Genomic DNA, 113,457 nt, shown 5'->3' with positions numbered 1-113,457 from the left:
GCGGTGTCACCGGTGACTGATCCTCACGGCCGGGATGTGCGGACCACCCCGTCCGCATCGGCGTTCTCCCCCGGCCAGGCCGACAGCGCCAGCAGCAGCTCGGCCCGTACGTGGGCGGAGCCGAGATCGACGTCCAACAGCGCGCGGATCCGGTCGACGCGGCTGTGCAGCGTATGCCGGTGTACTCCCAGGGACGTCGCGGCCGCGCCCCACTGGCCGTGATGCTCCAGGAACGCACGGAGCGATGCGATGAGATCCGTGCCGTGCTCCCGGTCGTAGTCGGCGAGCGGGGCGATGCGGACCGCGGACAGCTCGCGCAGCAGACCACGGGTCTCGGGCGCGGTGACCAGGACCTGGCCCGCCAGCGACGCGAAGGGGACGAGTTCGTGCCCGCTGCGTGCCTCGGCCGCCGCGGCGGCGTTGGCGGCCTCGCGCAGCGCCTGGGGCACCGCGTCCAGACCGTGCGTGTCACTCAGCCCGGCATGGGGCCTCGGTCTCAGCCGGGCCGCCGCACCGTCGGTGAGCGCACGGGCCTGCGCCGACCCGTCGCCCGGAAGAAGCAGCACCGCGCACCCGCCGCGAACGGTGCCGAAGCGGGGCAGACCCCGCTCGGCGAAATCGCTGCCCGCCGCGTCCAGCGCCCGCCGGGGGCTGCCACCGCGCAGCACGAGCACGCTGATTCCGTCCCTCACGGGGAACCCGGCCTCCGTGAGATGGGCGCGGGCCGTGGGCGCGGACACCGTCCCGTCCAGGAGCATGCGCAGGAACAGGCCGTTGACGTGGTGCTGTTCGTCCATGAGGCGCAGTGGCTTCTCCTCATGGAGGGCAATGAGCGACGCCGCGTGACCGAGGAGGAGGTGGTCCACGGCGGTCAGCTCCCGGCCGGTGACGAGCGCAAGGCGGCCGTGGGCCCGGGGCCCGACGCGTACCTGCTGTGCCGCGACGCTCCCCTGCGGCCCGGTGCTCACTGCCGCCGAGGCCCCGTCACCCGCTCCAGGAGCACGCAGCTCCGCCAGAACGACCGGTTCCGGCCCTGCCGAGCCCGGCGGATGAGACGCCCGCACGGCGCCCTCCCCGTCCATGTACAGCACCTGGGTACCGGTCGAGACAGCGAGTTCACGCACGACCGCCTGGGCGCCGCGCAGCGCGGCACGGGTCATCCGGAGCTGGATCCGGGAAGCGTGCACGACCCCTTCGTAACTCTGCTCCGCCAGACGTTCCATCACGGCCTTGGTGATCGCGACGAAGGGCGTGGGCAGCGGTATTTCGAGCAGCGGCAGTCCGGCCTCCTCGGCTGCCTCGACCAGGGCGGCCGGGACCCGCGCATGGGACAGGCCGGTGCCGAACGCGACGGCGGCCACGCCGGAACCGGCCAGTCGTGCCACGTAGGCACGTTGCCCCGCGGGTGTCCCCGGCAGCCTCAGGCCGGTGGTGAGCAACAGCTCGCCGCCACTGAGCCAAGGGGTGGGGTCGGCCAGTTCGATGCTGTGCGCCCACGCCACTTCGCGGTCGAGTGCACTGCGGCCCGCGAGCACGGTCAGTCCGAGCTCGCGGCGGCGGGTCAGCCAGTTCAGGGATACGCCCATGCGTTCGTCCCCCGTTCCCCGGTCCCCGCGCACCGGCCTGCCCGGTCCGCCGTGTCCCGGGAACCTAGCAGGTCAGCACAGGTCACCCCCGTCGCCCCAGGTGCACCGTACGGACCGTGAGCAGGAAGACATCGGGGCGGCGGCGCAGCCCGGCCGGGTCCTCGGGGTCGAGCAACCGGTCCAGTACGGCGATGTCGTCGGCCATCAGGGACTCTTCGAACATCTCGCGCCGACGGGCGAATTCGGCGATGACATGGTCGCGGGCCGGCTCGGAGAGCGGCGCCGGAAGGTCCAGCAGGAAACTGCGGGTGCCCTGCGGGTCCAGACCCACCGCGGTGAACAGGGCGCCCCAGTCCTCGGTCTCCCGCTTGGTCCCGGGCAGTGACGCCCGCATGTCCTCGAACCAGTCCGCGGTGATCGCGTCGAGCCTGGCCTCCAGACCCGGCCGCCCCATGCCGATGTCACGCGGGAGCTGGCGGGGCGGCAGACCGCCCTCCACCAGGGCGACGGTCCCACCGGGGCGCAGCAGCGCGGCGAACCCGGCGAGGACTGCGCGCTGGTCACCCATGTGATGCAGGGCGTTGCCCGCCCAGATCAGATCCGCCTCCCCCAGCTCGGCGAGGCCGTCGGGGATGTCGGCCTGCTGTGTACGGACCCGGTCACCGAGACCGAGCCGCTGCGCGCGGGCCCGGGTGCGTTCCAGAAGCGCCGGGGTGCCGTCGACGGCGACGACTTCCGCCTCGGGAAACACCTCGGCGAGCAGACAGGCGATCACGCCGGGTCCGCTGCCGATGTCGAGAATCCTGCGCACCTTCGGGGCCGTGGGCAGGGAGGCGATCCAACGGGCCGCCTCCTCGTACTGCGGGCGGCTGAGCTCGGCGTTCTGCTCCAGCCGCGGGCCCATGACGCCCCAGTCGATGTCGGTGGTGTCGTGCTGGTGTCCCGGTGTGCTGCCGTGGTGATGACCAGAGGTGGTGTCGTGCTGATGGCTGCCGGTGGTGTCGTGATGGTGACCGTGGTCGGTGTGCTGGCTCATGGGGACAGCCTCACCACGCATCAACCCCCTGGCAAGATTCTTTGCCGGTTCGGCAAGCCGCTGCACCGGTACTCCTCGGGCCGATGCCCCGGACGCGCTCGGGACAGGCAGTCGCCGTCTCAGTCTCTCGCACACAGTGCCAGCAGCCGGTACCGCGGATCTGCTCGCGGCCTGTCGGGCTCGGGCAGGGACGTCAGTACGGTCGCAAGCCGCTCGGCCGCCGTCCCCGGCAGGTTCAGGCGTGAGGCGAAATAGCCCTCGCGCACCTTCTGTGCCGCACTCAGCGGGCTCTGGCCCTGGCCATGGCCGCGGAAGTGGGCCTCCCCCACCACATCGAGGCCGGCCTCCGAGCCGTACCTGACGATCAGATCCGCGGAATCGGACGGATCGGCGTCGAGGTGGGGGGCGAATGCCTCGTCGATGTCGCTGCCCACGTCGTGGGCCACGTCCTTGTCGACGGTGGTGACGAACACACCGCCCGGCCTCAGCACCCGCGCCGCCTCGGACACCACCGCCCGCACATCCCCCTCCCCACGCAGCAGGTGCAGCAGCCAGACAGCGCCGACCGCGTCCACCGCCGCGTCCGGCAGCGGCAGCCGGCGTGCGTCGGCGAGCGCCACCGCGCCGATCCGCTGCCGAGCGACCTGTGCCATGCCGTACGAGAAATCGGTACCGAACACGCCGAGTCCGGGGCGGGCAAGGGCTATTCGCTCGGTGACCAGTCCCGTACCGCAGCCGATGTCCAGAAGGGTGCGGGCGGATGACGGGATCAGTCCGAGCACTGCGGCGGCTGCGGCCTCGGCCCTGGGCACGCCGCCGCGCGTGGCGTCGTAGTGGGCTGCCACGGTGTCATAGTTCAGCACCTGGCCGACTCTAGGACACACCCGACCGAATGGACACCGGCATATTGCCGGTGGGCCGCCGGGCCCATAACTTGCGTTCATGGAGCTGGAGTTGCGCCATCTGCGTACTGTGCGTGCCATCGCCGACACCGGGAGCCCGACCAAGGCGGCCGCCACCCTCGGGCTCGCCCAGCCTGCGCTGAGCGCGCAATTGCGACGGATCGAGAAGGCTCTCGGCGGCCCCCTCTTCGAGCGGGATCACACCGGTGCCCGGCCCACGCTCCTCGGTGAGCTGGTACTCCAACGGGCCCGGGTGGTGCTGCCCGCCGTGAGCGAGCTCCAGGAGGAGGCGGTGCGGTTCGCCAACGCCTGGGGGACGATGGAGCGCTTCCGGCTGGGCGGCACGCACGGCCCGCTGCTGGGCGGTCTCGTCGACCGCCTGGTCGCCGCGCATCCGGCCGCGCCCGTGTCGACGTACACCTCCTGGTCGGTCGTCGAGATCGCCTCCCAACTGGTCGACAGGAGACTCGACTTCGCGCTCATCGGGGCCTGCGGGGAGAGCCCTCCGCCCGCGAACGACCGGCTGACGTGGCAGATGATCGGGGTCGATCCGGTCTTTGTGATGCTGCCGGACTCCCACCCGCTCGCCGGTGAACAGGAGCTCGACCTCTCGTCCCTGGCGGACGAGTGCTGGGCGGATGTTCCGGGCGACGGCTGTTTCGCGGACTGTTTCGTGGGCGCCTGCGCACGGGCCGGGTTCAGTCCGGTTTCGGTGTACGAGACGGACACGGCGTCCGTCGTCCATCTCGTCCAGGTGGGGCGGGCGGTCGGACTGTGCCGGGCGACGTTCCCGCCGGCCCCGGGTCTGGTGACGCGCCCGCTCATCGGTTCGCCGCTGAGCTGGCGCCATCTGCTGGGCTGGCATCCACGTTCGGCAGCGGCCGCAGCGGCGTCCGGAGCGGTGAGCGGACACAGCCGGGCGGCGTACGCGGAGGCGGTGGAGCGCAGCGAGAGCTATACGCGATGGCTCGCCGCGCATCCACGGTTCGGCGCTGCGATGTGACATGCCATCGCACATCCACGCCTCTGCACGCGATGTGGCATGTCATCGCACTTCCCCTCCTCCGCAAGCGATGTGACATGTCATCGCACTTCTCCGCCGTCTCGGCGCTGCAATATGACATGCCATCACGCACCCCGTTTCAGCCCTGCACTGTGACATGTCATCGCGCACGAGCGGCCTGCCCGCGGCGCGGCTGCACATGGCCCGCCCGTCCCGGCCCCCCGGCCCGGTGTTCAGTGGCGTGCCCGCCCATCCGGCTACCTCACGCCGTGTCCGGCGGCGATCGCCACCACCCGCGCGGCCAGGTTCAGATCGTTCTCGGTGACCACACCACCCGCGTCGTGGGTGTTCACGGACAGGGTGACGGTGTTGTAGCCGAGGGTCAGATCGGAGTGGTGGTTCAGTTCGTCCTGGATCTGGGCGACATGCACGGTCAGCCCGACGGCGGCGAAATGCGTGCGGAGCCGGTAGGTGCACGTGATCCGGTCTCCCTCCAGCGACCAGCCGGGCAGGTCACCCAGACGGTCCTCGATCTCCTTCTGCGACAATGGTGCGGCGGGCATGCTGCGACTCCCTACGAGCGATCGGTGCCGGTCGGCGGTGCCGGTGACGTTACGGTCTTCGTATGACAACTGTCGCGCTTGACACGGGGGTAGGGCCGCTGCTGCGCAGCTGGCGGGAGCAGCGTCGCATCAGCCAGCTGGAGCTGGCGCTCCGCGCGGATTCCTCGGCCCGGCACATTTCCTTCATCGAGACGGGCCGTTCCCGCCCCAGCGAGGACATGATCCTGCGGCTGGCCGAGCATCTCGACATCCCGGTCAGGGAACGCAACGCCCTGCTGGTGGTGGCCGGTTACGCGCCCCGCTACGCACAGACCGCGCTCGACGACCCGGCGCTGGGCGCGCTGCGCGAGGGGATGGAGCGACTGCTCCAGGGGTACGACCCCTACCCGGCGCTCGTCGTCGACGGTATGTACAACGTGGTGGCGGCCAATCGGGGTATCGCAATGCTGCTGGAGGGAGTGGCCGGGCATCTGCTGGCCCCGCCGCTGAATGCCATGCGGCTCACTCTCCATCCGGAGGGCCTGGCCCCACGCATCCGCAATCTTCGGGAGTGGCGTGCCGATCTGCTGGCGCAGATGGAGCGTCAGATCGCCCTGGCCCGGTCTGCGGAGCTGCGTGAGCTGTACGAGGAGGTCGCGGGCTATCCCGCACCGGAAGGTGCTGACAGGGCCGAGGGGGCCGGAGCCGCAGGGAGCGGCGGGGGCGCCGGGAGCCCTGTCGGGGAGAACCCGGGAGCCGGCCCCGCGTCCTCCCTGCCGTTCGCGCTGCCCTTGCATATCGAGCACGGCGGGCAGGTGCTCTCGTTCGTCTCCTCCATCGCGACGTTCAATACCCCGATGGATGTGACGGTGGCCGAGCTGGCCATCGAGACGTTCCTGCCCGCCGACCGGGCGACCGCCGACCATCTGCGTTCCCTCACTTCCTGACGATCGGGCGGATCCAGGGGGCGTCGGCCCGCGCCAGGACGATCGCGGCCGTGGTCACGACCGCCAGGACCGCCACGGCGAGCAGCAGGGGAAGTCGCGGGTGCCCGTGCAGTACGGCCACGGCTCCGACGAATGCTCCGGTCATCATGGCGGCTGCCGACAGCACCCGCCGTCCGGCCTTGCTGCCGCCTCCGCCGGCGAAGCGGCTGTCGGAGAGGATGCCGGTGATGGTCAGGGTCAGCACGGTGGTGGTGAGGTCGGGGACCGCCAGCGCCCGGGAGATGGCGTTCTGCGCACCGAGTCCGAGTCCGAGCAGTGCGATGAGCGCGAAGCGGACCCCACCCACGAACGGATGGCCGGAGGCCAGAGTGACGATCAGCGCGGCCAGGACACAGGCGGTCTCGACGAGGAGCGCGTACAACAGCATCCGGCCGCGATGCGTCAGGGCACGGTGCACGATCAGGCCGCCGAGCAGTGCCCCCACCGCGAATGCGGCGAGTGCGACGAGCGAGGCGGCGAACGAGAATCCGGGGGCTCCGGCGATCGCGAAGCCGGAGAAGACCACATTGCCGGTCATGTTCGCGACGAAGACCCGGCCGAGTTCCAGGTAACTGACGGCGTCGACCAGCCCGGTGACGACGGTCAGGGCGAGCATCATGGGCGGCAGCGGTCCATGCCGGTCGTTCATGTCCGGTACGACGGTGGACCATGCCTCACGCAGCACGACGGACAGTGACACGGGCACGCTCCGATCACGGGGTGGGTGGTCGAAATTGTGCCGCCTCCGGCACACGGAACACCACGACCGCCGCACATCGCCCCCGCCCGGAAGGAGGCCGGTTCCCGGGGCGGGGGCGATGTGCGTTGCGGAGCCGCTATACGCGTGCCCCGTTGTCGAGCGGATCCCGGCGCGCCGTCTTCGTACCGGACCGGCGTCCGGGAGCCCGCTTCCGGGCGGGCGGCGGGGCCTTGCTGCTCCGCTCCAGGAGGAGCGCAGCCGGTACGGCGGTCAGCACCGAGGAGTACGTGCCGACGCAGATGCCGATCAGCAGGGCGAGCGCAAAGTCCGCGAGGGAGTCGCCGCCCAGCACGGCAAGTGCGGTCAGGATGAACAGGGCACCCATTCCGGTGTTGACCGTTCTGGGGACGGTCTGGAGAACGGCCTGGTTGGCGACCGTGGCGAGAGGCACGCGACGGGCCTTCGCCCACAGTTCCCGCACCCGGTCGAAGACGACAACCGAGTCGTTGACGGAGTATCCGATGACGGTGAGGAGTGCGGCCAGGAAGATGCCGTCAACGGTGCGTCCGAGCCAGGCGAAGGCGCCGACCAGGATGATGACGTCGTGGACCAGCGCCGCGACCGAGGCCACGGCGAACGTCCAGCGGAACCGGATCGCCAGATACGCCAGCTGTACGAGCACGGCGATGCCGAGCGCGATCAGGGCGTTGCGCCGGAGTTCGTCGCCGAGGCTGGGGCCGATGAGTTCGTCGCGGACCTTGGTGGTTTCGCCGCCCTCCTCCGCGAGGGCGGCGCGCAGGGCGTGTTCGCCGTCGTTGTCGAGTTTTCCGGTGCGTACGGAGAGGTCGCCCGCCCCCGCCGTGGTGACCTCGGCGTCTGCGAAGCCCGCATTGGCGAGAGCGGTGCGAGCCCGCTCGACGTCGACGGGCCGGCTCGTCGAGTACTCGACGAGCCGGCCGCCGGTGAATTCGACGCCCAGGTTGACGCCGCGTACGACGATGCCGAGGACCGCGACGGCGATCAGTGCCGTGGAGATGAGCAGCCAGCGGCGCGGCGAACGCATCAGCTGGGGATCCCGGCGGGTCAGCCAGGTGCGTACCCGGCCGGGGGCGGCGATACCGTTGATGCCCCGGTAGTCGCTGACGAATCGTGAGCGTGCGGCGATGTCGGTGAGTGCGCGGGCGATGACGAGTGCGGAGAACATCGAGGCGAGCACACCGATGGCGAGTGTGACACCGAAACCCTTCACCGGCCCGGAGCCGAGGAAGAAGAGCAGCCCGGCCGCGATCAGCGTCGTGACGTTGGAGTCGGCGACGGCGCTCCAGGCGTTTCGGAATCCGGCGGTCAGCGAGGAGCGCAGGGAGCGGCCCGGGTGCTGTGCGTGTTCCTCTCTGGCCCGTTCGAAGACCAGCACGTTGGCGTCGACCGCCATCCCGATGGCCAGGACGAACCCGGCCAGGCCGGGCAGGGTGAGGGTGACTCCGAGGGCGACCAGGGCCGCGTAGGAGATCAGCCCGTAGGCACCGAGCGCGACGGCGGCGAGCGCGCCGAAGAGCCGGTAGACGATGGTGATGAAGAGTGCGGTGGCCGCGGCGCCGATGAGAGCGGCCCGGGCGCTGGCGTCGATGGCGGCGGCGCCGAGCGTCGGGCCGACGGTCCGCTGTTCGACGATCTCGACGGGGAGCGGCAGAGCGCCGCCCTTGATGAGCAGGGCCAGTTCCCGGGCCTCGTCGGCGCTGAAGGAGCCTGTGATCTGGGTGGACCCGGACGGCAGGCCGACGTTGCAGCCGACCGAGGGGGAAACCTGTGGCGATGAGATGATCTGCTGGTCGAGGACGATGGCGACGCGGCGCCGGTCGTCCTGGACCGGGTGGCAGGCGGCCTCACCGGTCAGCCGGGTCCAGTCCCGGCCGGCCTTCTTGTGGAAGTCGAGGGAGACGGTCCAGCCGGCGCCCTGCTGGGCGTCGAACGCGGCGGTGGCGTCCTTGACGCCCGCGCCGGAGAGCCGGGCCGGGCCGAGGTCGAGGGAGCGGCCCTGCTCGTCCGGGAGCGTCGGCCCGTTGCCGGCCTCGGCGTCGCCCTTGGCGTCCGCCCTGTCGCCGTTCTGCGCGGCGGGGCCCTGGACCGCGTGGAAGCTGAGCTGGGCGGTTCTGCCGATGACTTCGGCGGCCTTGCGCGGGTCCTGGACGTCCGGGAGTTCGACGATGATCCGGTCCTCGCCGGAGCGGGTCAGGGTGGGTTCGGTGACGCCGAGGGAGTCGATGCGCTGGCGGAGCACCTCAAGGGTGCGGTCGGTGCTCTCCCGGTCCGCTTTCGCGGTGTCGGAGTCCTTGGCCTGGAGCACCATTCTGGTGCCGCCCTGAAGGTCGAGGCCGAGTCTGGGTGACATGGTCAGTGCGATGAGCACGGAGACGAGCAGGACGGCCGCAGCCAGAACCGCTCGCACCGTGGTGGCGCGAGTCATGGGTTTCCTCCGAGGGGGCGCCGGGCGCCCTCACCTCGGCGAGGACGTTCCGGCGGGTCTGTGGGACGGGGCCGGTGGCAGGACCGGTGGCCGGTGAACGGCCGTCCTCGGAGGCCCGCGTACGGCGGGGAGCGCGACGCGGAAGCGGTCGGTGGCACGAGGGGGTGCGGCGGGTGCCCGCTGGGGGGCGTGGTGCGGTACGCGGATGCCCCCTGCGCCGGGCAGCAGGAAGTGGGGGCCGGGCGGCGGCAGATGGTGCTGGGTGCGGGCGTGGTCGGTACCGGCCCTGGGCCGGGGTGCGGTCGTCGGCGTCGGCCGGTGGGGGTCGGTCGCCGTGGCCGTGCGGGTGCGCCGGGTGTCGTGGACGGTGCCCGTGCGCGCGGTCCGGTCCGTGTGCGGGGTGGGCTGATGGGCGCCGGGTGAGTACGCGGCGGAGGGCGGCACACCGGCGAACGGCCGGGCGGGGAGTACGGATCCGGCGGCTGCGGGGGCGCCGCCGACGACGGTGAGTACGGTGAGCAGGAGGGCGACGAAGACCTGCCGGGCCGCCTGTGCGGTTCTGTGGCGCGCCGGGGTGCCCGGCCGTGCCCTCGGGGGCACATTCCCCGGGGGCGGCCCCGGGAGGGGGGTCACCTCGTGCGGCCGGGCAGGGCCGGTGTCGCGCCGGCCCGGCGGAGCACGGAGCTGAGTATCAGTCCGGCGCCGCGTACGACCGTGGTCGCCGGGTCGTCGGCGAGCCGTACCGGAACGCCGAGGCGGACCGCGACCCGGTCGGTGATGTCGGGGCGGGCGGCTCCGCCCCCGGCGAGCAACGGGCCCTTGCGCAGGGCCCCGAGGACGGCGCCGTGCCGGTCCTGCTTCCACATCTCGTCCACCATGTCCAGGACGGTGCGAACGACAGCGGTGGGCGGCTCGGAGGGGTCGAGGTCGCTCAGTCCCGTCTCGGCCTGGCGGGCGTCGCGGACCAGTCCGTCGACGAGGAGAGTCGCCTCGGTCAGCTCGGCGCCGATGTCGACGACGAGCAGCGGGCCGCCGTCCTGCGGTCCGGCGTATGCGGCGGCGGCCCTCGCGCTGTCCAGCGCGATGACACTCGTCGGCCCGAGTGCGGCGATCAGTTCCCTCGCCGCGGCGCGGTGCTCGGACCCGGCGAGGACGGGATGGCTGAGGACGATCACGGTGTCGGTGCGGTCCGCGCCCAGGGCGCTGTCGGCGATACGGCCGAGCATGCGGCCGCAGGACACCGGGTCGACGATGCGCCCTCGCCGGACCGGGCGGCCGTGCCCCGGCCCGGCGCCGAAGTCGCCGCAGGCGTCGGTGTCGGCGATGACGCCGTGTCCGGGCATCCAGGCGCGGGTCCGTGAACTGCCGAGGTCGAGGGCCAGGCCGCGGGTGACGCCCCGGTACTCCTGGCGGACGGGCCGGCCGAGTCGCGGTCCGTTGTGCAGCGAACGCATCGCCCCTCCCACCGGCCTGCCGACGCAGCCGTTCACACACCCATTGACCCGCTGATAGCGAGGCATGGCCGAGCCCTCACTATGCAATAGGGAGGCAAAGAAAGCCACTCCCAGGCAAAATCCAAGGGCTCGGGCGCGGCGAGGTCTCCGTCGCGGCTCACACCTCCGACGGCAGGAACCCGGCGATCAGTTCGGCGAACTCGTCCGGCGCGGCAATCCGGACACCCAGGTCCTCGGCCTTGGTGCGCTTGGATCCGGCCTTCTCCCCGGCGACGAGGAGCGTGGTGCGCTTGGAGACGCTGGACGAGGACTTCCCGCCGGCTCGCTCGATCAGCTCGTTCATCTGGTTCCGGGAGAGCTTCTCCAGCACGCCGGTCATGGCGCCGGTGACCACCACGGTCATCCCGTCCAGCGGCAGACCGGCGGTTCCCTCCCCGTCGGCGGCGGCAGCCTCTTCCGCGCCCTGTTCGCCCGGCTCCGGCGGCGGCGTCGCACCGGGCTCCGTCATATTGACCCCGGCGGCCACCAGCTTCTCGATCAGCGGGGCCAGCTCCACCAGCTCCGCGACGACGCCCGCGGCCTTCTCCTTGCCGATGCCGTCGACCCGCTGGAGCTCCTCGGCGTCGGCGGCCCTGATCCGGTCCATGTCCGCGAAGTACCGGGCGATCCGTCGCGACATGGAACGCCCGGTGCCGCGTACCCCCAGCGCGCAGAAGACCCGGGAGAGCGGTTGGGTCCGTGCCGTTTCGATGGCGGCCAGGAGGTTGTCGGTGCTGGTCTCGCCCATCCGTTCCAGGCCGAGCAGCTGCTCGCGGCCGAGGGTGAAAAGGTCTGCGAAGTCGGCCACCAGCCCGGCGTCGACGAGCTGGACGACCCGGGTGGCGCCGAGGCCCTCGATGTCGAGCTGGTCGCGGCCCGCCGCATACGAGATGGAGGCGACGAGGCGGCAGTCGCGGCCCCGGACACAGCGCCAGCGCTGCTCGCTGGTGTCGATCTCGGAGCCGCACTGCGGGCATGCCTCGGGGAAGACTATGGGCTGCTCGTCACCGGTCCGCAGATGGGCGACGGGCGCCTCGATGCGGGGAATGATGTCGCCCGCCTTGTAGACCATCACACGGTCGCCCAGGCGGAGATCGCGGCGGGTGATGTCGGCCGGGTTGTGCAGTGTGGCATAGCTGACGGTCGAGCCGTCGATCTCCACCGGTTCCAGCACGGCGCGTGGCGCGATGATGCCGGTCCTGCCGACGTTCCACTCGACGCCGAGGAGCCGGGTGACCTTCTCGACGGCCGGGAGCTTGTATGCGATGGCCCAGCGCGGCGCCCTGGTCCCTGAACCGGCCTCGCGCTGGTCGGCCGCGAGATCGGCCTTGATCACGATGCCGTCGATGCCGAACGGCAGCGAGGCGCGCAGGGCCGCGACTTCCTCGACCCTGGCCTGCACCCCCTCGACGGTGGTGACGGTGCGCGGTGCCACATCCGTGTCCGCCGCAGTGTGCACGCCGAGCCCTGCGACGTACTCCAGGACCTCGCTGTGCGGGAGTTCGGCGAGAGTGTCGGTCAGCTCTCCGGAATCGGGCAGCGGCAGTGCACCGTAGGCGAAGAAGGTCATTTCCACCGTGTACGCGCGGTCCTTGGCGCGGAGTGTGCCCGCCGCGCCGTTCCTCGGGTTGGCGAAGGGGGCGCCGCCGTGCTCGGTGCGCACGGTGTTGGCCTGTTCGAACTGCTCGGTCGTCATGAGGATCTCGCCGCGCATCTCGATCGTCACCGGCTCGACGAGTTGCTCGGGGAGGCCGACCACGGTGCCGATCGCGTGCGAGACGTCCTCGCCCGCGGTGCCGTCGCCCCGGGTGATCAGCTGTTCCAGGCGGCCCGCCCGGTAGCGGGCGGCGACCGCCAGGCCGTCGAGCTTCGGCTCCACGCTCCACGCGGCGACGGGTCTGCCGATCCGGCGCTCCAGCGACGCCGTCCATGTGGCGAACTGCTCGGCCGAGAAGACGTTGTCCAGGGACAGCATCGGTACCGTGTGCGGCACGTCCCCGCTCGCGGCGCCGCCCGCCACCTTGCCGGTCGGGGACGCTTCCAGCACCTCCTGCGGGTGCTCCTGCTCGTATGCGGCGATCCCTCGTACCAGCCGGTCGTACGCATCGTCGTCGAGCGTGCTCTCGCCCGTGGCGTAGTACGCGGCGGCGGCCTGCGACGCTTCTTCGACCGCGGCGGCATAGGCGGCGGTACCGGCGAGCACAACAGCTGAGTTCGTCATGGCCCCCATCCTGCCGCCCACCACTGACAACGCCCCTCAGCCGGCCGTCTGAACCGTCCCGCCCGCCTCGTCGGCGCCACCCACCGCGCCCGGCTGTGCCAGCGGGATCTGCGGTCCCGAGCACTCCCGCAGCCAGCGCCGCAGCACCTCGTGCACCTGCTCGGCCCCCACCAGCTCCGTGTCCTGCGCCACCGGCGCAGACAGATCCGCCGGCCACAGCAGGAACGGCCGGGACTGCTCGCCGCCCAGACCGCCGTGCGAGCCGATCTGTTCCTCGAAGGCGTGCACGCAGCCCGTGGCCCCGTCATGCATCGAGTTGACCATGATGTCGGCGACGTGCGGGAAGGTGTCGGTGCGGCGCACCGCGGCCGCCGCGCCCGGGCCGAAGGGGGCCAGCGGCCCTTCCCCGTCCTTCAGTTCCGACACCGGGACCTCGGTGCCGCCACGGCCCAGCACCACCGATCCGTGCCGCTCGCTGCGAACCAGCAGAAAGCCGATGCCGGGGTGGTTGGCGAGGGTGCCGAGCAGTGCGGGACGACTCCGGTCCAGCTGTTCGCGCGAGGCGCGTCCCTCGATGTCGGGGAACGAGATCAGGCCGAGGTTGCCGGAGGCGAGGACGACCGGGTCGGACGGCTTCGCACGGCGTTCCACCTCGCCCTCCTCGACCGGCCGGTGCAGGGCGATCCGTACCGCGTCACGCGCCTCCGAACCGCTGCGGGTGCGCTGCGCCCGACGGGGTACGGGCAGCCCGCAGCCCGCCCGTACCAGGTCCTTGAGCGTCAGCCCGTACGCCCCCGCGAAGGTCTCGCCGGGGCTCTGCCCGTGGTCGGAGAGCAGCACGATCCGGTAGGTGCGCGGGGTGTGTTCGGCGACCTTGACGATCAGGGCGAGCGAGCGGTCCAGGCGCGCGAGTACCTTCTCCGCGTCACGGCTGTGCGGTCCGGAGTGGTGCGCCACCTCGTCGTACGCGACCAGGTCGGCATAGACGGCGGTGCGTCCGGCGAACATGTCCCCGATGACGGCGGCGACCACCACATCGCGTTCGACGACGGTCGCGAAGGCCCGGATGAAGGGGTAGAGCCCACCGCGCTTGATCCGGGGCGTGTCCTTCCGTATCCGCGCCCGGGTCGACTGCCCGATCTCGCGGCAGACCTCGGCGACGAACGACAGCGCCGTACGCACGGCGTTGGCCGGATCGGAGAAGTAGGCGAAGTACCCCGCCCTGGAGCGGCGGCCCTTGCCGAGCCGGGCCGCCATGGACAGGACGAGCGCCAGCTGGTCGGCGCCGCCGCTGAAGAGGTTGCCGCGGCTGGCGCCGTCGAGCGTGAGCAGCCCGCCGTCATGGGTGCGTGCGATGGCCCGGCGCTGGAGCTCTATGGCGCTCGCGGGGCGGCTGGAGACCATGACGTCGCCGGTCTCCTTCTCGTACCAGCGGAACGCGGGCACGTCGTGGTTGCTGCCGTGCAGGATGCCGAGCTGGCTGGCGCCGGTCTGGCTGGACCAGTCGGTGCGCCACGGGGTGAGCCGGTGGCCCTCCTCGTCGGCGAGCCAGTTCGCAACGGTCGGCATCAGGCGGGATTCGGCGGCCCGGGCGAGCACGTCGTGGCCGACGCCGTCGAGCTGGATGAAGACGGTGCCCGGCGGTCCGCTGCGCCCGCTGTCCGCACCGCTGCGTCTACGGCGGCGGTCGGCGAGCCGTGAGAGCCGGCGCCGGTAGGCGTTGTCGTCGCGGACGGCCAGCGCCGTGGAGGTCGCGGAGGCGACGGCGGACATCACGGCCGCGACGACGACCGCGGTCTCCGGGTTGGCGGCGCCGCGCCCGTCCGGGATGAGCCTCAGGGCGACCAGCAGCAGCGAGCCGTTCAGGAAGAAGACGAGCATCCCCAGGACGAGTGCGGGCACGATGAGCAGTGCCCGTACCAGGACCGGCCAGACGAGCGCGGAGAGCAGACCGAACGCTCCGGCGCCCCAGGCCGCCGTGAACGCGATCTTGGTGATGCTGTCGCCGTCGTCCGACTGGAGCTGGAAGTCCGGCAGAATCCCGGCGAGCGCCAGCATCGTGAGCGTCGAGACCGCCCACACCACAACCACTCGCATCAGGGCGCTGCCGGCTGTTCGCCATCGCCCGTCACCCACGCCGTTCCACCTCACGTCCGGACCCCGCCGTTCCGGGCCCTGCCCCCCAGCTTTTCACAGCGCGGCCGCGGGCCACTGGCGGCAGCGGGCGGGAGGCCGGTCAGCAGCCGTCGTATCCGGCGGTGGGCATGGAGAGCCTGCGGTGCACACTCGCCTTCGTACGGGCGTTGTACGGCGGCTCGTCCAGTCCCGCGATCTCCAGCCGTACGCCGCGCCGCTCGCACTCCGCGGCAAAATCCGGCACCGAGGTGAGGGCCCGCGCCAGCACCCGGTCGTTGGCGGCGACGAAGAGTTCGACAGCTCCGCTCTCGACATCCGTCCACAGGGCGTGGTGGTCGGGGCGCAGCCCGTAGAAGCGCAGCTGCCGGGTGACGACGTATCCCTTGTCGGCGGCCCAGCGGGCGCACATGTCGTGCTGGCTGCGGGTGTCCACGAGGAACGGGTCGCTGTCGAGCTCTTCGAGCGGCGTGAGACTGGCGATGGCCGCCACCCGTACGTCTGTTGCATCCCCCATGGCCGTCCCCCCGTGCTAGGCGTACGGGCGACCCTACCGCTCCGGCTCCCGTACAAAAAGGCGCATGTCGGGACGGGAGGAGCGCGGAGTACGGAACGCCGGTGCGCCCCCGCCCCGGACGGAGCCGGGGCGGGGGCGCGCGTGGGACGGGTGGGTCAGAGCGAGGTCATGACGTGCTTGATGCGGGTGTAGTCCTCGAAGCCGTACGCGGAGAGGTCCTTGCCGTAGCCGGACTGCTTGTAGCCGCCGTGCGGCATCTCGGCGACGAGTGCCATGTGGGTGTTGATCCACACGCAGCCGAAGTCGAGGTTCTTGGACATCCGCATCGCCCGTGCGTGGTCCTTGGTCCACACCGAGGAGGCGAGGGCGTAGTCGACGCCGTTGGCGTACGCGACGGCCTGGGCCTCGTCCGTGAACGACTGGACGGTCATGACCGGGCCGAAGACCTCGTTCTGGATGATCTCGTCGTCCTGCTGGAGGCCGGAGACGACGGTCGGGGCGTAGAAGTACCCCTTCTCGCCGACCCGGTGGCCGCCCGCCTCGACCTTGGCGTGCTCCGGGAGGCGGTCGATGAAGCCGCTGACCTGGGCGAGCTGGCCGGCGTTGTTGAGCGGGCCGTACAGCACGTCCTCGTCGTCCGGCTGCCCCGTCCTGGTGTCGGCGGCGGCCTTGGCGAGGGCGGCGACGAACTCGTCGTGGACGGACTCCTGGACAAGGACGCGGGTCGCTGCCGTGCAGTCCTGGCCGGCGTTGAAGAAGCCCCCGACGATCAGGTCCTCGACCGCTTTCTCCAGGTCCGCGTCCTCGAAGATCACCGCAGGCGCCTTGCCGCCGAGCTCCAGGTGGACGCGCTTGACGTCCTTGGCCGCGCTCTGTGCGACCTGGATGCCGGCCCGCACCGAGCCGGTGATGGAGGCCATCGCCGGGGTCGGGTGCTCGACCATCGCACGGCCGGTCTCCCGGTCGCCGCAGATGACGTTGAAGATGCCGCGGGGCAGCTCCAGCTCCTCCAGTACGCCGCCGATGATCTCGGCGATCAGCACCGTGGAGGCGGGGGTGGTGTCGGAAGGCTTGAGGACCACGGCGTTGCCCGCGGCGAGCGCGGGCGCGAACTTCCACACGGCCATCAGCAGGGGGTAGTTCCACGGCGCGACCTGCGCGCAGACGCCGACCGGCTCGCGGCGGATGATCGAGGTGAGGCCCTCCATGTACTCGCCGGCCGAGCGGCCTTCGAGCATCCGCGCCGCACCGGCGAAGAAGCGGACCTGGTCGATGGCCGGGGCCAGTTCCTCGCTGCGGGTGAGGTGGAGCGGCTTGCCGGTGTCACGGCTCTCGGCGGCCACCAGCTCGTCGGCCCGCGCCTCCATCGCGTCGGCGATCTTCAGCAGGGCGAGCTGGCGTACGGACGGGGTGGTGTCGCGCCAGACGGGGAACGCGGCAGCGGCGGCGGCCATGGCCGCGTCGACGTCCGCATCGCCGGAGAGCGGGGACGTCGCGTAGACCTCGCCGGTGCTGGGGTCCACCACGGCGAGGGTGCGGCCGTCCGAGGCGTCCGCGAAGACGCCGTCGATGTAATTGCGGAACGTGGTGCTCATGGAACCGGTCTCTCTCATGGTCGGGCGGCGATACGGGCAAAACACGCGGTCGAGCGGTGATTCGGGCGGGACGCCCGGTCGGGAGCCGTGCTCGGTCAGTCGGCTGTACGGGCGGACAGGTGCTCGTGGACCGCGGGCCAGCTGCCGTCGACGGCGCGGGCGAACACGATCGTCTCCCGCTCGTGGACGGTCTCCTCGCCGGCCCGGGTGGCGATCGTGGTCTCCACGTCGTGGCTGAGGACGGCCGTGGTGCCGTAGTGCTGGATCAGCTGTCCGGTCGAGGTGCAGCGCACGACGCGGAAGTCGTCCTGGGCCACCCACTGCTGCCACAGCGCGCGGTACTCGGCGGTGGAGCCGAGCCGCTGCGGGGTGGAGTGGAAGACGAACGTGGCGTCCGGGGCGAAGCAGCCGAAGTAGTCGTCGAGGCGGCCCTCGGCGAAGGCGGCGATCAGCGCGTCGGCGGCGGCCTGAACTTCCTGGACTTCCTGGACTTCCTGGACGGGGGTGGTGCTCATGTGCAACTCCTGGTTACGGGGGCGGGGCGTGCGCCGGAGAGCCGGGGCGTTCAGACCGCGGTGGCCGGTTCGGCGGCGACGGCCTCCTCGTCCGGGCCACCGGCGATGGGCAGAACCGCTGTGTCCGAGGCCCTGACGAATCGGGGGCCGTCCGGTCCGTACACACCGCGCGGCTCGGGAAAGACGGTGAGCAGGCCGAGGTAGACCACGGCCGCGAGGGCGAGACCGACAGGGAGGGAGATGTCCGCGCCGTTCGCGAGGTTGCCGAGCGGGCCGACGAACTGGCCGGGCAGGTTGGTGAACAGGAGCGCCACACCGGCGGAGATGAACCAGGTGGCCATCCCGCGCCAGTTCCAGCCGTGGTTGAACCAGTAGCGGCCACCGGTCTGGCGGCGGTTGAAGACCTGGAGCGCGTCCGCGTCGTACCAGCCGCGCCGGGTGACGTACCCGAGTGCCATCACGATCATCCACGGGGCGGTACAGGTGATGATCAGGGTCGCGAAGGTGGAGATGGACTGCGCGAGGTTGAGCGCGAAGCGGCCGATGAAGATGAAGGCGATCGACAGGGCGCCGATGAAGAACGTCGACTGCACCCGACTGAAGCGGGTGAAGACGCTCGAGACGTCGAGGCCGGTGCCGTACAGCGCGGTCGTGCCGGTCGACAGGCCACCGATCAGGGCGATCAGGCAGAGCGGCAGGAAGTACCAGTCGGGCGAGATGGCGAGCAGTCCGCCGACGTAGTTGGGCGCGGCCGGGTCGACGTACTTGGCGGCCTTGGACGCGATGATCGAGGCGGTGGCCAGGCCGAAGACGAAGGGCAGCAGTGTGGCGATCTGCGCGAGGAAGGCGGCGCCCATCACCCGGCGGCGGGGCGTCGTGGCCGGGATGTAGCGGGACCAGTCGCCGAGGAACGCGCCGAAGGAGACCGGGTTGGACAGCACGATCAGCGCGGCGCCGATGAACGACGGCCAGAACAGCGGGTCGGCGGTCGAGGTGAAGGTGCCCGCGTAGCCGGCGTCGAAGTCTCCCGCGAAGGCGAAGGCGCCGAGGACGAAGAGTGCCGATGCGGCGATCACCGCGATCTTGTTGACCATCAGCATGAAGCGGAAGCCGTAGATGCAGACCACCAGGACGAGCCCGGCGAAGATCGCATATGCAATGCCGTATGTCACATCGGATTCGGGTACGCCGGCGAGTCGGTGTGCGCCGCCGACGAGTGCGTCACCCGAGGACCACACCGAGATCGAGAAGAACGCGACCGCGGTGAGCAGCGAGAGGAACGAGCCGACGATCCGGCCGTGCACGCCCAGGTGGGCGGAGGAGGAGACGGCGTTGTTGGTGCCGTTGGCCGGACCGAACAGCGCCATCGGGGCGAGCAGCAGCGCACCGGCGACGAGACCGAGCAGCGTCGCCGCGAGTCCCTGCCAGAAGGAGAGGCCGAACAGGATCGGGAAGGCGCCCAGCACGCACGTCGCGAAGGTGTTGGCACCGCCGAAGGCGAGCCGGAAGAGGTCGATCGGACGGGCGGTGCGGTCGGCGTCGGGAATCCGCTCGACACCATTTGTCTCGACTTCGGTGATCGAAGCAGTCACGGGCGCTCCACCTCTTGTTCATGGGGACGGTCCCACAGTCTGTGGCTCCGGACGACGGTCGACAATTGTGCACATCACAGAGCACTAGGCTGATGTCTGTGGCCAGCAACAAACTCACCGTTGAGGATCTGCTCTCCTTCCCCGCTCTGCAGCTCTCCGTGAAGGCGGGCAGCAGTGGCCTGGGCCGCTCCGTGTCCTGGGCGCACGCCAGCGAACTCGCCGATCCGACGCCCTGGCTGCTGGGCGCCGAGGTGATCATGACGACGGGCCTTGCGGTCCCGCGTACCGCCGCCGGACAGCGCGCCTATCTGGAGCGGCTCGACGATGCCGGTGTCTCCGCGCTCGCCCTGTCTGCGCAATTGCACATGCCACCGTTGCACGACGCTTTCTTCCGGGCGGCCGAGGAGCGCGGCTTCCCGGTCCTGGAGGTCCCGCTCGCCGTCCCGTTCATCGCGGTCTCCCAGGAGGTCGCCGCCTCGGTCCAGGAGGACGCCAGGCACCGGCTCGGCGCCCAGCTCCAGGTCTTCGGCTCGCTGCGCTGGCTGGTCGCCGAGGATCTCGACACGCCGACGCTGCTGCGTCGGCTGGAGCGCCTCTCCGGTTACGACGTGTATCTGTGCACGCCCCAGGGGCGCCCCTTGCTGCCCGGCGTACCTGTGCCGGAGCCGGGCGTGCTGCCCGCCTCCGTGGACGCTCCGCCGACCGTCCCGGGCGGGTTCGTGCTGCCCGTGCCGGCGCCCGGGGGCCCGGCGGGATTCCTCGTCGCGTACGAGCGGGAGGGCGCCCAGCCCGCCGGGCTGGCCGTCGTCCAGCACATCGCCACGGTGGCGGCGCTGCGGGTCGCGATGGTGCGCAGCGAGCGCGAGACGCTACGCCGCGAGGGCGCGGAGACGCTGGCCGAACTCCTTCAGGAGGTACTGGACCCGGAGGCGGCCCGGCGCAGGCTCGCCCGGCATGCGATCGAGGGCGACACCGTGCTGATCGTGGTGCGGCAGACCACGGACGAGGCACTGCTGCGCTGCCTCCAGGACCATCCGCATCTGCTGCTCACCTGGGGCACGGACCGCTATGTCCTCGGGGCACCGCAGTTGGCCGTGGAGATCGGTGAACTGCCGGATGTGGCGGCCGGGATGAGCCGCCCGTTCCTGCCGGGTGCCGCGCTGCGGGTGGCTCAGCGCGAGGCGCTCTGGGCAGTCTCGAAGGCCGCCGAGTCGGGCCGCTCCGTGGTCCGCTACGGCGACGACTCCCTGGGCCGCTGGCTGCCCGACGACCCTGCGGTCCTGACCGCGCTGGTCGAGCATGTACTCGGCGAGGTCCTGCGCTACGACGAGGCCCATGACTCGCAGCTGCTGGTCTCGGTCCGCACGTGGATGGAGCGGGACCGCCGCACGGAGACGGCGGCGGCCGCGCTCCACATCCATCCCAACACCCTCGCCTACCGGCTGCGCCGCTTCGGCTCTCTGACCGACCGTGACATGGCATCGACGGGCGCCCTGGCGGAGGTCTGGCTGGCCATCCAGGCGGCGGGGGCACTGGGCCTGACCGACTGAGAGCGGCCAGCCGGACGGCAAGGACCGGACGGAGCCGGGGCACCCGGTCCGGTCACGGCACTAGGCTCGATGCCAGGGCCGGAACAAGGAACCCGGGAACGAGGAGGCACCGCGTGCCGGTGGAAGTCACCTGGTGGGGTCATGCCACCTGCACGATCGAGGACTCCGGGGTCCGTGTGCTGACCGATCCGCTCTTCGTACGGCGCTTCGCGCATCTGCGCCGTCGCCGCGGCGAGCTGCCCGGCCCCGAGGCCACGGTCGCCGATGTGGTGCTCGTCTCGCATCTTCACTCCGACCATCTGCATCTGCCGTCACTGGCCCGGCTCGCCCCCGGAAGCCGGCTGATCGTGCCGGTGGGTGCGGTGCGTTCCGTCCCGGGACTGCGGGTGTTGCGCTCGGTGCGCGGGCTGCGGATCACCGAGGTGGCACCGGGCGACGAGGTCCGGGTCGGCGAGGTGCTGGTACGGGCGGTTCCCGCACTGCACGACGGCAGGCGGCTGCCCTTGGGCCCGCACCGCTCCCCCGCGCTCGGCTATGTGGTCGAGGGCGAGGCACGGACGTATTTCGCCGGTGACACCGGGCTCTTCGACGACATGGCCCGGGCGGTGGGTCCGGTGGATGTGGCGCTGCTGCCGGTGGGCGGATGGGGTCCGTATCTGGGCCACAGCCATCTGGACGCGGGCCGGGCCGCGCAGGCGCTGGCCCGGCTGGCGCCGAGGTCGGCCGTGCCGGTGCACTACGGCACGTACTGGCCGATCGGCATGGACGGAGTCAGGCCGCACGAGTTCCACGCGCCCGGTGACGAGTTCGTCCGCAAGGCGGCGCTGCTGGCGCCGGAGGTAGCGGTGCACCGGCTGTCCCACGGCGAACATGTGCGGCCGGAGGCCGCCAGGTGATCCAGGAGGTCGTGAGGCAGCTGCCCCCGGAGTCGACGCAGCAGGCGGTGGGCTATCCGTCGCTGTTCCTGCTGGTGGCGCTGGGCGCGCTGGTGCCTGTGGTACCTACGGGTGCGCTGGTGAGTTCGGCCGCGGTGGTGGCGCTGCATCAGTCGTCGCCGTTCTCGCTGCTGATCGTCTTCGGGGTGGCGTCGGCTGCGGCGTTCCTCGGCGACATCTGTCTGTACTGGCTCGGCCGGCGCGGGGTGCGGTCGAAGAACGGTTCGAAGTGGCTGCGGGCGATCAGCGACCGGGCCGCCCCGGAGCGGCTGGCGCAGGCGCAGCAGAAGCTGGACGAGAACGGTGCGGTGGTGCTCGTGCTGTCGAGGCTGGTACCGGCGGGGCGGATTCCGGTGATGCTGGCCTGCCTGCTGGGGCGGATGCCGCTGCACCGGTTCGCCCGTGGGGATGTGCCGGCCTGTCTGGCGTGGGCGGCGACGTACCAGCTGATCGGCATTCTGGGCGGTTCGCTCTTCCCCGAGCCGTGGCAGGGTGTGGTCGCGGCGGTGGGTCTGACACTGCTGATCAGCGGGGCGCCCGCGGTGTGGCGCCGGATGCGGGCGCGGTTCGGTCACTGATCGTGCGGGGTTGTGAGCTGCTGTCGGTCTACTGAGCTGAAGTGCGTTGTGGTGAGCAGGAGTGAGTCCTGTCGGCGGCTTCGCCGGGCGGGAACGGTAGTTCTGGGGCCGAACGGGTGGCCTTGGCGGTGCTGCTCGTCGGGCAGGTGGCCACAACGGACCACGCCCCTGGAGGCGCGCCGCCGAACGGGACGAGAAAGCGGCAACCCAGCGCATCCCACACCGTTCGGGATGCGCCCAGAACGCAGCAGTGGGTCCAGGACTCACTTACGCACACTGGTGAGGAACGGTTCCGGTTCGAGCATGCGGGAGCCGCCGATCGGCAGGTCCCAGAGCCGTTCGCGGGGGTGTCCGGCCCGCTGCCAGGCGGTGCGCAGTCGGGTCAGCGGTTCGAGTACGGGCTCCGCCGAGAGCAGGAAGGTGGCCCAGTGCATCGGCGCCATCGCGCGGGCGCCAAGGTCCTCGTACGCCTGCACGGCCTCCTCCGGATCGGTGTGTACGCCACCGAGCCACCAGCGCGGTTCGTACGCCCCGATCGGCAGCAGGGTCAGATCGATGCCCGGGTACCGGCGGCCGATCTCGCCGAACCAGTGCCCGTACCCGCTGTCCCCGGCGAAGTGGATCCGCTGCCCGTCGCGGCCGGTATCGATGATCCAGCCGCCCCACAAGGAGCGACAGGTGTCGGTGAGGGTCCGCTTGGACCAGTGGTGGGCGGGCACGAAATCGAAGCGCACGCCGTTCAGCTGGGCCGACTCCCACCAGTCGAGTTCGGTGACGCAGGTGAAGCGGCGACGGCGGCACCAGCGGCCGAGCCCGGCGGGCACGAACAGCGGGGTGTCCTTGGGCAGTCTGTGCAGAGTAGGGGCGTCGAGGTGGTCGTAGTGGTTGTGGCTGATGACGACGGCGTCGACGGGCGGGAGGTCCTCCCAGCGGACGCCGACCGGTGTGATCCTGGCCGGGGTGCCGAGGATGCGACGGGACCAGACGGGGTCGGTGAGGACGGTCAGCCCGCCGGTGCGCACGATCCAGCTGGCGTGTCCGGCCCAGGTCACGGATGTGGTGCCGGCGGGGGTGGCGGGCAGGGGTTCGGGTGCGTACGGGAGCCGGTGGATGCCGCGCAGTCCCTCCGCGTCGGGCCGCAGGGCACGGTCACGAGCCAGCCGAGACATGCCCATGACACCCGGGAGGGGTGCGGTGAGCCGGTCGGCGAAGGTCTTCGGCCAGACCCGGAGCTCGCCGAGCGGACGCGGTTCGACGACCTCGCCGCGGGAGGCACGGTGCGGGTGCGCGGTCCCGGGGAGGGAGCGCTCGGTCTGTTCCGTCATCGAGAGACTCCCGTCTCGGAGTTCGGCACCGGAGTTGTCCGGGGTCATCGGGGTCATCGGGGTGATTCGGAGTTTGTCCGGAGTCGGTTCGGCATCTCGGTTCGGCATCTCGGTTCGTCATCGGAGTTCGTCGAGGGCCTCTCCGAAAATGCTCAGGGCTTGAGCCACATGCGGCAATTCCAGGGGCGCCACAGCGGTGAGGGACTCCATCTGTTGTTCCGGGGTCGACCCGAGGAGCGTCCCGGTGCCCAGCCGTACGCGCAGCGCCCCCAGTTCGTCGCCGAACCGGTGGCCGCCGGGCGCCGGTGCGCCGAGGCGTTCCGTCAGGTACTCCTCCAGTTCGAGCGAGTCGGCGACCCCTCGACTCGCGAGCCGGGACCTGAGCGGCCCGAGGTCGGCGTAGAGATGGCGGCCGGCCTGCGGGGGTCTGGCCAGCGCGCCCGATGCCAGGACCGCGCGGTGGGCCGCTGCCGCGACCTGCGCCTGGAGCGCGGCGGACCGGCGGACCCGGTCCGTGACGGAGTCCGGTTCGCGCAGCGCGTGGGCGGCGGCCATGGCGACGGGGCCCGCGACGTGCGCGCCGAGTGCGGTGAGGCTGTCGAGGGTACGGGCATGGCGCACCGCCGCCCGCTCGGTGTCCGGGAACCGGGCGACCGCGACCGGCCAGGCGGACGGCGTCAGCGCACCGGCGAGATCACAGACGACCGTGACATCGTCGGGGCACATTTCGGCCGGACTGAGCAGGACCGTGTCGTGCGGCCGGTGCAGGGTGTCGCGCCAGGTCTCGTCGCTGACGATGTGCAGCCCTTCGGCGACCGCCGCCTCGCACGCCTCGCGCACGAGTTCCGGCGGGGCGACGGTGGCGGTCGGGTCGTCGACGACGCAGATCAGCAGCAGCCGGGGTCTGCCTCCCTCGGCGCGCACCCTGCGTACGGTCTCCAGCAGCGCGTACGGATCGGGCACGCCGCCGCACTCGGCCGGGGTCGGCACATGATAGGCGGGCCTGCCCAGCAGCCTGGCCTGCGGAATCCAGGTGGCTGGGCAGGGGCGCGGCATGAGCACGTCGCCACCGTGCGCGGCGATCAGCGCGAGCAGCAGCGGCGAGGCGCCCGGGGCGGCGGCGATGTTCTCCGGGCCGCCGTGCAGTCCGCGCCGCTCCCAGTAGGCGGTCGCGGCCTCGCGCAGGGCCTCGCCGCCACCGGTCGGTTCGGGTTCGCTGCGGCCGGCCGCGGCGGCGAGCACCTCGGCCAGCTCGGGCAGGACGGGCAGGACGGGATCGGGTGCGGGCGGCCCGTACCGGACAGGGCCGCGGTCCTCCCGTACGGAACCCGCACCACTCCCGTCCTTCTCACTGCGCCCCGCCCGTCCGGTCCGCTCGGTCCGCTTCCGCGCCATCCGGGCCTCCTTCGCCGCCGCCCCGTCGTCTCGCACTCAGGGCCCTTTATACGAGGGTTCGGCCGACCGCGCCCGCCCAACGGAGCCGTCGAGGCGGCCGCCCGGCGGCGGGCCATGGGTAACGGCAGAGGGAGGCGCCCTCAGCCCGCGAAGGCCGACCCGGGCATCCCGTGCCCCGCGTCCGGCAGCACCAGCAGCGAACCGGACAGCGGATGCGGAGCGGCGAGCCCCGTGCGGGCCGAGGTGATGTAGAGGTCGCGCAGGTCCCTGCCCCCGAAGGCGCAGGCCGTCGGGCGCTGTACGGGGAGTTCGACGATCCGGTCCAGGGTGCCGTCGGCCGTGTAGCGGCGCACCGCGGCGCCGTCCCACAGAGCGACCCAGACGGCTCCCCGGGCGTCGACCGTCAGCCCGTCGGGGAATCCCGCACCCTGCTCGACGGTGGCGAACGGGCGTCGGTTCACGGCGTGTCGACCGTCGAAGTCGAAGACGTCGATACGGCGCGTGGGCGTGTCGATGAAATACATCAGCCGCCCGTCCGGACTCCACCCGATGCCGTTGCCGCAGGCCACGACGGGCAGCACCGGGGTGACCGCGCCGTCGGCTGCGACGCGGGCGAGGCTGCCGCCACTCTCCGCGCCGTCGTAGCGCATGGTGCCCGCCCACAGCGCCCCGTCCGGAGCGACCGCCGCGTCATTGCCGCGGCGTCCTGGCTCCGGGTCGTGGACCAGCCAGTGGAAGGCGCCGTCGGGGTCGTACAGGCCGATGCCGTCGCGCAGATTGACCACGAGTCCGCCACCGGCGCGCGGCTTGGCGGCTCCGACGTGCTGTTCGGTGGCCATCACCGTACGGCGGCCGCTCACCGGATCGTAGGTGTGCACGCGGGCGGAGACGATGTCGACCCAGATCAGCCGACCGGTGACGGGATCCCAGGTCGGTCCCTCGCCGAGCTCCGCGCGCTCATGTACGGCAACATCCAGGCGTGTGGTGGTCACTGCTGCCCCTCGTGGTGTCCGAGCCGGCCGGAGAGCGCATCGGCACCGCCGACAGCGAGGCTCGCCGGTTCCTCCTCGCGCTCCTCGGTCCAGCGGATCATGGGTACGGATTATGGAGAGCGCGGCGACGACGCTGCCCGTACGGTCCCGTACCGGCGCGGCCACACAGCTGACATCGGGGTCGGACTCACGGCGCTCCACCGCGACTCCCCGCTCGCGCACCGAAGCGAGCACGGTCCTCAGATCGTCTTCGTCCGTGTCCGCCTCGGCGACGCAGACGATGTCGGTGTCGGTGTCGGTGTCGGTGTCGGTGTCGGTGTCGGTGTCGGTGTCGTCCAGGATCGCCACCTGGACGGTCTCCCCGCAGGTCCCGGCGACCTCGCGGGCCACCTGCCTGTCCTCGGCAGCGAGGTCGAGCTGCTCGGCGTACCGACTGCCGAGCCGGTACGTACGCCCCCCGGGGCAGTGGCGCCCCGGCTGGTCCGCGACCGGCACCGGGCAGGAACGGGCCGCGAGGGTGGTGAGCAATTCATGGACGGTGGTACGCGGCAGCTGGAACTTGCGGATGACCTCCGGGGCAAAGAGCGTTCCGTCGCCGTGGTGGAAGAGCTCGAGTACGTCCAAAGCCCTGGTCACCGCGGGGACCGGTCGCCCCATGGCCGTGCACCCATCTCTCGCGTTCGACACTCCGGCCGATGACCGGAATCACGAACACAGCGTAATCGGGTGGCACTTGCCGCGACAATGCCGGTGACCTCGGGTGAGGTCAGGCCCGTCGGCCGAGGAGCGCGAGCAGTTCGGTCTGCGGATCGGCGTCCGCGGGGGTCTCGACGGGCGGAGCGAACAGGCCGCTCTGCGAGAGGTCCTTCGCATACGGTCCGACCTCGCGGCGCGTGAACGCGACCAGTTGTGCGGGCAGCCGCTCGTCGGCACCGATGGCCCGGGACAGGTCCCAGGCGTGCACCACCGCGTCGGCCACCATCTGCGCACAGTAGGCGTCGGCGGCGCTGTTCCCGTACGACAGGTTCACCGTCCGCTCCAGGGCGCCGGGCGCCTCGAACGCCCGGCGCGCCCCGTCCGCCGCCCGGTCCCACACGGCTACGGGGTCGTCACCCAGCACATCGCCGTCGAAGGCGTCACCGACCTCGGCGACGGTGCGGCCCTCGGTGAGCAGGGGCGGCACCCAGAGCTGCTCGGAGGCGAGATGGGTGACCAGATCACGGACGGTCCATTCGATGCACGGCGTCGGTGCGGACCACTGGCCGTCGCGTACGGCATGCACCCGGTCCGTGAAGAGCCGGAGCGCCTCGCCGTGGCGGTCGAGAATTTCGCCGGTGGGGACAGATGCCATGGGGTCCACTCTCCCCGGCCCGTGACGGGTGCGCGAGCGCGCCTCCTGGTTCGGCGCGTCCGGGCGGGGTATTCGCTGTCCCATGTCTGCACCACGCCGTACCCCGTTCACCGGCCGGTCGTCCACCGCACTGCGCGACTGGCTGCGCCGCCGTGATCTCGCCGTGTTCCATGGCCTGGCCCACCGGAACTGGCCGGGCGCCGAGCCCGTGCTGCCACGACTGAGCCGCAGCGCCGATCATGGGCTGCTGTGGTTCGGTGCCGCTGCGGGCCTGGCGGCGCTGGGCGGCAGTGCCCGGGCCCGGCGGGCCGCGCTGCGCGGGATCGCCTCGCTCGCCGTGGCGTCGGCCGCGATCAACACCATCGGCAAGGGCGCGGTGCGCAGGGAGCGTCCGCTGCTGGACGCCGTACCGGTGATCCGTCAGCTCAGGCGTCAGCCGTTCACCACGTCCTTCCCTTCCGGGCACGCCGCGTCGGCCGCGGCCTTCGCCACGGGTGTCGCCCTCGAATCGAAGGGCTGGGGTGCGGTGGTCGCACCGCTCGCCGCGGCCGTCGCCGCCTCCCGCGTCTACACCGGAGTCCACTATCCGAGCGATGTGCTGGCCGGTGCGGTGGTCGGCGCGGGGGCCGCGCTGGCGCTGCGCGGTGTCGTACCGACCCGCGGACAGCTCCCGGCACCGGGCCGCCCGCCCGGCCACGCGCCCGCGCTGCCGGCCGGCGAGGACCTGGTGGTCGTCGTCAACGAGGAATCGGGCACGGCGACCGCGACGGCCTCGCTGGTACGCAATGCGCTGCCGCGCGCCGAGGTGGTGGAGTGCGCCCCCGAGGAGCTCTCGGCCGAGCTGGAGAAGGCGGCGCGACGGGGCCGGGCGCTGGGGATCTGCGGTGGGGACGGCACGGTCAACCGGGCCGCGGCCGTCGCCGCCGCGCACGGTCTGCCACTCGCCGTGTTCCCGGGCGGGACGCTGAACCACTTCGCCTACGACCTGGGCATCGAGACCGTGGACGACGTCTGCGCCGCGCTGACCGCGGGCGATGCGGTCCGGGTCGACCTCGGCCGATTCCGGCCGGGACCCGAGGGGCCCGATGGTGGGCACGGCTGCTTTCTCAACGCCTTCAGCCTGGGCGTCTATCCGGAATTGGTACGGAACCGTGAGCGCTGGGCCCCACGTATCGGGGGCTGGCCGGCGGGCTTGGTCGCGGCATGGGAGGTGCTGCGTGGCGAGCGTCCGCTGGAGGCGGAGCTGGAGGGTCGGCGGCGCCCGCTGTGGCTGCTGTTCGTGGGCAACGGCCTGTTCCAGCGGGTGGGTCCGGCACCCGGCCGCCGGCACAATCTCGCGGACGGCCTGCTGGACGTACGGGTGGTGCACGGCGGACGCACGCCGGGCCTGCGCCTGCTCGCGGCAGCCGTCGCGGGCCCGCTGACCCGCTCGCCCGTCCATGCGGCACAACGGCGCCGGAGGGTGCGGATCACCGGCCTGAAGCCCGGCACACCCTATGCGTACGACGGCGAGGTGGCGTACAGCCGATGTGAGTTGGTGATCGACAAGCTTCCGGAGGCACTGACGGCGTACTGCCCGATGCCGGCGTAGAGAGCGTCCGGTAATCAGCCACGCGCAAGCGAACAAGGGGCGGCCGACTGTGGGTTGGCCGCCCTTCCGCACGCCGGCCAACCCAAGGCTCGTCCATATAACAAGACGCACATCTCATCATTCGGCATTCGAGCGTACGGTGACCGTACCGATCAGCGCTTCGCGGTTCGCATGTCGCGCTCTGCGTTTCGAGAAAGGATCCACGGCCATGCCGAAGGAGACCGCCGTCTACACCCACGGCCACCACGAGTCGGTGCTGCGCTCGCACCGCTGGCGCACCGCCGCCAACTCCGCGGCCTATCTGATCGACGAACTCCGCCCCGGCATGACCGTGTTGGACGTCGGCTGCGGCCCCGGCACCATCACCGCGGATCTGGCCGCACTGGTCGCCCCCGGCCGGGTGACCGCCGTCGACACCACCCGGGAGATCCTGGACCGGGCGGCCGAGGTCGCGACCGAACGCGGCCTGGACAACGTCGAGTTCACCACCGCCGATGTCCATGCTCTGGACTTCCCCGACGACTCCTTCGATGTCGTCCATGCCCATCAGGTGCTCCAGCACGTGGGCGACCCGGTGCAGGCGCTGCGCGAGATGCGGCGCGTCTGCCGCCCCGGCGGTATCGTCGCGGCCCGCGACAGCGACTACGCGGCGATGACCTGGTACCCCGAGGTACCGGGCATGGACGACTGGCAGGAACTGTACGGGCGGGTGGCCCGCGCCAACGGCGGCGAGCCGGACGCGGGCCGCCGGCTGCTCTCCTGGGCCCGCCGGGCCGGCTTCACCGACATCACCCCGACCGCCGGCAACTGGTGCTTCGCCACCCCGGAGAGCCGCGCCTGGTGGAGCGGCCTGTGGGCGGACCGTACGGTCGGCTCGGTGTACGCGAAGCTGGCCGTGGACGGCGGCCATGCGAGTACCGAGGAGCTGACCGCGATCGCCGCGGCCTGGCGCGAGTGGGGCGCACCGGACGACGCCTGGTTCATGGTCCCGCACGGCGAGGTGCTCTGCCGGGCCTGAGCACCGCCAACTACCCTTGCCCGTATGGACATTCTGGGAACCACGCTGCGTATCTGCGTCGACGACCTGGAGGCCGCGGTGGCCTTCTACGAGGACCTCACGGCCAGTTCTGCGCTCCGCTTCGAGCGCGGCGGAGTCTCGGTCGCCGCGATCAGCTGCTTTCTGCTGATGAGCGGCCCGGAGCCGGAGCTGGAGATCCTGCGCAAGGTGACGGCGACGATCGCGGTCAAGGATGTCGACGAGGCCCACGCCTCCCTCACCCGCGTCGGCGCCCGGATCCTCGCAGGCCCCGTACCGACGCCGGTGGGCCGCAATCTGATCGCGGTGCATCCGGACGGCTCGGTCTTCGAGTACGTCGACCGGAACCTGACCGTCTGACCCGCGGCACCCGGCCCGCGGCCGCCCGCCCCGCGCCGGTCGAGGCGGACGCGGGCCGGGCGGCTTTCGCCATCAAGTCCTGGGGCGCATCCGGTAGTTGTAACTGTCCGGCAGCGGCTCGTCGGTGAGCTCGGCCCACACCTCGTCCAGGATTTCCGCACCCTCGCGCAGATCCGCGACCTCGAAGCCCTCGTCGAAAACGGCCCGGGCGGCGGCGCGGTCGCCCTCGGCGATCAGCAGCCGGGCCTCCAACAGGCGGAAGCGGCCGCGCCGTCGGACCGCCGCGCGCAGGCCGGCCCACACCGTCCGGGCCGCTTCGGGGCGCCCTGCCGTCAGCAGTGCCTCCATCGCCTCGCGGCCGAGCGCCGCCGTGGCGGACGTCCAGACGTCGCCGTCGTCGCGACGTTCCGCGCACAGGTCGTCGAACGCCTCGGTGTAGAGGTCGGCCGCCCGGTCCCACTGGCCGCCCTCCTCGGCGGCGACGGCGAGGCAGCGCAGCAGCGGCCAGCGGGACGGGGCGAGGGCCAGTCCGCGTTCCCAGCTGCGGACCGCCTGGGCGCGGTCGCCGGCGTGCCACTGGGCGACTCCGAGGTGATACTCCGTGAGAGGTTCGGCCAAGGCCGTCTCCAGCATGTCGCGCCAGTGCGGGGAGACCAGGGAGGGGCCGGGCGGGGCCACCCTGCACGGTTCGGGGAAAGCACCCTGGTCCAGCAACTCCAGCCAGGGTGCTTGTTGTTCGCCAAGGGTCGACTCGGCGAATGGTGTGCCGGGGAGCTTGTACTTGCCGCGCCGGACTTCGAGGGCGCCCCAGCCGGATCCGGTGGCGAGCGGCTCACCGGGTTCGTTGTCGGCGCAGGGGCGCCAGGCGGCGTACGCGGCGTCGACATCCGCGCGCGGCAGCGCCTCGGCGAGCCGCCGCTCGGTCTCGGCGCGGGCCGCCGTCCAGTCGTCGCCGTGCACGGCCCGGGGGTCCGCGGACAGCGGTCCGTACGACTCCAGCCAGCTGAACTCGGCGCCCGGTTCGAGGGGGATGTGTTCCAGCTGGGTGCGGGCGAGTCCGGCCTGGATCTCGGCGTATCCGACGGTGCCGGGCTCGGTGAGCCACTCCTGCCAGCGGCGCCCGCCCGGGGCGCTGCCCCACAGGAACAGCTTTCGGCCGCGCAGCAGATCGGTCGACGTCTGGACGAGTCCGTGGCCGTCCTCGTCGAGGGAGGCGATCCAGCGACGGGCGCCTTCGGGCACCTCGTAGAAGTAGTCGGCGGGGAAGTCGCCGCGCAGCGGGTACGTACGGTCGACGGAGCCGGTCTCGGGGACCGGGACCCGGGTCAGGGTCCGCTCGTAGCCGAAGTGCCATGCCTCGTCGGCCGGGGCCAGGACGCGGGTGCGCTCGCCCTCGGGTACGGCGATGTTGGACCACCAGTAGACGGGTGCGGTGTGTTCGTGCGGGTTGCGTATCCGTACGCCGACGTGCAGGAAGTCGGAATCCTCGGGCAGCCAGAGGTCCACCTGGAACGGCAGGTCGCGCAGTCGTTCCCACTCCCAGAGGCGGACCATTTCACCGCCGTCGGGTGCGGGCACCCGGGCTGCGTGGACCGGGGCGCAGGACAGTGTGGTGTGGCCCGTGGCGCCGATGTTCCATTCGATGCCGCCGGAGAACCAGGCGCCGTTGAGCGCGAAGTCGGCGGGCTGCAGGACGGGGTTGGTGTAGAGGAGTTCGCGGCCGGTCGGCTTGTGGTGGAGGGAGTGGATGCGGCCACCGAGCCCGGGCAGCACGGTGGCCCGCAGCCGGTCGTTCTCGATGATGATCGCGTCCAGTCCGGTGGGGACGCGTTCGCGCCCGTACCCGTCGAGGATGCGGACCGGGAGCACGGTGGCCAGTGGTTCGTAGCCGATCTGGCGTGCCATGTCACGTGGCAGTCCGGCCCGGTCGCGGTCGTCGACGACATGCATCTCGTCGAGCGGCCGCAGTGCGGGCAGCGGGTTCTCCGGGCCCAGTGGTGCGGCAGGCAGAGTCAGTACGGCACGTCGTACGGTCGTGGCCAAGGCAACCTCGCTCCCTCACACGGGCCGCCGCGGGTCCGGGCGCCCCCGATGACCATGGAACACGCTGGACAGCGGCCCGGCCAGGGGCGTCGCCGTCAGACTTCGGCAAAAGTCCACCGAGGCGGCGGCCGGGGTCACCCTCCACGCAATGCCCCCGGGGCCGCCGCCCCCGCGATAATTCGCGTGCGCCCCGTCCTCACCGCCGTAACCTTGGCCCTCGACGGTTCACCAGCGGAATGCGGAGCGGGAAACACGATGAGCACGCAGCACACCTACCGAGTGATCGTGCGCGGTACCTGGGAAGGGCTGACGGACGAGGCGCGCGCCCGGCTCCTGTCCGAGGTGGACCTGCACGGACTGAGCGCGATGCAGTTCACCGAGGAGGGCTCGCTGACGTACGACCGTGTGCTCAAGCATTTCAGCTTCCGGTTCGTGGTCGTGTCGGACGCCGGGGACGGCGAGGAGATGGCATCCGCGATCGCCGAGGACCGGGCCGAGAAGCTGCTGAAGGAGCAGGGGTACGGCCATGGCGAACTGCGGTCCACGGCGACGGACATGGACACCATGAAGATCAACTACAAGGGGCGGCGCGGCTGAGCGGTGGCCGCCGCGCGCCGGGCCACAGGCGGCGGACCGCTCAGCTGAGGTCCACCTCCGGCTCGTACATGTCCAGCCACATCGCGAGGTCCAGGGTGCGTTCCAGGCCGCGGCGGGACGCCGAGGTGATCCGGGGCGCATCGTGGTCGGCGACCCGCTGCAGCCGGGCGCGGTCGATCAGGTCGAAGACCCGGTGGTCGGGGCGCGCGAGGAGGTCGTGGGCGTGCTCCTGGAGGGCGACGGCGTACTTGGGGTCCTGGGTCGACGGATAGGGGCTCTTGGTCCGCTCGTACACGGACCGGGGAAGCAGATCCGCGGTCGCCTCGCGCAGCAGGCTCTTCTCCCTGCCGTCGAAGGACTTCAGGGCCCAGGGGGTGTTGTAGACGTACTCGACGAGCCGGTGGTCGCAGAACGGCACCCGGACCTCCAGGCCGACGGCCATGCTGGCGCGGTCCTTGCGGTCGAGCAGGATGCGTACGAACCGCGTCAGGTGGAGATGGCAGATCTTGCGCATGCGGTACTCGAAGTCGCTCTCACCGCTGAGCCGTTCGATGCCGGCGACGGCTGAGTCGTAGCTGTCGCCGATGTACGTCTCCAGGCCGAGGGCCCGGTTCACGTCGTCGCGGAGCATGCCCGCGTCCTCACCGAAGTGCTCGGCGAACCGCACCAACCAGGGGAACGTGTCGGCGCTGCGGGCTTCCTCGTCGAAGAACTGGAGGTAACCGCCGAAGACCTCGTCGGCCGACTCGCCGGACAGCGCGACGGTCGAGTGTTCGCGGATGGCCCGGAAGAGCAGATAGAGCGAGGCGTCCATGTCGCCGAGGCCCATGGGGATGTCCCGGGCCCGGATCATCCGGGCGCGTACGTCGGGGTCGGCGAGGGTGTTCGGGTCGAGCACGATGTCGCGGTGGAGGGTGCCAGCCTGGTCGGCCACGTCGTGTACGAACGGGGTGTCGGGGGTGGTGCGCAGTTCGTCGGCGACGAAGTTCTCGGTGCGTCCGACGAAGTCGACGGCGAAGGTGCGGACCTTCTCGCCGCTCTTCGCGAGCTGCCGGGCGGCGAGCAGGGTGACCGCGGACGAGTCGAGGCCGCCGGAGAGCAGGACGCAGCGGGGTACGTCGGAGACCAGTTGGCGGCGCACGATGTCGTCGAGCAGTGACCGTACGTTGGCGATCGAGGTGTCCCGGTCGTCCGGGTGCGGATGGGTCCTCAGCTGCCAGTAGACGTGCTTGCGCAGGCCGCCGCGGTCCACGGTGACGAGCGTGCCGGGCTCCACCTCGTACATGCCGTCCCATACGGCGTGGCCGGGGTTCTTGACGAGGGTGAAGAGCTCCCGGAGCCCGTCGAGAGTCACCCGGGGCCGGGCCACGGGATTGGCGAGGATGGCCTTGGGTTCCGAGCCGAAGAGCACTCCGTCGGGCGTCGGCCAGTAGTAGAAGGGCTTGACGCCCATCCGGTCACGGATCATGACGAGCCTGTCGTGGCGGCTGTCCCAGAGGGCGAAGGCGTACATGCCGTTGAGCCGTTCGGCGACGGACTCGCCCCACTCCAGATAGCCGTGCAGCACGACCTCGGTGTCCGAGTCGGTGATGAAGCGGTGCCCGCGGGCGGTCAGTTCGGTACGGAGTTCGCTGAAGTTGTACGCCTCACCGGAGTAGACGAGGGCTACTTCCCCCTCGGGTGTGCCGACGGTCATGGGCTGGCGTCCGCCGGGCAGGTCGATGATCGCCAGCCGCCGGTGTCCGAGCCCCACGTGATCGGCGATCCAGGTCCCCCGGTCGTCGGGGCCCCGGCAGGACATGGTCTCCGTCATCGCGTCCAGCGTCGCGACGTCCTCGGCTGTCCGCAGATCACGGTCGAAGGAGACCCAGCCGGTGATGCCACACATACGCGTCCTCCCGATTCGGTCCCGGCCGGGAAGCGGTCGCACGCACGGTGCCGTCCCCCGGGCGGCGTGCCGAAAGCGAAGGCCCGGCAGAACCAGTTGTATTTAGCAGCTATATAACGAGCCTCTGCCTGCGATTGCGTACGGTCAACACGGTCGTTACACCGACGGAGGCCGGCCCCTCATACTTTCGGCCGCCGTTTTCCCTTCCTGTACGGAGTGCTGCGCTCCGCAGCCCGTACGGGAAAGGCCGGCGGGCGCGGTGGGCAGCCCGAATCGGCCACGGGCAAAGACTTGGCCAATCCGGGGTGGGCCAGTGGGGTGCACCCTGCGGGTCAGTAGATGATCCGATACCCCACATCGGGCAGACGCGCCTGTTATTCGTCCTTCGAGGGACCGCCTCGGGAGCGCGAGCAGACGGCGGCGGCCGCCCGGGACGGAGCGAGCGGGTAAATGCGCAGGGCGGTGTAGAGGTGGTGCCGCGGAGCCGGCACCGGGTATGGCGCGCCGGCGCTGAGCAGCGCGAATGAAATTGATCGGCACCGCCTGCGGGGGCTGCCCATCAACACGATGGACGATCGACTGAGCGAGAGACCTCTCTTCGGACGGAGCACGTCATCTCTCTCATCCAGCACACCGCCCCCACCGCCGATTCGCGAACGGCACATCTCCCGCAACCGGCCCGGAGCGCCCTGCGCCGGGCCATCCCGTGGACCCCCGGACTGCCGGCCCTGCTCATCGGGGTCTGGGGAATCCGCCGCCAGGACACCCTGTGGGGAGACGAGGCGGTCACCTTTGCAATGTCACATCGGAGTGTGCCGCAGATGTGGCACACGCTGGGCCATGTCGACGTCGTGCACGGCCTGTACTACCTGATCATGCGTGGGGTGTTCGGCCTCTGGGACGGCGGTCTGGTGGCGCTGCGGCTGCCGTCGGTACTGGCGGTCGCCGCGGCGGCGGTCGGCATCATACGGCTGGGGCAGCGGCTCGGAGGGACATGGACGGGGCTGCTGGCGGGCCTCGTCTTCCCGCTGCTCCCGCCGGTGCAGCGGTACGCGCAGGAGGGCCGGTCCTACGCCCTGATCTGTGCACTGATCACGTGGGCGAGTTGCCTCCTGGTCAGCAACCTCTCCCGGCCGGGAAGACGGGGCTGGGTTGCGTACGGCGCGGTGATGCTGACGGCCTGTCTGCTCCACGAGTTCGCCGTACTGATGCTCCTGGCCCATGGTGTGACCGTCTTCCGGGCTCGACTGGCGCGGGCGTGGAGCATCGCGGCGGGTGGGGTGCTCGCCGGCCTCCTCCCGCTCGCCGCCTTCAGCACCACGCAGTCCGCGCAGGTGGACTGGATCGGCACGCCGGACGTCGGGGAAGTGCTGGGCTTCGCCGCGACGGCCCTGCTGGGCATCGCCTTCGCCCGCTTTGCCGGCCGAGCCCGCGGACCGATCACATTGTCCGCGCTCGCGCTCCCGCTGCTGATCCTGCCCAGCGCGCTGCTCATGCTGACAAGCCCGTTGCATCCGTTGTACGTGGACCGTTACGTCCTGGCCTCCGCCATCGGCTTCGCGCTCCTGGCGGGTTCGATGCTCGACCGGCTCCGGCGGTCGGCACGCGGTGCCGGAACCGTACAACGTGTGACATGTGCAGTGGCGCTGGCCGCGGTGCTCGCCACCCTCGTACCCGTGAGCACCGCGCTGCGGAAACCGGGGAGCCGCGCGAACGACGCGGTCGCGATCGCCCGGGCGGTCCAGGACATCGCCGAGCCGGGAGACGGGCTGCTGTTCATGCCCTCACGCAGACGCGTATGGACGCTGGCCCGGCCGGACTCCTTCCGTTCCCTGTCCGACCTCGCCCTGGAACAGACCCCGGTCGCCTCCGACACACTGTTCGGCACGGAGCTGCCGACGGACCGGATTCGCGAGCGCATCCTGACCAGGGCACGCGTCATCGCGGTGCGCGATCCGGAGGGCCAGCCGCTGGACGCGAACGCGCGTGAGGCGGTCAAGCGCTCCACCCTCGACGCGTACTTCGAGGAATGCGCGAGCCGAACGGTCACGCAGGCGCGCATCACCGTGTATGCCAGACCCGGCCACTGCTGAACCGCACCGGCTGAAACGGTCCGGGTGACCGGCCCACGCGACCGGCCCGGCTGACCACTCCGCCCGACGGACCCGGCCGGCTGCTCGGGTCGAGCTGCTCTATAGGCTGGTCACCACCTTGTTCGCGTCGGTGACCTGCGGTGTCTCCCCCGGGCGGTCCGCCCCCGGAGTGCCCGGCCGACCGGCTGATCCGGAGTACCTCGTGCCCGTACCGCTCACTGCCGCCGTCGCCCAGCCCGACTGTGTCCCTCTCGACGTCGCCGCCAACGCCGTGGTCCATGCGGAGGCGATCGGCCGGGCGGGGGCACGGCTGGTCGTCTTCCCGGAGCTGTCGCTCACGGGCTACGACCTCGTAGCCCCGGCCGTGTCACCCGACGACCCCCGCCTGCGGCCGATCGTCACGGCGTGCCGCGAGGCGGGCGCGACGGCTCTGGTCGGGGCGCCGGTGCGCGCCGCGGACGGGCGTGAGTACATCGCCACCCTGGCCGTCACGGGCGAGGGCGCGAGCGTCGTCTACCGCAAGATGTGGCTGCACGGCGAGGAGTCCGACCGCTTCACCCCGGGAGAGAAGCCCGAGGTCCTGGTGATCGACGGCCTGCGGCTGGGGCTTGCGGTGTGTTACGACGCGGCCGTTCCCGAGCACGCCGCCGCCACTGCCGCCCTGGGCATCGACGCGTATGTGGCGAGCACCCTGTACGGCCCCGGACCCGAGCAGGCCGCCCGGCGCGACGGGCACATGAACCGGGCGGCGCTCGCCCATGGTGTGTGGGCGGTGCTGGCCACCGCGGCGGGACCGAGTGGGGTGTACGCCCTCACGTCGGGCGGCTCAGGCATCTGGGCACCGGACGGAACCCCCACCGCGCAGGCCGGGCCCGAGCCCGCAGCTGTGGTGACCGCGACCGTGGGCCCGGCCCGGCCCGGGCACTAGGTCCTGTCCTGTCGATCTTCGTGGATCAGCCCGGGACGTCTGGTGCGGTGCACCGCAAGGCGGAGGATCGTCCTCGTACTGGACGTACTTGGGCGACTCCGACAACGCGGCGAGGTGCCGTGCCAGGCGTTCCGGGCCCGCGAAGATCGGCAGGACAGGACCTAGACGCCGTCCTGGCTCAGCATCTCGGCCGTGATCGCCCACCGCTCGTGGTCGCGCCAGGCTCCGTCGATGAAGAGGAAGTCCGGCGAGAACCCCTCCAGGCGGAATCCGGCCCGTTCGACGAGGGCGAGCGAACCCTCGTTGCCGGGCTGGATGTTGGCTTCGAGACGGTGCAGGCCGAGCGGACCAAAAGCGTACCGCAGGACCAGTCCCAGCCCTTCACTCATCAGGCCGCGCCCCGCCGCATGGGCGAAGGCCCCGTATCCGAGCGCGCCGCAGCGAAACGCGCCGCCGACGATGTTGTTGATGTTGATGAACCCCGCGATCCTGTCACCGGCCCCGCCCTCGCCGGCCCCGCTGTCGCCGCTCCCTCGTTCGCAGACCAGGAAGCCCGCCTTTGTGGGGTCTTCGATCAGCCGGCCCGCGTAGGCGGCGTACGCGCGGGCGTCGTCGGGCGGGAAGAGCCATGGGCTGTGCATGTCCCGGCTCTCCCTCGCCCGGGTGGTGAACTCCTCGGCATCCGCTCGTGTGTAGGGGCGGATAGCCGTGCGCCGTCCCTCGGCCAGACAGTGGGTTCCAGACATCCGGCCAGCCTAGGGCGTGACATTGGAAGACAACTCCTGCCGGGATCAGCGGCGCACTTCGCCGCGCCCGCTTGGCGCCGTAACCCGAAAAGCGGTGGCCGCGCGGGCTCGGGGCCACATAGGTTCGCCTCCATGGTTGACGCAAGTTTCGGGCATCCACGCCTCGCCGCCATCTACGACCCACTCGATCCGGACCGCAGCGATCTCGACGCGTATCTCGCGATGGCGGAGGAGTTCGGCGCGCGGTCTGTGCTGGACATCGGGTGCGGTACGGGCGTGTTCGCGCTGCTGCTCGCAAAGCGCGGGATGACGGTCACCGGGATCGATCCCGCGCGGGCATCCGTCGACGTCGCGCGTGGCAAGCCGGGCGCGGAGCGGGTGCGCTGGCTCGACGGCAACGCGGGGGACCTGCCGCCCATGCAGATCGACCTGGTGACGATGACCGGGAACGTCGCCGAGGCGATCGCCGAGCCGCAGGCGTGGCGTACGACGCTGCGCGGCGCGTACGAGGCGCTGCGGCCCGGCGGGCGGCTTGTCTTCGAGACGCGCGATCCGGCGCAGCGCGTGTGGGAGGAGTGGGCGGAGTGGACGCGCGAGACCACGTACCGCATGACGGACATCGCGGGCGTCGGCCACGTCGAGACCTGGGCCGAGCTGACGGACGTGAGCCTGCCGCTGGTGAGCTTCCGGGGTACGCACGTGTTCGCTGCGGACGGGGACGTACTGACCTCGGAATCGACACTTCGCTTCCGTGAACGTACGGAGATCGAGCGGGACTTGCACGAGCACGGCTTCGTCGTCGAGGACGTACGCGACGCACCCGACCGGCCGGGCAGGGAGTTCGTGTTCGTGGCGCGGCGCGGTACCGCGGAGCCCGTCCCTCACGGAATGCCCTAGGGAGCGTGCGCACCACACAGCGCCGGGCAGACGGGACTCTGAAGACACTCCCCAGGGGTGTCGACCTGGGCCGATCATCCCCTCGGTGCCTCACTCCACCCGGCCGCCGACCACCGGAAGCTCCAGCACACCGGTGTCCTCGGGGGCGCTGACCACTGTGACCGGCTTGATGCCGCGGTTGTGAAGGATGCTCAGCTTCTTCGCAGCACAGGGCCGTTCAGACCAGTGCTGGCCCCTCCATGGTGAGCGTGGCAGGACCCCCGTCGGCCGGCGCGTCCAGCACCGCGGGCACGCCGAGCGGAATCGTGAGCGCCGTCGGTCCGTGCCCGAAGCCCAGTTCCTCGACAACAGGCACGCCCAGCGGGCCGAGCCGGTCTGCGAGGACCGCCCGCACCTTCTCGTACGGACCGCAGCCCGCCCAGGAACCGCAGGCCACCCCGGCAATCCCGTCGAGCGCCCCGGCCCTGAGCAGTTGAGTGAGGATGCGGTCGATGTTGTACGGGTCTTCGGTGGTGTCCTCGATCACCAGCAGCCCGCCCCGGGCGGACGTCCGGGCATTCGGGGTGCCGATGTCGGCGGCGAGCAGGCTCACACAGCCGCCGTAGGTGATGCCGCGGGCCCTGCCGGGGACCAGCACCCGCGCCGCGGGCAGGCCGAGAATGCGTACCGACTCGGGCTCGAACAGGGTGGCCCGCAGGGATTCCTGGGTGTCCGGGTCCTTGAGGAAGGTCTCGGTGCCGACCATCGGGCCGTGCAGGGTGGCGAGCCCCATGCGCCGGGCGAATGCCTCGTGCAGCACGGTGATGTCGCTGTAGCCGATGAACACCTTGGGCCCGGCCGCGCGCATCGCCGCCCAGTCGACCAGGTCGACCATGCGGTGCACGCCGTACCCGCCGCGGGCACAGATGACCGCGTCGACGGACGGATCGCACCAGGCCTCCTGGAGGTCCCGGGCCCGCACCACGTCCGTACCGGCGAGGTAGTCCAACTCCGGGTGCACAGCACGGACATGGGGCGCTTCGACCGGATCGAGACCCCAGCCGCGCAGTATGTCGAGGCCCGCCTCCAGGCGGTCGGCGGGCACCGGTCCGCTCGGTGACACGACGGCGATCCTGGCGCCCGGACGCAGTCGGGCGGGACGGGACAGGGGGGCGAGGGTCACTTCTTCAGCTCCAGCCGCGGCACGTCGGGACAGTCGATGCCGAAAGTCTGGCCGTACAGGGAGAGTTCGGCCTCCAGGGCGCGGATCATGGTGTCGGCGCGCCGGAACCCGTGCCCCTCCCCCTCGAAGGTGAGATACGCGTGCGGGATGCCGCGCCCTTCGACCTCGGCCAGGAACCGTTCGCACTGGACGGGTGGGCAGATCGGATCGTCCAGCCCCTGGAGCAGGAGGAAGGGCGTGGTCAGATGGCCGGTGCGGGTGACCGGCGACCGTTCGCGGTAGCGTGCCGGGACTTCGGCGAGCGGGCCCACCAGGGACTCCAGGTACCGCGATTCGAAGTCATGGGTCTCATCCGTGCCCCAGCCGGTCAGATCGAGGATGGGGTAGATGATCGTGCCGCAGGCGTAGACATCGGTGCCGGTCAGTGAGGCGGCAGTGGTCCAGCCGCCGGCGCTGCCGCCCCGGATGGCGAGCCGCTGCCGGTCGGCCGTGCCCTCGGCCGCCAGCGCCTCGGCGACGGCCGCGCAGTCCTCGACGTCGACGACGCCCCACTGTTCGCGCAGTCGGTTGCGGTAGGTCCTGCCGTAGCCGGTGGAACCGCCGTAGTTGACCTCGGCGACGCCGATGCCGCGCGAGGTGAAGTAGGCGATCTCCAGGTCGAGGACGAGTGCGGCATGGCCGGTGGGGCCGCCGTGCGCCCAGACCACATAGGGCGGCAGTTCGCCGTCGGGGCCGGCCAGGTCGGGGTTTCGCGGAGGGTAGATGTGGGCGTGGATCTCCCGGCCGTCGGGCCCGGTGAAGGTGCGGTCCTCGGGCTGCGGGTAGTAGGCGGGGTCGACGGCGTCCACGTGCGGTGTGCCGATGATCCGGCTGCGGCCGGTCGCGGTGTCCAGCTCCACGATCTCGTAGTCGCTGTACGGGCTCGCGGCGATGCCGATGATCCGGCTGCCGTGCACGGCGAGCGACTCGGCCCATTCGGTCCAGGGCCCGGCGACGTCGACGAGTTCGCCGGTCTCCGGGTCGAGTATGCCGAGCGTGGTGGTGCCCCGGCCGTGGACGGTGGCGATCAGGCCGTTCTCCAGCGGCCGGAACCAGCTGAGGCCGATCTTCCAGAGCGGTCCGGCGAACTCCTCCTCCCGGGGGCAGAGCGCGACCGTTCCCCGGTGCGGGTCGGCGCGGTACAGGTTCCACCAGCCGCTGCGGTCACTGGCGAACACCAGCTGCCCGTCGGCACCCCACTCGATCTGCGGCACCGATTCCTCGGGGCCGCCGCCGAAGCTCCAGGTGTGCTGGAACGTACCGTCGTCGGCGACGTCCGCGAGCATCACCTCGGTGCCGTCCCACGGCATCCGCGGATGGTCCCAGGCGATCCAGGCCGCCCGCCGCCCGTCGGGCGAGAGCTTCGGTCCGGTGACGAAGCGGCGGCTGTCGTCGGTGAGTTCACGTACCGCCGAGCGGTCGTCGGCCGCCGAGCCGTCCAGGGGTACGGCGGCGATCACCCGGCGCAGATCGGTGGGTGCCTCGCCGGTGAACTCCTCCAGGACGCACCACACTTCGCCCCGCTCTCCCCGGTCGAGGTGGAGCTGCGGGTCGACCCAGCGCAGTCCGCCGCCGACGGCCGAGACCGGGGTGAGCGGCCAGGGTTCGCCGGGCCGGTCGGGGGCGTATGCGTACAGCCGCTGGTCGGCGAAGTCGACGAAGACGATCAGCGGGCCGCCCTCGGCGCGTGCGGCCCCGGCCCAGGGCTGTCCGCCGTACTCGATGACCCGGCTCCGTACGTTCCACGGAGCGGGCAGGACACAGGTGCTGGTCCCGTCCGCCCGGCGGCGGATCAGTGCGCGGCGGCCCGCCTCGGCGGGGCGCGGTTCCGTCCACCACACCTCGTCGCCGACCACGCCGACGTATTCCGGACGGCCGTCGTTGGAGGCGGCCAGTCGTGCGTCGATCGGTGACGGCCACGTTCCGTGGGCCGCTGTGGACTTCATGATCAATTCCCCCCGTACCGGGTCAGGCCGTGCGCAGATAGTGATCGAGGACGCGGACGCCGAAGTGCAGTGCCTCGACGGGGACGCGTTCGTCGACGCCGTGGAACAGCGCCTGGTAGTCGAAGCCGGCGGGCAGCTTCAGCGGTGAGAAGCCGTAGCCGGTGATGCCGAGCCGGGAGAACTGCTTGGCGTCCGTGCCGCCCGACATGCAGTACGGCACGACGTGGCCGTCCGGGTCGAAGCGCTCGACGGCGGCGCGCAGCTTCGCGAAGGTCGGCGAGTCGACCGGGGCCTGCAGCGGGACCTCGCGGTGGTGGAACTCCCAGTCGACATCGGGTCCGGTCAGCCGGTCCAGGGTGGTGTGGAACTCGTCCTCGCCGCCGGGCACCATCCGGCCGTCGATGAAGGCGGTGGCGTGGCCGGGGATCACATTGACCTTGTACCCGGCCTCCAGCATGGTCGGGTTGGAGCTGTTGCGGACGGTCGGCTCGACCAGGGCGGCGGCCGGTCCGAGCTTGCCGAGGAGCTCGTCCACGTCGAAGCCGGGGGCGTCGAGGTCGGCGCGGATGCCGTACAGCGCGGCGATCTCGGTGAGCGCGGCGCGCACGGTCGGGGTGAGCCGGACCGGCCACCGGTGCTCGCCGATCCGGGCGACGGCCGCGGCGAGTGCGCTGACCGCGTTGGCCTTGTTGACCTTGGAGCCGTGCCCCGCCTTGCCGCGCGCGGTGAGTTTCAGCCAGGCGGTGCCGCGCTCACCGGCGGCGATCGGGTAGAGCGGCATGTCCGGTCCGGCGTGGAAGGTGAAGGCGCCGGATTCGCTGATGCCCTCCGTGCACCCTTCGAAGAGTTCGGCGTGCCGGTCGGCGAGGAAGCCGGAGCCGTCCTCGGCGCTGGCCTCCTCGTCGGCGGTGTACGCGATCACGATGTCGCGGCGGGGCCGGACACCGGTCCGCGCCCAGGCCCGGACGACGGCCAGCACCATCGCGTCCATGTTCTTCATGTCGATGGCGCCGCGCCCCCAGACGACACCGTCGCGGACCTCCCCGGAGAAGGGGTGCACGGTCCAGTCGCCGGCCTCGGCCGGGACGACGTCGAGATGGCCGTGTACGAGCAGGGCGTCGGCGGACGGGTCGGTTCCGGCAATCCGGGCCACCACATTGGTGCGCCCCGGGGTGCGTTCCAGCAGGGTGGGTTCCAGTCCGGCGGCGGCCAGCCGCTCGGCAACGTACTCGGCGGCCGGTCGTTCCCGGCAGTCGCCGCCGCCGCGGTTGGTGGTGTCGATCCGGATCAGTTCGGAGGTGAACGTCACCGATTCGTCGAGCGCCCGCTCGTCGACGCTCTCGGCGCTCTCGGCGCTCTCGGCGCTCTCCTGGGGGTGGGTCGCCTCAGCCATACTGTTCCTCCACGGCGGACGACACGATCGTCGTCACCGCCTTGAACGTGCGGATGCCTTCGTACATCGTCGCGCTGGTATAGGCGACGCGCCGTTCACCGCTGGGCGCCACGCCGGGGACCACGGTGGCCGCCGCGGCCAGATGCTCGGCGTCGAACTCCAGCTCGACGGTGAAGGGGCCGCCCTCCACCGGGGTGTGCCGCACGGCGAGCGCGGTCGCGTCCTTGGCCGCCGCACGGATGTCCGCGGCGGTACGGGCCGGGGTGCGGCACACCGCCGCGTACCGCGACACATAGTCCTTCACGGCGACCTTGCGGGCTCCGGGGGCGTACCCGTCCGCGTCCACACAGGTCAGGTCGTCGCCGGTGACGAGGACGACGGGAACGCCGTACTCGGCCACCACATGCGCGTTGAGGAGCCCCTCGCTGGCCCGGGCGCCGTTGAGCCAGACCCCTGTGATGGAGTTCGCCAGATAGGTGTGGGCGAGGACCCCTTCCGCGCCGGCGCCCGTGTGGTAGCCGACGAAGGCGATGGCATCGACATCGCCGTGCTGGATGCCCTCCACCATGGACAGGGACTTGTGCCTTCCGGTGAGCATCTGGACCCGGTCGTCGAGCTGCTCCAGCAGGAGGTTGCGCATGGACCAGTGGGCCTCGTTGATGAGCACCTCGTCGGCACCACCGTCGTAGAAGCCGAGCGCCGCCGCGTTCACGTCGGAGGTGAACATGGAACGGCACCGCTCCCACTGCGGGGTACCCGGCAGCACATCGGCCGGCCAGGTCACGCCGGTGGCGCCTTCCATATCCGCGCTGATCAGGATCTTCATGTTGAGTCCGTCTTCTTACAGGTCAGGGGCTATCCGGGCCGGTCGTGACACCAGTTGCTGACATCAGTTCCTGAAGAGCATCAGGCAGGCATCCAACTCGGCGCCCCCATACAAGCATCCTTGCCGGGCAACCGTCTCCCCTCCTCCGTCACCCGGGGCCGAAACGCCCCTTTCTCACGATCCGGCATCGCTCACATCAGCCGCAAGCAGTGCCCCTACCCTGTCCAGGGCCTCGCGCTGCGCCTGTAGCGCGGCGTGGGTGTGAACCGACATCGTCGTGTCGAAGTGACTGTGCCCCAGGATGGCCTGGCTGCGGCAGCTGACTGCTGTTCGGAACCCGGCCAGGATGCCGATCACCCGGCACGGAGTGGGCTCGGTCGGATCGGCACCTGCCGGAAATCGTCGGGCGGGGTGGGCAACGCAAGAGGCATCGGAGGTGACCAACGGGACCCTGTACCGGCTGCGGACGGGTGTTCCGTGGCGGGATCTGCCGACTGGCTATTCGGTTGCTGACCGACCCGACGCCGACGCTCAAGGAGTTCGCCGAGTCAGGCTGCTCCGCCTGCCTTTTCCGTCAGCTCTGCCGGTGACAACTGCTGAGCTTCAGCAGAGCACGTGATGCCCCTTCGGGGAACCCCGCCGTCAAAGACCGCGCACATGCGGTGCAAGAACGCGGCACCGGTGCGGCGTCCGCCGGTCCGTAGCGCCACGGCGGCGGAGCGGACCGATGTGAGGCTGGGGCAAGTGACACGGAGGTCTCTGCCCCCGGGCGGGCGGGATGGCAGCACAAACCTCAGCCCCGGAACTCCACAGTGATCGCCTTCTGCACCACGCCTTTGAACGTGGCCTATCCCCCTGCCACCCCGCCTTGTAACCTCTGGTCATATTGTTCACGGAAGACGACGGTTCGGGCACACCGTCGCCTGTCTCCGACAGTGGGGCGAATGTCTACCAGCGATTCTGACACACGCGACCTGCCGGCGATCGCATCACCCGGTTTGGTAGGACGCGAGCGCGAACTCGCCGCCTTGAAAGCCGCGTTGTCCGACCCGCCGGTGGTCGTACTGATCGAGGGCGAGGCCGGGATCGGTAAGAGCCGGCTGATCCAGGAACTGCTCGCGGCGCATGCCCCGGCCCGGCAGCGGGTGCTGATGGCTGCATGTCCGGCTGTTCGGCAGCCTTTTACGCTCGGGCCGGTGGTGGACGCGATCCGGCCGGCCACCGAGGATGTCGCCCGGCTCGGCCTGAGCGGGTTGGCGGGGGCGCTCCGGCCGTTGTTCCCCGAGTGGGCATCGGCGTTGCCGCCCGCACCCGACCCGGCCGAAGACGCAGCAGCGGCACGACACCGGCTGTTCCGGGCCATCGAGGAGATCCTCGAACGGCTCGAGATCGGGTTGCTCACGGTTGAGGACGTGCACTGGGCAGATGAGGCGACCCTGGAGTTTCTGCTGTTCCTGGCATCACGTCCGCGACAACAGGTCAGTTTGCTCGTGAGCTATCGTCCGGAGGAGATCGCGCCGGACTCTCTGCTGCTGCGGTTGTCGTCGCGGCAACCGGCGGGTGCGGCGCGGCTGCGGCTGCCGTTGGAGCCGTTGGATGTTCTTGGGACTGCCGCGATGGTGTCCTCGATGCTGGGTGGGGAACGGGTTTCCGACGAGTTCGCGACCATCCTGCACGACCGGACCGACGGGCTTCCGCTCGCGGTCGAAGAGTCCGTCCGGCTGATGTGGAACCGCGCTGACCCGACCCGGCGGGATGATTCCTGGGTGCGGCAGCGACTGAGTGAGATCGACGTACCGCCGACAGTGCGGGACGTCGTACTGGAACGCGGCGCACGGCTCGGCCCGGCGGCGCAGGCGGCGTTGCGCGCGGCCGCCGTACTCACCGACCCCGCCCCCGAGGACGCCGTCGTCGAGGTGATGGCTCTGGAAGGCGATCCGGCGAGCAGGCTGGCAGGCCTGGCGGAGGCAGTGGGTTCGGGGCTACTGAGCGAGGACCAGCGCGGGCTGGTCTCGTTCCGGCACATGCTGGCGTGCCGCGCGGTGTACGAGGCGATTCCTGTACCGCAGCGGCGGGCGATGCACCTGCGTGCCGCACACGTCCGCGAAGGCACCACCCCGTCCCCGGTCGCCCAGCTCGCGCGCCACTTCCGGGAGGCCGGCGACACGACGGCATGGTGCCGGTACACGGAACAGTCTGCCGACCTCGCCCTCGCCTCGGGTGACGATGCGACGGCGGTCGTCCTGGTGCACGATCTGCTCACCAACGCCGACCTGCCGCCCGCCGACGTGGTGCGGCTGACCAGCAAGGTTCCGTTCTGTCTGCTCAGCGGGCACGAACGCTACCGCGAACTCATGGACGCTCTCCGCCTCGTGCTGGACACCGGTGAGCCGACGCCGAGCGAGGGAGCGGAGATCCGCTTCCATGTCGCCCGGCTGCTGCAGCAGATGGAGGCGTTCGAGCAGTCCCGGATCGAGATGGAACGAGCGCTGCCCGACCTCGGGCACGACCCGGTGAAGGCAACCCGCGCCATGGTGTTTCTCGGCCTGCCGTACGGGACGACGACACCGGCGGCCGAACACCTCAGGTGGCTGCGGCGCGTTGCGCAGGTGCCGGTCTCGATGGCGCCGGTGGACCGGCTGAGCATCCGGGTCGGACGGGCGAGCGGGCTATTGCTGCTCGGTGAGGAGGAGGGGTGGGCGGAGGCGGCGTTGATCGCCGATGACGCGTCCACCGCCGCGGAGAGGCAGCACATCACGGTCGGCCAACTCAACGTCGGGCACATGGCGCTGATCTGGGGAAGGTACCCGGAGGCGAGGCGGTTGCTCACGCTGGCCGCAGGGCTGGCCGACACGTATCAGTACCGGAAGCTTCGTAGGCTCGGGCAGGTGACGCTGGCCCACCTGGACTGGCTCACCGGAGACTGGGACGGGCTGGCCGACCGGGCCGGATCGCTGGCCGGTGACGAGGAACTCCTGCAGCCGGTGAGTCGCCTGGCGCCGGCCATGGTCACCGGCTTGCTGTATGCGGCTCGCGGCGACCAGGACAGAGCGGACGAGTGCCTGCGGCGCGTCCTTGAACAGGCGGACCGACATGGCGGTGCGGAGTATTCCGTCGAACCTGCCGGCGCCCTGGCCAGGCTCCGGCTCGGCGCCGGGCGGATCGACGACGCGCTGCAATTGACCGATGAGCCGATCCGGTTCCTGGAACGAAAGGGCACCTGGATCTGGGCCACCGAACTCGCCCCGGTCCGGACCGAGGCACTACTCATGGCCGGCCGCATCGACGAGGCCGGCGACTTGGTCGACGCATTCGCAGCGGGAGTGCGTGATCGCCGCGCACCTGGGCCGCACGCCGCCTTGTCGACCTGCAGGGCGATCCTGGCCCAGCATCGAGACGATCCCCTCAGCGCCGCCGAACTGTTCGCGCGTGCGGCCGACGCGTGGCAGGGCCTTCCGCGGCCGTACGACGCCCTGCTCAGCCGTGAGCGACAGGCCCGTTGTCTGCTACGTGCGGACCAGCCCGATGCGGCTCTCTCCCTCCTGACGGAAACCTTCCAGGGGTTGTCCACCCTCGGCGCTCGTGGCGACGCCGAGCGCGTCATGCACACACTGCGTGCATCCGGTGTCGGGGTGAAGCGTCCGTCGTGGCACGGTGGACGGCGAAGCTACGGCGATCAGTTGTCTCCCCGTGAGCTCGACGTAGTCCGGCTGCTCGTCGGAGGCCGGACCAACCGGGAGATCGCCGGTGTCCTCATCCTGTCGCCGAAGACGGTCGCGCGGCACGTGGAGACAGCGATGCGCAAGCTCGAGGTCTCGTCCCGGACGGCGCTGGCCGTGAAGGTCGTCGAAGCCGGCGTCGTCGTCGACAGCCCGGCCGGCGCGCACCGTTAGGCGGGCGCTGCAGCAAAATTGGGTCATCTGCCCAGTCGTCCGGTGGCCGGTGCGTGAACAACACTCAGCGTCATGGAATCACCGCCTCCGCCCGTCGCTACTCGTCCCCCCACGTGCGCAAGGCTTCTGCCGCACGGTCACATCTGACGGATCGCCTCAACCGGCCCTGGTTTCCCGACAAGGCCAGGTTCCGGGACGAACCCCGCAGGCCGACCGGTTCCAGGTCACTGCCGCAGCAGCGGGACGCGTCGTTCGCCGCCCGGCGCTGTACCACCGATCGGGCCGAAGCAGCACCGGCCGTCACCCACCACGCTCATCGCAGCCATTCGGCGCGATGCGCAATCCCCGCAACCGCGTAGTATCCGCGCGCATTCTCCCCTCAGAAAAGGTCATTGCCGCATGAGACAGTCACCGCCGGCTGGGGCATCCAGGCCCCCGGTCCACCTGACCATCCCCATACTCCGGCGCTTGCCACACCGCTCACATCGGGCACTCACGGCGCTGGTCGCCACGGCCTGCGTGGCCGGGACGCTCGGCATCCCCGCCGTCGCAGCCGCCGAATCGCCGGCCACCCGGGCGGCCCAGACGCAGCAGAACGGCCCGGTTGTCGCCACCCACACGCTCACCCTCGTCACGGGCGAGGTCGTAACGCTGGAGCGCCACGCCAACGGCTTGCAGGCGGCGACGGTCGCGCCCGCGCCCGACGGCACCCCGGCGGCGTTCTCCTCCATCAAGGTGGGCGACGAGGTCTACGTCATCCCGGACAAAGCGCAGCCGTACCTTGCCGCGAACGAGCTCGACCGCGAGCTGTTCAACGTCACCAAGCTGGTCGAGTACGGCTACGACGACGCGCACCGCCCCGCCGTGCCGCTGCTGGCGACCTTCTCGGGCGCGCCGGGCAAGGCGGGCAAGGCGCTCAAGCAGGCCGCGCCGGCCGGTTCGGTGAAGGACGACGAGCTGCCCAGCGCCAACGCGGTGGCACTGCGCGCGAACAAGAAGAAGGCGGTGACGTTCTGGGAGGCGGTCGACGACGACAGCGCCGCCGCGACGACCGCGCCGAAGCTTGCCAATGGCATCAAGAAGCTCTGGCTCGACCGGCCGGTGCAGGTGACGCTGGACCAGAGTGTGCCGCAGATCGGTGCGCCAGACGCGTGGGCGAAGGGCTACGACGGCACCGGCACCAAGGTGGCCGTCCTCGACACCGGTGTCGACCCCAACCACCCTGATGTGGCGGGGCGGGTGAAGGAGACGCAGAACTTCACCGACGACCCCGATGCGGTCGACCACCACGGTCACGGCACGCATGTCGCCTCGACCATCGCCGGCTCGGGTGCCGCGTCGGGCGGCAAGTACAAGGGCGTGGCGCCGGGCGCCGACCTGTACGTCGGCAAGGTCCTCAACAGCGCCGGTGAAGGCCCCCAGTCGGGAATCATCGCCGGCATGGAATGGGCGGTGGCCCAGGGTGCGGACGTCGTCAGCATGAGCCTGGGCACGGTGGCCCCCAGTGACGGCACCGACCCGATCAGCGAGGCCGTCAACCAGCTCACCGCGTCCTCCGGTGCGCTGTTCGTCATCGCGGCCGGCAACACGGGCCCGGGCAAGTCGACCGTGGGCTCGCCGGGTGCCGCCGACGCCGCGCTGACCGTCGGCGCGGTGTCCAAGCAGGACCAGCTCGCGAACTTCTCCAGCCGCGGACCGCTCAAGGACACCTTCGCGGTCAAGCCGGAGATCACCGCACCGGGCGTGGACATCGTCGCCGCCCGCGCCGCCGGCACCACGATGGGCACCCCGGTCGACGCCAACTACACGGCGGCCAACGGCACCTCGATGGCCACCCCGCACGTGTCCGGCGCAGCAGCGATCCTCGTCCAGCGCCACCCCGACTGGTCCGCCGACCGGCTCAAGCAGGTGCTGGTCAGCACCGCCAAGCAGGGCTCGTACAACGCCTACCAGGGCGGTAACGGCCGCGTCGACGTGCCCAAGGCGATCGACGCCACGACGTACTCCAGCCCCGCCGTCGTCAGCATGGGCAAGAAGTCGGCCGAGAGCGCGCCGGTCACCAAGACGATCGACTACGTCAACACCTCCGCGGCGGACACCACGCTGTCGCTCCGCCTGTTCAGCCTCGGGGAGACGGCACCCCCGCCGGACGGCATGTTCACGCTCAGCGCCAACAGCGTGACGGTCCCGGCGAACTCCACCGCGAGCGTGACGGTGACCTACCACCCCGAGCTCGGCGCCGTGGGCGACTACACCGGCATCATCACCGCCACCGCGCCCGACGGCACCGCGATCCGCACCACCGTCGGCGCCACGAAGGACGTGCCCACCGTCGACCTCACGCTCAACACGATCGACCGGCACGGAAACCCGGCGACCGGCGAGGTTGCGGTGTTCAACCTGGACACGGGGGCTGTCCAGCAGGTCTTCCCCCAGGACGGGACCAAGAGGGTCGCCGTGCCGCAGGGACGCTACTCCGTCATGGGTGTCGTACACACCAGGGACGAGGCCTCGTCCCAGGTCACGGACTACACTCTCGCCGGTGAGCCCGTGGTGGAGCTGAAGGCGGCACGGACGGTCACGCTGGATGCCCGGCTGGGCAAGGAGGTCAAGGTCGCGACCCCCAAGGAGTCCGAGGCGACGGGCGGCTCCAAGCTCGGGTACCGTCAGCAGCTCCCCGGAAAGCGGGGAATCGACTTCTTGAAGGGCGCGTTCAGCCCGCTCTGGGACCACGCCTATGTGGTGCCCACCAAGCCGGTGGAGCTCGGCACGTTCGAGTTCCACTTCCAGCAGCGCAGGTACTCGCCGGTGATCCGCGCCACCTATGCGGGGCAGGAACGCACGCTCCCGCTGGAGCCCGTGGTGTATGCGGCCCGGCTGTACGGCACGAGCAGGCTCCAGGCGGTCGACGCCGGCATGGCACGGCCGGAGGACCTGACCGGCAAGGATCTCGGTGGCAAGCTCGCGGTCGTCACCCGCGATGCCACCCGGAAGTCCATCGACCAGATCACCGCGGTCGCCGGTGCCGGCGCGAAGGCAGTGATCATCGTCAACGACCGGCCCGGCCCCTTCGCCACCATCGTGCCGCGCGCCACCGGCACTACCATCCCGGCCTGGTCCCTCACTCAGGACGAGGGCGCGGGGCTCCTCGGCCGGATAGCCGACGGCCCCACCCGCATCAGCCTGAAGGGCACCACAGGTGTTCCCCAGGTGTACAACATCGCGATGATGGTTCCCGACAGGATTCCGGCCGACCCCGTCGACGCGGTCACCGCGGAGAACTCGGCCGTGGTGAAGTCCGACTACCGCAACGCCAAGGGCAGCGTGATCGGCGACGTCGTCTCGGCGGTCCGCCTGAACGATGCCCTCCTCACCGACATCTACGACTCCTTCGACGCGCCGGTGGACCGGGAGGAGTGGTACTCCACCGGCAGCAAGCACCCGACGATGAAGGACATACGGTGGTGGCACAGGATCTACCCGGACCGCGCCGACAACTCCCGCATGATGAGGGACGTACTCCGCACCTACCAGCCGGGCGAGCAGCGCAAGGAGACCTGGCTGGGCGCGGCGAACGGCCCGGCCGGACCGAAGGCCAGCCAGGCGGTCCGTGAGGGTGACAACATCACCCTCACCGTCCCGGAGATGGGTGACAGCCAGGGGCACGCCGGCTTCTTCGAACACGAAGCCGACAAGCGGACGGTGCGGCTGTACCAGGACGGGAAGCTCCTCAAGGAGGTGCCGCGGCTCTCGCTGACCACGCTGCCGGTCAGCCCCGACCCGGCGACCTACCGGATCACCCTGGACACCCAGCGCCCGGCGTGGTTCCCGCTGTCCACGAAGGCCAGCACCGCCTGGACGTTCAAGTCCGCCCGGCCGGCGAACGGCAAGGAGGACCTGGCGCTGCTCTGGCCGAGGTACGGCCTGGACCTGGACGCGGAGAACACCGCCAAGGGCGGCAAGACCTACCACTTCGACCTGGCGTTCCTCCTCCAGAACGGCGCCACCCCGGACATCGACGGGGTCGAGGTGGAGGCGTCCTCCGACGACGGTGCCACCTGGCAGCCCGCGAAGGTCAAGAGCAAGAGCGACGGCAGCTACAAGGTGTCCGTGAGCAACCCGGATTCGGGCCACGTGTCCCTGCGCGTCAAGGCACAGGACACCAACGGCAGCAAGATCGAGCAGACCCTGATCAAGGCCTACGCCATTCGCTGACCCGCACGGCATCCCTTCCCTGACCGCGCCCCTGGCACAAGGCACGCCCTTGTGCCAGGGGCGCACTCTTCCGGTCGAAAGCGCCCCACACCCCGAACAGGTGCATTCCAGACACACCTGCGCCCCGGGTCGCGCGGACCCGGCGGCGCCTCCTTGACAGCCCTCCTTCACCAAGACCATGATTCCATTAATTGACTAATGGAATTGAGGCGAAGTGCATGGCAGACGCATTCACTCCGGGCGGCGCGTCCGGCGCATGGGCGCTGGAGGCCCGCGGCCTGGGTAAGCGCTACCGTCGCGGCTGGGCGCTGCGCGACTGCTCGTTCCGGCTGCCGGCCGGGCGGATCTGCGGTCTCGTCGGCCCCAACGGCGCGGGCAAGAGCACCCTGTTGGGACTCGCGACCCGGCAGGTGCAGCCGACAGAGGGTGAACTCCAGATCTTCGGCGTGCCGGTGGACGATCCCGCGGCAATGCCGAGATTCGCGTTCCTCGGGCAGGACAAACCGCTGTTCAAGCGGTTCACGGTGGCGGAGACGCTGCGTCTGGGCAGCGAGCTCAACCCCGGCTGGGACATGGCCGCGGCGGAGCGGATCGTACGGTCGGGCCAGGTGCCGATGCACGCCCGTGTCGGCACTCTCTCCGGTGGTCAGCGCACCCGTGTCGCGTTCGCGCTCGCCTTCGGCAAGCGGCCCGACCTGCTGCTGCTCGACGAGCCGATGTCCGACCTCGATCCGCTGGCCCGCCATGACATGAGCACCCTCCTGATGTCGGAGGCCGTGGAGCGCGGCACCACGGTGGTGATGTCCTCGCACATGCTGTCCGAGCTGGAGGACATGTGCGACTACCTGCTGGTTCTCGCCGACGGCAGGATCCGGATGGCGGGCGACGCGGACGCGCTCGTCCCGGCCCACTCACTGGTGACGGGACTCGCCGGGGACGGTGACCCGACCGACCTGCTGGCTCCCCACACGGTGGTCGAAGCCCGCGTCCAGGGCAGGCAGTTCCACGCGCTGGTGCGACCGAACGGCCCGCTGTCGGGTGACTGGGTGGTCGCCGAACCCAGCCTGGAGGAAGTGCTGCTGGCGCATCTCCGCTCGTCGGACGCACCCCCGTTGTTCACACCCGGTGCCCGTATCGAGGCCGAAGGGATCCACACCTCATGAGCGCCACCCTGACCGAGACGTCCCGAACCGGACGCGCGCCCGGACCCCGTCTGCTGCGCGGGCTGAACTGGCTCGTCGTACGTCAGCACCGGGCCGCACTGCTCACCGTGCTCGCCGTGACGGTCCTCGGCTCGATCTGGATCGCGTACCAGCACGGCCGGATGGGCCAGACGCTCGAAGCCGCGGGCTGGCCGGAGAAGGAGCTGGCGCAGCCGGCAGTCGCCTCGACGACGGGACTCAGTCTCACCGTCACGGCCCTGAGCGCGCTGCCCGTGATCCTCGCCGTCTTCCTCGGCGCCCCGCTGATCGCGGGTGATCAGGAGCACGGCACCGCGCAGCTGGTCACCACCCAGTCCGTGTCCCGCCATCGCTGGCTGACGACAAAGCTCCTGTGGTGCTATGCGGCCGTGGTCGTGTCCGGCACGGTGCTCTCGGCGTTCTTCACCTGGTGGTGGAAGCCCTACCGTTCGGTGTTCTCCAGTCCGTGGTCGGAGGGGCCGGTCTTCGACAACACCGGTCCGGTGCTGCCCGCGCTCTGCCTCTTCCTGACCGCCGCCGGCATCACCATCGGCCTGCTGCTGCGGCGTGTCCTCGCTTCCATGCTGGTCACGTTCGTCTTCGCCGCGATCGTCGAGGTCGTCTGGGGCGAGATGCGCGCATATCTCGCGCCGTCACGCATGCTCACCTACCCGCTCGACGGCGACATGCCCGCACGGCTGAACGAGTCGCTCGAGCTTGACCGCTGGATCGGCTCCGCCGACGGCCATCTCTACGGCTGGGGGCTGTGCGCCAAGACCACCGAAGCGGCCTCGGACGCCTGCATCAAGGAGCACGGCATCGTCAACAACGTCGTCGAGTACCTCGGTTACGACCAGATGCCGGCCATGCAGTGGACCGGGGCGGGCATCCTCGTCGCGGCCACCGCCGTGCTGACCGTGTTCACCCTGTGGCGGGTGTCCCGGAGCCCCCTTTAGGACAAACCGCCGCAGGTACGTATCGTTTCGGCAGTTCAAAGGGAGGTGAAGACGTGGTCGTATTCCGGATCGACAGACGCAGCGGAGTGGCGACGTACCTCCAGATCGTGCGCCAGGTCGAACAGGCTCTGCGGATGGGTGCCCTGGAGGAGGGCGACAGGCTGCCCACGGCCGCGCAGGTCGCGGCGGAGACCAAGGTCAACCCGAACACGACCCTCAAGGCGTACCGTGAGCTGGAGCGCGCGGGCCTGGCCGAGGTCCGGCAGGGAGCGGGCACCTTCATCACCCGGTCCCTCGCCCCGGCCCAGGAGGAACCCGACTCCCCGTTGCGCGCCTCGCTCGCCCAGTGGCTGGACGAGGCGCGGTCTCAGGGTCTCAGCGGCCAGGAGGTCACCGCCCTGTTCCGCTCGGCCCATGCGGCGGTGTATCCGTCCGGGACGGACGGCTGAGGGGCGGTTTCGTACTCCTCGGTGCGAGGAGTACGAAACCGCGCTCACCCCAGCGCCGGGTAGTCGCCCGTGGCGCCGTCGGTGCGTTCGCGCAGCAGGTCCGCGTGGCCGTTGTGGCGGGCGTACTCCTGGATCATCACCAGATACACCCAGCGAAGGCTGACGGACCTGCCACGGGTCGTCGACATGAATGTCTCGTCGAGACCGCGCCCCGCCACGGCGGCCTCGCACGCCTCGACCTCGGCGCGGTACGCGGCGAAATCGCGTTCCGCGTACGCTGCGTCGACGCCGTCGATGCCTTCGTCCCCGTCATCCAGGCCGGTGAAGACGTCATCGATCGGCTCACCCGCGAAACTCCGCCGGAACCACCAGCGTTCGATCTCCGCCATGTGCCGTACCAGGCCGAGGAGAGTGAGGTTCGACGGTTCGGCGGCGGTGTGCGCCAGCTGCGCCGGGTCGAGTCCGGCGCACTTGGTGAGCAGCGTCTCCCTGTGCCATCGGAGCCAGCCCTCCAGCATGGCTCGCTCGTCCGCGGTGCTCGGGACGTTCAGCTGGTCGCCGTCGGCTGTCGTACGTTCGATGCGGGGTGCGGTCCATGTCATGGCAGCCATCCTCACACCGGCCGCGACGCTGCTGGAGGCCACGCCCGTTCGGCGTGGGGCAAGTGGGGCGTACGGGGCGCCACCTCAAGAGGGCACCCCGTACGCCGCCGCCTCACGTCGCGTTCAGAGCCACCGTCGGGTGGAGACGGGAGGCGCGGATCGCCGGGTAGAGGCCCGCGACCACGCCGATCAGGAGGGTGGCGGCCAGGCCGCCCGCCAGGGACCAGAGCGGGACCACCGCCATCCACCCCTGGACCTGCGCGAAGCCGTACGTCGCCACCGCGCCCAGCAGCGCGCCCGTCGCCCCGCCCAGCGCCGACAGCAGTAGCGACTCGGTCAGGAACTGGAGTCGGATAGCGCCCCGGGTGGCGCCCAGTGAGCGGCGCAGGCCGATCTCCTGGCGGCGCTCCAGGACCGAGATGACCATGGTGTTGGCGACACCCACACCGCCGACCAGGAGGGCCACCGCGCCCAGGCCGAGCATCAGGGTCGTCAGGCCCTCGTCGGTGGCGGCCTTGGCGGCCAGCGCGTCCGAGGGGCGGGAGACCTTGACGCCCGCCTCGTTGCCGGGGCTGATGGTGCGGGCCAGGACCGCCCTCACATCCTCCACCGAAGCGTCCGTGGAGCGCTCGAAGATGGTGGTGGGGTGGCCGTCGAAGCCGAAGTAACGCTCGGCGGCGGGGAATCCGACCATGGCCACCCGGTCCAGGTTGGGGACCAGTTCGAGCGGTTTGAGGATGCCCACGACGACCACGCGCGTGTCGTTCATCATGATCGTCTCGCCGGTGCGGGTGATACCGAGGCGGTCCGCCGCCACCGCGCCGAGGACCGTCGTCGGGAGGCGTTCGCCGACCGGATTCAGCCAGACGCCCTTGTCGACCTCGCCGCCGAGCGCGGACAGCAGGTCGATGCGGGCCGCCTGGGTGGTGACGCCTGCGGTGCGCTCCTCGGGGACCACGTCGCTGCGGCGGATGCGGGCGTCGACGTCGGCGGTGGCCGTGGCGTGCTGCACCGGGCCGACGCGCTCGACCATCGCGACCGCGTTCTTGGGGAGCTTGATCGGCTGCCCCATGGGGTCCTCACCCGCCTCGGCGGTGAGGAGGTTGGTGCCGAGGCGGTCGAGCTGGGCCATCAGGTCCGCGCGGCTCGACTCGGACAGGCCGACGACCGCGACCATGGTCGCGATACCGATGGCGATGCCGAGCGCCGAGAGCACCACGCGCGCGCGACGGGCGCGAAGGCCGACCGCACCGACGCGGAGGATGTCGCGGGCGCAGAGGCGGGAGGGCTTGAGGTCGTGCTTCATGAACCGACCTCTTCCGTACGGGAGGCGGAGCGCGCGCCGGAGCGCGCGTCCGAGACGATCTCGCCGTCCTTGAAGCGGACCCGGCGCGGCAGCGAGTCCGCGATCTCGTTGTCGTGGGTGATCACGCAGATGGTGGTGCCGGACGCGTTCAGCTCGTGCAGCAGCTCCATGACGATCTCGCCGGACGCGGTGTCCAGCGCCCCGGTCGGTTCGTCCGCCAGCAGCAGCCGGGGGTCTCCCACCAGGGCACGGGCGATGGCCACGCGCTGCTTCTCACCGCCGGACAGCTCGTTCGGCGTGTGCGAGCAGCGGTGGTCCAGCCGGACCTTGGCGAGCGCTTCCCGCGCACGCGTGCGCCGTTCCTTCAGCGGTACACCCGCGTACAGCAGCCCGTCGGCGACGTTGTCCACCGCGTCGCGCCCCGCCGCCAGGTGGAAGTGCTGGAACACGAAGCCGATGTGGCGGGCGCGCAGTGCGGAGAGCCGGGAGTCGGAGAGCTCGGACACGTCGTACCCGGCGACCCGGACGGTGCCCGTGGTGGGCTTGTCGAGGGTGCCCATGACGTTGAGCATCGTGGACTTGCCGGAGCCGGACGGGCCGACGACGGCGAGCAGCTCGCCCTCTTCGACGGTGAGGTTCACTCTGCGCAGGGCGTGGACGCCGCCGGGGTACGACTTGGTGGCGTCCCGCAGTTCGATCACCGCGTCCGATGAGACCGTCATGACTTCGCCACTCCGACCTTCAGGCCCTCGCGCACTTCCGGGCCGCTGACCTCGATCTGCCCGTCGGCGGTCATGCCCGTCTCCACCCGCACCATCTTCGAGGTGGCGCCCTGGACGACCTGGAGGCCGTAGCCGCCGTTCTCGCCGCGCAGGGCGACGACCGCCTCGACGGGGACCGCGAGGACTCCCTCGCGCGCCTCGCTGACGAACTTCACGCTCGCCGACGCCTTGGCGTCCTCGCCGGACGCGGCGCTCACCCCGCCGTCCAGGACGACCTCGACGGTGATGCCGTTCTGCGCGGCATCGCTCGCCCCGGCGGACGCCTCGGGGCGCACCGTCCGGGCCACCTTGCCGGTCGCCGTCTTCCCGCTCGGCAGGGTGACCTCGACCTTGGTGCCCCGGGAGGTGAGCGCGCCGTCGCCCTGGTCGAGCTGCGCGCGGACGACCGGCTTGGTGGAGGCGACCGTCAGTACGGGCGTGTCCGGGCCGACCTGGTCGGCGAGCGCCGCGTCCGCGGTGACGACCTTGACCCGGTCGGGCTGGAAGACGACATCGCCCTTGCCGACCTTGCCGGTGGTCTCACGGTTCAGCGACTTCTGCCACTGCTTGACGGCGGCCTCGGTGTTCTCGTCGTACCGCGCGTCGACGTAGAGGTTCGCTCCGTACCCCAGGTCGCGCAGATTGCGCTCCAGCTGGAGCACGTCGCTGCCCCGGTCGCCCGCCTTCATCTCGCGGAACATCGGGACCGGCCCGTAGAGGAGGGTGACGGGCTTGTCGTTCAGCTCGTACAGTGCCTGCCCCATGGTCAGCGTCTTCCCTTCGGATGCGGCCACCGTGACGGTGCCCTCGACGGCGGACTTGACTGCGCGGCGCTGCGCGAAGTCGAGCTTGCCGTCGACCGTCTTGGACTGCACGAGGTCGGTGCGTACGACGGTCGCGGTGGCGGGCGGCAGATTGCCGTCCCTCCCGGAGGCGCCCGCGTCGCCGCCGTCGCCGAGGAACAGGACTCCCCCGGTGACGGCGGCGGCGACGGTCACCGCGCCGAGCGCGAGGAAGGCGGTGCGGCGCTTCACTGCATGCCGTCCAGACCGTCGAGCAGCTTCGACTTGCACGCCTCGCGGGCCTGCTTGTACGACGGCGACTTCGTGTCGATGGACGGGGACGCCGGGTTCGGGTCGCCGCCCGGCTGGGCGTTGCCGCCGTTCATGGTCGGGTTGGTGAACTTGGAGACGCCGTTGTCCCGCATGCACTTGGCGTGCGCGAGCATCGACTCGTAGTCCTTCTGCTGGTCGCGCTCGGGCTCGGCCGTCATGGCGGCCTGCAACTCGGTGACGCAGACACCGTCCTTGCCGCCCTTGATGCCCTCGTTGCGGCCGGGCTGGGAGCCGATCTCGTCGATCTTCGTCCAGTCCAGGTGCCCGCTGAGCTTGGGGTCGGGGAAGTCCTTGTAGCCGCCCTTGACGCGCATGCACTGGACGTACTTCATCTGGGCGTCGTAGAAGGCGCTCTTGCCCGCGGGCCGGGTGTTCGGCTTGCTCTCGCCCTTCGCGGCGCTCGCGGCCGGCGAGTCGGGTACGTCGGCGATCGCGTCGTCCTTCTTCGCTCCGCCGGCGCTGTCGTCACCGCCTCCGCAGGCGACGGAGAAGGCGAGTACGGGCACGGCCACGAGGGTGGCCAGGCGCAGCCGGGCGGTGGCGCGGGGGTTCGTCCTGAGGAAACTCATGCGCTTCACGTTCGCCGCTGCAGATGATGGCCCGTCCATGGCCACATGATGAGAACGTAACAGTGCCCCCGACCTGCGCGTCCACCCCCGTACGGAGTAGCCGGAAACGGTCCCGGTGTGCCCATAATCGGCCTCATGCCGCATGTACTGCTCATCGAGGACGACGCGTCCGTACGGGACGGAATGGAGCTCGTGCTGCGCCGTCACGGGTACGGAGTGGACACCGCCGCCACCGGCGAGCAGGCCCTTGCCCTGCTGGCCGGGGAGCGGGGCGCGCGGGTCGAACTGGCCGTACTGGACCTGATGCTGCCCGGCATGGACGGCTTCGAGGTGTGCCGCCGCATCCGCGCCCGCTCGGCGACCCTGCCGGTCATCATGCTGACCGCGCGCGGCGACGACTCGGACATCGTGACCGGCCTGGAGGCGGGCGCCGACGACTACGTCGTCAAGCCGGTCACCGCGCCCGTCCTGGAGGCCCGCATCCGGGCCGCCCTGCGCCGTGCGGAGCCGTCCGCACGACAGCGTTCGGACGCCGATCTCGCCGGGCTGGTGATCGACCGCGCCGGGCTGACCGTCACCAAGAACGGCACACCGGTCGCGCTGCCGCCCACCGAACTGCGGCTGCTGCTGGAGCTGTCTGCCGCGCCCGGCCGGGTCTTCAGCCGCGAGCAGCTCCTCGAATCCGTCTGGGACCACACCTACCTGGGCGACTCCCGGCTGGTGGACGCGGCGGTCGGACGGCTGCGGGCCAAGCTCGAGGACGTACCGGCGAAGCCGCGGTACGTACAGACGGTGCGGGGCTTCGGCTACCGCTTCGGGCCACTGTGAAGCGTACAGATCGGGCCACTGTGAAGCGCACAAACAAGGGCAAGCGCGGCGTCGCCTCGAAGCGGCGCTCCCGGCGGCTCGTCGGCGGGCTGCGCGTCCGGCTCGTCGTCACCTTCGTCGTCGTCGCTCTGATCAGCGCGGTGACCTCGACCGCCCTCGCCTACCGGGACGCCCGTACCGCCGTCCTCCAGCGCGCCCAGAACGCGGCCGTGAACGACTTCCGGGAGCGGGTCGGCGCGGTGGCCGCCGACTTCGACGTACCGCCCGACCAGCGGACGCTGTCCCGGTTCGCGGCGAAGGTGTCGGAGGGCATCGGCGGGAAGATCGTGGTCGCCCGCTACCAGGACCTCACCGCGGTCTCCGACTCGCTGGCCGAGACGGAGGGCCGGATCACCGTCGAGCTGCGCAGCGCCGTCATGACCGGCGACGACGCCGCGTTCCAACGGGTGCAGTGGCGGGGCGAGCCCTACCTGGTCGTCGGCACGCCCGTCACGTTCGCCGACGGGGACCACCGCACCTCCGGCCTGGAGGTCTTCGCGATCAGCGATCTGCGGGCCGAGCGCGACGACACCGCCGCCCTGCTGGACTCCGTACGGGCGGGCATCGTGCCGGTGGTGCTGCTGGCCGCCGTCCTGGCGCTGCTGGCCGCGGGGACGGTCCTTCGTCCGGTACGGAAGCTGGGCCGGGCCACCCGCGAGCTCGCGACCGGAGACCTCGGCAGCCGGGTCGCCGTCACCGGGCACGACGAACTCGCCGACCTGGCAAGGACGTTCAACGAAACCGCCGACGCGCTCCAGGCTTCCGACGCGGAACTGCGCGTGCAGGAGGCGAAGGCACGCCGCTTCGTGGCGGACGTGTCGCACGAACTGCGCACGCCCCTCGCGGCGATGACGATGGTGGCGACCGTCCTGGAGGAGGACGCCGACCAGCTGCCACCGGACGCGGCGCGGGCGGCCCGTGCCGTCGGCGCGGAGACGGCACGGCTGTCCCGGCTGGTCGAGGACCTGATGGAGATCTCCCGCTTCGACGCCAAGGCGGTACGGCTGAACGCGGCCGAGACGGACCTCGCCGACACCGTACGGGCGTCGCTGGCACTGCGCGGCTGGACGGACCGGGTGCAGACGCACCTCCATGAGGGTGTACGGGCGGTGATCGACCGGCGCCGCATCGACGTGATCGTCGCGAACCTGGTGGGCAACGCGCTGCGGCACGGAGCCCCGCCGGTCACCGTGACCCTCGCAACGGCCCGCGAGGCGGACGGGGAGTGGGTGACGCTGGAGGTCGCCGACCACGGTCCCGGGCTGCCGCCGGGGGCTCGGGAGCGGGTCTTCGACCGGTTCTACAAGGCGGACGCGGCCCGCACGCGTGGCGCGGCCGACGACAGCGGACAGGGCAGCGGCCTCGGCACGGCGATCGCACTGGAGAACGCACGGCTGCACGGCGGCACGATCGACGTGGCCGATGGACCGCGGCGCGGCGCCGTGTTCACGCTGCGGCTGCCCCTGCGACGTACAGGAGAGGACACGGAGTGAAGGTCGCACAAGGGGTCGTGGTCGCCGCGCTGGGGATCGCTCTCGTGGGCTGCGGCGTCCAGCCGACCGGAGTGATAGGCGCGGGCGAGCCCGCGTCCGGGCTGACGCGCGGCATGCGGCTGTACTACGCGTCCGCCGGTGGGCTGCGCGGAGTGCCCCTGCTCGACAAGGATGTCAAGGACCTCAACTCGGTGGTGAAGCTGCTCCTGTCGGGTCCGCCGCCCGCCGAGCAGCGCGACGGACTCACCTCTCTTGTCCAGCTCCCCGGCTTCTCGGTGACCGGGACGGGCATCCGCGTCACGGTGCGCCTCGACGGCCCCTATGCGGAGTCGGGACGCGACCAGGGTACGGGCCAGCTGGTGTGCACGCTGGCGCGCGCCCAGTCCGTACTCGACCCGAAGGTCAGGACCGACGACGTCGAGGTCACCCTGCGGCCGTCCGAAGGTGCCGCGCTGGGCCCCTACCGGTGCGCGGAGTTCCTCAACACGTGAGGCGGGCAAGCAAGTTAACCTCCAGGTCCCTGTTGCTGAAGCGGCGCCGGCCGGCGTGCGACCGCTCCACCTGCGACATCGGACCGATCTGCTCGTACCAGCGCAGAGCGTGAGCCCTGAGCCCGATGAACAGGACGACCTCGCTGATCGTGCAGCGGTCCTGGCCGTCGGGCCGTGAAGGGGCCACGAACGTCCAGGGGCGGGGACTTCACGGGGGTGCTGTCGATCGCCGTCGTGCCGGCCACGCCAGAACGCTCAAATGCGCCTCAGCAAGTGCGCTCCGCGCGGCACCTCCTGGGCCGGCCACGTCCACCGGCCCAAACGGTCCGCGGACTCCGCTGCCATGCGATACCGGCCGACGGTGTGATCCACCGCACGGACCCCGTCGCCGTGCACGGCCCCCGCATGGACTCTGACGAGCACACCGGCAGGAGAGGGGGATCGTCAGTGCTGCCCGCCATCTCCTTTCACGACCGTTACGCCGCGATGCGGGCCGGTCAGTTCCCGCAGGAGCGGGTCCGGGTCCGCGAGGAGGAACAGGTGTCCGCCGTCGGGAACGGTGCGCAGAGCGGCGCCGTCGATCTGCGCGTGCGCCCAACGCGCCACCTCGATGGGGACGTTGCCGTCCGCCTCGCCGTGGATGAAGACGGTCGGTACGGAGATCGAGTTCAGCGGGTCCGGCAGCGGGCGGGAGTATCCGGCGAGATCGGCCATGGCCGCGTCCATGCCCTGGCGCCGGGCCTCGGTGGTGTCCAGATCCGACAGCTCCTGGAACTCCGGTTCTTTCATGATCAGTTGGTCGGCGAGCGGCCAGGCGTCGAGGTGCGGCTCACGGCTTTTCATGCGCTTGAAGATCCCCGTCCCCGCGAGCATCGGCCGGGCGATCACCGGGGCCCAGCGCACCAGCCGGTCCAGCCACTTCACGATCGGGATCCGGCGTGCGTACGCCTGTCGGGGTGCTCCGGGGACGGCGGCGCACGCGAGGATCAGCTTCGTCACCCGCTCGGGGTGCGTCTGGGCGGCGGACAGCGCGTATCCGCCGCCGCCCGAGATCGCCACGAGCGGTGCCCGTTCATGGCCGAGGTGGTCGAGCAGGGTCACGAAGTCGCCGTTCCAGCGGTGGAAGCCCCGGCCGGGCACGGGATCGGTCTCGCCGTATCCGGGACGGTCCGGGCAGACCAGATGAAGGCCCGCGTCCGTGGCCGCCTGCCGCAGTGCGACCCCCTCGAAACGGCTGCCCGGGGTGCCGTGGAGCACGATCACGGGCGGGGCGGCGGGGTCCCCGTACGAGCAGTACGCGATACGGCGCCCGCCGGGGGCCGTCAGACGGACCGTCTCGGGCAGATCCTGCACGGAGGGGGTCATCTCTGCTCCTCATGCGATACGGGGGCGGCGGCAGCGGCGGCGATCCCGCCGATGACGAGGTCGAGGCCGTAGGCGAACCGACGGTCGTAGTCGTGGTGGTCGGCGAACACCGACATGGCCCGGCGCTCGGGCGGGAGTCGGAGCTGTTCCGGATCGCCGCGGCCGAGACGGATCGCCACATGGCCGGTGACGAAGTCGTGCAGGGCACCGTACGCGTACACGGCGCCCTCCTCGTCGAGTCCCGCGGTCCGCAGCGCATCGACGACCCGCAGTGCGACATCGTCCGCGCCGGGCCCGACGAGGGAGGCGCGGCGGTGCGCCTCAAGGATGACGGGGTGCCGCATGAGCAGGTCGTGGAGCGTGTCCGCGAACAGCCGGACGACGCCGCGCCAGTCGCCCGGCCAGTGCACGGACCGGGTCACCTCGCCGACGATCCGGGACACCAGCGCGTGCTGGAGCGCGTCGATGCCGCCCGTCGTGCGGTGGATCGCCATCGGTGACACACCCAGCCGGTCGGCCACCACGCGGAAGGTCACCGCGTCGAGACCGCGGTCGTCGGCGATCTCGGTCGCCGCGTCCAGGATCGCGTCGAGCGTGACCGCCCGGGGACGGCCGTTCTTCGGAGTACTTGCCTTCTCGACCACCATGCCGTCACCATATCGATACGCGTAACGAAACAGCAATGGGAGCATCCATGCCGCAGTTGCACGACCTCACGGCTCTCCAACTGGCCACCGCCTACGAGCGCGGAGACACAACTCCCACCGAAGTCGTGGACCATCTGCTGGCCCGGATCGAGGACGGCGACCGGGTGGGTGCGTTCACCACCGTGTCGGCGGACCGGGCCCGCGCCGCCGCGGCCGAGGCCGGACGCACCCTGCGCTCCACGGACCGTACGGAACTGCCGCGCCTGTTCGGCGTACCCACCGCCGTCAAGGACCTGGAGGCCACCGCGGGCGTACGCACCACGCTGGGTTCCGCGCTGCTGCGCGACTGGATTCCCGACCACAACGACGAGATCGTCGATGTCATGGCCGACGCCGGGCTGATCAGCCTCGGCAAGACCACCGTTCCCGAGTTCGGGGCCGCCTGCTACACCGAGCCCGAGGTGTCCGCCCCCGCGCGCAGCCCGTTCGACCTCACCCGCAGCGCGGCCGGCAGCAGTGGCGGCGCGGCGGCCGCGGTCGGTGCGCTGCTGGTGCCGATCGCCCAGGGCAGTGACACCGCCGGTTCCGTACGCTCCCCCGCGAGCGCCTGCGGTGTGATCGGGCTGAAACCGAGCCGTGGACTCGTCACGGCGGGCCCGGACGGCAACGACGGGATGGGGCTCTCCGTACGGGGGCCGCTCGCCCGCACCGTGCGCGACACCGCGGCATTCCTCGATGCGCTGACCACCCGTACCGGAGTCGGCACCGTGCATCCGCCCCGCGTCGACAGCTACGAGCGCGCCTGCGACGCACCTGTCCCGCGACTGAGGGTGGCGCTCGCGCAGGGCTCGGTCTCGGGAGCGCCCGTGGACGCCGAGGTCGCCGCCGCCGCCGAACTCACCGCCCGTACGCTGGCCGGGCTCGGCCATGCCGTCTTCGCCCGGGACCAGGCGCCGGACCCCGCGTTCACCGAGGGCTTCCGGGTGATGTTCACCGCGCTGGTCGGGGCCAGGACCATGGCGTTCGACGAGGCGGCCCTGCGTCCGATCGTCCGCCATCTCCGGGCCGGATCGAAGAAGTTCACCTCGGGCGAGCTGGCCGCCTCGATCGGTGTCGTCCAGGCCCGCGCGCGGGCCTGGACGCTCGACTACGCGGACGCCGACATCGTGATCACCCCGACCGTCACGACCCCGCCGACGCTCATCGGCCGGCTCCGCAACGACGCGGATCCGGCGGCGGAGCTGGCCGCGATGACCGCTTTCACGGGCAACACCGTGATCGGGAACGCCACCGGGTTCCCGACCATCAGCCTTCCGCTGGGCTGGAGTTCACAGGGCCTGCCGCTCGGGGTTTCACTCACGGCCGGATGGGGCCGCGAGGACCTCCTGCTCGGCGTATCCGCGGCCCTGGAGGAGGCCCTGCCCTGGGCCCACCGCTACGTCGACCGGGTCGAGGCGCAAACACCCGCGGCGGGTTGAGCACGGACGTGGCCGCGCGGCCACGGAACCGGAAGGGAGACTACGCCCCGGTGGCTCCGTCGATGGCCTCCCGGAGCAGGTCCGCGTGGCCGTTGTGCCGCGCGTACTCCTCGATCATATGAGTGAGGATGTATCGCAGCGAGAACACATCGTCGCCGTAACTCCCGGTGATTTCAAGGGAATCGGCGGCCTCCACAGTGGCGCGGGAGCGCGCGCACTCCTCGTGCCAGATCCTGAACGCCTCGTCCGGTTCGGCGGTTTCGACGTCGAACTCGGCGAACTCTCCGGGGTTCGGGCCGGGCCAGTGCGGCGGCGCGACCTCGCCCTTCAGTACCCGGCGGAACCAGGAACGCTCCGCCTCGGCGAGATGGCGGACCAGCCCGAGGAGGGTCAACTCCGAGGTGGGAAAAACCCGTTCCCTCAGCTGTTCGGTGGTGAGCCCGGCGCACTTCATGGCCAGTGTCTCGCGCTGGAACTGGAGGAAGCCGCCCAGTGACGCACGCTCGTCGTCCATCCGCGGAGGATAGGTTCTCTTGTCATCCTGCATCGAGCCATCATGCCAAGCCCGACAGCTGTACGCCCCGTAGATTCGCGGGGCCCGACGGCGCCCCCCGGCCACGGGGGCGCCCGACGGCTCAGCGGAGGTCCGGGCCCTTGAGGATCTCCTCGATCCGGGCCAGCTCCTCCTCGGCGAACTCCAGATCACGGACCGCCTCGACGCTGTTCTCCAGCTGGGCGACGCTGCTCGCCCCGACCACGGCGGACGTGATCCGGCCACCCCGCAGCACCCATGCGAGCGCCATCTGCGCGAGGGACTGTCCGCGCGCGGAAGCCACCTCGTCGAGCGCCCGCAGCCGGTCCACCAGCTCCGGGGTGACCGAATCGGGCGTCAGGAAGGGGCTGCTGCCGGCCGCGCGCGAGCCTTCCGGGATGCCGCGCAGATAGCGGTCGGAAAGGATGCCCTGCTCCAGCGGCGAGTAGGCGATGGATCCGGTGCCCAGCTCGTCGAGCGCCGTGAGCAGGCCGTCCTCGACCCAGCGGTCCAGCATCGAGTAGCGCGGCTGGTGGATGAGGAGCGGGGTGCCCAGCTCCTTGAGGATCCGGGCGGCCTGACGGGTCTGCTCCGGCGAGTAGTTGGAGATGCCGACGTAGAGCGCCTTGCCCTGACGCACCGCCGAGTCGAGCGCGCCCATCGTCTCTTCGAGCGGGGTGTCGGGGTCGGGGCGGTGCGAGTAGAAGATGTCGACGTAGTCGAGGCCGAGCCGGGTGAGGCTCCGGTCGAGCGACGAGAGCAGATTCTTCCTGGACCCCCACTCCCCGTACGGGCCGTCCCACATCAGATAGCCCGCCTTGGTCGAGATGACGAGCTCGTCCCGGAGCCGGGCGAAGTCCGTCCTCAGTGCGCGGCCCATCGCGGTCTCGGCGGCGCCGGGCGGCGGTCCGTAGTTGTTGGCGAGGTCGAAGTGGGTGATGCCGAGATCGAATGCCCGGCGCAGGATCTGTCCCTGGGTCTCCGGAGTCCGGTCGCCGCCGAAGTTGTGCCACAGACCGAGGGATAGCGCGGGAAGCAGCAGTCCGCTGCGTCCGGTGCGCCGGTAGGGCATGGCTTGGTAGCGGTCGGCGGACGGGAGGTACATGCGGGCTCCACGGAAGAGGGGCGGTTGCGGTGCGCAGGGTCCAGGTTCGCCGACAACGATCCAGCAGTCCAACAGGAGATTCTGCTTGGATTCAGCGCTTATATTTCTCAATCATGGAGTTGCGTCAGCTGGAACATTTCGTCGCCGTCGCCGAGGAACAGCACTTCACGCGTGCCGCCGAGCGCCTCGCCGTGTCGCAGTCCGGTCTTTCCGCCTCCGTCCGGGCCCTGGAGCAGGAGCTCAGGACACCGCTGTTCAGCCGCACCACGCGCAGCGTGCGGCTGACCGAGGCGGGACGCGCCCTGCTGGTGGAGGCCGAGCGCACGCTGGCGGGGGCGCGAGCGGCGAGGGACGCCGTCGATGCGGTACGGGGACTGCTGCGCGGCACCCTGTCGGTGGGCGTCGAGCAGTGCGTGCCCGGGGTGCATCTTCCGCGTCTGCTGGCGGCCTTTCACCGTAAGCACCCGCTCATGGAGATCCGGCTCCGCCAGGAGGGCACCACGAGTCTGGTGGACGGGGTGGCCGGCGGGCGGCTCGATGCCGCCTTCGCCGCGACCGTCAGTTCCGTCGAGTGGCGAGGCGAGCTCATCCCGCTGGCGCGTGAGCCCATGGTCGTCCTCTGTGCGCCCGGTCACCGGTTCGCGACGGCAGACAGCGTCGCGTGGAGTGAGCTGCCCGGTGAGTCCTTCATCGACTTCCATCCGGACTGGGGTCCGCGGCGGGCGGCGGACGGGGCGTTCACCGAGGCGCGGGTGCGGCGCACGGTAGGGCTGGAGGTGAATGACGTACACAGCCTGCTGGAGCTGGTGCACGAGGGGCTGGGGGTCGCGCTGGTGCCGCACCACTTCTCCCGCAAGCCCGAGGCCCGGGGACTGGTGGCGGTGGAGCTCGAAGGGCCCCGACAGCCTTACTACGAGAGCGTCGTGGTGCTGCCCGCGGCCCGGGCCATGAGCCCGGGGGCACGGGAGCTGATGGCGCTGCTCCGGAGTGACGGCGGGCTGTGAGGGCCAGTTCCCTGGCGCTGTCGCAGGCGAGTGCGAGCTCGTTCCCCGCGGCCCCGCCGAAGGAGACCCGGACGTCCGCGCCGGTCGCGGTGAGCGCGGCGACGCGCGAGGTCACCGCCTTGTCGCCGGCCTTCGCGGTGCCACCCCACAGCGGGGTGCAGCGGTCGCCTGGCGGTGGCGCTGTTCGGCTGGGTCGAAGACCTCGCGGCGAAGCGGGGGCCGCGGCTGCTGCCGTGACCTCCTCGCCCGCCGCTCCCTGTGTTGCCGGCCGACGATGTCAGCCGACGGCCAAGGACGCGGCCAGCACGAACCAGCGTGCGGGCAGGTCGATACGGGTTCCGTCGGGCAGATACTCGGTCTGGGCCAGGACGGTCTCACCGCCGGCCAGCGTGGTCAGTCCGGCCGCCCGCAGCAGCTGAGGCACCTCCTCCTCCGTGGCGCCGGCCGGCTTGAGACCGTGGTCCAGGACCCGGCGCAGCTTCTCGGGCGGGCCGTCCGGTCCCTGCGCCGCCTGCTGGAGCACGTCCTTGGCGGCCGGGGTCAGCTCGGCGACGAACGCCCGGCCCCGCTCCCCCACCATCGTCGCGACCGCCGCGGCGACGGCGGGCCTGGCCTCGGCCTCGCTCTGGTGGATCACCGCACGCATATAGACATTGGTGTCGCCGATCCGCTCGTGCAGGGCCGCCACGGCCTCCGCGTCGACGAGGTCGAGCTGGGCGAACTCGGCAACGCCGTCGGGGTCCGCGCGGCGTGCGTGCGCGATCGCCGCGTGCGAGAGGTCCACACCCATCGCGTGGGGGAAGCGGGTGGCGAGATAGCGGGTCTGGGTGCCGTTCCCGCAGCCGAGGTCGACGATGGGCAGTGAGGTGTCGGCGTACGGCAGGAGCAGCTCGCTGTGGGGTACGGAGCTGAGGGAGGGGTCGGCGTCCCAGATCGCCTCACCGGGCGCGTCCGAGGTGGCGGACCAGAAGCCCTCCCACGCCTCGCGGTAACGCTGTGACACGTCCATATGCACTCCCGAGTCCGCTTTTCCTGAGGCATTTTGCCCAGGTACGGACTACCGCCCCCGGGGCGGCCGCGGCAAGACCGCACACAGCATCCACCGCCCGTGGGCGGCGTCCTTCACCAGGCGTGCGACCGGGGGCGCGGGATACGGCTGATCGCCGGACGGTCTTGCTTCCCCACTGCAACATTCTGCGATACGTGACTCCACGGTACGGCTCCGCGTCCGGCGCCCGCCGGTGATCGGCCCAACCGCCCCCGGAGGTGGTGCGCCCAGCGCACCCGGCCGCGCACGGACCGGCGCCGTTGCGGTGCCGGGCCGGCCGGTGAAGCCGCCGGCCGGCCCGTTCCTCGGAACGGTCAGTCCTCGTGGCCCAGTTGGAGGTCGCGTTCGGTCCGTCCGCCACCCGCGACCTGGAGGACTGTGGCCACCGGCGGATACCCGGCCGCGATCACCGTGTACTCACCGGTGGACAGGTCCACGAACCGGAATGCGCCGTCGGGCCCGGTGGTGAGCGTGTCGACCACATTGCCCGCCGCGTCCAGGAGCGTGACCCGGGCGTCCTCGACGGGCCGGCCGCCACCGGCCCGTACGACGCCGCGCAGCACCGCTCCGCCGGCGAGTTCGATGTCCTGCCGGGTCTCCCTGGCCGCCTGCACGCTCACCGGCAGCGCGGCGGGCCGAAAGGCGGGCGCGCTGGCGGCGAGGGTGTACTCGCCGGCCACCAACTCCGTGATCACATAGCCGCCTTCGCGGCCGCTGCGGGTGGACGCGACCACTTCGCCGCGTACATCGGTGAGAGTGACGGCGGCGTCGCGCACCGGAATGCCGTCGGCGGTGACGACGGTCCCGGCAAGGCGTCCCGCACCGCCGAGCACCACATCGAGCTCGACGGGCCGTTCGCCCACGGTGACGCTGACGGCCTGAGGCTGGTGGCCGCCGGCCGCGGCGATGAGGACGTAACTGCCGGCGCCGGGCACGCTCAGCGCGTACCGCCCGTCGTCCCCGCTCGCGCCCCGTCCGACCTGCTGTCCCTGGACGTCGATGAGGGTGAGGGCGGCGCGCGGGACCTTCGTGCCGTCGGGGTGCTGGACGCTGCCGCACACCGGCACACCCGACAGGTAGACGGGCGGCGGCGGAGCGGCAGCGGTGGTGCGGGCGGCGGGGATCGGTGCGGACCCGGCGGCGCTTTCGGGGCTGTGATGGGACACCAGCGGTTTCTCCTTGAGGAAGAAGGCGAAGAACAGGCCGAGCGCGAGCACCGGCACGAGATAGAGGAAGATCCGCGGCATCGCGTCGGCGTATGCCTGGATGTAGCTGTCGCGCAGCGCGGGCTCCATGGCATGGACCAGCTGCGGGGTGATCGACTCGGGGTCCGGGAGGTCGGCGCCGGACGGCAGACGGACTGCGAGCGCGTCCGCGAGGCGGCCCGCGAAGAGCGTCCCGAAGACTGCGGCGCCGACGCTGCCGCCGATCTGCCGGAAGTAGTTGTTGGCGCTGGTGGCGGCGCCGAGGTCGGCGGGCTCCACGGAGTTCTGCACGGCGAGCACGAGTACCGGCATGACCAGGCCGATCCCGATGCCGAGCACGGCCTGCGCGATGCTGTATTCGAACCGCGGGGTGTCGGTTTCGAGCCGGGAGAGCAGCCACATGCCGACCACCGAGACGGCGCCGCCGAGAATCGGATAGACACGGTAGCGGCCTGTCCGGGAGATCAGCTGACCGGATACGACGGACGCGCCGACGATGCCGCCCATCATCGGGAGCATCAGCAGCCCGGACTCGGTGGCCGTGGCGCCGTCGACCATCTGCAGGAACGTCGGCAGATAGCTGGCGGCGCCGAACAGTGCGACTCCGACGACCGCGCCGACGAGCGCGGTGACATTGAAGATCGAGTCACGGAACAGCCGCAGCGGAATGATCGGTTCGGCTGCCCGGTGCTCGACGACGACGAACAGCAGGGCCGTTCCGGCGGCTCCGGCGGCCAGCCCCAGAATGGTGCGCGATCCCCAGGCGTACTCCGTACCGCCCCAGCTGGTCAGCAGCACCAGGCAGGTGGAGGCGGCCGCGAGCAGCAGCGCGCCGAGGATGTCGAGGCGGGGCCGGACGGTGGGCCTGGGGAGTTTCAGTACGACGGTGATGACGGCGAGGGTGATCAGGCCGAACGGGACGTTGATGTAGAAGCACCAGCGCCAGGAGGCATGGTCGGTGAAGAAGCCGCCGAGCAGCGGACCCGCGACGGAGGCGAGGCCGAAGGCTGCGCCGATGAGTCCCATGAACCGGCCGCGTTCCCGGGGCGGTACGACATCCGCGATGATCGCCTGGACACCGATCATGAGCCCGCCGCCGCCGATGCCCTGGACGGCACGGAAGGCGATCAGTTCGTCCATGGTGCGGGACCAGCCGGCCAGCGCGGAGCCGATGACGAAGACGACAATGGCGAACTGGAAGACGCCCTTGCGGCCGAAGAGGTCGCCGAGCTTTCCGTAGATCGGCAGCCCGATGGTGGAGGCGAGGAGGTACGCGGTGACGGCCCAGGACATCTTCTCCAGGCCGTGCAGCTCGCCGACGATCTTCGGCAGTGCGGTGGCCACGATCATCTGGTCGAGCGCCGCGAGCAGAAGCGTGAGCATCAGCCCGAGGAAGACCAGCCGGATGTGACGGGGCGTGGCATCCGGTACGGCGGAAGGCGCGATGGCCGCGGCTTCTTCCGCCTCTTGCGTCTTTTTCGCGACAGGGGGCGGCGAGGGCGGCGTGTTCGCCGCCTCGGCGGCCCCCGTACCGCTCGGCTCGTCCTCCAACAGAGTGATCCCACCCACCACGTGCCGCTCCCCTCGTCGCATCTGCGCCGCCCATTTCTTGCATTGCGTGACGAGGGAGGGCAAACGCGGCGGGGGGCGCTGACGGCGCACTCGGGGGGCTTAGCCCCCGGTGGGAGCCACTACGGCGCACAACCGACGGGCCGAGAAAACCACCCGAACCGGTGAGGCCGGTCAAGAGAGGTCGAAGCTACTTCTCGACCTCTGTGGCGAGGTTCTGCAGCAGCTCGTCGTAGATCCGCCCAAGCCCCTTGGGCGCAAAGGTCTTCTCGAAGAATCCACCGATGCCGCCCGCGCCGTTCCAGACGGTCGACACGACCGCCTTCGACCTGCCCTCACCGGCCGGAGTGACGGTCCAGGTGGTGACCATCGAGGAGTTGCGGTCCTTCTCCACGAGTCGGCCGTCGCTGGGCTCGGTGACCTCGAGCAGACAGTCGCGCACCCGCTTGCTGGTGGCCTGGAGCTTCCAGTGGACGAGGGTGCCCTCGCCGTCACCGCCCTCACGCACCTCGTACTCGCTGAACTGTCCGGGCAGCACCTTGCCCCGGACCTCCTTGTAGTCGGCCAGCGCGTCGAACACCGTCTCCGCGTCCGCCGCGATGACTCGCTCCGTCGTTGCCTCGACCTGCGCCATGGCTGTTCCTCCAGCACTCGGTTGTTCGGGGGTGTGCTGAGCCAACCACCTCCGGGACGCCGCTCAAAATCCGGGCCGGACGAAGGGGAAAAAACGATCAAGGGAACAAGTGTTCTATTCTCTGTCCAGTGCTACCGAGGAGGCGTCCATGCGCTGGGACAATCTGGCCGACAACCCCACCAGTCCCACCAACACCGGAGCCGGCGCGCTCTTCACCGCAGACGCGGTGACCACACGCACCTTTGACACCCCCGAATTCCGGGGGATCACCTTCCACGAGATCCGGGCCCGCTCGATCGTGAACCGGGTGCCGGGCGCGTCGCGGATGCCGTTCGAGTGGACCGTCAATCCGTACCGGGGCTGTACGCACGCCTGCGTGTACTGCTTCGCCCGCAAGACCCACAGCTATCTGGACCTCGACACCGGAGTCGGCTTCGACTCCCAGATCGTCGTCAAGATCAACGCCCCGGAGCTGCTGCGCAGCCAGTTGGCGTCCAGCCGCTGGCACGGCGCGCACATCGCGATGGGGACCAACGTCGACTGTTATCAGCGCGCCGAGGGCCGCTACCGGTTGATGCCCGGCATCATCTCGGCTCTGCGCGATCACGCGAACCCGTTCTCGATCCTGACCAAGGGGACTCTGATCCTGCGCGATCTGGAGCTCCTGCGGCAGGCGGCCGAGGTCACCGATGTCGGCGTCTGCGTCTCGGTGGGCTTCGTCGACGACGGGCTGTGGCGCACCGTGGAGCCCGGCACGCCCTCCCCCGAGCGCCGCCTCGACGCCGTCGGCACGCTGAGCGAGCACGGCATCGACTGCGGCGTGCTGATGGCGCCCGTCATTCCGTTCCTCGGCGATCACCCGGACCAGTTGCGCGCCACGGTCCGGGCGATCGCCGCCGCCGGGGCGACCTCGGTGACCCCGCTCGCCCTCCATCTGCGGCCCGGCGCCCGGGAGTGGTACATGCGGTGGCTCGGTCAGCACCACCCCCATCTGGTACGGCGCTACGAGCGGCTGTACGCCGAGGGGGCCTATGCGCCCAAGTGGTACCAGCGGCGCATCACGCGGTACGTCCACGAACTGGCGGCCGAGTTCGGCATCGGCCCTTCGCACCGCGGCTCGGCCCGCCGGCTCCCCGTGCGTCAGGAGCAGCGGTCACCGCTCGGCGGCCCCGGGCCCACCCAGCTGACGCTGCTCTGACCCGGCGGATACGACACGGGCAGGCCTGGCGCATCCGACGCGGGCAAACGGGTCAACTCTCAACAGAACATGTCCTTCCGGGCGCGAATGTGGGGAACATGCGGCGGGGGCTCCGCCACGCGCAGCCGTCTTTTCCCCACCACGGGAGGCCATATGACGAAACGTCCAGGAATTCTGTTCGCCGTCGGTGCGACGGTCGCCGGTCTGGTGACCGCCGTCCCGTCCCCGGCGACTGCAGACAACGGTGCGCGACACACCGCAGCCGAGCTCAGTTGGACCGACTGCGGCACCAAGTCGTACCCGAGCCTGCAGTGCTCATCGGTCAGTACGCCGCTCGATCATGACGATCCGTCGGGTCGGCAGATCACCCTCGCCCTGTCCCGGATCCCGCACACCGCGAAGACCTTCCAGGGTCCCCTGCTCGTCAACCCGGGCGGCCCCGGGGGCAGCGGCCTCTCGATGGCCGGCTTCGTGGCGTCCTCGTTGCCGAAGTCGGTTGCCGCGCAGTACGACGTGATCGGGTTCGACCCGCGCGGCGTCGGCGAGAGCGCGCCCGCGCTGGACTGCGTACCGAATTACTTCGATCCGCTGCGCCCCGACTCGGTGCCGGACTCGCTCGCGGTCGAGGAGGCCAACCGCGACCGGGCCCGCTCGTTCGCGCAGGCATGCGGCGAGAAGTACCCTGATCTGCTGCCGTACATGGACACGGTCAGCACCGCCAAGGACCTCGATGTGATCCGGCAGGCAACCGGTTCCCAGCAGCTCAACTACTTCGGGTACTCGTACGGGACCTACCTCGGCGCGGTGTACGCCAAGCTGTTCCCGGAGCGGGTGCGGCGTCTGGTCCTCGACTCGAACGTCGACCCGGACGGCGTCTGGTACGACGACAACATCGGTCAGAACTACGCCTTCGACGCCCGCCACAAGGCGTTCGCCGCCTGGGTCGCGAAGCACGACACCACGTACCGGCTCGGCAGCGACCCGGCGAAGGTCGAGGATGCCTGGTACGCGATGCGTGCCGCCGTCAAGGCGCACCCCGCGGGCGGGGAGGTCGGGGCGAGCGAGCTGGAGGACACCTTCCTGCCCGGCGGTTACTACAACGGCTACTGGCCCTATCTGGCCGATGCGTTCGCGGCGTATGTGAACGACCAGGACCAGGACGCGCTCGTGAAGGCGTACAAGAAGTTCGGCGCGGTCGATGCGAAGGCCGACAACGGGTACTCGGTCTACTCGGCCGTGCAGTGCCGCGACACCCAGTGGCCCCGTCTGTGGAACACCTGGCGCAACGACAGCTGGAAGGTGCACGACAAGGCACGCTTCTACGCCTGGAACAACACCTGGTACAACGCTCCGTGCGTCGACTGGCCGGTGGAGCCGCTGGACCCGGTACGCGTCTCCAACGACAGCCTGCCGCCGGCGCTGCTCTTCCAGGCCACCGAGGACGCGGCCACGCCGTACGAGGGCGGAGTCACCCTGCACCGCAAGCTGCGCGACTCCAGCCTGGTGGTCGAGCAGGGCGGCGGCAATCACGGCATCACACTGAGCGGCAACGACTGCCTGGACACCTATCTGGCGGACTATCTCGACAAGGGCACCGTCCCGCGCGACGCAGGCAGCGGAGCCGACGCGGACGCGGTCTGCGCCAAGTCCCCCGACCCGAAGCCGCTGACCGGCAGGGCGGCGGTGGAGTCGGCCCGGGGAACGGGTTCCGGCAGCAGGGGCAGCATCCTGCACGGCCTGCTCGGCTTCCGCGGCTGAGGCCCTGCGAACCCGAGCCGTATTCCCGTACGGGCCATCCTGACGCATGCGTCAGGATGGCCCGTATGACGATGCGGATCACGCCCGGTGTGCTCGTACGGGACATGACTGTCGACGACTGCGAGGCGGTCGCGAGAGTCCGGGTGCGCGGCTGGCAGGCCGCGTACGCCGGACTGATGCCGCAGTCGCATCTGGACGCCATGGACATCGCCGAGGACGCGGAACGGCGCCGTGAATTCTTCGCCGAGGGCAACCCGGTCGTGAATGTGGTGGCCGAACGGGCGGACCTCGGTGTGATCGGCTGGGCCTGCTACGGCCCGTACCGCGAGAACGGCAGACGGCCGGCGCGGGGCGAGCTGTACGCGATCTATGTGCTGCCCGAGCAGATCGGGACCGGGGCCGGCCGCGCTCTGATGGCAAAGATGCTCACCCGCGCCACCGCTGACGGCTTCCCGGACCTGGCGCTCTGGGTGCTGAAGGAGAATGCCCGGGCCCGCCGCTTCTACGAGCGCTCGGGTTTCCTCCCCGACGGCGCCGAGGAGCCCTTCGAGGTGGACGGCGTACTCGTCCCCGAGGTGCGGTACGTGCGCGCCCTCGGCGCCTCTTGAACGCGTCGGCGCCGGACCGGCCCACAGGGGTCCGCGCCCTCAGGCTTCCCGCAGGCGGCTGAGCGCGTCCCGTGCCGCGCCGCCCAGTCTCGGGTGCGGCAGCGCCGCCTCCAGGAGCGGGCGGGCCTGTTCGTCCCCGAGCTGCCCGAGCCCTTCCACACAGGCGAGCGCCACCCGCCAGTGCGGATCGCCCGGGGCCAGGAGCCGCTCCAGGGTGCTCATCAGCGCCGGTACGGATTCCGGAGCCCGAAGCACGGTGAGCAGCCGCACCGGGTGCAGGGCGTACGCGGTGCGCAGGTTGTTCGTTGCCAGGGCGGCGGCGGCCCGGGGCGTGCGGGGGTCGCCGAGGCGCATCAGGGCGTGGGCGGCGGAGACGCAGCGCTCCGGGTCTCGGTGGTTGAGCAGCAGGACCAGCGCCTCGAAGGCCCGCCGGTCGCCGCCGCAGCCGAGCCTGAACGCGGCAATCTCCCGCGCCCAGAGCGGGCGTTCGCGTTCCACGAGGACCCGGGCCAGTTCCTCGTCGTCGTCGGTGGCGAGCAGTCTGCGGTACGCCGCCGACTCCCCCGCCTCGTCCGCCAGCCGGTCCGTCAACGACCGCAACTCCTCGTCCATGACCGTCAGCGTATCGGCGATGACCGTGAGTGTGAGCCGGACCACAGCCACTTGGGGCTGGCGTGCTCGTTACTCGCCGGTTAAGCTCATGTGAGCGGGACACACTCCCCGCCGGCTCCGGTGGCCTGGTGACGCAGCCACCCGGAGTGCTTGTCGGTTCGGCAGCTTTGCGAGACGTGACTCCGGGACAGAGTCCGTCGCCCCTTCCCGGTCCGGGCGCGCCCATCGCGCACAGGCCTTGAGCACCACGACACGCAAATCCCGCACGCTCTGCGCCGGTTCGCCTCTTCAGCGCGCGCCGTGCTCCTCACAGTCGTCACTCATTCTCTGGAGTCCCGTGATGGACATCCCGCTCAGCACCATTGCCGTCGTCGGTCTCGGCACCATGGGCACCGGCATTGCCGAAGTCCTGGCCCGCGCCGGCCACGAGGTCATCGGTATCGACATCAGCGACGCGGCCGCCCGTCAGGCCGTCGCCGCCCTGGAAGCCGCAACCGCCCGCGCCGTGCGGCGCGAGCGGATCACGGAGGAGGAGCGCGGCGATGCCCTCGCCCGGTTCCGTACCTTCGGTGACCTCCAGGCAGCCGCGGAGGCGGAGCTGGTCATCGAGGTCGTGCCCGAGTCGTACGAGATCAAGCAGCAGCTCTTCCGGGAGCTCGACGCGATCGTCTCCCCCACCGCGATCCTGGCGACCGGCACCAATGCCCTGTCGGTCACCCGGCTCGCCGCCGAATCGCTGCATCCCGAGCGCGTGCTCGGTCTGCACTTCTTCAACCCGGCGCCCGCGATGAAGCTGGTCGAGGTGGTCTCCTCGGTGCTGACCGCGCCGCCCGCCGTCGAGGCGGTCACCGCGCTCGCCCGCAGCCTGGGCAAGGAGCCGGTCGCGGTCGGCGACCGGCCGGGCTTCGTCGCCGACGGGCTGCTGTTCGGGTACCTCAACCAGGCCGCCGCGATGTACGAGGCGAACTACGCCTCCCGTGAGGACATCGACGCGGCGATGAAGCTGGGCTGCGGCCTGCCGATGGGCCCGCTCGCCCTCCTCGACCTGATCGGGATCGACACCGCCCGTACCGTCCTGGAGGCGATGTACTCCGCGTCGCACGACCGGCTGCACGCCCCGGCCCCCATCCTCAGGCAGCTCAGCGAGGCGGGACTGACCGGCCGCAAGTCGGGCCGCGGCTTCTACACGTACACGGAATCCGGCAGCCAGACCGTGGTGCCGGACGCGCTGACCCCGCAGGAGAGCGCGTCGGCGGCCGGCGGCCGCACGGTGCGCTCGGTGGGCGTCGCGGGCTCCGGGACGATGGCCTCGGGGATCGCCGAGGTCTTCGCGAAGGCCGGCTACGACGTGGTGCTCGCCGCCCGCAGCCAGGAGAAGGCGGACACGGCGAAGGGCCGGATCGCCAAGTCCTTGGAGCGTTCCGTCACCAAGGGGCGGCTGACCTCCGAGGCGCGGGACGAGACCCTGGCCCGGATCACCGCATCCGGTTCGCTGGACGCCTTCGCCGATGTCGATCTCGCGGTCGAGGCGGTCGCCGAGGACCTGTCGGTCAAGCAGCAGTTGTTCGGGACGATGGACAAGGTCTGCAAGCCGGGTGCGGTGCTCGCCACCACCACCTCGTCGCTGCCGGTCGTGGCGATCGCACGGGCCACCTCGCGCCCGCAGGACGTCATCGGGATGCACTTCTTCAACCCGGCGCCCGCGATGAAGCTGGTCGAGGTCGTCCGTACGGTGCTCACCGCCGACGATGTCCACGCCACCGTCCGCGAGGTGTGCGTCAAGGTCCGCAAGCACCCGGTGGACTGCGGGGACCGGGCCGGCTTCATCGTGAACGCACTGCTGTTCCCGTACCTCAACAACGCGATCAAGATGGTCGAGGAGCACTACGCGAGCCTCGACGACATCGACGCCGCGATGAAGCTGGGCGGCGGCTACCCGATGGGCCCGTTCGAGCTCCTCGACGTCGTCGGACTCGATGTCTCGCTCGCCATCGAGAAGGTGCTGCACAGCGAGTTCCGCGACCCGGGCCTGGCCCCGGCTCCGCTGCTGGAGCATCTGGTGGCCGCCGGCTGCCTCGGTCGCAAGACGGGGCGCGGCTTCCGCGAATATGCCCGGCGCTGAGCCGGGAGCCGGGTGGGGCGGGCTGCTCGATCCCTCGGGCGGCCCGCCCCCACGGGCGCATTCCCCTGCGCCGATGCAGTACGTTCACACCATGTCCCAGCCCGTCAGGTCCCCCCGTGTCTCCGCCGCGCCCGACACCCAGGAGAGTGCCGCAGGTACCCGTGCCGCCGCCCAACGGCTCAAAATGCGCCGCGAACTGGCCGCCGCGGCAATGGAACTCTTCGCCTCGAAGGGGTACGAGGCGACGACGGTCGACGAGATCGCGGGCGCCGCGGGAGTCGCCCGGCGGACCTTCTTCCGGCACTTCCGCTCCAAGGAAGAGGCGATCTTCCCGGACCACGACGACACCCTCGTCAGGGCCGAGGCCGTCCTCAATGCCGCCCCCGCGCACGAGCACCCGCTCGACACCGTCTGCCGCGGCATCAAGGAAGTCATGAAGATGTACGCGGCAAAGCCCGCGGTCTCCGTGGCCCGCTACAAGCTGACCCGTGAGGTCCCCACACTGCGCGAGGCCGAAATCGCCTCGGTGGCCCGCTACGAGCGACTGTTCACGCGCTATCTGCTGGGCCACTTCGACGAGCGCGACCACCATGTCGGCAATGACGACCCGCTGCTCGCGGAGGTCGCGGCATCCGCCGTCGTCACCGCGCACAACCATGTGCTGCGCCGCTGGCTGCGGGCGGGCGGCGAGGGCGATGTGGAGGCCCAGCTCGACCACGCCTTCTCGATCGTCCGCGACACGTTCGGGACCGGTATCGGCGCGGGCCGCATCGCCGGCACCGAACCGGCGAAACAGCCGGCCGCCTCGGTGACGTCCCAGGGCGAGGTACTCGTCACGGTGGCGCGGACCGATGCGCCCCTCGAAGAAGTGATGCGCACGATCCAGCAGGCGCTCAAGAGCCGCTGAACGGGGACGTGCCGGCCGGGCCCGCCCGGCCCCGCGCGACCGGCGGGGCCGGTTCCCGGCCCGTACCCGAAAAACTCCGTTGCCGTGCCCGCACCCCGGTGCTGTGGTGTGCGGATGAATCTTGATCGCGACACACTTCTGACCCTTTTCGACCGCGAGATGCGCGAGCACGCCCGCCCCGACGGCCCCGGCGTCCGGGTCGAGCGCACCGGTGATGTCGTACGGCAGGTCGGCGCGGCCGGCGACTGGAACGGTGTCGTGTGGTCTGCCCCGGACCTGGATGCCGTTCGGGCGGACGCGGCGATCGCGGCGCAGGTGGCGCACTACACGGCGCTGGGGCACGACGAGTTCGAGTGGAAGCTGTACGCGCACGACCGGCCGGCGGATCTGGCGGAGCGGCTGCTGACGGCCGGTTTCGAGGCGGAGGAGCCGGAGACACTGCTGGTCGCCCCGGTGGCGGGCCTGTCGACGGCGGTGGAACTGCCCGAGGGCGTCCGGCTGCGCACCGTGAGTGACGCGGACGATGTGGAGCTGATGGCCCGCGCCCATGAGCGGGCATTCGGCTCGGACTGGTCGCGGCTGCGGCATCAGGTGCTGGCCAGGCTGACCGAGGACCCGGACAGCTTCGTCGGCGTCCTCGCCATGGTGGGCGACGAGCCGGTGAGCTCGGCCAGGATGGAGCTGTACCCGGGCACGGGCTTCGCGGGGCTCTGGGGCGGCGGAACAGTCGAGGCGTGGCGCGGAAGGGGCATCTACCGGTCCCTGGTCGCCTTCCGCGCCCGGATCGCGGCGGAGCGCGGCTACGGCTACCTTCAGGTGGACGCCTCCGATCAGAGCAGCCCGATCCTCCAGCGACTCGGATTCCTGGCCCTGAGCACCACGATTCCTCACGTGTACCGGCCCTCGCACTGACCGCATCCGGCGGGACAGAACCGCCCGAAACACCTCTTGCGTTGCTCATGCGTGCCCGGCGGGTGACAAGTGAGAGAAATTGTTGGCACCGAGTGCCTTGCCAGGTGTCACGGAGTGCCATACGTTGAAGTTGTCCGGGCGGCCGGCGTGCTGAGACCTCACGTACGCCGGCTGTCCCCGCAAGCAATGTGCCTGCGCGCCCGGACGCCTGCGTCACAGGCAATCCCTTCTGCTCCACAGAGCAAGCCGAAGCCTCACCAGCCGAACCGACGGCAGCACCTCCACACCTCACCGCTCCCCCTCAGCTCGCAGGGACTCTCAAGCGTTCCCTCAGCGCCGCATCCGCCGGAGGCACACCGTGAAGGAAATCCTGGACGCGATCCAATCGCAGGACAGCACCGCCGCAGACTTCGCGGCCCTGTCCATCCCCGAGTCGTACCGCGCGGTGACCGTGCACAAGGACGAGACGGAGATGTTCGCCGGGCTCACCACCCGCGACAAGGACCCCCGCAAGTCACTGCATCTCGACCATGTTCCGGTGCCGGAGCTCGGGCCCGGCGAGGCGCTGGTCGCCGTCATGGCCAGCTCGGTGAACTACAACTCCGTGTGGACCTCGATCTTCGAGCCGCTCTCCACCTTCGGATTCCTGGAGCGTTACGGAAAGCTCAGCGAGCTCACCAAGCGCCACGACCTGCCGTACCACGTCATCGGCTCCGACCTGGCGGGCGTCGTCCTGCGCACCGGCCCCGGCGTAAACGCCTGGAACCCGGGCGACGAAGTCGTCGCGCACTGCCTCTCGGTCGAACTGGAGTCCTCGGACGGCCACAACGACACGATGCTCGACCCCGAGCAGCGCATCTGGGGCTTCGAGACCAACTTCGGCGGCCTCGCCGAGATCGCGCTCGTCAAGTCCAACCAGCTGATGCCGAAGCCGCAGCACCTCAGCTGGGAGGAGGCCGCGGCTCCGGGTCTGGTCAACTCCACCGCGTACCGTCAGCTCGTCTCGCGCAACGGCGCGGGCATGAAGCAGGGCGACAACGTGTTGATCTGGGGCGCCAGCGGCGGACTCGGTTCATACGCCACGCAGTTCGCGCTGGCCGGTGGCGCCAACCCGATCTGTGTCGTCTCCAGCGACCAGAAGGCGGACATCTGCCGGAAGATGGGCGCCGAGGCGATCATCGACCGCAACGCCGAGGGCTACAAGTTCTGGAAGGACGAGCACAACCAGGACCCGCGCGAGTGGAAGCGGTTCGGCAAGCGCATCCGTGAACTCACCGGCGGCGAGGACGTGGACATCGTCTTCGAGCACCCGGGCCGCGAGACGTTCGGTGCCTCGGTGTACGTGACCCGCAAGGGCGGCACGATCGTCACCTGCGCGTCCACGTCGGGCTACAACCACGAGTACGACAACCGCTACCTGTGGATGTCGCTGAAGAAGATCGTGGGCTCGCACTTCGCCAACTACCGCGAGGCGTGGGAGGCCAACCGGCTGGTGGCCAAGGGCAAGATCCACCCGACGCTGTCGAAGGTCTACTCGCTGGAGGAGACCGGTCAGGCCGCGTACGACGTCCACCGCAACCTCCACCAGGGCAAGGTCGGCGTGCTCGCGCTGGCCCCCCGCGAGGGTCTGGGTGTGCGCAACGAGGAGCTGCGCGAGAAGCACATCGACGCCATCAACCTGTTCCGTGACGCGTCAGCGGAGCGGACCGACGAGCACAGCAGGAATGTCTGACATGACGGGCCGCCAGAAGGACCGCCCGTGGCTCATGCGGACGTACGCCGGTCACTCGACCGCCGAGGCGTCCAACGAGCTCTACCGGCGCAACCTCGCCAAGGGCCAGACGGGCCTGTCGGTCGCCTTCGACCTGCCGACGCAGACCGGGTACGACCCCGACCACATCCTCGCCCGCGGCGAGGTCGGCCGGGTCGGCGTGCCCGTGGCGCACCTCGGCGACATGCGCCGGCTGTTCCAGGACATCCCGCTGGAGCAGATGAACACCTCGATGACGATCAACGCCACCGCTATGTGGCTGCTGGCGCTCTATCAGGTGGTAGCAGAGGAGCAAGGACTTGACGCGGAGGCCGTCGCGAAGCTCCAGGGCACGACGCAGAACGACATCGTCAAGGAGTACCTCTCGCGCGGGACGCATGTCTTTCCGCCCGGTCCCTCACTGCGGCTGACCACCGACATGATCACGTACACGGTCAACCACATCCCGAAGTGGAACCCGATCAACATCTGCAGTTACCACCTGCAGGAGGCGGGAGCCACTCCGGTCCAGGAGATCGCGTACGCCATGTCGACGGCCATCGCGGTCCTGGACGCCGTACGCGATTCCGGTCAGGTGCCCGAGGAGAAGTTCGGCGATGTGGTCGCTCGAATCTCCTTCTTCGTGAACGCGGGCGTCCGCTTCATCGAGGAGATGTGCAAGATGCGCGCCTTCGGCCGCATCTGGGACCAGGTCACCCGCGAACGGTACGGCATCACCGACGCCAAGCAGCGGCGCTTCCGCTACGGCGTCCAGGTCAACTCGCTCGGTCTGACCGAGGCACAGCCGGAGAACAACGTCCAGCGCATCGTCCTGGAGATGCTGGCCGTCACCCTCTCCAAGGACGCCCGCGCCCGGGCCGTCCAGTTGCCGGCCTGGAACGAGGCACTGGGGCTTCCCCGGCCCTGGGACCAGCAGTGGTCGCTCCGTATCCAGCAGGTGCTCGCGCACGAGAGCGATCTGCTGGAGTACGAGGACATCTTCGCCGGATCGCATGTCATCGAGGCCAAGGTGGACGAGCTGGTCACCGAGTCGCTCGCCGAGATCGACCGGATCCAGCAGATGGGCGGCGCCATGGCGGCCGTCGAGTCCGGCTATCTGAAGTCCGAGCTGGTCTCCTCGCACGCCGCCCGCCGGGCCCGGATCGAGGGCGGCGAGGAGAAGATCGTCGGCGTCAACATCTACGAGACGACCGAACCGAACCCGCTCACCGCGGACCTCGACGGGGCGATCATGACGGTCGACCCCGCCAACGAGGCCAGGGTCATCGCAGCCCTCCACGAGTGGCGCGACAACCGCGACGAGGCCCGTGCCACCGACGCGCTGGCCGCGCTGAAGAAGGCCGCCGCGGGCACCGAGAACATGATGGAAGCGACCGTGGAGTGCGCCCGCGCGGGTGTCACCACCGGCGAGTGGTCCTGGGCGCTGCGCGATGTCTTCGGCGAGTTCCGGGCTCCGACGGGCGTCTCGTCCGCTCCGGTCGCGGTCACCGCGGAGGCCGGCACACCGCTCGCCCTGGTCCGCGAGAAGGTCGCCCGTACCGCGGCCGACCTGGGCGCCGGGCGGCTGCGGCTGCTGGTCGGCAAGCCGGGCCTGGACGGGCACTCCAACGGCGCCGAGCAGATCGCCGTACGGGCCCGTGACGCCGGTTTCGAGGTCGTCTACCAGGGGATCAGGCTGACCCCCGAACAGATCGTCTCGGCCGCGCTGGCCGAGGACGTGCACTGCGTCGGTCTGTCGATCCTGTCCGGCTCGCACGCCGAGCTGGTGCCGGACGTACTGAACCGGCTGCGTGAGGCCGGCGCCAACGACATACCCGTCATCGCGGGCGGGATCATTCCGCCCGCCGACGCCACCGCGCTGATCGGGGCGGGCGTCGCCGCCGTATTCACCCCGAAGGACTTCGGCATCACGGAGATCATCGGCCGTATCGTCGACGAGATCCGGAAAGCGAACAAGCTCGACCCTCTGGAGGTCCCCGCATGACCCAGCCTGCCCACCCGTCTCCCGCCACCACCCTTCCGGGGAGCGGCTCCGCCGCGCACCTCCCGAACCGTCTGCGTCCGCGTCGCTCCTGCCTGGCAGTGCCCGGCTCGAACCCGCGGTTCCTGGAGAAGGCCCAGGGCCTCCCGGCCGACCAGGTCTTCCTCGACCTGGAGGACGCCTGCGCGCCGCTCGCCAAGGAAGGCGCCCGGCACCACATCGTCGACGCGCTGAACAACGGCGACTGGACGGGCAAGACCCGGGTCGTACGCGTCAACGACTGGACGACGCACTGGACGTACCGCGATGTGATCACGGTGGTCGAGGGCGCCGGCCAGAACCTCGACTGCATCATGCTGCCGAAGGTCCAGGACGCCCAGCAGGTCGTCGCCCTCGATCTGCTGCTGACCCAGATCGAGAAGACGATGGGCTTCGAGGTCGGGAAGATCGGCATCGAGGCACAGATCGAGAACGCCAAGGGCCTGGTGAACATCGACGACATCGCCGCCGCCTCGCCCCGCCTGGAGACGCTGATCTTCGGCCCGGCAGACTTCATGGCGTCGATCAACATGAAGACCCTGGTCGTCGGTCAGCAGCCGCCCGGATACGGCGCGGACGCGTACCACTACATCCTGATGCGCATTCTGATGGCGGCCCGTACGCACGACCTCCAGGCGATCGACGGTCCCTTCCTGCAGATCCGCGACGTGGACGCGTACCGCGAAGTCGCGGGCCGTGCGGCGGCGCTGGGCTTCGACGGCAAGTGGGTGCTGCACCCCGGTCAGGTCGACGCGGCCAACGAGGTGTTCTCGCCGTCGCAGGAGGACTACGACCACGCCGAGCTGATCCTCGACGCGTACGAGTGGTGCACCTCGGAGGAGGGCGGCAAGAAGGGCTCGGCGATGCTCGGCGACGAGATGATCGACGAGGCGAGCCGCAAGATGGCGCTCGTCATCGCGGGCAAGGGCCGCGCGGCCGGTATGCAGCGCACCTCCAAGTTCGAAGCGCCGGAGGCCTGATCATGCAGTTCGGACGCACATTCGAGGAGTTCGAGGTCGGTGCGGTCTACAAGCACTGGCCCGGAAAGACGGTCACCGAGTACGACGACCACCTTTTCTGCCTGCTGACCATGAATCATCACCCGCTCCACATGGACAGCAACTACGCGGAGAGGACGACCGACTTCGGGAAGAACGTGGTCGTCGGCAACTACATTTACTCGCTGCTGCTCGGAATGTCCGTTCCGGATGTGTCCGGAAAGGCGATCGCCAACCTCGAAGTCGAGTCGCTGAAGCATGTCGCACCGACCTTCCACGGCGACACGATCTACGGCGAGACGACCGTTCTGGACAAGACTCCGTCAAAGTCCAAGAACGACCGTGGAATCGTTTATGTGGAGACCAGGGGGTACAAGCAGGACGGCACGCTGGTCTGCGTGTTCCGTCGCAAGGTGATGGTCCCCACCGAGACGTACATCAAGGAGCGCGGCGGGGAGCAGCCCGGCCGCCCCGAGCTGAACCAGCCTTCGCAGAAGAACGTGGAGAAGTAGCCATGACGCGACTTGCCCAGACTGCCGGTCTCAACGATGTCCAGCAGGAAATTCTCTCCACGGTCCGGGACTTCGTCGACAAGGAGATCATTCCGGTCGCGACCCAGCTGGAGCACCGTGACGAGTACCCGACCGAAATCGTAGAGGGGCTCAAGGAACTCGGCCTGTTCGGGCTGATGATCCCCGAGGAGTACGGGGGCCTGGGTGAGTCGCTTCTCACATACGCGCTGTGCGTGGAGGAAATTGCCCGCGGCTGGATGAGCGTGTCGGGAATCATCAATACGCACTTCATCGTGGCGTACATGCTCAAGCAGCACGGCACGCAGGAGCAGAAGGACACATTCCTGCCGCGGATGGCGCTGGGCGAGGTCCGGGGTGCGTTCTCGATGTCCGAGCCGGCACTGGGCTCCGACGTCGCGGCGATCACTTCCAAGGGCGTCAAGGATGGCGCCGAGTACGTCCTGCACGGCCAGAAGATGTGGCTGACGAACGGTGGCACGTCCTCGCTCGTCGCCGTGCTGTGCCGGAGTGACGAAGGCCACCCCGAGGGGACCGCCCCGCACAAGTCGATGACGACGTTCCTGGTGGAGAAGGAGCCCGGTTTCGGCGAGGTCCGGCCCGGTCTCACCATTCCCGGCAAAATCGACAAAATGGGTTACAAGGGCGTCGACACAACCGAACTCATCATGGACGGGCTACGCATTCCGGCCAATCGGGTACTGGGCGGCACCACCGGCCGAGGGTTTTACCAAATGATGGACGGTGTCGAGGTCGGCCGGGTAAATGTGGCTGCGCGTGGCTGCGGTGTCGCACAGCGTGCATTCGAGCTGGGCGTTTCCTATGCCCAGCAGCGTCACACCTTCGGAAAGCCGATCGCTCAGCACCAGGCGATCCAGTTCAAGCTGGCCGAAATGGCCACCAAGGTCGAGGCCGCCCATGCGATGATGGTAAATGCAGCGCGCAAAAAGGACTCCGGGGAGCGAAACGACCTGGAGGCAGGGATGGCGAAGTACCTCGCCTCCGAGTACTGCAAGGAAGTCGTCGAGGACGCCTTCCGGATCCACGGCGGTTACGGCTTCTCCAAGGAGTACGAGATCGAGCGCCTCTACCGGGAGGCCCCGATGCTGCTGATCGGTGAAGGTACCGCCGAGATCCAGAAAATGATCATTGGGCGCCGACTCCTCGAGGAGTACCGGTTCCAGGGGTGATTGCCCTTTTCGAGGCGATTTAGCCGCGAAGAAGATCACACCCTGTCACCCTCAGGCGGTGCCTTCAAGCCGTCCGACTCGGCTGCTGGCTTGCCCAGTTGTGGCTCGCAACCGATAACATCGCCGGAAAAGCCGCCGTCCCCCGTTGCCAGCGCGGCATCATCCGCTACGAAGGTCATCCATGCCCGACAGCCAAACCTCTGCACCACGCGGCGGAGTCCGCCTTGCGCGCGGAGCTTCGCCGTGGCTCCTCCCGACGGTCGCCACCGCGGCACTCAGCCTCACCCGGGCCCGCAAGTCCGGACGCTGGGCCGCGGTGGCCGTGCCCACCACCGCCCTCGCGGCGGGCATGCTGTGGTTCTTCCGCGACCCCGAGCGCGAGATCACCCGGGGCCGGGTCATCTCTCCGGCCGACGGCGTGGTGCAGAGCATCATGCCGTGGAAGGACGGACGCACCCGCGTCGCGATCTTCATGAGCCCGCTGAATGTCCACGTCAACCGCGCACCCCTGGCCGGCACGGTGACATCGGTCGAGCACGTCCCCGGTGGGTTCGTCCCGGCATTCAACAAGGAGAGCGAGAACAACGAGCGCGTTGTCTGGCACTTCGACACCGAGCTCGGCGACATCGAGATGGTGCAGATCGCGGGTGCGGTTGCCCGTCGCATCGTCCCGTACCTCCCGCAGGGCACGAAGGTGGAGCAGGGCGAGCGCATCGGCCTGATCCGCTTCGGCTCCCGGGTCGACATCTACCTTCCGGAAGGTATCGATGTCGCGGTCGAGGTCGGCCAGGCCACCACCGCGGGGGTGACTCGAATTGACCGTGATTGATCCCGACACACAGGCCGGCTGGGTGCCGGAGAGCGAGTGCGAGGACGACGCCGAGGACATGCCGCTCTCTCTGCGGCTGTCGATAGCGGACACCCTTACTCTCGGTAACGCCACGTGCGGTTTCATGGCGGTGTACTTCACCACCACGGGAATCCTCATCCCGCACCTCACGGGCAGCGACGAGAGCGGCATGGCCCGGCACTCCGCGGCCACCGCCGTGATCCTGATGCTCCTCGCCGCGGTCTTCGACCTCTTCGACGGGCTCGTGGCACGCAAGCTGCGCTCCTCGCCGATGGGTGCCGAGCTGGACAACCTCTCGGACCTGATCAGCTTCGGACTCGCCCCGGCGTACTTCGTCCTCGTGTACGGCATGGTCGCGGACGACGCACACCAGCGGGTTTCGGCGCTGGCGGCGATCGTGGTGCTGCTGGCTGTGGTACTCAGACTCGCCAGATTCTCCTGCGTGACCATGAAGGACGGCATGTTCCAGGGCATGCCGAGCCCCTTCGGAGCGCTCACGGTCGTCTCGATCGTGCTGCTGGAACTGCCCTTCCCACTGACGCTGCTCGCGATCGTCGGAGTGGCGTGGCTGATGGTCAGCCGGGTCGAGTACCCGAAACCGCGGGGCGTCCTCGCGGTGGCGATGCTCAGCTGGATCGTGGCCGCGATGGGGCTCCTCGCCGCGTGGGCGTTCGACGCCCCCGGCGGTCAGCTGCTTCTCCAGACCGGCTGTGCGCTGCAGGTGGTCCTGGGAGCGGTCATCCCGCTCTTCGCGACGGCACGGCGGGTGAACACCTTCCGCGACAACCGGCGTGAGGCACGGGCGGCACAGCTGCCGTAGCGGTACAGCAGATATGCAAGAGGGCCCCGGGTGCTCCCCAGCACCCGGGGCCCTCTGCGTGTGCCGGTGAGCGGACTCGCTGACGCACGTGTCCCGGTGCCGGCGCCCGCTGCGCACCGCCCGGCCCTCAGCCGGGTACGAGCACGGCGGCCCCGTTCACCCGGTCGGCCGCCAGATCGGCCAGTGCCCGGTCGGCCTTGCTGAGCGGGTAGGTGCTCACCGTGACCCGGATGCCCACGCGCCCGGCCAGAGCGAGGAAATCGCGGCCGTCCTCGCGGGTGTTGGAGGTGACGCTGCCCAGATTGCGTTCCTGGAACAGATGGCGCTGGTAGTTCAGCACGGGAATGTCCGACAGATGGATTCCGGCGATGGCGAGCGTGCCGGACCTGTCCAGTGCCTCCATCGCCACCGGCACCAGGTCGCCCACGGGTGCGAACAGGATCGCCGAGTCCAGGGGCTCCGGTGGACTGTCATAGGCACCGCCCGCCGACGCGGCGCCGAGGTCCAGAGCGAGCGCGCGTGCCTGTGCCGAGCGGGTCAGCACATGAACCGTGGCGCCCTCGGCGATGGCCACCTGCGCAGCCAGATGGGCCGACGCGCCGAAGCCGTAGATTCCCAGCCGCCCGCCCTGCGGCAGCGCGCTGCGCCTCAGCGACCGGTATCCGATGATTCCCGCGCAGAGGAGTGGTGCGAGCCGGACGGCGTCCTGGTCTTCCGGCAGCCGGTAGGCGAACGCCTCCGGAACCAGCGCCGTGTCGGCGAAGCCGCCGTCCGCGTCCCACCCCGTATAGGTGGACCGCGGGCAGAGGTTCTCCCGGCCGCCCAGGCAGTACCGGCAGCTCCCGCACGTTCCGCGCAGCCACGCTCCACCCGCCCGGTCGCCGACACGGAAGAGGCCGGTCCCGTCGCCTACGGCCGCCACCCGGCCGACGATCTCATGACCGGGGACCGTGGAGGGACGGCGCGGCAGGAGGTCGCCCTCGGCCAGATGGAGATCGGTGCGGCAGACGCCGCACGCTTCCACGTTCAGCAGAAGCTCCCCGGGACCGGGGGCAGGCATCGTGCGGTGCACGCGCGCCAAGGGCCCGGTGCCGATCGGACCGGGTGTCCGGACGGCCCAGCCGCTCTGCTCAGCCGGGACGGACGCGGAGACATCCACCCATCCAGCGTGCGGCGGCAAAGTCGCAGAGGCAACCGGCCAGTTGTCCATGTGCGAGAAAACGGCCACAGCCCCGAGTCCGGACCGCCGTGGCGCTTCGACTGTGTTCGCCCGTGCGCTCCTGCATGTATCGGCAGGAGGGCTAAGGTTTCAACAGGGGCGCACCAACCACGCCCAGGGACGTCATGCACCGACACCGCAGCGCACCGGACAGCACCCAGGAGCTCCTGATCACCCTTGGGCGTCTGGTCGATCAGGCGTTGGAGAACATCAGGCTGCAGCGAGCCCGGGCGGAGCTGGGCATGGCGCTGCAGCGGCACATGCTCCCAGCCGAACTTCCGGACTTTCCGGGCATCCGGATCGCGGCCCGGTACTCGCCCTCGCAGAACGGTCTGGCTGTCGGCGGTGACTTCTACGACGCGTTCTCGATGAGGGACGGAGTGGCGGGGATCGCCATCGGTGATGTGCAGGGTCACGGGGTGGAGGCCGCCGCCTTCATGGGTGAGGCCCGTGCCAGTCTCAGGGCACTCGCCAGCGTCACGGTCGACCCGGGAAGGGTGCTGGCCTGCGCCAACGATCTGCTGATCTCACTGGGCGGTGACCTGTTCACGACCTGTTGCCTGCTGAGCATCGTCCCGCAGAGCGGTGAGTTCTGCGTCGCCCGGGCCGGGCATGTCCCGGTCGTCTGGGGCAAAGACGGCGGCGGCTCGGGCATCTCCCTGGACGCCGGCGGGGTGCCCCTGGGGATACTCCCCGGCCAGCAGTACCCCGTGACCCGTCGGCGGCTGAAGCAGCCCGGGTATCTGGTCATGGTGACCGACGGGGTCGTGGAAGGACCGGCCTACCCCATGGACGAGGGACTGGCTGCGGTGTCCGCACTGGTCGGTACGGCGGACGGGGCCGATCCCGGCGAGCTGGCCTCGCGAGTGATCGAGGTGGCGGACCTGACCGGTCATGAGGACGACGCCGCTGTCCTCGTCGTCCGCTACGACGGTGTGCCGGGCGGCGGCTAGCGGGACGTCCTCGTTCGTCGGCCACGGCGGCAGCCCGGGCTGCCCGGCAGGGACCTACCTCATTCGTCCGCTTCATCGGTGTGGCGTCGGCGTGCCTGACCGGCCGGGCCGCCTCGACGTGGTGTCTGATGCTGTGGTGGTGGACAGCGCACAGCTCCGGCAGCACACGGTCACGGTCCTGACGTTCCTGGCGGTGGCCGTCTGCTACTTCGCGACGGCCCGTCTGGGGCTGCTCCAGCAGCTGGTGCGCGGCCAGGTCACACCGCTGTGGCCCCCGACCGGCATCGCGGTCGCGGCGCTGCTCGTGTTCGGTACGCGGATCTGGCCGGGAATCGCGCTCGGCGCCCTCGTCGTCAACATTTTCATCGGGCCTTCCGTCGTGCCCGTCCTGTTCATCGCGGCCGGAAACACCCTCGCCCCGATCTGCTCCTACCTGATGCTGCGCCGTGCCGGCTTCCACAACGACCTCGACCGCCTGCGGGACGCGCTGGCGCTGGTCTTCCTCGGTGCACTGGGCGGCATGCTGATCAGCGCGACCGTGGGCACCGGCATCCTGGACCTGTCAGGGGCGCTCCCGGCCGGTGGCTTCTGGCCTACCTGGTCGGTCTGGTGGACGGGCGACGCCATGGGCGTCATGGTCGTCACGCCGTTCCTGCTCGTCGTCCGAAGGGTCCGATGGCCGCACGGCGTCGGCCTGCCCAGGTGGGCCGAGGCCACCGCGCTCGTGGCGTGCACGGTGACCGTCACCATCCTGGCGACCGACACCCCCAACGCTTCCCTGCTCTTCCTCGTGTTCCCGTTCCTGATCTGGGCCGCCTTCCGCTTCGAGCGGGCCGGCGCCGCGTGCTGCGCACTGGGCGTGTCCGTCTTCACGATCCTCGCCGCCGGACGGATGACAGGCCCCTTTGCCCACCACGGTCTCCTCACCAACATGATCACGCTCCAGGCATTCAACGGAGCCACCTCACTCACAGCTCTGCTCCTCGCGGCGGTCATCACCGAACGGAATCGCACCTACCAGGAGATCAAGCGACTCTGTGCGCAACTCGCCGAGAAGGTGTCGCAACAGGGCATCTGAATCACTCCATCGGCCGTACGAGGAGTGCGCAGACCCGGGATCCGCAGCATGCTGATGGGCGTACGGCACCGCAACGAGGGCGACCGGACGCCGAGACTCGGCAGACGGGCGCCATAAGAGGTGGAGCCATGCCCCATGTGTCTGCGAACGTCCATGTGTCCCGCCCCGCCGACGAGATCTTCTCGTTTCTCCGGGATCCGCGGAATCTGGCCGTGTGGTCATCGAGCATAGATCAGGTGATCGAGGGCCCGATCAGCACGGAACTCGGCGACGAGTACACCTGCAAGTTCCCGGGCAGGCGCCGGATGCATCGCCTCACGTGCACCGCGAGTACACCTGTCGAGTACCTGGCCTTCCGCGGTGCGCGTATGTGGACCCCGCTGGGCCGCCACTCCCCGGAGCTCGAGTTCCGGCTGAGTCCGAGCCGGAAGGGAACGATGGTCACCGTTTCGGTCAAGCCCCATCTGGACGGCGGCATGATCATCCTTGCCCCGTTCGTGACGATGGCGTGGCGTCGTGATCTGCCGGTGGAGCTGCGGTGTCTGGCGGAGCTGCTCGCCGGCGAGGACCGTCCCGACGCGGACACGACCGACGGTCAGGGGGCGGCGCCCTCTGTGGGGTGACGCGGAGGGTGAGGTGGGGGTGCGGTTTCGGGAAGGGGCTGCCCCCTGCCCGCCCTTCCCGAAACCGGGGCGGACTACAGCAGGAAGTCGCGCGCGATCGCCTCGGACGCCCGTTCCAGTAGTGATCCCGCCTGGGCCATGGAGACCGCGGGGTCCGGTTCCAGGTCCGTGAGGGCGTACGCGCGGCTGATGCCCGCGCCGGCCAGGGCCTCCGGCCGCAGGGCGAGGCGGCCGCAGACCGCCACGACCTCGACGCCCGCGGCACGGGCTGCAGCGGCCACACCTGCGGGGGCCTTGCCGTGGAGGGTCTGCTCGTCGAGCGAACCCTCCCCGGTGATCACCAGCGTGGCGCGCGCCAGCGCGGGGGCGAAGCCGAGGACGTCGAGCATGACCTCGATGCCGGGGCGGAACCGGGCGCCGAGAGCGACCAGCGCCCCGTAGCCGATGCCGCCCGCGGCGCCTGCTCCGGGCAGCCCGGCGTGGTCCGGGCCCAGGACGGACGCGTAGTGGGCGAGCGCGGCGTCGAGGGTCGCGATGTCGTCCTCGGTCGCGCCCTTCTGCCGGCCGTAGACCTCGGGCGCGCCCTTCGGGCCCGTCAGCGGGTTGTCCACGTCGCTGGCGAGAATCAGGTCCACATCGGCCATTCGCGGGTCGAGGCCGGACAGGTCCGCCTCGGCCAGGTCGGCGAGGCCGCCGCCACCGGGGCCGACGGGCTTGCCGTCCGCGTCCAGGAAACGGGCTCCGAGCGCGGCCAGCATGCCCGCGCCGCCGTCCGTGGTCGCGCTTCCGCCGACGCCGAACACGATGGTCCGGGCACCCGCGTCGAGCGCCGCGGCCAGCAGCTCGCCGGAGCCGTACGTCGTGGCCGTGAGCGGGGCGAACACCCCTGCGGGGAGGTGCTGGAGGCCCGAGGCCTCGGCCATCTCCACCACCGCCGTGGTGTCGTGCAACGCGTACGCCGCGGTCACCGGTTCCCCGAGCGGCCCCGTCACCCGCACCTCGCGGCGCTCGAACCCGGCGGCCACCGCCGCCGCCACCGTGCCGTCGCCGCCGTCCGCCACGGGCAGGGTCTCGACCTGCACCCCGGGGACGACGCGCCGCAGCCCGGCCGTCACCCGCTCCGCGACCTGTACGGCCGTGAGCGAGCCCTTGAACTTGTCCGCCGCGACGAGCACGCGTGCGGTCTCCATCACTGCTCCGTCCGCCACCTTGAATCCCTTGCTTTCGAACAGGCAGTCGCGCCGCCCCTGACCCTATCCGCAGCGGATACCTGCTGCCCAGAGCCGTCCTCGCACCGGATCCGCCCCTACTACGCTGCCCGTGTGACCACCACTGATTACGCCACCTACATCGCGGGACTCCCCCGGGTTCTCGCTGCCGCGGCCACCGTGTTCCGGGACGTCCGCGGGCGAGTGCTGCTCGTCGAGCCGAACTACCGGGACGGCTGGGCGCTGCCCGGCGGAACGGTCGAGTCGGACGAGGGCGAGAGCCCTCGGCAGGCCGCGCGACGCGAGACAGCGGAGGAGATCGGTCTCGATCTGGAGCCGGGACGGCTGCTCGCGATCGACTGGGCACGCGGCCCGAAGCGGCCACCGATCGCCGCGTATCTGTACGACGGCGGAGTTCTGGACGAGGCGGAGTTGAAGGCGATCCGGTTGCAGGAGGAGGAACTCCTGTCCTGGGAACTGGTCGAGCGCGACGATCTCGACCGCTATCTGCACGGCGGTCTCGCGCTGCGCCTGAGGGCGGCACTGGATGTGCTCGATTCCAGCAGCGGCGCAGTGGAACTGGAGGACGGCCGCCCGGTGGCCGGCTGACGTACGCGCCCGCTCGCACCCGGCACCCACCACCCGTCGCGTATGGCCCGTATTCCCGCTGTGTCCCGTTGTCTTGACAGGCCGTCAGCTGATAGGCCGGTCGGCAGCTGCCGGACACCCGAGTTCATGTGTCATTTGTCCGCAGTGCACGCTCGACCGGCATCATCCGAACTCCACGACAGCGGAGGGATCATGCGTACGCACACGGGACACCTCGGCAGGCTGCTGGCCACGATCGTCGCAGCGTTCGCCTGTACGGCGGTTGTCGCCACGGCGTCGACCGCGACCGCGGAGCCGGCCCCGGCCGCACACCACAAGGTGCCGCTGTCGGTCGACGGCGGCGCGTGGCAGTCGGGACATGTCCAGGGCATGGCCATCGACCGCCGCAAGGGCTTCATGTACTTCTCGATGACCAATCTGCTGGTCAAGACCGACCTCAAGGGCAACCCGGTCGGCTCAGTCACCGGATTCACCGGCCATCTCGGCGATCTGGACTTCAACGAGAAGGACGGCAGGGTCTACGGCTCGCTGGAATACAAGGAGGCGAAGTCCTTCTACATCGCGATCCTCGACGTCGACCGCATCACCCGGATGGGCATGGACGCCCAGTCCACGGGTGTCGTGTCGACCGTCTATCTCAGGGAGGTGGTGAAGGACTTCACCGCCGATATGAACGGCGACGGCGTCTTCGACGGCGACACGGCCAATACGCCCGATCACCGCTACGGCTGCAGCGGCATCGACGGCGTCGCGTTCGGCCCGGCGTTCGGCGACCGGCGCGGCAAGCGCGGTGAGCAGAAGCTGACGGTCGCGTACGGCGTGTACGCCAACACGGGCCGCACGGACAACGACCACCAGGTGCTGCTCCAGTACGACGTCACACGGTGGAAGAAGTACGAGCGCCCGCTGACCGAGTCCGCCCCGCACACCAGCGGCCCCGCACACGTCGACGGAAAGTTCTTCGCGTACACCGGAAACACCACGTACGGCGTGCAGAACCTGGAGTACGACGGCTACAGCGGCAACTGGCTGATGGCCGTCTACAAGGGCACCAAGCCTGGCTTCCCCAACTACTCGGTCTTCGCGCTGGACGGTGCGAGGAAGCCGGTACGCGGCCCCGTCCTCGGTCAGCAGAGGCCGGAGCGCGGTCTGCTGCTCCCCCTGTTGCGCGATGGGGCGCACGATGCAGCAACCGGCACGTACGGGTGGCCGGTGCCGGGGCAGTACGGGCAGTACGGGCTGATCTCGCTCGACGACGGGCGGTTCTATGTCGCTCGGAGCGGCACGGTCCAGGACGGCGGCGTCACCAAGCAGACGGCCCGCGCCGTGCTGAACACCTGGACGGGCCGGACCCCGTCACCGTTCAGCCCTGTTGGTCCTGCGGCCTGACGTCCACCTCGCGCAGCGACTCCTCGCGCGCGGCGGTCCGCGCTCCGGTGCGGCAGCCGCGCGCGACGTGGTCGCGCACGACGCGTTCGACGGCGTCCTGCGCGAGCACCGTCACTTCCACCACGAGTTCCGCATCGGGACCTGCGGTGGCCTCGGCCATGGGCCGGGACCACAGCACCGGGTGAAATGACCTCGCGGGAGACGGCCGGCGATGCGTACGCTCGTGCCATGACTCTCGTCGCGATCCTCAGCGGCGCCGGTATCTCCACGGACTCCGGCATCCCCGACTACCGCGGGCCCAATGGGCTTTGGCGCAAGGATCCGGAGGCCGAGAAGCTTGTCACGTACGACTTCTACATGGCCGATCCGGAGATCCGCCGCCGCTCCTGGCAGATGCGCCGCACCAGCGCGACCTGGGGCGCGGAGCCGAACGCGGCCCACCGGGCGGTTGCGGAGCTGGAGCGGTCCGGCACCGCGGTGCGGGTGATCACTCAGAACGTCGACGGTCTGCATCAGCTCGCCGGTCTGACCGCCCGCAAGGTACTCGAACTGCACGGGACAGCGCGCGAGACGGTCTGCACCCGCTGCCATGCCCGCTCCCCGATGGCCGAGGCGCTGGCCCGGGTGGAGGCGGGCGAGGCCGACCCGCCGTGCACCGTCTGCGGCGGCATCCTGAAATCGGCGACGATCATGTTCGGCGAGCGGCTCGATCCGGTGGTGCTGGGCGAGGCGATGTCGATCGCCAAGGCCTGCGAGGTGTTCATCGCGGTCGGTACGACGCTGCAGGTGCAGCCCGCCGCCTCGCTGGCCGGGATCGCGGTGGACAACGGGGCGCGGCTGATCGTGGTGAACGCGGACCCCACGCCGTACGACGAACTGGCCGACGAGACGATCCGCGAGCCCATCGGCACGGCGCTTCCCGCACTGCTGAAGCGACTGGCCGCGGGCCCGGACACGAGTACGGGCTCCAGGGGCTGAGTGGTCGGTACGGCCGAAAAACGCTCAACCCTGTCGCAGCGGGCCTGATCCGGGAGAAAGGCCCTGGTGATCGAGTTCCTGCTGTATGCGGCGCGAGGGGCGGAACGTGTACAGGTCGAGGATCTCGGGTGGGTCCGCGAGCCCCGGGCCGCCCGCCTCGACCCAGGCGGCGATGTCCGTCACGGCGTCCGGGTCGTTGACCAGCCCGAGCCAGACCGGGCGGCCGCCCGCTCTGCGTCCCTGCGCGGAAGGCTGTACGACGATGACGTTGGCCTGCTCGCAGGCGTCCAGGCACTCGACGGCACGGACCGTGGCGGCCTCGCCGAGCGAGCGGCGCAGCTCGGCGAGCTGACCGGCGTGGTCGACGTCCGGGATCTTCGGTGTCCCGCAGCAGCAGCCGCGGCAGACGCTGACGGTGGGGCGGGGCGTGCCCTGGGCGGGGTCGGCCTTGCGGGTGCGGCGGCTCATGCGGGGACGCCTCCGGTGCCGGGGCGGATGATCACCGTGGGACTCTACCGGTCCCTGCCGTCGGGTCGAACACCTGCTCTCCCCCGCCGACCGGTCAGGTAGAGTAGATGGCTGCGAAGGGGAGTAGCCCCGCAAACCGGTCGTCGACACACTGGAGCCCCCGGGTTCCCGGTGGCCGGGCCCGTAGATCTTTACGGGCGGGCGAGACCTTCGGTCAGGTATGACGCGCCCACGCCCCGTGGGCGCTGACGTCATGCCGGGCCGAGTGGTCGTCCGAAAAGCCCGAGTGGCACTTCGCGAAGGCCCGGGGCCCGGCTCTTACAGAAAGCCACCCGGAATGCACCTCGACCCCCTGGCGATCCTCACCGCCTTCGGGCTGATCTTCCTCGCGGAACTCCCCGACAAGACGATGTTCGCGTCGCTTGCCATGGGCACCCGTATGCGACCGCTGTACGTCTGGTTCGGTACGTCGTCCGCGTTCATCGTGCACGTCGCCATCGCCGTCGGGGCAGGCAGCCTGATCGGGCTGCTGCCCGACTGGATCGTCAAGCTCGTCTCGGCGTCCCTCTTCGCGTTCGGGGCGTTCATGCTGCTGCGCAACGGCGGCGGCGATGACGAGGAGGAGGGCGGCACCAAGACGGTGACCGGCTTCTGGCCGGTCTACTCGACCGCGTTCATGGCGGTCTTCATCAGCGAGTGGGGCGACCTCACCCAGATCACCACGGCCAACCTGGCCGCGAGCAACGGCACCTGGTCCACGGCGATCGGATCCGCGGCCGCCCTGATGTCCGTCTCGGCGCTGGCGCTTCTCGCGGGGCGGTTCATCGCGAAGCGGGTGCCCCTCAAGACGGTTCAGCGGATCGGGGGGCTCTGCATGCTGGGGCTGGCGATCTGGACCCTCGTGGAGATCTTCACCGGCTGATGCCTCCGCCGCTACGGCGCTGCTTCGGCGTTTTCGTGCGTGGCTTCCGGACGGGCTCGGACCAGGTCTTCCGAGCCCGTCCTCGCGTTCGGGCGGTGTCAGAAGAGTGCCGGGGTGTCGTCCTGTGTACCGTTCTCGAAGGCCAGCAGCCGCTGCTTGCGGTCGAGCCCGCCGCCGTAGCCGGTGAGGCTGCCGGAGGCGCCGATGACACGGTGGCAGGGGACGATGATTCCCACCGGATTCTTGCCGTTGGCGAGGCCCACCGCGCGTGAGGCGCCCGGTTTGCCGAGGAACTCGGCCAGTTCGCCGTACGAGCGGGTCTCGCCGTACGGAATCAGCTGGAGCTGCGCCCAGACGCTGCGCTGGAACGGGGTGCCGTCCAGATGCAGCGGAAGGTCGAACTCGCGCAGTTCACCGGCGAAGTAGGCGTCGAGCTGACGGATCGCCTCCGCGAAGGGGTGCGGGTCCGGGTCGCCGAAGGTCTCCTCGGGCGGACGGTGCCGCTGGTCCGTCATATAGAGGCCTGCGAGGACTCCGTCGGTGGCGACGAGAGTGAGCGGACCGTACGGGCTGTCGACGACCGTGTGCTGCCGGGTCACGTCACGCATGTGCGTCGCGGTCATGAGTGAACTTCCCAACTTTCTCATGCGGGCAGGTGGTTGATGGGGTGATCGTCCACGGTCCAAAGATACTGGACCGCGTACGCCCGCCAGGGCCGCCAGGCCGCCGCGCGGACGGTGAGCGCTGCGGGTGTCGACGGGAGGCCCAGTTGCCCGGCCGCGCGCCGGATGCCGAGGTCGGTGGGGAGGAACGCGTCCGGGTCTCCGAGCGCCCGCATCGTGATCACCTCGACGGTCCAGGGGCCGAAGCCGGGCAGAGCGGTCAGCTCGGCCCGCGCCTTCTCCCAGTCGGTGCCGGTGCCGAGTCGCAGTGTGCCGTCGGCGAGTGCGCCGACGAGTGTGGTGAGGGTGGTGCGGCGGCTGCGCGGCAGGGCGAGCTGTTCGGGGTCGAGCGCGGCAAGGGCCCCGGGGGTCGGGAAGAGATGGGTGAGGCCGCCCTCCGGGTCGTCGACGGGGAGGCCGTGGGCGGTGACCAGGCGGGCCGCGTGGGTGCGGGCGGCCGCGGTCGAGACCTGCTGGCCGAGCACGGCCCGTACGGCGAATTCCGCACCGTCGACGGTACGCGGCACCCGCCGGCCCGGTGCCTTGTCGACCAGGGGGGCGAGCAGTGGATCGGCGCGCAACTGGTCATCGACGGCCACGGGGTCGGCGTCCAGGTCGAGCAGCCAGCGGCAGCGGCTGATCGCGAGGGTGAGATCGCGCGGATCGGTGAGGGAGAGCCGGCAGGCGATGTGGTCGGGGTGCGGGGTGAGGGCGACGATGCCGTGTCCGTACCGGAGGGTGAGCGTGCGGCGGTAGGCGCCGTCGCGCCACTCCTCGACGCCGGGGACCGCGGTCGCGGCCAGGTGGCCGAAGAGGTTGGTGGGGTTGAGCGGGGCCCGGTACGGCAGCCGCAGGGCTATCACGCCCGGAGTGGGCGGCGGTGTCGCGGACCGGGCGGCGCGGCTGCGCAGCTCGCCCGGGGCCAGTGCGAAGACCTCACGGACGGTGTCGTTGAAGGTACGGATCGAGGAGAACCCGGCTGCGAACGCGACCTCTGCCATGGGGAGCCCGGTCGTCTCGATGAGCAGCCGCGCGGTCTGGGCGCGCTGCGCACGGGCCAGTGCCAGCGGGCCGGCGCCCAGCTCGGCAAGCAGCTGGCGCTCGATCTGGCGGGCGGAGTAGCCCAGCCGGGCCGCAAGTCCGGGGACGCCTTCACGGTCGACGACGCCGTCCCGGATGAGTCGCATCGCGCGGGCGACGGAGTCGGCACGGGCGTTCCACTCCGGGGAGCCGGGGCTGGTGTCGGGGCGGCACCGCTTGCAGGCCCGGAATCCGGCCTGCTGGCAGGCGGCGGCGCTGGGGTAGAAGGTCATGTTCTCGACCTTGGGCGGCACGACGGGGCAGCTGGGGCGGCAGTAGATCCGGGTGGTCAGGACCGCCGTGAAGAACCAGCCGTCGAAGCGGGAGTCCTTGGACTGGACGGCCCGCACGCAGCGCTCGGTGTCGGTGTGCATGACTCAAGCATCGGTGACGGGGCACGTGGGGGCTGGCGAGAATCCGACATCAGCCTTGCGCTGCCACGGCCTCTTCGGAGTGCTGTCCACCACCCACAACCGCGGCGGCAAGGCCGCAACCACCTGGGCGATCCGGGCGCGACCGGCGACCGGGCCGACACGCCCGTCCATATCGTCGGCCTTCAGCCGTGGAACGGCTTCGAGGAATTCGTCCGCCGGCGGGTACTCGACCACAACGGCAAGCGCGGCGAGTGGCGCCCGGGGCAGCGGACGGCACAGCCCCCGCCGATCCCGCGGTGCACTGGGAGAAGACCGTCTTCGACCTATCCAGGGCCGTCTCCGGCGCCCCCTGTGCCATCGGGTACACGGGGATGGCCTACGCCGACTCGGCGGTCGAGGCCATCTCGCTCAGCGACCATGCCGGAGACCCGGCATACGCCCCGGCAGCCGATTCTGCCTCCGGGGCTGTGTCATGTCACACCTTCACTCAGCGAGCCGCTGCAGCCGGGGGCGGCACCGAGGACGACGGCCACAGGCGGCCCCGCCCGGGCCGAGTGGACGACCGGCCGCCCCCTTCCTGCCGGGGATCACGACCGATCGCCACCCATCACGAACGACCGGGTCACCAGGAGGACTTGGTGACTCCGGGGAGGAATCCGGCATGGGCCAGCTCGCGCATACGGACGCGAGAAAGCCCGAACTTCCGCAGATGCCCGCGCGGCCGGCCGTCCACGCCGTCCCGGTTTCGCACCCGGGTGGGGCCGGCGTCGCGCGGCTGGCGCCGGAACTCGTCCACGGCGGCACCGCGTTCGGCGTCCGTGGAGGACGGCCGACGGATGATCTCCTTCAACTCGGCACGGCGGGCGGCATATCGCTCGACGATCGCCTTGCGCTTCTCGTTCTGCGCGATCTTGCTCTTCTTGGCCATCAGACCTTCACTCCCCCGGCACGGATGCGGGCGACGGCCGCCTCGATGCCGATCCTGTCGATCATCTTGATCGCCTTGGCGCTGAGCGTCAGCCGGATGTTCCGGCCTTCGCTCGGCAGCCAGTACCTCTTGCGCTGAATGTTGGGGTCGAAGCGACGCGAGGTGCGCCGGTGCGAGTGGGAGATGTTGTTGCCGAAGCCCGGCTGGGCGCCGGTCAGTTGGCAGTGGGCGGACATGGCGCTACCTGCTTTCCATGGACGGCTTGTTGGAAATGGAAACCATTGCCATATAGTAGCGCCATGGCTCGCAACGAACTACGCCCGGTCGTCAAGCTCCGCTCCACCGCAGGGACCGGCTACACGTACGTCACCCGCAAGAACCGCCGGAACGACCCCGAGCGCATGGTTCTGAGCAAGTACGACCCGGTCGCCCGCAAGCACGTCGACTTCCGCGAAGAGCGCTGACCGCTCCCCCATTCCCCCCAGAAGGACACCGTCATGAAGCCAGGAATCCATCCCGCCTACGGCCCCGTCGTCTTCCGCGACAAGGCCGCCGGCTCCGCCTTCCTCACCCGTTCCACCGCGACCGGCGACAAGACGGTCGAATGGGAGGACGGCAACACCTACCCGGTCGTCGATGTCGAGATCTCCTCCGTGAGCCATCCCTTCTACACGGGCACCGCCCGCGTTCTGGACACCGCGGGACGCGTCGAGCGGTTCGAGCGCCGCTACGGCCGACGCGGGGCGAACTGATGCGGGACCAGGCCCGGTTGCCCGTCGTGATCGTCGGCGGGCTGCACTCCGACGCCCGCAAGGAGGTTGTGGACCGGCTGCTGCGCATCGTCCCCGGCAGCGTCGCCCTCCACCACGATCTGGCCGCCGGCACCGAGGGCACCGTACGGCGCCTCGTACGGGACGCATCGGGCGAGCTGTCCCACGGCGACGCCCCGCTCGTCGACGACTGCGCGTGCTGCGCGCTGCGCGAGGACCTGGTCCCCGAGCTGGAGCGCCTGGCCGGCAGCGGTCTGACCCGGCTGGCGATCGTCGAGCTGTGGGACTCCGTCGAGCCCAGGGCGATGGCCGAGGTCGTCGTCGCGCACGGCGGTCATGTACTCGAACTCACCAATGTGATGACGGCCGTCGACCCCGCGCTCGTGCTGCCGTACCTCGGCAACGGCGACGACCTGGCCGAGGCGGGTCTCGCGGCGGCCGGCACGGACCGGCGAACCGTGGGAGACACCTGGGCGCGACAGCTGGAGTACGCGCCCGTGCTCGCTCTCGTCGACAGCGAAGCGGCCGACGACGAGGACCGCGCGCTGCTCACTCAGCTCCACCCGACCGCACGTCAGGTGCCCGCCGGTTCGGGCGAACTCGGCCGACTGGCCTTCGCAGGCTTCGACGTGGAGACGGCGGCTGCGGCCCAGCACCCCGCCTGCGCCCTGCTGCCGCAGGAGGCGGACGAGGCCGGGGTCGCCACTCTCGTCTGGCACCGCCGCCGCCCCTTCCATCCCGAGCGGCTCTACGAGGCGCTGGAAGACCTGTGCTGCGCGGCCGCGCGCAGCCGGGGCCGGTTCTGGCTCGCCGACCGCCCCGACACCCTTCTGGCCTGGGACGCCGCCGGTGGTGCGCTCTGCGTGGAGAGCGCAGGGCCGTGGCTGGCCTCGCTGCCGGACGCGGCCTGGGACATGGTGCCTCCCATGCGCAGGGCGGCGGCCTCGCTCGACTGGCACCCCGAGCACGGCGACTGCTGCCAGCACCTCGTCTTCACCTCCCCCGGCCTCGACCGCGACGGGCTGGCCGAACTCCTCGAATCGTGTCTGCTCACCGACACCGAATACGCCGCAGGGCCCGAGGCGTGGAAACAGCTCTCGGCCTCCTTCGACTCGCTCCTCGACCCGGTTTCCTGACCCCGCGCCGAACGCGGCGGCGCAGCCCTCACCTCCAAGGAATGTCACATGGCACGACGCAACGATCCCCACAAGCCGTTGAAGTCCCGCCCCAACCCGCTGGACACGGCAGGGATCACCTACATCGACTACAAGGACACCGATCTGCTGCGGAAGTTCATCTCCGACCGCGGCAAGATCCGCAGCCGTCGCGTGACCCGGGTCACCGCACAGCAGCAGCGGCAGCTCGCCCGGGCGATCAGGAATGCCCGTGAGATGGCCCTGCTGCCCTACGCGCACAGGTAACGGCGCAGGTTGCGTGCGTTCGCCGGCCCCTCCCCGGCCCGTCGACCGCACGCAGCCTCCTCGCGTCCGGGCCCTGCGTACGCGCCGCGCCCATCAACCCCGCGCTGCCAGGACCTCTTCGAACACCGCATACGCATGCGCGTCGAACAGCACGAACCGCACCTCCTCGACGGGCGCGGCGGCCTCCTCCAGAACCGTACGGACGGCGATACGCGCCCCGTCGTCCATGGGCCAGCCGTAGATCCCGGTCGAGATGGCGGGGAAGGCGACGGTACGAGCCCCCAGCTCCGCAGCCACCCGCAGCGACTCGCGGTAGCAGGAGGCGAGGAGCGCGGAACGGTCCTCGGCGCTGCTCCAGACCGGCCCCACGGTGTGGACCACCCATCGGGCATCGAGCTTTCCGGCGGTCGTGGCAACGGCCTGGCCGGTGCGCAGCCCCTTTCCGTACTGCGAGGCACGCAGCTCGCGGCACGCGGCGAGGATCTCCGGACCGCCGCGCCGGTGGATCGCGCCGTCGACTCCGCCGCCGCCGAGCAGGGAGGAGTTTGCCGCGTTGACGATGACATCGGCGGACTGCCGGGTGATGTCACCGCGTACCAGGGTGATGTCGACGGCCTCGGGTGTGCGCATGCGGCCATGATGCCGTGCCCCCGTCGGCCGCACGGCCCTTGGCGCTGCTGTTCGGCGGTGCTGTGGTCCACCTGGCCGACCGGGCCTGGGTACCACCGCGTCATCACCCGCCGGGCCCGGGCCGAACGGCTCATCGCGTGCGCCGCCCTGCGCCGCCTGCGTCGGCGCCGGTGTCGCCGCGGTCTGGGTGTCTCCCTCGCCGTGCTCGACGTGATCCTGGTCGTGGTCGCCCGTCGTCCTGTCACGCGCCCGCGGCCGGTCGTCTCCGGCCGGCCACAGCCGGGGGTGCGCGGCCGTGACCGGCGGGAGACGACCGGTGGTGGGGCAGGAGACACAACGGCCCGGGCCGGACGGTCCCGGCGCTTCGGACGGCCGTGAGGCGCTCAGGCCGCCCGAAGCCGCCGCCAGACGGCCTTCGCCGCATGGTGGCCGGACATGCCGTGCACGCCCGGGCCGGGCGGAGTGGCCGAGGAGCACATGAACACCGCCGGATGCGCCGTCGCGTACGGAACCCGCGCGAGCTTGGGCCGTATCACCGTCTGGAGGCCGGAGAACGCGCCGCACGCGATGTCGCCGCCGACGTAATTGGCGTTGCGCGCCGCGAGTTGGGGCGGCCCCGCGACCGCTCGGGCGAGCACCAGGTCGCGGAAGCCCGGCGCGAAGCGCTCCAGCTGCCGCTCGACGACCTCGGTGGCGTCGCCCTCCCAGCCCGCCGGGACATGCCCGTACGCCCAGAAGACATGGCGGCCCTCCGGCGCGCGCGACGGGTCGACAAGGCTGGGCTGCGCCGTGATCAGGAACGGCACGCTCGGGTCGCGGCCCGCCACCGCGGCGCTCAGCGCGGAGTTGATTTCCCCGGCCGTGGGGCCGATGTGGACCGTCCCGGCGCGGCGGGCCTCCTTCGCGGTCCAGGGGACGGGGCCCGACAGCGCGTAATCGATCTTGAAACAGGATGCCCCGTACCGATAGCCGCTGTAGGCGTGGCCCAGCCCCGCGATGCGGGCGAGGGCGGTCGGCGAGGTGTCGAAGATGTAGGCGCGGGCGGGCGGGAGCTCGTCCAGGCGCTTGACCTCCGTGCCGGTACGGATCGTGCCGCCCTGTTCGCGTAGGTACGAGGCAAGGGCGTCGGAGATGGCCTGCGATCCGCCGCGCGGCACCGGCCAGCCCTTCTCGTGCGCGGCGAGGGCGAAGAGCAGGGCGACCCCGCCGGTGGCCAGGCCGCTGACGGGCGCTATGGCATGGGCGCCGAGCCCGGCGAACAGGCCGCGCGCCTTCGCACCGCGGAAGCGGCGGGAGAGCAGCGTCGCGGGCTGGAGCGCGTCGAGACCGAATCGCACCCAGCGGTACGGGTCACGGGGCAGCCCGTCCCACGGGGTGCGCAGAAAGTCCTGGGCGAGGGTGTCCCAGTGCCCCAGGTACGGGGCGACGAGCCTGCGGTACGCCCCGGCGTCCTCGGCGCCGAGCGACATGGCGCTCTCCCCCACCGACCCGGTGAGCACGGCGGCCGACCCGTCCGGGAACGGGTGGGCGAGCGCCAGCTCGGGCTGGAGCCACTCCAGGCCGTGCCGGGACAACGGCATCGCGTTGAACGCGGGCGAGCCGATGCCCAGCGGATGGACTGCGGAACAGGGGTCGTGGCGGAAGCCGGGGAGGGTGAGCTCCTCGGTACGGGCACCGCCTCCGACGGTCTCGGCCGCCTCGAAGACCTCCACGGCGAAGCCACGGCGGGCCAGTTCGGCCGCGGCGGTCAGTCCGTTGGGCCCCGCCCCCACGACGACAGCATCAAGCATCGACGGCACCTTCGGACTCCTTCGTCAGCCGACGGCCAGGACACCCAGGATATTCCGAGGCGCCGACAGCCCGGTCGCGGGTAGGGTCGCCGCTCGATGAACACGCCGAAATCCCACACCGCGCCCGTGGCGCAACCCGGCTCCGTCCTGCCCGCCCGTATCGCGGACATGGCCTCCCGGCTCGCCGCGCTGCCGGGCATCCGGGCCGTCGCCCTGGGCGGCAGCCGGGCCCGCGGCACGCATCGCCCGGACTCCGACTGGGATCTGGGCGTGTACTACCGCGGCACTCCTGACCTGGCCGCGCTGACCGCGTTGGCGTCCGAGGTACAGGGCTCCCCGGCAGAGGTCGCGGGTCCCGGCGGCTGGGGGCCCTGGGTCGACGGCGGGGCCTGGCTGCGGGTGGACGGCACCCCGGTGGACTGGATCCTGCGCGATCTGGACCGGGTGGAGGCGGTCTGGTCCGACTGCCTCGAAGGCCGCTTCGAAGTGGGCGTGCAGCCGGGGCATCCGCTCGGTTTCTGGTCCCCCGCCTATCCCGGGGAGGTCGCGCTCGGGCACGTACTGGCCGATCCCCGAAACGAATTGACAGTGCTTCAGCAGGAGACCCGGACCTATCCGGAGCCACTGCGCACCGCGCTCGTCGAAGCCGCGTGGGAGGCGGAATTCTCGGTTGCGGCCGCCCGCAAGTCGGCCCCTGCCGGGGACCCGCTCCATGTCGCCCTGTGCCTGTCGCGGGCGTTCGGCATCCTCACCCAGTCGCTCCACGCCCACCATCGCACCTGGTGTCTGAACGAGAAGGGTGCGCTGGCCGCTGCGGCCGCCCTGCCGGACACCCCCGCGGACTTCGCCGAACGGGTCGGCGAGGCGCTGCGGGGACTGGACGCGACGGCGGTGCGGAGAGCTGCAGAGTTGGTGCGGGACGTCCGATCGGTGCTGGCGACGGGCGCCGGAGAACCCGGGAGCCGCTCGTGATCGCCGAACTCCAGTGCGTGGTACTCGACTGCGCCGATCCCGCACGCCTCGCCGGGTTCTACCAGTGTCTGCTCGGCGGGGAGGTCGACCGGCCGGACCGGCGATGGGCGCTCGGCGACGGCTGGGCGACGCTCCACACAGCAGCCGGTCCGGTCCTCGCCTTCCAGCGGGTGGCGGACCACCGGCCGCCGCGACGGGGGCACCCGGTGCACCCGCAGCAGTTCCATCTGGACTTCGGTGTCCCGGATCTGGACGCGGCGCAGACACAGGCAGTGGCGGCCGGTGCGGTGGTCCTCGACGACGGAGCCGGGACGGGGCGCCCGTGGCGGATCTACGCGGACCCGGCCGGGCATCCGTTCTGCCTGGTCCAGCACGGCGACGGCGAGGCGGCGGTCGGTCAGGCTTCGCCGCGGAGCGCCTGAAGGACGCGCTCGACGGTCGCCTCGTCACGGGCCGCCGTGAACGGCAGGGCGTTGCCACCGGTGATGCGGAACGGGGCGCCATAAAGCGTGGCCTGGGCGCCGCCCGCCTCGGTGACCAGGAGCAGGCCTGCCGCGTGGTCCCAGGCGTACTCCCAGTTGAAGGCGACCGCGTCCTGGTCGCCGCGGGCGACGGCGAGGTATTCGAGGCCCGCGGAACCACAGGGGCGGGCATCGATGCCCTCGGTGCGCAGGCCCAGCAGGGCGCGCTTCTGGGCCTCGGTGGTGTAGTCGGGGTGCGACATCGCCACCCGCAGAACAGCCCCGGGCGCGGGCGAGCCGGAGTGTATCGGCTTGCCGTCGAGTGTGGCACCGCGGCCGCGGACGGCGATCGCCATCTCGTCCAGGGCCGCGGCATACGTCCAGGAGGCCAGGAGTTCGCCGTGGTGGGCGAGGGCGACCAGGGTGCAGAAGCCCGGTTCGCCGCGGACGAACTGGCGGGTGCCGTCGACCGGGTCGACGACCCACACCGGTGCGTCGCCGCCCAGGGCGTCGTACACCTTCGGATCGGCGTGGACCGCCTCCTCACCGACGACGACCGAGCCGGGCAGGAGCCTGGTCAGGGATGCGGTGAGGTGTTCCTCGGCAAGTCGGTCGGCGGAGGTGACCAGGTCGTGCGGGCCGCTCTTCTCGACGATCTCGTGCGCGGCGAGCTGCCGGTAGCGCGGCATGATCTCGGCGGCGGCCGCTGCGCGGACCGCCGCCTCGACCTCGGTCAGGTCTCCGGCGAGGAATTCATCGATCATGACCCCAGCTAAGCACGGTCCGCCGCGGAGCCGACGACCTGGTCATGACGGGGAGGTGGCCGGTCAGCGTCCGACGGCGTACCCCTGCATGCCGCGCGGGTTCGCGGCCGCGGACAGCACTCCGGTCTCCGGGTCACGGGCCACGGCACACATCCGGCCCTCGGACCACGGGTCGCCGACGGTGACGTCATGACCGCGGCGGCGCAGCTCCTCGACGACCTCCGGGTCCATGCCCTCCTCGACGGTGACGCTGCCGGGCCGCATCCCGCGCGGGAAGAAGGAGCCGGGGAAGCTGTCGTTGTGCCAGTTCGGGGCGTCGATGGCGCCCTGGAGGTCGAGGCCGCCGCGGACCTCGGCGCGCAGGGCGACCGCCAGGAAGAAGTGGACCTGCCACTGGTCCTGCTGATCGCCGCCGGGCGTGCCGAACGCCATGACCGGGACGCCGTCGCGCAGGGCGAGGGACGGGGTGAGGGTGGTGCGGGGGCGGCGGCCGGGGGTGAGGGAGTTCGGCAGGCCCTCGTCGAGCCAGGCCATCTGGAGCCGGGTGCCGAGCGGGAAGCCGAGCTCCGGCACGACCGGGTTGGACTGGAGCCAGCCACCGCTGGGGGTGGCGGAGACCATGTTGCCCCAGCGGTCGACCACGTCGACATGGCACGTGTCGCCGCGCGTCGTGCCGTCCTTGTCGACGGTCGGCTCGCCGGCACCGGCGCGGTTCTTCGCCACGGTCGGCTCGCCGACGCCCGCCGCCGGGATGCCCATGGCATCGAAGGCGGCTTCGCCGGAAGCGACGGCATGGGCGTGCTCGCTGAGGACGGGGGTGCGGCCGTCCGGGCTGCCGGGACGCAGTTCGCGCGAGGCCTCTTCGGTGATGAGGGCGCGGCGCTCGGCGTTGTACGGCTCCGAGAGCAGCGTGTCGAGGGGTATGTCGGCGGCGTCGCCGTACCAGGCCTCGCGGTCGGCCATGGCTAGCTTGCAGCCCTCGATGAGCAGGTGGACGTAGTCGGCGGAGCCGTACTGCGGCAGCTCGGCCGGGAGCAGGGCGAGCTGCTGAAGGAAGGCGGGGCCCTGGCTCCAGCCGGCCGCCTTGGCGAGCGTCCAGCCGTTCCAGTCGTACGTGGCGGGCGCCTCGTAGGACGCGGACCAGCCGGCCAGGTCGGCGGCGGTGAGGGTACCGATGTGGCGGGAGCCGCTGGTGTCCATGGTGGGGCGGGCTGCCTGGCGCACCAGGGCCTCGGCGATGAAGCCCTCGCTCCAGATCTTCCGTGCGGCGTCGATCTGGGCGGTGCGGTCCTCGCCGCCGGTCTCCTGCGCCTCGGCGATCAGCCGGCGCCAGGTGGCGGCGAGTGCGGGATTACGGAAAAGCTCGCCCGGCTTCGGCGACTTGCCGCCGGGCAGGTAGACGTCGGCGGAGGACTGCCACTCGGTCTCGAAGAGTTCGCGGACGGTCTCGACGGTCTGGCCGATCCGCTCGACGGGCGCGTGGCCGTCCTCCGCGTACCCGATCGCGTACCGAAGCACCTCGGCGACGGTCTTGGTGCCGTGGTCGCGCAGCAGCAGCATCCAGGCGTCGAACGCGCCCGGCACGGCTGCGGCGAGCGGTCCGGTGCCGGGGACCAGGTCGAGGCCGAGGGAACGGTAGTGGGCGACGGTGGCACCGGCGGGAGCCGGGCCCTGGCCGCACAGCACCTGCACCTCGCCGTCCTTCGGCGCCAGGATCATCGGCACTTCACCGGCCGGGCCGTTGAGGTGCGGTTCGACGACATGCAGGACGAAACCGGCCGCGACGGCGGCGTCGTAGGCGTTACCACCGTCCTCCAGGACGGCCATCGCGGACTGCGAGGCGAGCCAGTGGGTGGAGGACACCATGCCGAAGGTGCCCTGGAGGGTCGGCCGGGTGGTGAACACGGATATGGCTCCTTGCTGCGACGTGCGAGGTTCTGGAGTTCGGTTCGGATCGTATGTACGGGAGGTCAGGCAGCGGCGTCCGGGGCGGTGCCGTCGTCCTTGACGAGGTGGCAGGAGACCTGCCGGCCGCCGGGCAGTTCGCGCAGGGCCGGGACCTCGGTGCGGCACCGGTCGGTGGCGAGCGGGCAGCGGGTGTGGAAACGGCAGCCGGGCGGGGGGTCCAGCGGGCTGGGCAGCTCGCCGTGCAGCACGATGCGTTCGCGGGAGCGCTGCTCGACCGGGTCGGGGACCGGCGCGGCGGAGAGCAGCGCCTGGGTGTACGGGTGCTTCGGGTCGGCGAACAGCTCGGCGGTCGGGGCCTGTTCGACGATCTGCCCGAGGTACATCACGGCGATCCGGTCGGCGAGGAACTCGACCGCGGCCAGGTCGTGGGTGATGAACAGACAGCCGAAGCCGCGGTCGCGCTGGAGGTCGGCGAGCAGATTGAGTACGGATGCCTGGACGGAGACGTCGAGCGCCGACGTCGGTTCGTCGGCGACGACGAGGTCGGGGTCGCAGGAGAGCGCGCGGGCGATGGAGATGCGCTGGCGTTGTCCGCCGGAGAGTTCGTGCGGGTGCCGGTCGGCGTGCTCGGGGCGCAGTCCGACCTGGGCGAGGAGCTGCTCGACCCGTGCCCGTACGGCTTCGCCGCGGGCCTGACGGTGCAGTTTGATCGGTTTTCCGCACACCTCCGGCCTCGGTCGCCGAGGACTGCAGCGATGCGCAGCCCGAGGTGAGGGACACCGATGCAACTGCCACCAGGGCAACCGCTTTTCGGCGCACGAGGGCCTACCTCCCGCCAGGGGTGATCAAGGAATATCGCAGACCGCATTTCGCATACAGTCCGCAAGGCAAGGGGGGTTCCGACATAGCGGACGATTTTTATTGACGATCGGATAACGGCCGATCAGAAAACGACTATCCGGAACATTGGATGGATAGGGGACGTCATCGCCGCCGCGGGCCACGGCGGCGACGCGCAGGCCGGTCCCGCGCAGCCTCAGAACCAGTCGTCACGCCCGGGCGGGTCGCAGAGCTCGAAGACCACCTCGCCCGTATCCCGATCACCGCCGACAACCGGGCGCACCCGCGCGCCGACCGACACCTGGTGCGGTGCGGCGCCCACGACACGGCAACGGAACACAAAGCCCTCGGGGAGCCGGACCAGGGACTCGTTGCGCGCCGCGTCCGTGTAGCGATGCACGACGCCGGACCTCACCACGACCCCCAGACCGGCGCTGTGTTCGGGCTTCAGATCACTTGATGCGCACACCGGACACAGCAGCCTCCGGAAGGAGGCCGTGCCGCACCATCGGCACCGGTGGTAATACAGGCCGGCTTCCTCATGCACCGTCTGCACGGTGCCACTTGATGACTGGGACACGTTTCGACCCCCTGCGCTCGGCTCGGATGCGCCGCACCTGCGCGTCGGCGCGTCCGCACCATAGGGCACTGAGTGCCGAAACGTAAAGGCACTCAGTGCCACACTGAGGTCGGCCCCGGTGTCAGCCCTGACCGATGACCGCCTCGATCTGCTGCACGACGCGCCACATCGGGGCCCCCTTGGCGGCAACCATGACGACCACGTCACCATCGGCGGCGACCGGGGACGCACCCTCGGCCGGCGCACTCCCCCACACCTGGCGCACCAGCCCGAGTGCGTGATCCACCGCGGCCTCCGGGTCCCCCTCACCGCCCGAACGCAGCCAGGTCCGCAGCCCGTTGTTGTGCGCGGCGACCACGGAGGCGGCGATCACCTCGGCCCGCAGCGCACCGTCCCCCGACTCGCCGTAACGGTCACGGAGATAGCCGGCCAGCGTCTGCTCGTAACGGCGCACCACGGACAGTTCGTAGGTACGCAGCCCGGGCACCTCCCGGGTGAGCCGGTAGCGCTGGACGGAGAATTCGGGGTTCGCGGAGTACATGCGCAGCACGAGCCGGGCCGCGTCGCACACCGCGTCGACCGGCTCCGCGTCACCGACCGCCGCAAGAAACGCCGTCATGTCGGCAAGGCAGCGCTCGTGATCCGGGAAGACCGCGTCCTCCTTGGAGGGGAAGTACCGGAAGAACGACCGGCGCCCGACCCCGGCCCGCGCCACGATGTCGTCCACCGTGGTCCGCTCGAAGCCCCGCTCCAGGAAGAGCTGGAAGGCCGTCCGGGCGAGCACCTCCCGCATGGGGGGCTTCTTCGCTGGTCTGCGTGCGTCAGTCATGCGGGGAACGTAGCATCGGAAAGCCCTCTATGGCACCAAGTTCCTTTACAGAGGGTACTGAGTGCCATATTGTCGTCGATACGAACCACACCCAGGTAGGAGAGCCGGCGTGAGCTTGAGGATCGTTGTCTGTGTGAAGTACGTGCCCGACGCCACCGGTGACCGGCACTTCGCCGATGACCTGACGCTGGACCGTGAGGATGTCGACGGTCTGCTGTCGGAGCTCGACGAGTACGCGGTGGAGCAGGCGCTGCAGATCGCGGA

102 protein-coding genes and 5 pseudogenes are annotated in these 113,457 nt (G+C 70.7%); 51 read left to right on the top strand and 56 right to left on the bottom strand.

Annotation, left to right across the window (positions count from 1 at the left end; genetic code table 11):
• Positions 1-23: 23 nt before the first annotated feature.
• The 3 genes from IEZ15_RS21370 to IEZ15_RS21360 all read right to left on the bottom strand — a co-directional run bounded on the left by IEZ15_RS21370 (position 24) and on the right by IEZ15_RS21360 (position 3,485).
• Positions 24-1,586 (bottom strand): PucR family transcriptional regulator, encoded by a 1,563-nt coding sequence (locus IEZ15_RS21370; protein WP_189278943.1) that lies wholly within the window; start codon positions 1,584-1,586, stop codon positions 24-26.
• A gap of 82 nt (positions 1,587-1,668) precedes the next feature.
• Positions 1,669-2,622 carry a class I SAM-dependent methyltransferase gene (locus IEZ15_RS21365; RefSeq protein ID WP_189278942.1) on the bottom strand — a complete coding sequence of 318 codons (954 nt, stop codon included), beginning with the start codon at positions 2,620-2,622 and terminating at the stop codon, positions 1,669-1,671.
• A 119-nt stretch (positions 2,623-2,741) separates the two neighbouring features.
• Positions 2,742-3,485 (bottom strand): class I SAM-dependent methyltransferase, encoded by a 744-nt coding sequence (locus IEZ15_RS21360; protein ID WP_189278941.1) that lies wholly within the window; start codon positions 3,483-3,485, stop codon positions 2,742-2,744.
• Between the two features lie 79 nt (positions 3,486-3,564).
• Here IEZ15_RS21360 and IEZ15_RS21355 point away from each other — a divergent pair, with 79 nt between their 5' ends.
• Positions 3,565-4,527: a LysR family transcriptional regulator gene (locus IEZ15_RS21355; protein WP_189278940.1), complete on the top strand. Its 963-nt coding sequence runs from the start codon at positions 3,565-3,567 to the stop codon at positions 4,525-4,527.
• 257 nt (positions 4,528-4,784) lie between these two features.
• Here IEZ15_RS21355 and IEZ15_RS21350 read toward each other — a convergent pair whose 3' ends face one another.
• Positions 4,785-5,090, bottom strand: coding sequence for a 4a-hydroxytetrahydrobiopterin dehydratase (locus IEZ15_RS21350; RefSeq protein WP_114247647.1), 306 nt, complete (start codon positions 5,088-5,090; stop codon positions 4,785-4,787).
• 62 nt (positions 5,091-5,152) lie between these two features.
• Here IEZ15_RS21350 and IEZ15_RS21345 point away from each other — a divergent pair, with 62 nt between their 5' ends.
• Positions 5,153-6,016 (top strand): helix-turn-helix domain-containing protein, encoded by an 864-nt coding sequence (locus IEZ15_RS21345; RefSeq protein WP_189278939.1) that lies wholly within the window; start codon positions 5,153-5,155, stop codon positions 6,014-6,016.
• On the opposite strand, the gene IEZ15_RS21340 is transcribed toward IEZ15_RS21345, so the two are convergent.
• The 10 genes from IEZ15_RS21340 to IEZ15_RS21295 all read right to left on the bottom strand — a co-directional run bounded on the left by IEZ15_RS21340 (position 6,006) and on the right by IEZ15_RS21295 (position 19,285).
• Positions 6,006-6,749, bottom strand: a complete 744-nt coding sequence (locus IEZ15_RS21340) for a YoaK family protein (protein WP_114249408.1) — start codon at positions 6,747-6,749, stop codon at positions 6,006-6,008. The genes IEZ15_RS21345 and IEZ15_RS21340 overlap by 11 nt on opposite strands.
• A 142-nt stretch (positions 6,750-6,891) precedes the next feature.
• Entirely contained in the window at positions 6,892-9,219 is a 2,328-nt protein-coding gene (gene secD / locus IEZ15_RS21335) for a protein translocase subunit SecD (protein WP_189278938.1), read from the bottom strand.
• Between the two features lie 30 nt (positions 9,220-9,249).
• The gene (locus tag IEZ15_RS21330; protein WP_189278937.1) at positions 9,250-9,819 is read right to left on the bottom strand and encodes a hypothetical protein; all 570 of its coding nucleotides are present in this window, start codon (positions 9,817-9,819) and stop codon (positions 9,250-9,252) included.
• Between the two features lie 29 nt (positions 9,820-9,848).
• Entirely contained in the window at positions 9,849-10,673 is an 825-nt protein-coding gene (locus tag IEZ15_RS21325; RefSeq protein ID WP_189278936.1) for an acetate and sugar kinases/Hsc70/actin family protein, read from the bottom strand.
• Between the two features lie 157 nt (positions 10,674-10,830).
• On the bottom strand, positions 10,831-12,942 hold the full coding sequence (gene ligA, locus IEZ15_RS21320) for an NAD-dependent DNA ligase LigA (protein WP_189278935.1): 2,112 nt from the start codon (positions 12,940-12,942) through the stop codon (positions 10,831-10,833).
• A gap of 27 nt (positions 12,943-12,969) precedes the next feature.
• Entirely contained in the window at positions 12,970-15,069 is a 2,100-nt protein-coding gene (locus IEZ15_RS21315) for a phage holin family protein (RefSeq protein WP_189278934.1), read from the bottom strand.
• 100 nt (positions 15,070-15,169) lie between these two features.
• Entirely contained in the window at positions 15,170-15,583 is a 414-nt protein-coding gene (locus IEZ15_RS21310) for a hypothetical protein (RefSeq protein ID WP_189278933.1), read from the bottom strand.
• A 155-nt stretch (positions 15,584-15,738) separates the two neighbouring features.
• Positions 15,739-17,178, bottom strand: a complete 1,440-nt coding sequence (locus tag IEZ15_RS21305; protein ID WP_189278932.1) for a gamma-aminobutyraldehyde dehydrogenase — start codon at positions 17,176-17,178, stop codon at positions 15,739-15,741.
• A gap of 95 nt (positions 17,179-17,273) precedes the next feature.
• Entirely contained in the window at positions 17,274-17,693 is a 420-nt protein-coding gene (locus tag IEZ15_RS21300) for a YybH family protein (RefSeq protein ID WP_189278931.1), read from the bottom strand.
• A gap of 50 nt (positions 17,694-17,743) precedes the next feature.
• Complete coding sequence (locus IEZ15_RS21295; protein WP_189278930.1) at positions 17,744-19,285, bottom strand: purine-cytosine permease family protein; 1,542 nt, start codon at positions 19,283-19,285, stop codon at positions 17,744-17,746.
• 98 nt (positions 19,286-19,383) lie between these two features.
• Between IEZ15_RS21295 and IEZ15_RS21290 the strand changes: the two genes are divergently transcribed.
• From IEZ15_RS21290 to IEZ15_RS21280, 3 genes are all read left to right on the top strand, one after another.
• Positions 19,384-20,835 (top strand): PucR family transcriptional regulator, encoded by a 1,452-nt coding sequence (locus tag IEZ15_RS21290; protein WP_189278929.1) that lies wholly within the window; start codon positions 19,384-19,386, stop codon positions 20,833-20,835.
• A 113-nt stretch (positions 20,836-20,948) separates the two neighbouring features.
• The gene (locus IEZ15_RS21285) at positions 20,949-21,731 is read left to right on the top strand and encodes an MBL fold metallo-hydrolase (protein WP_189278928.1); all 783 of its coding nucleotides are present in this window, start codon (positions 20,949-20,951) and stop codon (positions 21,729-21,731) included.
• The gene (locus IEZ15_RS21280; protein WP_114247640.1) at positions 21,728-22,348 is read left to right on the top strand and encodes a DedA family protein; all 621 of its coding nucleotides are present in this window, start codon (positions 21,728-21,730) and stop codon (positions 22,346-22,348) included. The genes IEZ15_RS21285 and IEZ15_RS21280 overlap by 4 nt, the downstream gene beginning before the upstream one ends.
• A 263-nt stretch (positions 22,349-22,611) precedes the next feature.
• Here IEZ15_RS21280 and IEZ15_RS21275 read toward each other — a convergent pair whose 3' ends face one another.
• The 6 genes and pseudogenes from IEZ15_RS21275 to IEZ15_RS21255 all read right to left on the bottom strand — a co-directional run bounded on the left by IEZ15_RS21275 (position 22,612) and on the right by IEZ15_RS21255 (position 27,411).
• A complete protein-coding gene (locus IEZ15_RS21275) occupies positions 22,612-23,673 on the bottom strand; it encodes an MBL fold metallo-hydrolase (protein WP_189278927.1) in 1,062 nt (353 codons plus the stop codon).
• Positions 23,674-23,790: 117 nt separating this feature from the next.
• Positions 23,791-25,068, bottom strand: a complete 1,278-nt coding sequence (locus IEZ15_RS21270; protein WP_189278926.1) for an aminotransferase class I/II-fold pyridoxal phosphate-dependent enzyme — start codon at positions 25,066-25,068, stop codon at positions 23,791-23,793.
• Between the two features lie 140 nt (positions 25,069-25,208).
• Positions 25,209-26,060, bottom strand: a complete 852-nt coding sequence (locus IEZ15_RS21265) for an SMP-30/gluconolactonase/LRE family protein (RefSeq protein WP_189278925.1) — start codon at positions 26,058-26,060, stop codon at positions 25,209-25,211.
• Positions 26,057-26,303 (bottom strand): annotated as a pseudogene (locus tag IEZ15_RS47085) (IclR family transcriptional regulator domain-containing protein); the annotation flags it as partial. The pseudogene IEZ15_RS47085 and the gene IEZ15_RS21265, both read right to left, overlap by 4 nt.
• Positions 26,304-26,384: 81 nt before the next feature.
• Positions 26,385-26,717 (bottom strand): annotated as a pseudogene (locus tag IEZ15_RS47080) (helix-turn-helix domain-containing protein); the annotation flags it as partial.
• Between the two features lie 109 nt (positions 26,718-26,826).
• Positions 26,827-27,411, bottom strand: a complete 585-nt coding sequence (locus tag IEZ15_RS21255) for a TIGR03086 family metal-binding protein (protein ID WP_189278924.1) — start codon at positions 27,409-27,411, stop codon at positions 26,827-26,829.
• Between the two features lie 82 nt (positions 27,412-27,493).
• Here IEZ15_RS21255 and IEZ15_RS21250 point away from each other — a divergent pair, with 82 nt between their 5' ends.
• From IEZ15_RS21250 to IEZ15_RS21240, 3 genes are all read left to right on the top strand, one after another.
• On the top strand, positions 27,494-29,002 hold the full coding sequence (locus IEZ15_RS21250; RefSeq protein WP_189278923.1) for a bifunctional phosphatase PAP2/diacylglycerol kinase family protein: 1,509 nt from the start codon (positions 27,494-27,496) through the stop codon (positions 29,000-29,002).
• A gap of 208 nt (positions 29,003-29,210) precedes the next feature.
• A complete protein-coding gene (locus IEZ15_RS21245; RefSeq protein ID WP_189278922.1) occupies positions 29,211-30,020 on the top strand; it encodes a class I SAM-dependent methyltransferase in 810 nt (269 codons plus the stop codon).
• Between the two features lie 24 nt (positions 30,021-30,044).
• The gene (locus IEZ15_RS21240) at positions 30,045-30,398 is read left to right on the top strand and encodes a VOC family protein (RefSeq protein ID WP_114247633.1); all 354 of its coding nucleotides are present in this window, start codon (positions 30,045-30,047) and stop codon (positions 30,396-30,398) included.
• A 72-nt stretch (positions 30,399-30,470) separates the two neighbouring features.
• Here IEZ15_RS21240 and IEZ15_RS21235 read toward each other — a convergent pair whose 3' ends face one another.
• Complete coding sequence (locus tag IEZ15_RS21235; RefSeq protein ID WP_189278921.1) at positions 30,471-32,441, bottom strand: DUF5107 domain-containing protein; 1,971 nt, start codon at positions 32,439-32,441, stop codon at positions 30,471-30,473.
• Positions 32,442-32,696: 255 nt separating this feature from the next.
• Here IEZ15_RS21235 and IEZ15_RS21230 point away from each other — a divergent pair, with 255 nt between their 5' ends.
• Complete coding sequence (locus IEZ15_RS21230) at positions 32,697-33,038, top strand: DUF6204 family protein (protein ID WP_189278920.1); 342 nt, start codon at positions 32,697-32,699, stop codon at positions 33,036-33,038.
• Between the two features lie 40 nt (positions 33,039-33,078).
• On the opposite strand, the gene asnB is transcribed toward IEZ15_RS21230, so the two are convergent.
• Entirely contained in the window at positions 33,079-34,926 is a 1,848-nt protein-coding gene (gene asnB, locus IEZ15_RS21225) for an asparagine synthase (glutamine-hydrolyzing) (RefSeq protein ID WP_189278919.1), read from the bottom strand.
• Between the two features lie 821 nt (positions 34,927-35,747).
• Here asnB and IEZ15_RS21220 point away from each other — a divergent pair.
• Complete coding sequence (locus IEZ15_RS21220; RefSeq protein WP_229846021.1) at positions 35,748-37,019, top strand: glycosyltransferase family 39 protein; 1,272 nt, start codon at positions 35,748-35,750, stop codon at positions 37,017-37,019.
• 202 nt (positions 37,020-37,221) lie between these two features.
• The gene (locus tag IEZ15_RS21215) at positions 37,222-37,947 is read left to right on the top strand and encodes a carbon-nitrogen hydrolase family protein (RefSeq protein WP_189278917.1); all 726 of its coding nucleotides are present in this window, start codon (positions 37,222-37,224) and stop codon (positions 37,945-37,947) included.
• 161 nt (positions 37,948-38,108) lie between these two features.
• On the opposite strand, the gene IEZ15_RS21210 is transcribed toward IEZ15_RS21215, so the two are convergent.
• Positions 38,109-38,693 (bottom strand): GNAT family N-acetyltransferase, encoded by a 585-nt coding sequence (locus IEZ15_RS21210; RefSeq protein WP_189278916.1) that lies wholly within the window; start codon positions 38,691-38,693, stop codon positions 38,109-38,111.
• Between the two features lie 132 nt (positions 38,694-38,825).
• On the opposite strand from IEZ15_RS21210, the gene IEZ15_RS21205 reads away from it, so the two are divergent.
• On the top strand, positions 38,826-39,590 hold the full coding sequence (locus tag IEZ15_RS21205; protein ID WP_189278915.1) for a class I SAM-dependent methyltransferase: 765 nt from the start codon (positions 38,826-38,828) through the stop codon (positions 39,588-39,590).
• A 217-nt stretch (positions 39,591-39,807) separates the two neighbouring features.
• Here IEZ15_RS21205 and IEZ15_RS21200 read toward each other — a convergent pair whose 3' ends face one another.
• The 4 genes from IEZ15_RS21200 to IEZ15_RS21185 are packed head-to-tail and all read right to left on the bottom strand — an operon-like array spanning position 39,808 to position 44,956.
• Entirely contained in the window at positions 39,808-40,752 is a 945-nt protein-coding gene (locus IEZ15_RS21200; protein WP_189278914.1) for a S66 peptidase family protein, read from the bottom strand.
• Positions 40,749-42,737 carry a prolyl oligopeptidase family serine peptidase gene (locus IEZ15_RS21195; protein ID WP_189278913.1) on the bottom strand — a complete coding sequence of 663 codons (1,989 nt, stop codon included), beginning with the start codon at positions 42,735-42,737 and terminating at the stop codon, positions 40,749-40,751. Before IEZ15_RS21195 ends, IEZ15_RS21200 begins: the two co-directional genes overlap by 4 nt.
• Before the next feature lie 22 nt (positions 42,738-42,759).
• Positions 42,760-44,130 (bottom strand): M20/M25/M40 family metallo-hydrolase, encoded by a 1,371-nt coding sequence (locus IEZ15_RS21190; RefSeq protein WP_189278912.1) that lies wholly within the window; start codon positions 44,128-44,130, stop codon positions 42,760-42,762.
• Entirely contained in the window at positions 44,123-44,956 is an 834-nt protein-coding gene (locus IEZ15_RS21185) for a M55 family metallopeptidase (RefSeq protein ID WP_114247625.1), read from the bottom strand. The genes IEZ15_RS21190 and IEZ15_RS21185 overlap by 8 nt, the downstream gene beginning before the upstream one ends.
• A 326-nt stretch (positions 44,957-45,282) precedes the next feature.
• Between IEZ15_RS21185 and IEZ15_RS47075 the strand changes: the two are divergent.
• The 6 genes and pseudogenes from IEZ15_RS47075 to IEZ15_RS21160 form a co-directional block, all read left to right on the top strand.
• Positions 45,283-45,458, top strand: a pseudogene (locus IEZ15_RS47075) (transposase); the annotation flags it as partial.
• A 310-nt stretch (positions 45,459-45,768) separates the two neighbouring features.
• On the top strand, positions 45,769-48,849 hold the full coding sequence (locus IEZ15_RS21180; RefSeq protein ID WP_229846020.1) for a helix-turn-helix transcriptional regulator: 3,081 nt from the start codon (positions 45,769-45,771) through the stop codon (positions 48,847-48,849).
• A 468-nt stretch (positions 48,850-49,317) separates the two neighbouring features.
• Positions 49,318-53,064, top strand: coding sequence for a S8 family serine peptidase (locus IEZ15_RS21175; RefSeq protein ID WP_189278911.1), 3,747 nt, complete (start codon positions 49,318-49,320; stop codon positions 53,062-53,064).
• 218 nt (positions 53,065-53,282) lie between these two features.
• On the top strand, positions 53,283-54,227 hold the full coding sequence (locus IEZ15_RS21170; protein ID WP_189278910.1) for an ABC transporter ATP-binding protein: 945 nt from the start codon (positions 53,283-53,285) through the stop codon (positions 54,225-54,227).
• On the top strand, positions 54,224-55,201 hold the full coding sequence (locus tag IEZ15_RS21165) for an ABC-2 membrane transporter-related protein (RefSeq protein WP_189278909.1): 978 nt from the start codon (positions 54,224-54,226) through the stop codon (positions 55,199-55,201). The genes IEZ15_RS21170 and IEZ15_RS21165 overlap by 4 nt, the downstream gene beginning before the upstream one ends.
• 53 nt (positions 55,202-55,254) lie before the next feature.
• On the top strand, positions 55,255-55,650 hold the full coding sequence (locus IEZ15_RS21160) for a GntR family transcriptional regulator (protein WP_114247622.1): 396 nt from the start codon (positions 55,255-55,257) through the stop codon (positions 55,648-55,650).
• Positions 55,651-55,694: 44 nt separating this feature from the next.
• On the opposite strand, the gene IEZ15_RS21155 is transcribed toward IEZ15_RS21160, so the two are convergent.
• The 5 genes from IEZ15_RS21155 to IEZ15_RS21135 all read right to left on the bottom strand — a co-directional run bounded on the left by IEZ15_RS21155 (position 55,695) and on the right by IEZ15_RS21135 (position 60,003).
• Positions 55,695-56,252 carry a DinB family protein gene (locus tag IEZ15_RS21155; protein WP_189278908.1) on the bottom strand — a complete coding sequence of 186 codons (558 nt, stop codon included), beginning with the start codon at positions 56,250-56,252 and terminating at the stop codon, positions 55,695-55,697.
• Between the two features lie 112 nt (positions 56,253-56,364).
• Complete coding sequence (locus tag IEZ15_RS21150) at positions 56,365-57,558, bottom strand: ABC transporter permease (RefSeq protein WP_114247621.1); 1,194 nt, start codon at positions 57,556-57,558, stop codon at positions 56,365-56,367.
• Positions 57,555-58,280, bottom strand: coding sequence for an ABC transporter ATP-binding protein (locus IEZ15_RS21145; protein WP_189278907.1), 726 nt, complete (start codon positions 58,278-58,280; stop codon positions 57,555-57,557). The genes IEZ15_RS21150 and IEZ15_RS21145 overlap by 4 nt, the downstream gene beginning before the upstream one ends.
• Entirely contained in the window at positions 58,277-59,353 is a 1,077-nt protein-coding gene (locus IEZ15_RS21140) for a peptidoglycan-binding protein (RefSeq protein ID WP_189278906.1), read from the bottom strand. The genes IEZ15_RS21145 and IEZ15_RS21140 overlap by 4 nt, the downstream gene beginning before the upstream one ends.
• Positions 59,350-60,003 (bottom strand): hypothetical protein, encoded by a 654-nt coding sequence (locus IEZ15_RS21135; protein WP_189278905.1) that lies wholly within the window; start codon positions 60,001-60,003, stop codon positions 59,350-59,352. The genes IEZ15_RS21140 and IEZ15_RS21135 overlap by 4 nt, the downstream gene beginning before the upstream one ends.
• Before the next feature lie 135 nt (positions 60,004-60,138).
• Between IEZ15_RS21135 and IEZ15_RS21130 the strand changes: the two genes are divergently transcribed.
• From IEZ15_RS21130 to IEZ15_RS21120, 3 genes are read left to right on the top strand one after another with little or no spacing between them, the layout of a single operon-like run.
• Positions 60,139-60,831, top strand: a complete 693-nt coding sequence (locus IEZ15_RS21130; protein ID WP_189278904.1) for a response regulator — start codon at positions 60,139-60,141, stop codon at positions 60,829-60,831.
• Between the two features lie 20 nt (positions 60,832-60,851).
• A complete protein-coding gene (locus IEZ15_RS21125; RefSeq protein ID WP_229846019.1) occupies positions 60,852-62,363 on the top strand; it encodes an ATP-binding protein in 1,512 nt (503 codons plus the stop codon).
• The gene (locus IEZ15_RS21120; RefSeq protein ID WP_189278903.1) at positions 62,360-62,854 is read left to right on the top strand and encodes a GerMN domain-containing protein; all 495 of its coding nucleotides are present in this window, start codon (positions 62,360-62,362) and stop codon (positions 62,852-62,854) included. The genes IEZ15_RS21125 and IEZ15_RS21120 overlap by 4 nt, the downstream gene beginning before the upstream one ends.
• Positions 62,855-62,873: 19 nt before the next feature.
• On the opposite strand, the pseudogene IEZ15_RS21115 reads toward IEZ15_RS21120, so the two are convergent.
• From IEZ15_RS21115 to IEZ15_RS21105, 3 genes and pseudogenes are all read right to left on the bottom strand, one after another.
• Positions 62,874-63,041 (bottom strand): annotated as a pseudogene (locus IEZ15_RS21115) (MerR family DNA-binding transcriptional regulator); the annotation flags it as partial.
• Between the two features lie 257 nt (positions 63,042-63,298).
• The gene (locus IEZ15_RS21110; protein WP_189278901.1) at positions 63,299-64,219 is read right to left on the bottom strand and encodes an alpha/beta fold hydrolase; all 921 of its coding nucleotides are present in this window, start codon (positions 64,217-64,219) and stop codon (positions 63,299-63,301) included.
• Positions 64,216-64,866, bottom strand: coding sequence for a TetR/AcrR family transcriptional regulator (locus tag IEZ15_RS21105; protein ID WP_189278900.1), 651 nt, complete (start codon positions 64,864-64,866; stop codon positions 64,216-64,218). The genes IEZ15_RS21110 and IEZ15_RS21105 overlap by 4 nt, the downstream gene beginning before the upstream one ends.
• Positions 64,867-64,901: 35 nt before the next feature.
• Between IEZ15_RS21105 and IEZ15_RS21100 the strand changes: the two genes are divergently transcribed.
• Entirely contained in the window at positions 64,902-66,344 is a 1,443-nt protein-coding gene (locus IEZ15_RS21100) for an amidase (RefSeq protein WP_229846018.1), read from the top strand.
• A 40-nt stretch (positions 66,345-66,384) separates the two neighbouring features.
• On the opposite strand, the gene IEZ15_RS21095 is transcribed toward IEZ15_RS21100, so the two are convergent.
• Positions 66,385-66,858, bottom strand: coding sequence for a DinB family protein (locus IEZ15_RS21095; protein ID WP_308427427.1), 474 nt, complete (start codon positions 66,856-66,858; stop codon positions 66,385-66,387).
• A 121-nt stretch (positions 66,859-66,979) separates the two neighbouring features.
• Positions 66,980-67,981, bottom strand: a complete 1,002-nt coding sequence (locus IEZ15_RS21090) for an aldo/keto reductase (RefSeq protein WP_189278898.1) — start codon at positions 67,979-67,981, stop codon at positions 66,980-66,982.
• Positions 67,982-68,094: 113 nt separating this feature from the next.
• Here IEZ15_RS21090 and IEZ15_RS21085 point away from each other — a divergent pair, with 113 nt between their 5' ends.
• On the top strand, positions 68,095-68,985 hold the full coding sequence (locus IEZ15_RS21085) for a LysR family transcriptional regulator (RefSeq protein WP_189278896.1): 891 nt from the start codon (positions 68,095-68,097) through the stop codon (positions 68,983-68,985).
• Positions 68,986-69,262: 277 nt separating this feature from the next.
• Here IEZ15_RS21085 and IEZ15_RS21080 read toward each other — a convergent pair whose 3' ends face one another.
• The 3 genes from IEZ15_RS21080 to IEZ15_RS21070 form a co-directional block, all read right to left on the bottom strand.
• Complete coding sequence (locus tag IEZ15_RS21080; protein ID WP_189278894.1) at positions 69,263-69,994, bottom strand: class I SAM-dependent methyltransferase; 732 nt, start codon at positions 69,992-69,994, stop codon at positions 69,263-69,265.
• Positions 69,995-70,347: 353 nt separating this feature from the next.
• Positions 70,348-72,810 carry an MFS transporter gene (locus IEZ15_RS21075; protein WP_114247608.1) on the bottom strand — a complete coding sequence of 821 codons (2,463 nt, stop codon included), beginning with the start codon at positions 72,808-72,810 and terminating at the stop codon, positions 70,348-70,350.
• Positions 72,811-72,997: 187 nt separating this feature from the next.
• A complete protein-coding gene (locus tag IEZ15_RS21070; protein ID WP_189278892.1) occupies positions 72,998-73,441 on the bottom strand; it encodes an SRPBCC family protein in 444 nt (147 codons plus the stop codon).
• 148 nt (positions 73,442-73,589) lie between these two features.
• Between IEZ15_RS21070 and IEZ15_RS21065 the strand changes: the two genes are divergently transcribed.
• The 3 genes from IEZ15_RS21065 (at position 73,590) to IEZ15_RS21055 (ending at position 77,005) form a co-directional block, all read left to right on the top strand.
• Positions 73,590-74,639, top strand: a complete 1,050-nt coding sequence (locus IEZ15_RS21065; RefSeq protein WP_189278890.1) for an Rv2578c family radical SAM protein — start codon at positions 73,590-73,592, stop codon at positions 74,637-74,639.
• Positions 74,640-74,792: 153 nt separating this feature from the next.
• Positions 74,793-76,397 (top strand): alpha/beta hydrolase, encoded by a 1,605-nt coding sequence (locus IEZ15_RS21060; RefSeq protein WP_189278888.1) that lies wholly within the window; start codon positions 74,793-74,795, stop codon positions 76,395-76,397.
• A gap of 65 nt (positions 76,398-76,462) precedes the next feature.
• Positions 76,463-77,005: a GNAT family N-acetyltransferase gene (locus tag IEZ15_RS21055; RefSeq protein WP_373302597.1), complete on the top strand. Its 543-nt coding sequence runs from the start codon at positions 76,463-76,465 to the stop codon at positions 77,003-77,005.
• Positions 77,006-77,044: 39 nt separating this feature from the next.
• Here IEZ15_RS21055 and IEZ15_RS21050 read toward each other — a convergent pair whose 3' ends face one another.
• Positions 77,045-77,617, bottom strand: a complete 573-nt coding sequence (locus IEZ15_RS21050; RefSeq protein WP_189279010.1) for an adenylosuccinate lyase — start codon at positions 77,615-77,617, stop codon at positions 77,045-77,047.
• 340 nt (positions 77,618-77,957) lie between these two features.
• On the opposite strand from IEZ15_RS21050, the gene IEZ15_RS21045 reads away from it, so the two are divergent.
• From IEZ15_RS21045 to pssA, 10 genes are all read left to right on the top strand, one after another.
• On the top strand, positions 77,958-79,739 hold the full coding sequence (locus tag IEZ15_RS21045; RefSeq protein ID WP_189278886.1) for a 3-hydroxyacyl-CoA dehydrogenase family protein: 1,782 nt from the start codon (positions 77,958-77,960) through the stop codon (positions 79,737-79,739).
• 91 nt (positions 79,740-79,830) lie between these two features.
• Positions 79,831-80,646 carry a TetR family transcriptional regulator gene (locus IEZ15_RS21040; RefSeq protein WP_114249399.1) on the top strand — a complete coding sequence of 272 codons (816 nt, stop codon included), beginning with the start codon at positions 79,831-79,833 and terminating at the stop codon, positions 80,644-80,646.
• A 114-nt stretch (positions 80,647-80,760) separates the two neighbouring features.
• Entirely contained in the window at positions 80,761-81,558 is a 798-nt protein-coding gene (locus IEZ15_RS21035) for a GNAT family N-acetyltransferase (RefSeq protein WP_189278884.1), read from the top strand.
• Positions 81,559-81,916: 358 nt separating this feature from the next.
• A complete protein-coding gene (gene ccrA, locus IEZ15_RS21030; protein ID WP_189278882.1) occupies positions 81,917-83,290 on the top strand; it encodes a crotonyl-CoA carboxylase/reductase in 1,374 nt (457 codons plus the stop codon).
• 1 nt (position 83,291) lies between these two features.
• On the top strand, positions 83,292-85,313 hold the full coding sequence (locus tag IEZ15_RS21025) for an ethylmalonyl-CoA mutase (RefSeq protein ID WP_189278880.1): 2,022 nt from the start codon (positions 83,292-83,294) through the stop codon (positions 85,311-85,313).
• Positions 85,310-86,329: an HpcH/HpaI aldolase/citrate lyase family protein gene (locus tag IEZ15_RS21020; RefSeq protein WP_229846017.1), complete on the top strand. Its 1,020-nt coding sequence runs from the start codon at positions 85,310-85,312 to the stop codon at positions 86,327-86,329. The genes IEZ15_RS21025 and IEZ15_RS21020 overlap by 4 nt, the downstream gene beginning before the upstream one ends.
• A 2-nt stretch (positions 86,330-86,331) precedes the next feature.
• Positions 86,332-86,859 (top strand): MaoC family dehydratase, encoded by a 528-nt coding sequence (locus IEZ15_RS21015; RefSeq protein ID WP_114247600.1) that lies wholly within the window; start codon positions 86,332-86,334, stop codon positions 86,857-86,859.
• Positions 86,860-86,861: 2 nt separating this feature from the next.
• On the top strand, positions 86,862-88,067 hold the full coding sequence (locus tag IEZ15_RS21010; RefSeq protein WP_189278878.1) for an acyl-CoA dehydrogenase family protein: 1,206 nt from the start codon (positions 86,862-86,864) through the stop codon (positions 88,065-88,067).
• Between the two features lie 181 nt (positions 88,068-88,248).
• Positions 88,249-88,896, top strand: a complete 648-nt coding sequence (locus IEZ15_RS21005; protein ID WP_114247598.1) for a phosphatidylserine decarboxylase — start codon at positions 88,249-88,251, stop codon at positions 88,894-88,896.
• Complete coding sequence (gene pssA / locus IEZ15_RS21000; protein ID WP_229846016.1) at positions 88,883-89,737, top strand: CDP-diacylglycerol--serine O-phosphatidyltransferase; 855 nt, start codon at positions 88,883-88,885, stop codon at positions 89,735-89,737. Before IEZ15_RS21005 ends, pssA begins: the two co-directional genes overlap by 14 nt.
• A 127-nt stretch (positions 89,738-89,864) precedes the next feature.
• Here the strand turns inward: pssA and IEZ15_RS20995 are convergent, their stop codons facing one another.
• Positions 89,865-90,896, bottom strand: coding sequence for a zinc-binding alcohol dehydrogenase family protein (locus IEZ15_RS20995; RefSeq protein ID WP_268250405.1), 1,032 nt, complete (start codon positions 90,894-90,896; stop codon positions 89,865-89,867).
• A gap of 185 nt (positions 90,897-91,081) precedes the next feature.
• On the opposite strand from IEZ15_RS20995, the gene IEZ15_RS20990 reads away from it, so the two are divergent.
• The 3 genes from IEZ15_RS20990 (at position 91,082) to IEZ15_RS20980 (ending at position 93,610) form a co-directional block, all read left to right on the top strand.
• Positions 91,082-91,909 (top strand): PP2C family protein-serine/threonine phosphatase, encoded by an 828-nt coding sequence (locus tag IEZ15_RS20990; RefSeq protein ID WP_189278875.1) that lies wholly within the window; start codon positions 91,082-91,084, stop codon positions 91,907-91,909.
• A 136-nt stretch (positions 91,910-92,045) separates the two neighbouring features.
• Positions 92,046-92,987: an MASE1 domain-containing protein gene (locus IEZ15_RS20985; RefSeq protein WP_373302598.1), complete on the top strand. Its 942-nt coding sequence runs from the start codon at positions 92,046-92,048 to the stop codon at positions 92,985-92,987.
• 128 nt (positions 92,988-93,115) lie between these two features.
• A complete protein-coding gene (locus IEZ15_RS20980; RefSeq protein ID WP_189278871.1) occupies positions 93,116-93,610 on the top strand; it encodes an SRPBCC family protein in 495 nt (164 codons plus the stop codon).
• A gap of 74 nt (positions 93,611-93,684) precedes the next feature.
• On the opposite strand, the gene IEZ15_RS20975 is transcribed toward IEZ15_RS20980, so the two are convergent.
• Positions 93,685-94,800: a glycerate kinase gene (locus tag IEZ15_RS20975; protein WP_189278869.1), complete on the bottom strand. Its 1,116-nt coding sequence runs from the start codon at positions 94,798-94,800 to the stop codon at positions 93,685-93,687.
• 132 nt (positions 94,801-94,932) lie between these two features.
• Between IEZ15_RS20975 and IEZ15_RS20970 the strand changes: the two genes are divergently transcribed.
• Together IEZ15_RS20970 and IEZ15_RS20965 are read left to right on the top strand one after the other, a co-directional pair.
• A complete protein-coding gene (locus tag IEZ15_RS20970) occupies positions 94,933-95,427 on the top strand; it encodes an NUDIX domain-containing protein (protein WP_114247593.1) in 495 nt (164 codons plus the stop codon).
• 192 nt (positions 95,428-95,619) lie between these two features.
• Complete coding sequence (locus tag IEZ15_RS20965; protein WP_189278867.1) at positions 95,620-96,816, top strand: hypothetical protein; 1,197 nt, start codon at positions 95,620-95,622, stop codon at positions 96,814-96,816.
• Here the strand turns inward: IEZ15_RS20965 and IEZ15_RS20960 are convergent.
• Positions 96,791-96,976: a DUF2191 domain-containing protein gene (locus IEZ15_RS20960; protein ID WP_189279008.1), complete on the bottom strand. Its 186-nt coding sequence runs from the start codon at positions 96,974-96,976 to the stop codon at positions 96,791-96,793. The genes IEZ15_RS20965 and IEZ15_RS20960 overlap by 26 nt on opposite strands.
• 68 nt (positions 96,977-97,044) lie before the next feature.
• Here IEZ15_RS20960 and IEZ15_RS20955 point away from each other — a divergent pair, with 68 nt between their 5' ends.
• Complete coding sequence (locus tag IEZ15_RS20955) at positions 97,045-97,794, top strand: SIR2 family NAD-dependent protein deacylase (protein WP_114249395.1); 750 nt, start codon at positions 97,045-97,047, stop codon at positions 97,792-97,794.
• 24 nt (positions 97,795-97,818) lie between these two features.
• Here the strand turns inward: IEZ15_RS20955 and IEZ15_RS20950 are convergent, their stop codons facing one another.
• Positions 97,819-98,262, bottom strand: a complete 444-nt coding sequence (locus IEZ15_RS20950) for a (2Fe-2S) ferredoxin domain-containing protein (RefSeq protein ID WP_189278865.1) — start codon at positions 98,260-98,262, stop codon at positions 97,819-97,821.
• 337 nt (positions 98,263-98,599) lie between these two features.
• Here IEZ15_RS20950 and IEZ15_RS20945 point away from each other — a divergent pair, with 337 nt between their 5' ends.
• Entirely contained in the window at positions 98,600-99,184 is a 585-nt protein-coding gene (locus IEZ15_RS20945) for a TMEM165/GDT1 family protein (protein ID WP_114247589.1), read from the top strand.
• A gap of 98 nt (positions 99,185-99,282) precedes the next feature.
• On the opposite strand, the gene IEZ15_RS20940 is transcribed toward IEZ15_RS20945, so the two are convergent.
• The 4 genes from IEZ15_RS20940 to rpmB form a co-directional block, all read right to left on the bottom strand.
• Positions 99,283-99,807, bottom strand: a complete 525-nt coding sequence (locus tag IEZ15_RS20940) for a methylated-DNA--[protein]-cysteine S-methyltransferase (protein ID WP_229846014.1) — start codon at positions 99,805-99,807, stop codon at positions 99,283-99,285.
• A 20-nt stretch (positions 99,808-99,827) separates the two neighbouring features.
• Positions 99,828-101,300 carry an AlkA N-terminal domain-containing protein gene (locus tag IEZ15_RS20935; RefSeq protein WP_189278864.1) on the bottom strand — a complete coding sequence of 491 codons (1,473 nt, stop codon included), beginning with the start codon at positions 101,298-101,300 and terminating at the stop codon, positions 99,828-99,830.
• A gap of 622 nt (positions 101,301-101,922) precedes the next feature.
• Complete coding sequence (gene rpsN, locus IEZ15_RS20930; protein WP_114247587.1) at positions 101,923-102,228, bottom strand: 30S ribosomal protein S14; 306 nt, start codon at positions 102,226-102,228, stop codon at positions 101,923-101,925.
• On the bottom strand, positions 102,228-102,464 hold the full coding sequence (gene rpmB, locus IEZ15_RS20925; RefSeq protein ID WP_189278862.1) for a 50S ribosomal protein L28: 237 nt from the start codon (positions 102,462-102,464) through the stop codon (positions 102,228-102,230). The genes rpsN and rpmB overlap by 1 nt, the downstream gene beginning before the upstream one ends.
• Positions 102,465-102,527: 63 nt before the next feature.
• Here rpmB and rpmG point away from each other — a divergent pair, with 63 nt between their 5' ends.
• Genes rpmG through rpsR form a run of 4 tightly spaced genes read left to right on the top strand, consistent with a single transcriptional unit; the run spans position 102,528 to position 104,419 of the window.
• Complete coding sequence (rpmG, locus tag IEZ15_RS20920) at positions 102,528-102,692, top strand: 50S ribosomal protein L33 (RefSeq protein WP_114247585.1); 165 nt, start codon at positions 102,528-102,530, stop codon at positions 102,690-102,692.
• Between the two features lie 33 nt (positions 102,693-102,725).
• A complete protein-coding gene (locus tag IEZ15_RS20915; RefSeq protein ID WP_114247584.1) occupies positions 102,726-102,980 on the top strand; it encodes a type B 50S ribosomal protein L31 in 255 nt (84 codons plus the stop codon).
• On the top strand, positions 102,980-104,134 hold the full coding sequence (locus IEZ15_RS20910) for a CobW family GTP-binding protein (RefSeq protein WP_189278860.1): 1,155 nt from the start codon (positions 102,980-102,982) through the stop codon (positions 104,132-104,134). The genes IEZ15_RS20915 and IEZ15_RS20910 overlap by 1 nt, the downstream gene beginning before the upstream one ends.
• A 48-nt stretch (positions 104,135-104,182) precedes the next feature.
• Positions 104,183-104,419 carry a 30S ribosomal protein S18 gene (gene rpsR / locus IEZ15_RS20905; protein ID WP_114247582.1) on the top strand — a complete coding sequence of 79 codons (237 nt, stop codon included), beginning with the start codon at positions 104,183-104,185 and terminating at the stop codon, positions 104,417-104,419.
• A 93-nt stretch (positions 104,420-104,512) separates the two neighbouring features.
• On the opposite strand, the gene IEZ15_RS20900 is transcribed toward rpsR, so the two are convergent.
• Positions 104,513-105,049, bottom strand: coding sequence for an O-acetyl-ADP-ribose deacetylase (locus IEZ15_RS20900; RefSeq protein ID WP_114247581.1), 537 nt, complete (start codon positions 105,047-105,049; stop codon positions 104,513-104,515).
• 57 nt (positions 105,050-105,106) lie between these two features.
• On the opposite strand from IEZ15_RS20900, the gene IEZ15_RS20895 reads away from it, so the two are divergent.
• Positions 105,107-105,427, top strand: a complete 321-nt coding sequence (locus IEZ15_RS20895) for a hypothetical protein (RefSeq protein WP_189278857.1) — start codon at positions 105,107-105,109, stop codon at positions 105,425-105,427.
• A gap of 5 nt (positions 105,428-105,432) precedes the next feature.
• On the opposite strand, the gene IEZ15_RS20890 is transcribed toward IEZ15_RS20895, so the two are convergent.
• Positions 105,433-106,848 carry a phytoene desaturase family protein gene (locus IEZ15_RS20890; RefSeq protein WP_189278856.1) on the bottom strand — a complete coding sequence of 472 codons (1,416 nt, stop codon included), beginning with the start codon at positions 106,846-106,848 and terminating at the stop codon, positions 105,433-105,435.
• A 159-nt stretch (positions 106,849-107,007) separates the two neighbouring features.
• On the opposite strand from IEZ15_RS20890, the gene IEZ15_RS20885 reads away from it, so the two are divergent.
• Together IEZ15_RS20885 and IEZ15_RS20880 are read left to right on the top strand one after the other, a co-directional pair.
• The gene (locus IEZ15_RS20885) at positions 107,008-107,811 is read left to right on the top strand and encodes a nucleotidyltransferase family protein (protein ID WP_189279006.1); all 804 of its coding nucleotides are present in this window, start codon (positions 107,008-107,010) and stop codon (positions 107,809-107,811) included.
• Complete coding sequence (locus tag IEZ15_RS20880) at positions 107,808-108,233, top strand: VOC family protein (protein WP_189278854.1); 426 nt, start codon at positions 107,808-107,810, stop codon at positions 108,231-108,233. Before IEZ15_RS20885 ends, IEZ15_RS20880 begins: the two co-directional genes overlap by 4 nt.
• Here the strand turns inward: IEZ15_RS20880 and IEZ15_RS20875 are convergent.
• From IEZ15_RS20875 to IEZ15_RS20855, 5 genes are all read right to left on the bottom strand, one after another.
• Positions 108,209-109,036 carry an inositol monophosphatase family protein gene (locus IEZ15_RS20875; protein ID WP_189278852.1) on the bottom strand — a complete coding sequence of 276 codons (828 nt, stop codon included), beginning with the start codon at positions 109,034-109,036 and terminating at the stop codon, positions 108,209-108,211. The two genes, IEZ15_RS20880 and IEZ15_RS20875, sit on opposite strands and share 25 nt — an antisense overlap.
• Positions 109,037-109,099: 63 nt before the next feature.
• Positions 109,100-110,941 carry a gamma-glutamyltransferase family protein gene (locus IEZ15_RS20870; RefSeq protein ID WP_189278850.1) on the bottom strand — a complete coding sequence of 614 codons (1,842 nt, stop codon included), beginning with the start codon at positions 110,939-110,941 and terminating at the stop codon, positions 109,100-109,102.
• Positions 110,942-111,006: 65 nt separating this feature from the next.
• Positions 111,007-111,669 (bottom strand): oligopeptide/dipeptide ABC transporter ATP-binding protein, encoded by a 663-nt coding sequence (locus IEZ15_RS20865; protein ID WP_373302596.1) that lies wholly within the window; start codon positions 111,667-111,669, stop codon positions 111,007-111,009.
• A gap of 311 nt (positions 111,670-111,980) precedes the next feature.
• Positions 111,981-112,364: a Zn-ribbon domain-containing OB-fold protein gene (locus tag IEZ15_RS20860; protein ID WP_189278848.1), complete on the bottom strand. Its 384-nt coding sequence runs from the start codon at positions 112,362-112,364 to the stop codon at positions 111,981-111,983.
• A 121-nt stretch (positions 112,365-112,485) separates the two neighbouring features.
• Positions 112,486-113,157 (bottom strand): TetR family transcriptional regulator, encoded by a 672-nt coding sequence (locus IEZ15_RS20855; RefSeq protein ID WP_114247574.1) that lies wholly within the window; start codon positions 113,155-113,157, stop codon positions 112,486-112,488.
• A 145-nt stretch (positions 113,158-113,302) separates the two neighbouring features.
• Here IEZ15_RS20855 and IEZ15_RS20850 point away from each other — a divergent pair.
• Positions 113,303-113,457, top strand: a pseudogene (locus IEZ15_RS20850) (electron transfer flavoprotein subunit beta); the annotation flags it as partial.

The organism is Streptomyces atratus, from assembly GCF_014648655.1.
Taxonomy (GTDB): domain Bacteria; phylum Actinomycetota; class Actinomycetes; order Streptomycetales; family Streptomycetaceae; genus Streptomyces; species Streptomyces atratus.
This window is presented reverse-complemented; position numbering and strand designations above follow the sequence as displayed.

Bases quoted from the DNA above. Each gene is read 5' to 3' on its own strand.
- IEZ15_RS21370 (WP_189278943.1), bottom strand. From the start codon at position 1,586: ATGGGCGTATCCCTGAACTGGCTGACCCGCCGCCGCGAGCTCGGACTG.
- IEZ15_RS21365 (WP_189278942.1), bottom strand. From the start codon at position 2,622: ATGAGCCAGCACACCGACCACGGTCACCATCACGACACCACCGGCAGC.
- IEZ15_RS21355 (WP_189278940.1), top strand. From the start codon at position 3,565: ATGGAGCTGGAGTTGCGCCATCTGCGTACTGTGCGTGCCATCGCCGAC.
- IEZ15_RS21350 (WP_114247647.1), bottom strand. From the start codon at position 5,090: ATGCCCGCCGCACCATTGTCGCAGAAGGAGATCGAGGACCGTCTGGGT.
- IEZ15_RS21345 (WP_189278939.1), top strand. From the start codon at position 5,153: ATGACAACTGTCGCGCTTGACACGGGGGTAGGGCCGCTGCTGCGCAGC.
- secD (WP_189278938.1), bottom strand. From the start codon at position 9,219: ATGACTCGCGCCACCACGGTGCGAGCGGTTCTGGCTGCGGCCGTCCTG.
- IEZ15_RS21325 (WP_189278936.1), bottom strand. From the start codon at position 10,673: ATGCGTTCGCTGCACAACGGACCGCGACTCGGCCGGCCCGTCCGCCAG.
- ligA (WP_189278935.1), bottom strand. From the start codon at position 12,942: ATGGGGGCCATGACGAACTCAGCTGTTGTGCTCGCCGGTACCGCCGCC.
- IEZ15_RS21310 (WP_189278933.1), bottom strand. From the start codon at position 15,583: ATGGGGGATGCAACAGACGTACGGGTGGCGGCCATCGCCAGTCTCACG.
- IEZ15_RS21305 (WP_189278932.1), bottom strand. From the start codon at position 17,178: ATGAGCACCACGTTCCGCAATTACATCGACGGCGTCTTCGCGGACGCC.
- IEZ15_RS21300 (WP_189278931.1), bottom strand. From the start codon at position 17,693: ATGAGCACCACCCCCGTCCAGGAAGTCCAGGAAGTCCAGGAAGTTCAG.
- IEZ15_RS21275 (WP_189278927.1), bottom strand. From the start codon at position 23,673: ATGACGGAACAGACCGAGCGCTCCCTCCCCGGGACCGCGCACCCGCAC.
- IEZ15_RS21270 (WP_189278926.1), bottom strand. From the start codon at position 25,068: ATGGCGCGGAAGCGGACCGAGCGGACCGGACGGGCGGGGCGCAGTGAG.
- IEZ15_RS21255 (WP_189278924.1), bottom strand. From the start codon at position 27,411: ATGGCATCTGTCCCCACCGGCGAAATTCTCGACCGCCACGGCGAGGCG.
- IEZ15_RS21250 (WP_189278923.1), top strand. From the start codon at position 27,494: ATGTCTGCACCACGCCGTACCCCGTTCACCGGCCGGTCGTCCACCGCA.
- IEZ15_RS21245 (WP_189278922.1), top strand. From the start codon at position 29,211: ATGCCGAAGGAGACCGCCGTCTACACCCACGGCCACCACGAGTCGGTG.
- IEZ15_RS21240 (WP_114247633.1), top strand. From the start codon at position 30,045: ATGGACATTCTGGGAACCACGCTGCGTATCTGCGTCGACGACCTGGAG.
- IEZ15_RS21230 (WP_189278920.1), top strand. From the start codon at position 32,697: ATGAGCACGCAGCACACCTACCGAGTGATCGTGCGCGGTACCTGGGAA.
- asnB (WP_189278919.1), bottom strand. From the start codon at position 34,926: ATGTGTGGCATCACCGGCTGGGTCTCCTTCGACCGTGATCTGCGGACA.
- IEZ15_RS21220 (WP_229846021.1), top strand. From the start codon at position 35,748: ATGTGGCACACGCTGGGCCATGTCGACGTCGTGCACGGCCTGTACTAC.
- IEZ15_RS21210 (WP_189278916.1), bottom strand. From the start codon at position 38,693: ATGTCTGGAACCCACTGTCTGGCCGAGGGACGGCGCACGGCTATCCGC.
- IEZ15_RS21205 (WP_189278915.1), top strand. From the start codon at position 38,826: ATGGTTGACGCAAGTTTCGGGCATCCACGCCTCGCCGCCATCTACGAC.
- IEZ15_RS21195 (WP_189278913.1), bottom strand. From the start codon at position 42,737: ATGAAGTCCACAGCGGCCCACGGAACGTGGCCGTCACCGATCGACGCA.
- IEZ15_RS21190 (WP_189278912.1), bottom strand. From the start codon at position 44,130: ATGGCTGAGGCGACCCACCCCCAGGAGAGCGCCGAGAGCGCCGAGAGC.
- IEZ15_RS21185 (WP_114247625.1), bottom strand. From the start codon at position 44,956: ATGAAGATCCTGATCAGCGCGGATATGGAAGGCGCCACCGGCGTGACC.
- IEZ15_RS21170 (WP_189278910.1), top strand. From the start codon at position 53,283: ATGGCAGACGCATTCACTCCGGGCGGCGCGTCCGGCGCATGGGCGCTG.
- IEZ15_RS21165 (WP_189278909.1), top strand. From the start codon at position 54,224: ATGAGCGCCACCCTGACCGAGACGTCCCGAACCGGACGCGCGCCCGGA.
- IEZ15_RS21155 (WP_189278908.1), bottom strand. From the start codon at position 56,252: ATGACATGGACCGCACCCCGCATCGAACGTACGACAGCCGACGGCGAC.
- IEZ15_RS21150 (WP_114247621.1), bottom strand. From the start codon at position 57,558: ATGAAGCACGACCTCAAGCCCTCCCGCCTCTGCGCCCGCGACATCCTC.
- IEZ15_RS21145 (WP_189278907.1), bottom strand. From the start codon at position 58,280: ATGACGGTCTCATCGGACGCGGTGATCGAACTGCGGGACGCCACCAAG.
- IEZ15_RS21135 (WP_189278905.1), bottom strand. From the start codon at position 60,003: ATGAGTTTCCTCAGGACGAACCCCCGCGCCACCGCCCGGCTGCGCCTG.
- IEZ15_RS21130 (WP_189278904.1), top strand. From the start codon at position 60,139: ATGCCGCATGTACTGCTCATCGAGGACGACGCGTCCGTACGGGACGGA.
- IEZ15_RS21110 (WP_189278901.1), bottom strand. From the start codon at position 64,219: ATGACCCCCTCCGTGCAGGATCTGCCCGAGACGGTCCGTCTGACGGCC.
- IEZ15_RS21105 (WP_189278900.1), bottom strand. From the start codon at position 64,866: ATGGTGGTCGAGAAGGCAAGTACTCCGAAGAACGGCCGTCCCCGGGCG.
- IEZ15_RS21100 (WP_229846018.1), top strand. From the start codon at position 64,902: ATGGGAGCATCCATGCCGCAGTTGCACGACCTCACGGCTCTCCAACTG.
- IEZ15_RS21095 (WP_308427427.1), bottom strand. From the start codon at position 66,858: ATGGACGACGAGCGTGCGTCACTGGGCGGCTTCCTCCAGTTCCAGCGC.
- IEZ15_RS21090 (WP_189278898.1), bottom strand. From the start codon at position 67,981: ATGTACCTCCCGTCCGCCGACCGCTACCAAGCCATGCCCTACCGGCGC.
- IEZ15_RS21085 (WP_189278896.1), top strand. From the start codon at position 68,095: ATGGAGTTGCGTCAGCTGGAACATTTCGTCGCCGTCGCCGAGGAACAG.
- IEZ15_RS21080 (WP_189278894.1), bottom strand. From the start codon at position 69,994: ATGGACGTGTCACAGCGTTACCGCGAGGCGTGGGAGGGCTTCTGGTCC.
- IEZ15_RS21070 (WP_189278892.1), bottom strand. From the start codon at position 73,441: ATGGCGCAGGTCGAGGCAACGACGGAGCGAGTCATCGCGGCGGACGCG.
- IEZ15_RS21065 (WP_189278890.1), top strand. From the start codon at position 73,590: ATGCGCTGGGACAATCTGGCCGACAACCCCACCAGTCCCACCAACACC.
- IEZ15_RS21060 (WP_189278888.1), top strand. From the start codon at position 74,793: ATGACGAAACGTCCAGGAATTCTGTTCGCCGTCGGTGCGACGGTCGCC.
- IEZ15_RS21055 (WP_373302597.1), top strand. From the start codon at position 76,463: ATGACGATGCGGATCACGCCCGGTGTGCTCGTACGGGACATGACTGTC.
- IEZ15_RS21050 (WP_189279010.1), bottom strand. From the start codon at position 77,617: ATGGACGAGGAGTTGCGGTCGTTGACGGACCGGCTGGCGGACGAGGCG.
- IEZ15_RS21045 (WP_189278886.1), top strand. From the start codon at position 77,958: ATGGACATCCCGCTCAGCACCATTGCCGTCGTCGGTCTCGGCACCATG.
- IEZ15_RS21040 (WP_114249399.1), top strand. From the start codon at position 79,831: ATGTCCCAGCCCGTCAGGTCCCCCCGTGTCTCCGCCGCGCCCGACACC.
- IEZ15_RS21035 (WP_189278884.1), top strand. From the start codon at position 80,761: ATGAATCTTGATCGCGACACACTTCTGACCCTTTTCGACCGCGAGATG.
- IEZ15_RS21025 (WP_189278880.1), top strand. From the start codon at position 83,292: ATGACGGGCCGCCAGAAGGACCGCCCGTGGCTCATGCGGACGTACGCC.
- IEZ15_RS21020 (WP_229846017.1), top strand. From the start codon at position 85,310: ATGACCCAGCCTGCCCACCCGTCTCCCGCCACCACCCTTCCGGGGAGC.
- IEZ15_RS21015 (WP_114247600.1), top strand. From the start codon at position 86,332: ATGCAGTTCGGACGCACATTCGAGGAGTTCGAGGTCGGTGCGGTCTAC.
- IEZ15_RS21010 (WP_189278878.1), top strand. From the start codon at position 86,862: ATGACGCGACTTGCCCAGACTGCCGGTCTCAACGATGTCCAGCAGGAA.
- IEZ15_RS21005 (WP_114247598.1), top strand. From the start codon at position 88,249: ATGCCCGACAGCCAAACCTCTGCACCACGCGGCGGAGTCCGCCTTGCG.
- IEZ15_RS20990 (WP_189278875.1), top strand. From the start codon at position 91,082: ATGCACCGACACCGCAGCGCACCGGACAGCACCCAGGAGCTCCTGATC.
- IEZ15_RS20980 (WP_189278871.1), top strand. From the start codon at position 93,116: ATGCCCCATGTGTCTGCGAACGTCCATGTGTCCCGCCCCGCCGACGAG.
- IEZ15_RS20975 (WP_189278869.1), bottom strand. From the start codon at position 94,800: ATGGAGACCGCACGCGTGCTCGTCGCGGCGGACAAGTTCAAGGGCTCG.
- IEZ15_RS20965 (WP_189278867.1), top strand. From the start codon at position 95,620: ATGCGTACGCACACGGGACACCTCGGCAGGCTGCTGGCCACGATCGTC.
- IEZ15_RS20960 (WP_189279008.1), bottom strand. From the start codon at position 96,976: ATGGCCGAGGCCACCGCAGGTCCCGATGCGGAACTCGTGGTGGAAGTG.
- IEZ15_RS20955 (WP_114249395.1), top strand. From the start codon at position 97,045: ATGACTCTCGTCGCGATCCTCAGCGGCGCCGGTATCTCCACGGACTCC.
- IEZ15_RS20950 (WP_189278865.1), bottom strand. From the start codon at position 98,262: ATGAGCCGCCGCACCCGCAAGGCCGACCCCGCCCAGGGCACGCCCCGC.
- IEZ15_RS20945 (WP_114247589.1), top strand. From the start codon at position 98,600: ATGCACCTCGACCCCCTGGCGATCCTCACCGCCTTCGGGCTGATCTTC.
- IEZ15_RS20940 (WP_229846014.1), bottom strand. From the start codon at position 99,807: ATGACCGCGACGCACATGCGTGACGTGACCCGGCAGCACACGGTCGTC.
- IEZ15_RS20935 (WP_189278864.1), bottom strand. From the start codon at position 101,300: ATGCACACCGACACCGAGCGCTGCGTGCGGGCCGTCCAGTCCAAGGAC.
- rpsN (WP_114247587.1), bottom strand. From the start codon at position 102,228: ATGGCCAAGAAGAGCAAGATCGCGCAGAACGAGAAGCGCAAGGCGATC.
- rpmB (WP_189278862.1), bottom strand. From the start codon at position 102,464: ATGTCCGCCCACTGCCAACTGACCGGCGCCCAGCCGGGCTTCGGCAAC.
- rpmG (WP_114247585.1), top strand. From the start codon at position 102,528: ATGGCTCGCAACGAACTACGCCCGGTCGTCAAGCTCCGCTCCACCGCA.
- IEZ15_RS20915 (WP_114247584.1), top strand. From the start codon at position 102,726: ATGAAGCCAGGAATCCATCCCGCCTACGGCCCCGTCGTCTTCCGCGAC.
- IEZ15_RS20910 (WP_189278860.1), top strand. From the start codon at position 102,980: ATGCGGGACCAGGCCCGGTTGCCCGTCGTGATCGTCGGCGGGCTGCAC.
- rpsR (WP_114247582.1), top strand. From the start codon at position 104,183: ATGGCACGACGCAACGATCCCCACAAGCCGTTGAAGTCCCGCCCCAAC.
- IEZ15_RS20900 (WP_114247581.1), bottom strand. From the start codon at position 105,049: ATGCGCACACCCGAGGCCGTCGACATCACCCTGGTACGCGGTGACATC.
- IEZ15_RS20885 (WP_189279006.1), top strand. From the start codon at position 107,008: ATGGCCTCCCGGCTCGCCGCGCTGCCGGGCATCCGGGCCGTCGCCCTG.
- IEZ15_RS20875 (WP_189278852.1), bottom strand. From the start codon at position 109,036: ATGATCGATGAATTCCTCGCCGGAGACCTGACCGAGGTCGAGGCGGCG.
- IEZ15_RS20855 (WP_114247574.1), bottom strand. From the start codon at position 113,157: ATGCGGGAGGTGCTCGCCCGGACGGCCTTCCAGCTCTTCCTGGAGCGG.